The following is a 115,343-nucleotide window of genomic DNA, read 5'->3' as shown; positions in this document are numbered from 1 at the left end:
CCGACGCGATGGGCCAGGCCCCGTACACACTCGAGGTGACCTCGCGTGGGGCCGACCGCCCCCTGACCGCCCCCCGGCACTGGCGACGCAACCACGACCGGCTCGTCCACGTGACGACGACCGACGGCGCCACCGTCACCGCTCGCATCGGCGACAGCGACGAGTCCGGCGTCGATCTGCTGCGCGGTGGCGTGCCCACTCGTTACGCTTACGGCGATATCGAGCGCGCCGTCATCGAGATCGAACTCAATCGGAAGGACGTCTGATGGACATCGACATGAGCGCCCTGCGACTGCTGGAGCGAGAGAAGGGGATCTCGCTCGAGGTCGTGGTCGAGGCGATCGAGACCGCGCTGCTCTCGGCGTATCACAAGACCGCCGATGCCCACCATCACGCCCGCGTCGAGCTCGACCGCACGAGCGGCCATGTCACGGTCTGGGCGAAGGAACGCCTCACCGACGCGCCCGCGGAGGGCGAGGACGACGCTCCCGTGCAGCGTTTCAGCGAGGAGTTCGACCACACGCCCGAGGACTTCGGCCGGTTCGCCGCCACCGTCGCGCGCCAGCTCATCATGCAGCGGCTCCGCGATCTCGAGGACGAGGCCACGTACGGGGAGTTCTCCGGCCGCGTCGGTGACGTGGTGTCCGGTGTGATCCAGCAGGGGCGTCGACCCGGTGACGTCATGATCGATCTCGGATCCATCGAGGCGGTCATGCCGGCCACCGAGCGCGTCCCCGAGGAGCGTTATTCCCACGGTGAGCGGATCAAGGCCTATGTGTACGAGGTGGAGCGCTCGCCTCGCGGACCGAGGGTCAAGGTATCGCGCACGCACCCCAATCTCGTCAAGCTCCTGTTCGCGCTGGAGTCCCCGGAGATCTCCGACGGCTCGGTGGAGATCGCGGCCATCGCCCGGGAGGCGGGGCACCGCACCAAGGTGGCGGTCCGGCCCACGGTCTCGGGCGTCAACGCCAAGGGAGCGTGTATCGGCCCGATGGGACAGCGGGTGCGCAATGTGATGAGCGAGCTGCACGGCGAGAAGATCGACATCGTGGACTACAGCGACGATCCCGCCGAGTTCATCGCGCAGGCGCTCTCGCCCTCGCGCGTCACCAGCGTCACGATCCTGGACGCCGCAGCGAAGGCGGCCCGGGTCGTCGTGCCGGACTTCCAGCTCTCGCTCGCGATCGGACGCGAGGGACAGAACGCCCGGCTGGCGGCCAAGTTGACCGGTTGGCGGATCGACATCCGACCCGATACCGAGCCGACGGGGCAAGCCGCTGCCACGGACGTTTCGACCAACGGCTAGACTTGTCGTCGGTGATCCGCACGTGCATCGGTTGTCGTGAGCGTGCGGACAAGTCCACTCTGGTGCGTGTCGTCGCACGGCCGGGCGCGAACGATGGTAGTTTCTCGGTCGTCCCGGACACCGATGGCATGTTGCCCGGGCGCGGTGCACACCTGCATCCGTCGTCCGAGTGCCTGGAGCTCGCGGTCCGTCGCCGCGCTTTCGGTCGGGCCCTTCGTCGTGAAGGCCACCCGCAGATCGAAGCGCTGCGATCGCTGATCGTGAACCCTGGTGACCGGAGCACCTGACCACGAGGCGTCCGACCGGACGCCTCCCGACCGAAAACGGAGCACACGCTCATGAGCACTCGATGAGTACCTCGCAATGAGCCTGTACGTCGACTAGGTCCGGCCCCCTTCAGGGCTGGACCCCCTGAAGGAGAAGAGTGGCTGTCAGAGTCCACGAGCTCGCACGCGAGTTCGGAGTCCCCAGTAAGGTCGTCCTGTCCACCCTCAAGGACATGGGCGAATACGTGAAATCCGCCTCGTCGACCGTCGAGGCGCCGGTCGTGCGTCGCCTCAACGACGAGCACGGCGACAAGCTGCGCGAGATGGGCGCCAAGAAGGGCGGGGCCAAGAAGGCCGCGCCGAAGAAGGACGCCCCCGCGAGCACCCCGGCTCCCGCCGAGCCGGCCGCGCCGAGCGCCCCGCCTCAGCAGGAGAGCGTCGCGACCGAGAGTGTCGCGAGCGAGAGCAATGCGCCTGCCGCGCCCAAGCCCGGTCCTGCCGCGCCGAAGCCCGGCCCCGCGGCGCCCAAGCCGGGTCCTGCCGCGCCGAAGCCCGGCCCCGCGGCGCCCAAGCCGCCCGAGGCTGACGCTCCCGCGTCCAATGCCCCGGCACCAGGGCCCCGTCCGGGTGGTCCCAAGCCCGGCGGCCCGCGTCCCGGCCCCCGCTCGGGAAGCGCTCGCCCCGGCAACAATCCGTTCTCGTCCAAGCAGGGCATGCAGCAGGATCGCCCGCCGCGTCCGCCGGCCGGACGTGGTCAGGGACAGGGTCAGGGCGACGGTGCCGGTGCACCGCGTCCGGGTGGCATGCCGCGTCCCAACCCCGCGATGATGCCCAAGCGCTCGGCCGTCGGCGGCCCTGACGCACGTCAGGGCGGCCGTCCCGGCGGTCGACCCGGCGGAGGTCGTCCCGGTGCCGGAAACCGTCCCGGCGGTGGCGGCGGAGGAGCTCCCCGTCCCGGCGGCGGTGGCGGCTTCTCCGGTCCTCCCGGACGTGGTCGTGGTCCCGGTGGCCGCGGTGGCACGCAGGGCGCCTTCGGGCGCGCCGGTGGTCCGCCGCGCCGTGGACGCAAGAGCAAGCGCGCCAAGCGCCAGGAATTCGACCAGATGCAGGCGCCGGCGATCGGCGGTGTGCGGGTCCGCAAGGGCAACGGCGAGACGGTCCGCGTCGCGCGCGGTGCCTCGCTGACCGACTTCGCCGAGAAGATCGGCGTCGACGCCGCGTCGCTGGTGCAGGTGCTGTTCCACCTCGGTGAGATGGTCACCGCCACCCAGTCGGTCAACGACGAGACGCTGCAGATCCTCGGTGAGGAGCTGAACTACAACGTCGAGGTCGTGTCGCCCGAGGACGAGGACCGCGAGCTGCTGGAGTCCTTCTCACTGGAGTTCGGCGAGGACGAGGGCAACGACGCCGACATGGCGCCGCGGCCCCCGGTCGTCACCGTCATGGGTCACGTCGACCACGGCAAGACCAAGCTGCTCGACGCCCTGCGTAACGCGAATGTGGTGGCCAAGGAGGCCGGCGGCATCACGCAGTCGATCGGCGCCTACCAGGTCACGACCGAGGTCGACGACACCGAGCGTCCGATCACCTTCATCGACACCCCCGGTCACGAGGCGTTCACCGCCATGCGTGCCCGTGGTGCGCAGGCGACGGACATCGCGGTGCTGGTCGTCGCGGCCGATGACGGCGTCATGCCGCAGACGGTCGAGGCGCTCAACCACGCCCAGGCGGCCGGTGTGCCGATCGTCGTGGCGGTCAACAAGGTCGACAAGCCCGATGCCGATCCGAGCAAGGCGCGCGGCCAGCTCACCGAGTACGGGCTCGTGCCCGAGGAGTACGGCGGCGACACGATGTTCGTCGACGTCTCGGCCAAGTCCGGCACGGGCCTCGAGCAGCTGCTGGAGGCCATCGTGCTGACGGCCGATGCGTCGCTGGACCTGCGGGCGAATCCCGATCAGAACGCCGAGGGTCTCGCGATCGAGGCGCACCTCGACCGTGGTCGCGGCCCCGTCGCGACCGTGATCGTGCAGCGCGGCACGCTGCGCGTGGGCGACACGATCGTCGCGGGCTCGGCCTTCGGCCGCGTCCGTGCCCTGCTCGACGAGTTCGGCGACAGCATCGAGGAGGCGCCGCCCTCGCGGCCGGCGCTGGTGCTCGGTCTGACGGCGGTTCCCGGAGCCGGGGACAACTTCATGGCCGTCGATGACGATCGCATCGCTCGTCAGATCGCCGAGAAGCGTGAGGCCCGCGAGCGCAACGCGGCGCTGGCCAAGCGCAGCGGCCGTCGTACCCTCGAGGACCTTATGCGCGAGGTCGAGAAGGGCGAGACCACCGAGCTGCTGCTCATCCTCAAGGGCGACAGCTCCGGCTCGGTCGAGGCCTTGGAGGACTCGCTCAGCCAGATCGATGTCGGTGACGAGGTCGACCTGCGGGTCATCGACCGTGGTGTCGGTGCGATCACCGAGGCCAATGTCAACCTGGCCACCGCGTCGAATGCCGTCATCGTCGGCTACAACGTCCGTGCGCAGGGCAAGGCGACCGAGATGGCCGACCGTGAGGGCGTCCAGATCAAGTACTACTCGGTCATCTACCAGGCGATCGAGGAGATCGAGGCCGCACTCAAGGGCATGCTCAAGCCGATCTACGAGGAGCACCAGCTCGGTCAGGCGGAGATCCGCGAGATCTTCCGCTCGTCCAAGATCGGCAATATCGCCGGCTGCATGGTGGTCGACGGCACGATCCGGCGCAATGCCAAGGCGCGGTTGCTGCGCGACGGCAATGTCGTCGCCGACAACCTCGACCTGTCGAGCCTGCGGCGCGAGAAGGACGATGTCAGCGAGGTCCGCGAGGGCTTCGAGTGCGGCTTGGTGTTGCGGAACTACGGCGATATCAAGATCGGCGACATCGTCGAGAGCTTCGAGCTCCGCGAGAAGCCCCGCGACTGAGGTTCGCAACTCGCTGAGTGTGACGTTTGGACGGTGAATCCTCCGATTCCGCCGTCCAAACGTCACACTCACGGGGAGAGTGAGAGAAGAGAGACCACCATGCCCAGTCCACGCAATGCGAAGATCGCCGACCGGATCAAGACGATCGTCGCCGGGCTGCTCGAGCGACGGATCAAGGATCCGCGCATCGGGTTCGTCACCATCACCGATGTCCGGCTGACCGGCGACGGCCAGCACGCCTCGGTGTTCTACACCGTCATGGGCGACGAGGCCGAGCGCGACGGGACCGCCGCGGCGCTCACGAGCGCGACGGGGCTGATCCGCTCGGAGGTCGGCAAGCAGCTCGGGCTGCGCCACACGCCGACGATCGAGTTCTTCCTCGACGCCGTGCCGGAGCAGGCGCGCGAGATCGAGGAGCTCCTGGCGCGAGCCAAGGAGTCCGATGCCGAGGTCGCCGCACGGGCGGCCGGGGCCCAGTACGCGGGCGACGCCGACCCGTACAAGACCCACGACGACGAGGACGAGTGACGCAGTCCAGCGCACCCGGGGGCTTGGCGATCGTCGACAAGCCCGCGGGCTGGACATCGCACGATGTGGTCGGCCGGATGCGGCGGCTCGCCCAGACCCGCAAGGTCGGACACGCCGGGACCCTCGACCCCATGGCCACCGGCGTGCTCGTGCTCGGCATCGGCCGTGCCACACGTCTGCTCGGGCATCTGCAGCTCGCGGACAAGGAGTACCTGGCGACCATCCGGCTGGGGGAGTCGACCGTCACCGATGACGCCGAGGGGGAGGTCGTCACCACCGCGGACGCCTCGGGGCTCGTCCGCGACGAGATCGAGGCGGCGATGCGACCGCTCACCGGCGAGATCGAGCAGGTGCCCTCGAAGGTCTCCGCCATCAAGATCGACGGACGACGTTCCTACGCACGTGTGCGGGCCGGCGAGGACGTCGAGATCCCCGCGCGTCCGGTGACCGTCTCGACCTTCGAGGTCACGGGTGTCCGGCCGGCGGAGCGCACGATCGATGTCGACGTGCGCGTGGCGTGCTCGAGCGGCACCTACGTCCGGGCCTTGGCCCGCGATCTCGGCGACGCGCTCGGCGTCGGCGGGCATCTGACGATGCTGCGCCGCACGCGCGTCGGCGGGTTCGGGATCGACCGGGCGCGCACGCTGGATCAGCTGGCGGAGCGGTGGGAGATCGTCGGGCTGGACGATGCTGCGCGAGCCGCCTTCGAGATCCTGGTCCTCGACGAGGACCAGAGCCGTCTCGCCCGGCACGGCCGGGCGCTGGAGGACATCCGCCTGCCGTCCGTCGGTGTGCCGACGGCGCTGTTCGGGGCCGACGGCCGCTTCCTGGCGCTGTACGAGCAGCGCGGTGCGGCTGCGCGCGCCGTGGCCGTGTTCGTCTGAGTCGCGGGCCCCGGCAGCGTCACTCTCAGGCCGACCGGGCCGGTTCGTCTGAGCACAGATAGGCTGACCGACATGACCTGGTCGACGCTTTCCCCTCGTCAGGTACTGCGCCGTTTCCTGTTCGGCTTCCTCGTGGTCCAGGTCGCCGCGGTGGCGTCGCTCATGACGGCGACCAAGGTGCGCAAGCTCCTCCGTGGCAAGGGCACCCAGCCGTTGCCCCGGGTCGAGCCGAGGACCTTCGGCGTGGGGGAGTCCAATGAGGCGAATGTCTATGTGAGCGGTGCCCCGCTGTACGAGGACATGCTCGCCGCGATCGAGCAGGCCCGCCGGCGCGTGTTGTTCGAGTCCTACATCGTCAAGGACGATGCGATGGGACGCCGCTTCAAGCAAGCGCTCAACGACGCGGCGGACCGCGGCGTCGAGGTCTACGTGATCTACGACGGCTTCGCGAACCTCGTCGTCAAGCCGAGCTTCTTCCGCTTCGGTCCCTCGGTCCGCGTCATGCGGTATCCCGTGCTGGCATCGGGCCTGCGGTTCTGGAACCCCCGCAACTACGGACGTGACCACCGCAAGATCCTCGTGGTCGACGATGCCATCGGCTTCGTCGGCGGCTACAACGTCGGTCAGCTCTACGAGGACGAGTGGCGCGACACGCATCTGGCGCTCAGCGGCACCGCCGTCTGGGATCTGGAGAACGCCTTCGTCGACTTCTGGAACATCCACCGTCCGAAGGAGCGCATCGAGCAGGTCAGCCGGCCGACGTGGGATCCGGAGATCCGTGCCCATCGCAACGTCCCGCGCCAGTTGATCTTCCCGATCCGCGGCATGTATCTGGAGGCCATCGATCGGGCGCAGAAGACCATCGAGCTGACGACGGCCTATTTCATCCCCGACACCGACATCCTCGATGGGCTCATCGACGCCTCGCGGCGGGGCGTGCAGGTGCGCATCCTGCTGCCCAAGGTGTCGAACCATGTCATCGCCGACTTCCTGGCCCGTGGATACTTCAACCGGCTGCTGGACGCCGGCGTCGAGATCTGGCGCTATTCCGATCACATGGTGCACGCGAAGACCGCCACGATCGACGGCGAGTGGAGCACGATCGGCACGGCGAATATCGACCGGCTGAGCCTCACGGGCAATTACGAGATCAACATCGAGATCATCGACGGGGGCTTCGCCCGCGGTATGCGTTCGGTGTTCGCCGAGGATGCCGCCAAGGCCGAGCGTCTCACGGCGGAGGCATGGCACCGTCGCGCGACGGTGGGCCGTCTCTACGAGTGGGTGCTCAAGCCGCTCAAACCTCTGCTCTGACCTGTACAACCCGGGCCGGGGAGTGCCGGGGTGCGTGACTACAGTGGCCTGGTGGCGATCTGGAAAGCGACCGATGGGGCCTCGACCGACCCGATCGGCGGACCGAGCGTGGTGACGATCGGTGTTTTCGACGGCGTTCATCGAGGCCACCAAGAGGTCGTATCGGCCGTGCACGCGCGAGCCGCGGCGAGCGGTGCCACCTCGGTCGCCATCACCTTCGATCCCCATCCGGTCGCAGTGCTCGCACCGGACAAGGCACCCGCCCGGCTGACGACGCTGGAGCGACGCGTCCGATTGCTGCGCGACCACGGCGCCGAGGAGGTCCGGGTACTGGCATTCTCGGCCGAGATGTCCGCCTGGAGCCCCCAGGAGTTCATCGACCGCGTCATCGTCGACCAGACGCACTGCCAGGAGCTGATCGTGGGGGAGAACTTCCGCTTCGGGCGGCGCGCCGCGGGCACGGTCGACACCCTGCGGGAAGCAGGGCGACACGCCGGGTTCAGCGTCGACGGCTGGTCTCTCGCCGGTGACGGCCAGGTGTTCTCGTCCACGCGTGCACGTCAGGCGATCGCGGAGGGCGATCTGTCGACGGCGACCTCGATCCTCGGCCGTCCGCACGAAGTCAGCGGCATCGTGAGCAGGGGCGACCAGCGGGGGCGCGAGCTGGGTTTCCCGACCGCGAACGTACCGGTCGACGAGTCGTACGCGGTTCCGCCCGATGGTGTCTACGCCGGCCGGCTCGTGCGCGCCGGGGGAGAGCGGCTGCCCGCGGCGATCTCCATCGGCACCAACCCGACCTTCGAGGGGGTCGCCGGCCGGCGCGTGGAGTCCTACGTGCTCGATCGGAACGACCTGGATCTCTACGGCGAGGCCGTGCGCGTCGAGCTCGTGGAGCGTCTGCGACCGATGGTGGCCTTCGACTCCGTCGACGCCCTCGTGCTCCAGATGGAGGCCGATGTCACGGCGACCCGCCGCGTCCTCGATTAACGTCCCGTCGGCACGCGCTGGTATCCTGGCTGATGCCGTCAGAACGGCCACGGATTCCAGTGCCCCGGTGAACAGGCCCGGGCGCGCCGTGCAACGAGTGAACCCAGAGGAGAACAGTGTCGAAGAAGACTGCTGCGCCCACCGTCGCAGACCTGCCCAAGGACGAGATCATCAAGCAGTACGCGCTGAGCGAGGGCGACACCGGCTCTCCTGAGGTTCAGGTCGCGCTGCTCAGCAAGCGCATCGCGCAGCTCACCGAGCATCTCAAGGAGCACAAGCACGATCACCACAGCCGTCGTGGTCTGCTGCTGCTCGTCGGTCAGCGTCGTCGTCTGCTCAACTACCTGCAGAACAACGACATCGAGCGCTACCGCTCGCTGATCGATCGTCTCGGCCTGCGCCGCTGACCCGCTGATGCGGCCGTCCCGACTCCGGGGCGGCCGCTTTCGCACAATTGAACACCACCGACGAGGTCGGCCCGTCACGCTCGGTCCTCGGTAGTGGCCCGCGGAGCCTGAGGGTTCCGAGGGCCTCGATCGAAGACCGGCGATCGGCCACATGGCCCTGTCAGGCCGCCTCGTCCTGACAGCAGGCTTCGCCTGCGGAGAGGACTCTCATGTCCGATCAGACTGTCCATTCAGTCGAGACCGTCATCGACAACGGCTCCTTCGGTACCCGCAACGTGCGGTTCGAGACGGGCCTGCTGGCTCGTCAGGCCGCCGGTTCGGTCGCCGCCTATCTCGACGACGACACCATGCTGCTGAGCGCCACCACGGCGGGCAAGCAGCCCAAGGACCACTTCGACTTCTTCCCGCTCACGGTCGACGTCGAGGAGCGCATGTACGCCGCGGGACGCATCCCCGGTTCGTTCTTCCGTCGCGAGGGCCGTCCCAGCGAGGACGCCATCCTCACCTGTCGGCTCATCGACCGTCCGCTGCGCCCGACCTTCAAGAAGGGCCTGCGCAACGAGGTCCAGGTCGTCATCACGGTGATGGCCCTCAACCCGGACACGCCCTATGACGTGCTGGCGATCAACGCGGCCTCGGCGTCGACGCAGATCTCCGGTCTGCCGTTCAACGGCCCCGTCGGCGCCACGCGCGTCGCGCTGATCGACGGCCAGTGGGTGGCCTTCCCGACGCACAGCCAGCTCGAGAACGCGGTCTTCGACATGGTCATCGCCGGCCGTGTCGCTGGCGACGATGTCGCGATCATGATGGTCGAGGCGGAGTCCACCGAGGCCACCTGGGAGCTCGTGCAGGGCGGAGTCCAGGCGCCGACCGAGGAGATCGTCGCGGGCGGCATCGAGGCGGCCAAGCCGTTCATCCGCCAGCTGTGCGAGGCCCAGGCCGAGCTCGCGAATGCCGCGGCCAAGGAGGTCCGGGAGTTCCCGGTCTTCCTCGACCACGAGGACGACGCCTACGAGGCGGTCGCCGAGATCGCCAGCGATGACCTGCGTGAGGCGCTGACGATCGTCAGCAAGGCCGACCGCGAGGAGCGCGAGTCCGAGATCAAGGCCAAGGTCGTCGAGCAGCTCGCCGGCCGTTTCGAGGGCCGTGAGAAGGAGCTGGGCGCCTCGCTGCGTACGCTCACCAAGTCGCTCGTGCGTGAACGTGTGCTGCGCGACAAGGTCCGTATCGACGGCCGCGGACTGGCCGATATCCGTGAGCTGAGCGCCGAGGTCGGCGTCATCCCGCGGGTGCACGGCTCTGCCCTGTTCCAGCGTGGTGAGACGCAGATCCTCGGTGTCACCACGCTCAACATGCTCGACCTCGAGCAGAAGCTCGACACGCTCTCGCCCGAGACGACGCGGCGTTACATGCACAACTACAACTTCCCGCCGTTCTCGACCGGTGAGACCGGACGGGTGGGTTCGCCCAAGCGTCGCGAGATCGGTCACGGCGCGCTTGCCGGACGTGCTCTGATGCCGGTGCTGCCGACGCGCGAGGAGTTCCCCTACGCGATCCGTCAGGTCTCCGAGGCCCTCAGCTCCAATGGCTCGACCTCGATGGGCTCGGTGTGCGCGTCGACCCTCGGCCTGCTGAACGCGGGTGTGCCGCTGCGCGCCCCGGTCGCGGGCATCGCGATGGGCCTCATCTCCGGTGAGGTCGACGGGCAGACGCAGTACGTCACGCTCACCGACATCCTGGGTGCTGAGGATGCCTTCGGCGACATGGACTTCAAGGTCGCCGGTACGCGCGAGTTCGTCACCGCCCTGCAGCTGGACACCAAGCTCGACGGCATCCCCGCCGATGTCCTCGCCGGTGCCCTGACGCAGGCCCGCGAGGCCCGCTTCACCATCCTCGATGTGATGGCCGAGGCGATCAGCGAGCCGGACGAGATGAGCCCGTACGCGCCGCGCATCATCACGATCAAGGTGCCGGTCGACAAGATCGGCGAGGTCATCGGCCCCAAGGGCAAGATGATCAACCAGATCCAGGACGACACGGGCGCCAAGATCTCGATCGACGACGACGGCACCGTGTTCATCGGCGCCGAGGGCGGCGACGCGGCGGAGGCGGCCAAGAGCGCCATCAACGCGATCGCCAACCCGACGATGCCCGAGGTCGGCGAGCGCTACCTCGGCACGGTCGTCAAGACGGTCGACTTCGGGGCGTTCATCTCGCTGCTGCCGGGCAAGGACGGGCTGCTGCACATCAGCAAGCTGCGCGACCTCAACGACGGCCAGCGGGTCAACAACGTCGAGGACGTCGTCTCGGTCGGCCAGAAGATCCAGGTCGAGATCGCCGAGGTCGGCGATCGCGGCAAGCTCTCGCTGATCCCGGTCGTCGAGAAGACCGAGGCAGCCGAGGAGGCTTCGGCCGAGGCCTGATCCGGCTCCACGACGGCGCCCCGAGCATTCGCTGCTCGGGGCGCCGTGGTGTCCGGCGGTTGCTGTGTCTGTCGGGCGGTACGCCATCAACCTTTCCGGGACCGTGAAGGTACCTCGTCAACCTTTTGCGGGGCTGATGAGGTTGATGGCCTACCGCTCGACGATGGTGCGCGCACCCGCCGGACCTTCTCGACTCACTCGCTCCTACGATCGAGGCATGACACGAGTGGCTGTGCTGGGCGCCCGCGGACGCATGGGATCGACATCGGTGGAGGCGATCGAGGCCGCCGACGACCTGGACCTCGTCGCCGCGGTGGACAAGGACGACGCCATCGAGGCGCTCACGGAGTCGGGAGCCGAGGCCGCGCTGGTGTTCACTACCCCCGATGTCGCGATGGACCAGGTGCGATGGTGCGTCGAACGCGGCATCCACGTGGTGATCGGCACGTCCGGCTTCGGTGACGACAAGGTCGCGCAGCTGCGTGAGCTCGCCGCACGGCACGAGGGCGTCGGCATCCTCGTGGTGCCCAATTTCTCGATCGGCGCCGTGCTGATGATGCGGTTCGCAGCCGTCGCGGCACCCTTCTTCGAGTCCGTCGAGGTCATCGAGATGCATCATCCGGACAAGGTCGACGCACCGTCGGGCACGGCGGTGCGCACCGCGGAGATGATCGGCACGGCCCGACGCGAGGCCGGCTCCGCGCCCCTCCCGGACGCCACCACCACCGATCCCGATGGCGCGCGCGGCGCGACAGTGGCGGGCGTCCCGGTGCACGCCGTCCGGGCGCGCGGGTTCACCGCCTCGCAGGAGGTGCTCTTCGGCGACCCGGGGGAGATCTTCAGCATTCGGCACGACTCGTCCACCCGTGAGAGCTTCATGCCCGGGGTGGTGGCGGCGCTTCGATCGGTCGCCGAGCGTCCCGGTGTCACCGTCGGCCTGGACTCCGTCCTCGGCCTCACCGACTGATTCAGGAGCATTCCATGCAGACTCGACAGATCCGTCTCGCCCGCCGGCCGGCGGGAGAACCCGTCGACGACGACTACGAGTTCACCACCCGGGAGCTTCCGGAGCTGCAGGAGGGCCAGGTCCTGCTGCGCACGATCTATCTCTCGCTCGATCCCTACATGCGGGGACGGATGAGTGATGCGAAGTCGTACGCGCAGCCCCTGGACCTCGGCGATGTGATGCTCGGGCAGACGGTGTGCGAGGTCGTGGAATCGGCCTCCGACCGTCGTGCTGTCGGCGATATCGTGCTCGCCTTCACCGGGTGGCAGACGCATGCGGTGGTGCAGGGCAAGCACACGCGCAAGCTCGACCCCTCCGCAGCGCCGATCACCACGGCGCTCGGCGTGCTGGGCATGCCGGGCTTCACGGCGTACGGGGGTTTGCTGGCGATCGGACGTCCGGAGGCCGAGGAGACCGTGGTCGTCGCGGCGGCGACCGGGCCGGTGGGCTCTGCTGTCGGCCAGATCGCCCGGGTCAAGGGCGCACGGGCGGTCGGCATCGCCGGGGGCGAGCGCAAGTGCCGGGCGCTGATCGATGACTTCGGCTTCGATGCCGCGGTGGATCACCGGGCTCCCGACTTCGTCGACCAGCTTGCCGAGGCGACACCGGACGGTATCGACGTGTACTTCGAGAATGTCGGCGGGCGGGTGACCAATGCGGTGATCGATCGCTTCAACCCCTTCGCGCGCATGCCGGTATGTGGCGTGATCTCGGGCTACAACGCCGTCGACGGACTCGCGAACGTCGATCGGCTGGCCCCGGACTTCCTTCACCGCATCCTGGTCGACCGGCTCACCATCCGCGGCTTCATCCAGGACGAGTTCATCGAGAGCCACCACGCGGACTTCGTGCGCGACATGACCGAGTGGGTGGCCGACGGCCGGGTGCGTTACCGCGAGGACATCGTCGAGGGTCTCGATCAGGCGCCCGAGGCATTCCGCGGTCTGCTCGCCGGACGCAACTTCGGCAAGCTCCTCGTCCGCGTCGGCGACGACCCCACCTGACCCGCCGGGCCCAGATGTGGCCGGTTGTGGCCCGTTACTCACGAGTAGAACGGGCCACAAGTGGACAAAAGTCGGGCCCGGAGGGCCGTGGCGTCCAGATGGTGGGACGGGATCAGGTCAGGAGGCGGAGGAGGGCGGCGCTCGCGGCTGCCGCGCCGACCACCACGAGGAAGGGCATCCGCCACCACAGCAGCAGCGCGGCCACCCCCAGCGCCAGCACTCGGGCGTCGATCGTCAGCGCACTGCCGTCGCCGAGTACCTGGACCGCGACCAGAGCACCGAGAAGCGCGACCGGGATGAGGACCCCGGCGCGCACCGTCAGCGGATGATCTAGAACCCGGTCGGGGACGGACAACCCGGCGAGCTTGAGCGCGTAACAGCCCGCCGCGGTGAGCAGGAGCCCGATCCACAGTTCAGTCATCGCGCTCGCCGAACCGGTTCTGCACGATCAAGCCCGCCACCAGCGCGATACCACCGCCGACGATGATCGGAACGCCGGCGGGGGAGAGCGGCACCAGCCCTAGCGCGACCGCGGCGCCGAGCAGCGCGACGAAGCGGGTGATCGCCGAGTCGAGCCGCGGCCACAGCAGTGCGAGGAAGGCCGCACCCACAGCGGCGTCGAGCCCGAAGTCGCGCGGGTCGCCGATGGCCGTGCCGGCCAGCGCACCGATGAAGGTGAACAGATTCCACAGGACGAAGATCCCGCCGCCGGTCCAGTAGAAGGCGACGCGAGCCTGATGCGGTGTCGTCCGTGTAACCGCCATCGCGGTCGATTCGTCGATCACGACGTGAGCGGCGAGAGGACGTCGCCAGCCCCGCAGGTCGAGCAGGCGGGCGAGGCTCAGACCGTAGAACAGGTTCCGGCCTCCGAGCAGCACCGAGGTGACGGCACCGGCGAACGGCGACCCGCCCGAGGCGATGACGCCGACGAAGGCGAACTGCGAGGCACCGGTGAACATGAGCAGCGACATCGCGCAGGCCTGCCAGACGCTCAGGCCGGCGGCGGTGGCGAGGGCACCGAAGGAGATGCCGTAGGCACCGGTGGCAAGACCCACTCCCAGCGAGTCGGTGATGATCGCGCGGTCGGATGAGGCAGCGGTCACGCCAGCCCCGTGTGCAGCCTGACCTGTCGAAGTGTCGCGCCGGTCTCGGCCGCCAGCTCACGGTGCGCGCCGTCGGGAGCCCATCCCGCAGCCGTCGCGAACGTTCGGGTGGCATCGTCGGTGGAGCTCAGCCACCAGACCGCGCGTGTGAATCGATCGGCGCGCAAGGTGTCGGCGCAGGCCTGGAGCAACCGCGAACCATGGCCTGCCCCGCGGTGACGCGCGTCGATCACGAACTCGCCGATCTCGCCGTCGGCTACCGGGTCGGCGTCCTCGTCGTGGCAGGGGTGGACGAGCGCGAAGCCGCGGATCGTCGCCCGCTCGAGTGCCACGAGAACGCGCTGTCGTGCGTCGCGTGGAGCCGCGATGGTCTGTCGCCAGCGTTCGGCGAGGTCGTGGGGACGCAGGGCGTCCAGCTGGTCGCCCAGCACGTCCGCGAAGCTCTCCTGCCACGACTCGGCCTGGAGGGAGGCGATCGCCTCGACGTCGTCGGGCCAGGCGAGCCTGGCGCTGACATCAGCGGTCGTCATGCCCGTGACCCGCTCACGACGCCTCGCGCAGATAGGAGCGTCCGCCGTCGCGGTCCAGGCGGCGCTCCGCTCTCTCGAAGGAGGCCTCGGAGGGCCAGAGCAGCGCGAACATCGCGATGATGCTCGGCACGCCCGCGATGAGCAGTGGCCAGGCTCCGTGGTCGACGAGGAAGCTCACGACGACGCCGATCAGCACGGGCGCCTCCAAGACGGCGTACCGCACCATCACATTGGCGCGGAACGCGTTCAGGGCCCGCGTCATGGCATCGTCACGGGCCGTCCCGATCGCGATGGCCGGCAGCTGGTCGCCCAGGAAGCGCGCGAGTCCTACCGCCGCCGCGACGAGAGCCAACAGGCCTACCGTGAGCCAGACCGGCGGGAGCTCGTGGTCGCCGATGCCTCCGACGATGAGGAAGACCGCGATGACGATGAAGACCGGGGCGGTCAGCAGAGACATCAGCAGGGTGCGTAGCGCGTCGCGACCCGACGGCGTGGGCTCGGTCATGTTCCCGAGTCTGTCACACGGCGAACCGGCTCATGATCACGAGTCGAAGGCTTCGACCAGCCCCGACGGGGTGCCCTCCGCCTCCAGGGCCGTGGCCACTCGGGTCGTGTTGCGCACCGTCGGCCAGGTTTCGACGGCGATGGCCACGACGGTCGCGATGGCGACGACGATCACCGTCCAGCCGCCGTACGGCATCACGAAGGCATAGAGGATCGCGAGCAGCAGCGGGATCTCGAGTACGAACAGAGCACGTGCGAGGTGGCGCTGGTAGTGGGCGAGTGAGGCGTCCAGCGCGGCGTCGGCGTCCAGGCCGGGTGAGAGCGGCGGGATCCGGGTCCACGACCTCTCGACGTCGACGACGGCGGCGACGAGGACGGCAGCCAGTCCGCCGACCGCCCAGAGGGGAGGGAACGATGCTCCTGTGCCGCCGAGGGCGAACGCGAGGACGGCCGACAATGCCGTGGTGGTGACCAGCTGGGTGATGACGAGGCCGCGCAGTTGCCGGACCTGCTGGGTGTGGCGCTCGTCCATGGGTTCCCCTCCTCGACGGATGCGCGCCAGTATCCCACGGCACGCGGCGAGGCCGTCGGAATGTCGCCGCCGAGCGGTAGGCTGAACGCCATGCGGGCCTACCTCGATCTCGTTCAGCGCATCCTCGACGACGGCACCGAGAAGTCCGATCGCACCGGTACCGGCACCCTCAGCGTGTTCGGGCATCAGCTGCGATTCGACCTCTCCGAGGGCTTTCCCCTGGTCACCACCAAGAAGGTCCATCTGCGCTCGATCGTGGGGGAGCTGATCTGGTTCATCTCCGGTGACACCAATGTGCGCTATCTGCACGAGAACCGGATCTCGATCTGGGACGAATGGGCCGACGAGAACGGCGACCTCGGTCCCGTCTACGGGCATCAGTGGCGCTCGTGGCCGGCTCCCGACGGCCGGCACATCGACCAGCTCGCCCGGGTGATCGAGAACCTGCGTCGCGATCCGGACTCGCGGCGCCACCTGGTGAGCGCCTGGAATGTCGCCGACCTCGACGAGATGGCCCTGGCTCCGTGCCACGCCTTCTTCCAGTTCTATGTGGCCGACGGCAAGCTCTCGTGCCAGCTCTATCAGCGCTCGGGCGACGTCTTCCTCGGCGTGCCGTTCAATATCGCCTCCTACGCCCTGCTCACGCACATGGTCGCGCAGGTCACCGGGTTGGAGGTCGGCGACTTCGTGCACACCCTCGGCGACGCCCACCTGTACCTCAATCACCTTGATCAAGCGCGTGAGCAGCTCACGCGCGAGCCGCGTCCGTTGCCGCGACTCGAGCTCGACCCCTCGGTCCGCTCGATCGAGGACTTCGCCATCGAGTCCGTCAATGTGGTCGGCTACGATCCGCACCCGGCGATCAAGGCTCCCGTCGCGGTATGAGCGATGAGCACCTGCCTCGCACCACGCTGGTGGTGGCGATCGGCGCGAACGGAGTGATCGGCCGCGATGGTCAGATGCCGTGGCCGCGGACGGGCGATCAAGTCCAGTTCAAGGAGCTGACCTGGGGCCATCCTCTGGTCATGGGCCGCGCCACGTACGACTCGATCGGCCGCCCGCTGCCGGGGCGTACGTCGATCGTGCTGACCCGCGACCAGTCCTGGGATCCGGGCCACGCGGACGTCCGCGTCGTCCACGACCTGGATGCCGCGCTGCGCGTCGCCCACGAGCTCGACCACGACGCGTTCATCATCGGTGGCGCCCAGGTCTACGCCGCCGCTCGCGAGGCCGGTGTCGTCGACCGTCTCGTCGTCACGCATGTCGCCCAGGCACCTGAGGGCGATGCGTGGTTCGCCCCGATCGACGACCCGTGGCGGCCGGTCGCGCGTGAGCAATACGACGGCTACGAGATCGTCACATACGAGCGCCCCCGGGGCTGACGCCCACGGCCGGATCGATGCCGGTGCGCAGCCGCCACGCCACCAGGGCCACGTGCAGGCCGAGCACGGACTCGGCGTCCTCCAGGGAGATGCCCAGCGATCGTTCGATCCTCTCCAGTCGGGCGTAGAGGGACTGGCGGCGGATGCCGAGGCGCTGTGCCGCGAGCGTCTTGGAGCGCCCCAGCGCGAGATACGCGTCGAGTGTGCTCACCAGCGATCCCTGGCTGTGACGGTCTGAGGCGAGCAGTGGTCCGAGCTGCTCGGCCACCAGGGCGTCGATGCGATCGGCGCTCAGTCCTCCGGCCACGAGCCGCTGAACCCCGACATCGCGTGCCAGCAGCACCCGGGTGTCGCCCGCGCGGGCATCGGCGAGGCGCACGACATCGCGGGCCGTGTGGAGCGCCGCCGGAAGGTCCGTCAAGCGGTCGCACGGCATGGCCGCTCCGATGGTGACGTCGACACCGCTGGTCCCGAGCGACTGATGGCCTTCGCGGAGGAGCTCGCGCAGACGCCGTGGGGTCGTGCTGGGGCCGGTGATGAGCAGGACCACGACGAGATGGCCGAGGGTGCCCGCCACGAGCGGTCCCACGAGCGCCGGCCACGCCGCCTCGACTCGGCTGAGACAGGCGCCGGGATCGCCGTGAGGATCGACGGCGATGGCCGTGATGGGCCGTCCCGTCGTGACCAGGCCGGCGTCCTCCAGGCGGCGGGCGATCTCGTCGTGGGACAGGAGAGCCCCGGCGTTCAGATCACTGACGAGGGCTTGGGACAGGGTCGGCCGCCACCCGACCTCGCGGTGCCGGGCGAGCTCGAGGGTGAGTGCGGTGGCCGCGCGGTCGGCGAGCCGGTTCAGGCGAGCGTCAGGAGTTCCGCACAGCAACCGCACGGTCCCGAGGATCCGGTGGCGACTCCGCAACTGCGCGGTGGCACCCGCGCCGTCGTACAGACGCACGGTGCTGATGCGGCTCTGCTCCACGACATTGCCGTCGGGATCGAGCAGCTCCGCGGCGCACCCCGCGATCCGGGCCAGTTGATCGAGCACCGCCTGAGGGCCGGCACCCTCGACGACGAGGTCGAGCAGCCCCGCCCAGCCGGCGTCCTCCTCGGCGGCACCGAGCCGGGCGCGGACGGCGAGCTCGTGGAAATCCTCGACCATCCGCACGAATGGAACGATCCGAGGGAAGACCAGGAACGCCAGCCCGGCGCGACGGGCCGCGTCGATCATGGCCTCCGGCGGATCGAGGAACGAACGGCCGAGCTCGAGGGCGAGTGCTGCGCACCCCGCGCGGGCCAGCGAGGTGACGTACTCGTCCAGTTGCTCGGCATTGGCGCCGTGCAAGCCCAGACCGGTCGTCAGCAGAAGCTCGCCCCCGGCGAGCAGACCGCTCATCTCGTAGACCTCGGATGAGTGCACCCAGCGGATGTCGATGGCGTCCGGGTCGCCGGTCAGCACCCTCGTTCCGGCAGCCCGGAACGAGGGGAGTCGCAGCACCTCGGCGAGGGAAGCGTACATGGGTCCTCCTGGACGTGATGTCCAACAGGGTAGGCCTTGAACCCGACATAGTGTCCTTTGACCGTCGAGGAAGCGGCTGATGGAGTGAGCTAGATCTCATTGTCCTCTGAAGGAGCGTTCCCATGACCTTGACCGATGACGACCGTCGCTTCCTCGATCTGGCGATCGAGCAAGCCCAGATCGGCTGGGACGAAGGAGGGGTCCCGATCGGGTCGGTGCTGGTCCGCGACGGCGAGGTGCTCGCGGTGGGCCGCAACCGGCGTTTCCAGATGGACAGTGCGATCCGCCACGGCGAGACCGACTGCATCGAGAACGCCGGGCGGCTGCCCGCGCGCATCTACCGCGAGAGTGTGCTCTACACGACCCTGTCGCCGTGTTACATGTGCGCCGGGACGGCTGTCATGTACGAGATCCCTCGCATCGTGATCGGCGAGAACCGGAATTTCCAGGCCAGCGAGGACTGGTTGCGCTCCTTCGGCAAGGAGATCGTCGTCGCCGACGACCCGGCATGCCGGGCGCTGATGGAGAAGATGCTCGCCGAACGTCCGGAGCTGTGGGCCGAGGACATCGGGGAGGAAGCATGATCCCGCGTAGTACCGAGATGTGCTCCAGATTGGTCAGCGGAGCCCGATCTCGGTCGACGACTACGGAGCACATCTCGGTCCAGACAGGGGAGGTCGCGTCATGAGCCAGAGCGCCGAGCCGGTCGACGGAGGGGCCGTCGACCCGGATTACCCCGTCACCCCCGTTCCCCGGCACGCACGCAAGACCTTCTTCTCGCTGGCGGTCGTGCTCCTGGGCTTCACCGTGTTCACGCCGACGATGCTGGCGGGCGCCGAGCTGGGTATCGCCTTCAGCTTCGGCGACCTCTTGCTCATGATCGCCCTCGGCTCGGTCATCCTCGGCACCTATGTCGTGCTGCTCGGCTGGATCGGCGCGAGGACGGGCCTCACCACGGTCGTCATGGCGCGCTACAGCCTGGGCACCCGTGGATCCAAGCTCGCCTCGATCCTCCTCGGAGGCACTCAGATCGGCTGGTACGGCGTCATCATCGGGACGGTCGGCGAGCTCACTGCACAGGCGATGGGCTGGGAGTCCTTCGCGGCGAAGGCCGCGGTCATGATCGCCTCCAGCGTGCTGATGTGCCTCACTGCCTGTTACGGCTACCGGGGCATGTACTGGGTCTCGCTGGTGGCGACACCGCTGATCCTCGTCCTCGCGGTCTGGGTGGTGTTCCGATCGCTGGACGAGGTCGGCGGCTGGAACGCCTTCCTCGGCATCGAGCCGAGCACCTCGATGACGGCCGCTGTGGCGATCACGACCGTGGTCGGCACCTTCGTCTCGGCCGGCACGCAGGCACCGAACTGGACGCGTTTCGCCCGCAGCGGCTCGCAGGCGATGTGGGCCTGCCTCATCGCCTTCCTGCTCGGCAACGGACTGATGATCCTCTTCGGCGCGATCGGCGCGATCACCTTCGGCGAGGGTGACTTCGTCCTCGTCCTCTACCAGCTCGGCCTGGTCGGCTGGGGGCTGTTCCTGCTCTTCGGCAACCTGTGGAAGTCGAATGCGGATACCGCCTACGCCTTCGGCGTCGCGGGAGCCGAGCTCTTCGAGCGCCCCCGCAAGGTCCCGTTCATCATCGGCGGATCGATCATCGGCACGCTGCTCGCGCTCGGCGGCATGCACCAGCACCTCGTGCAGTACCTGGTCCTGCTGGGCATCTTCATCCCGCCGCTGGGCGGCGTCATCATCGGCGACTATCTGGCGCGCTGGCGCCGCTCGCAGATGCCTCCGGGTGCCGCGCTGCCGCGGTTCGACGTCAGGAATCTCGGTGTCTACGCCGTCGCCAGCGCTCTGGCCTGGGCCTCCGATCATTGGGAGATCGCGATCCCGCCGCTCGTGGGCATCGTCGCGGCCATCGTCCTCACTACCGCGCTGCGCGCATCGGAGCGGACGAGAAGCACCACGGCGTAGTGTCAGGGCGATCGGGCATGATGACGGCGTGGACGACGACACATATCTTGAGGACACCACGTCGCGCCCGGTCGGAGCCGGGCGTCGGGTGCTCACGCTGACCGACCGATGGAACACGCCGCTGGGGAAGCCGAACGGCGGGTACCTCCTCGCCGCCATGCTGCGCGGCGTGGCCGAGGAGGTACCCGAGGCGGGTGACCCGCTCGTCGCCGCGATCAGCTATCTGCGATCGCCGGCGGTGGGAGAGGCCGAGCTGGACACCGAGGTGCTGCGCTCGGGCCGGCGCGTGCAGACGGCGACGGCACGCCTCGACCAGGAGGGCGCCCAGGTCGCGCAGGCGGTCGTCAACTTCGGCGTGCACGGGGACGGGGCGCGGCGCGAGGACTTCGCCGAGGCGCCGATCCTGCCCGAGCCGGACTCGTGCCTGGACCCGATCGCCGAGGGGATGCCTCCCGACGGCATCTTCGGCCAGGTCGAGTACCGGCTCCCGACGGTGCCGGGGTGGGCCACCGGTGCGCCCTCGGGGGACCCGACGGTGACGCTGTGGCAACGACTGCGGGGAGGACGGGAGATCGACTTCCCGGCCCTCGCGCTGCTGTGTGACTCGTTCGCCCCGGCCGTCATGGAGATCGGCGAGAACGGATCGATGACCGTGCAGTTGACGGTGCATCTGCGACGCCTCCCGGCTCCCGGCTGGATCGCGACCCGGCTGTTCACCCGGCACGTGAGCGGTGGCTACCACGAGGAGGACTGCGAGCTGTGGGACAGCGATGGCAACCTCGTCGCGCAGTCGCGCCAACTGGCGATCCTGCTCGGGTGATCCTGCACAGACCCGGCGGCGGTCCAAGCGGTAGCCTCGGAGCATGACTTCGCCGCTCGCCTCGTCGTCCGCTCCGTTCGGCCGTGTGCTGACCGCCATGGTCACGCCCTTCTCGGCCGACGGCAAGCTCGACCTGGACGCGGCACAGAAGGTGGCCTCGCATCTGGTCGATCTCGGCAACGACGGGATCGTGGTCTCCGGCACCACAGGCGAGTCGCCGACCACGACCGTGGCCGAGGACGGCGAGCTGTTGCGTGCCGTCCTCGATGCCGTCGGTGACCGGGCGACCGTCATCGCGGGTGTCGGAACCAACGACACCCGCCATTCGGTCGAGCTCGCCGAGCAGGCGGCTCGCGCCGGTGCCCACGGGCTGCTGCTGGTGACGCCGTACTACTCCAAGCCGCCGCAGCACGGCTTCGTGCTGCACGTCGAAGCGGTGGCAGCGGCCGGTGACGGCACGCCGATCATGCTCTACGACATCCCCGGCCGGACCGGCATGACGATCGCCGAGGACACTTACCTGACCCTCGACCGCCTCGACGAGGTCGTCGCCGTCAAGGACGCCGTGGCGGACCTCGAACGCGGTGCGTGGCTGCTGTCCAACACCGGTCTCGCCCTCTACTCCGGCGACGACTCGTTGAACCTCGCCTGGCTCAGCATCGGCGCGGCGGGGGTGGTGAGCGTCGTCGGTCACGCGGCGGCCGGCCGCTATCGCCGGATGGTCGAGGCCGTCGATGCCGGTGATCTCGCCGAGGCGCGTCGCCTCAACCTTGAGCTCGTGCCATTGGTACGGGCGATGATGACCCACACGCAGGGCGCCATGACGGCCAAGATCGCGCTGCACCTGCGCGGTGTCCTCGACTCTCTCGCGGTGCGGCCCCCGTTGCCGCCGATCGAGGAGTCGGAGATCGCGATGGTGCGCGAAGGTCTGGCCGCCGTGGGCCTGCTCGACTGATACGTGAGGAACCGTATGACGGACATGGAGACGAGCCGCGCACTGTACGTGCCCCGAGGCCTCGGGCAGGTGAATCGATGAGTCACATGCACACCGCGCTCGGCCCGCCTCCGGCGCTCGCTCCGCACGCCTTGCGCGTCATCGCGCTCGGCGGCCTGGGCGAGATCGGGCGCAACATGACCGTCTTCGAGTTCGGCGGCAAGCTGCTGATCGTCGACTGCGGTGTGCTCTTCCCCGAGGAGCAGCATCCGGGGGTCGACCTGATCCTGCCCGACTTCGGGCCCATCCGCGACCGTCTCGACGATGTCGTCGGCATCGTGCTGACTCACGGGCACGAGGACCATATCGGCGGGGTTCCGTATCTGTTGCGCGAACGCGGCGATATCCCGGTGATCGGCTCGAAGCTCACGCTGGCCCTCCTCGAGCCCAAGCTGAAGGAGCACCGCCTCAAGCAGGTGCCCAAGCACATCGTCTCGGAGGGAGACGTGCTCTCCTTCGGGCCTTTCGAGTGTGAGTTCGTCGCGGTCAACCACTCCATCCCCGATGCCCTCGCCGTGGCGATCAAGACGCCGGCGGGCGTGGCCCTGCATACGGGCGACTTCAAGATGGACCAGTTGCCGCTCGACGGGCGCATCACCGACCTGCGGGCCTTCGCGCGGCTCGGTGAGTCGGGGGTCGACCTCTTCCTCACCGACTCGACCAACTCGGACGTCCCGGGCTTCACGACCGCCGAGCGCCAGATCACCCCGGCGATCGACGCGGTGTTCGCCCGCAGCACCAAGCGGATCATCGTCGCGTCCTTCGCGTCCCACGTGCACCGCGTGCAGCAGGTGCTCGATGCCGCAGCCAAGCATGGACGCAAGGTCGCCTATGTCGGCCGGTCGATGGTGCGCAACATGCAGATCGCGCGCGAGTTGGGCTATCTGCACGTCCCGGACGGTGTCGTGGTGGACAAGGTCGACGCGGCACCGCCGGAGAAGATGGTGCTCATGTCGACCGGCTCGCAGGGGGAGCCGATGGCCGCGCTGTCCCGCATCGCCAATCGCAGCCACCAGCAGGTGAGCCTGGAGCCCGGCGACACGGTGCTGCTGGCCTCGTCGCTGATTCCCGGCAATGAGAATGCCGTGTACCGCGTGATCGACGGCCTCACCAAGCTCGGCGCGCACGTGGTGCACAAGGGCAATGCGCTGGTGCACGTCTCCGGTCACGCCTCGGCCGGTGAGCTGCTCTACTGCTACAACATCGTCCGGCCGCAGAATGTCATGCCGGTACACGGTGAGATCCGCCATCTGCACGCCAATGCGGCGCTCGCCGAGGCCACCGGGGTGCCGAATGTGATCCTCGCCGAGGATGGCTACGTGGTCGATCTCATCGACGGGCACGCGCGGATCGTCGGGGCCGTGGACTGCGGCTACGTCTACGTCGACGGCTCCTCCGTCGGTGACCTCACCGATTCGGAGCTGAAGGACCGCCGGGTGCTCGGCGAGGAGGGCTTCGTCTCGGCCGTCGTCGTGATCGATTCGACGAACGGCAAGATCATCACGGGCCCCGATATCCACGCACGCGGCCTGGCCGAGGACGACACGGTGTTCGACGGCGTCCGCCCGAAACTCGTCGCGGCCCTCGAGGAGGCGCTCGGCGACGGTACGCGCGATTCGCGGCAGTTGCAGCAGGTCATGCGCCGGATCCTCGGCTCGTACGCCGGACGCACGCTCCGTCGCCGACCGATGATCGTGCCGATCGTCGTCGAGGCCTGAGCCGGCGGTTCTCGGTTCGTAACCGGTTCCGTCACCACGCTTAACCTCAGCGAAACAGCCGCTCGTCACCCTGGTCGGGAGGCGGTCACCCGGGCCGCGCCGATCGGGGATGAGCGATGACGAAGGCCACCTTGGTGGTGTGCGCGCAGGGCGTCGAGACGCATGCGGGGCGCGCCGCGCTGGCGTCCGTGGTGCAGGGTGTTCGGCGCGAGACGCGGGAGTTCGATGTCGTCGACGCCTTCGTCGGCACCCAGCACCCGGACGTCGCCGAGGTCGTAGCGCAGCTTCCTGGCCGGCGGGTCGTGGTGCCGTTGACGCTCTGGCATGACGACGAGGTGGAGGCGCGGCTCCGGCATCTCGCCTCGGCGCTGCCGGGTGTCACGGTGGCGGCGCCGATCGGACCGGACTGGTTGCTCGCCGAGCTCGGGGTGCGGAGGCTGATCGAGGCGGGAGCGCGGCCGGGCGATTCGATCGTGCTCGCGGCCGGTCCCGCGGGCTCGGTGCGCGCCCGGCACGACATCGCGAAGGCAGCGCGACTGCTCAGCGCCGTCTGGGGCGGTCGGGTGCATGTCGCCGGTGACATGAGCGGGCCGGAGCTGGCAGAGGCGATCGACATCGCCCGGGCGTATCAGCGGCGCGTCGTCGTCTCGATCTACGCGTTGACGATGTCGCAGGCGACGAGCCGCATCGGCCGGTTGGGAGCCGATGTGGTGACGGCACCGCTTCTCAGCGCCGGTGCCGGCGAGCCCGGGGTGATCTCGCTCGTGCTCGCTCGTGCCACCGCGCGCGGATCGTCGCTCGCGATGGGCCGGTGACCCACGTCGGTCAGGTCAGGGGCGGTCTGCTGATGCCACCCCTGCTCGTGGGCGGTGCGTGGTCAACCACCACGTGCGCCGCCTGCTGTGTCCGGCGGACGTCCATGGTTGACCGGGCACCGGGATCCGCCCACCCTCGATATCGGTGACCGATCAACCTCCACGTGCGTCCCCTCGGCGTGTCCGGCGGACATCGATGGTTGACCAGGCACCGCCCGCCCGTGCACGCGTCGCGCCGGCGGCCGGGGGCCGTCGACGACAGGTCACGGTGGGATCACCGGCCATATCCGGAGCCGAGGGCCAGGGGGAGGGGAGTGTCGGAACCGGGCAACCCTCGAGTCGTGGTTTAGCCTTGGAACATGGCGACCCGAACGTCTTCCCCGTCGCAGAAGCGACCGTCCGGAGGCCAGGCCCGTAAGAAGCCTGCGGCGAAGAAGCCGCAGGCGCGCAAGCCTGCGCCCAAGTCCGCTGCGCGTTCCGGCCCCAGCCCCGCGGGCACCGCGGTGCAGGCCGTGGGGCGTGGAGTACGGGCGGTCTGGTCCGGCATCTCCGGCGCCACCGGGGCTGTCGCGCGCAGCGTCGGCACGGGCGCCAAGGAGCTGGACCCAGCGCAGCGCCGCGACGGCGTCGGATTCGCGATCCTCGCGATCGCGATCGTGACCGCCGCGGCGGTGTGGTGGGATGTCTCGGGCGCTGTGGGCCGGGGAGTCCGCCAGGCGGCCACGGGCACAGTCGGCCTGCTCGCCTGGGCGATCCCCATCGTCCTGGTGGTCATCGCCTGGCGTACGTTGCGCCACCCCGATCGCAACGGCCCCGTCGGCCGGCAGGTGATCGGCTGGAGCGCGATCTGCGGCGGTGTTCTCGGACTCGTGCACCTCGCACATGACGTCCCGCGCCCGGGCGACGGCGCGGGCAGCATGGGGGAGGCCGGCGGCGCCATCGGCTTCCTGTTCTCGGCGATCCTCATCGACCTGCTCAAGAGTCCCTTCGTGGTCGCGCCGCTGCTGGTGCTGCTGACGATCTTCGGGGTGCTCGTGGTGACGGGCACGCCGCTGTACGCGGTACCGGGGCGGTTGCGGGCCGGATGCGACCGTCTGCTGGGGCGCCATCGGGACGCCGACGAGGCCGATCCTGAGCCGGCGCCGACCACCCCGGCGCGCAAGCGCCACCCCCGCACGACCTTCGACGCCGCGGACGAGCCCTTCGACAATCCCCTCGTCGAAGGGCCGGGGGAGCCCGACGCGATCGATATCGCGGCCGGACACGATATCGACGTGCCCGAGCCCGCTCCGCTGTCGGCGATGGAGGAGGAGCCTGCCGCACCACCTGCGCCGGCGTCGAGCAAGCCGATCGAGCCGATCCCGGTCCGTGCCGAGCAGCTGGCGCTCTCGGGCGACATCGTCTACACCCTGCCCGACCCGGGTGCCCTGCGCGAGGGCACGCCGCCCAAGGCGCGCACCTCGGCGTCCGATGCCGTGGTCGACCGGCTCACCGAGGTGCTCGAGCAGTTCAAGATCGACGCCACCGTCACCGGGTACACGCGCGGACCGACGGTCACCCGCTACGAGGTCGAGCTCGGCCCGGCCGTCAAGGTCGAGAAGGTCACCGCCCTCAGCAAGAACATCTCGTACGCCGTGGCCTCCAATGAGGTGCGTATACTCAGCCCCATCCCGGGCAAGTCGGCGATCGGCATCGAGATCCCGAATGTCGACAAGGAGATGGTCTCGCTCGGCGATGTCCTCCGGTCGAGCAAGGCACGCGGCGACCACCACCCGATGGTCATCGGTCTCGGCAAGGACGTTGAAGGCGGCTTCGTGCTGGCGAATCTCGCCAAGATGCCCCACATGCTGGTCGCGGGTGCCACGGGCTCGGGTAAGTCAAGCTTCGTCAACTCGATGATCAGCTCGCTGCTGATGCGGGCGACGCCCGACGAGGTCCGGATGATCCTCGTCGACCCCAAGCGCGTCGAGTTGACGGCCTATGAGGGCATCCCGCATCTCATCACGCCGATCATCACCAATCCGAAGAAGGCGGCCGAGGCCCTGCAATGGGTCGTCCGGGAGATGGATCTGCGATACGACGATCTCGCGGCCTTCGGCTACCGGCACATCGACGACTTCAACAAGGCCGTCTCGTCGGGCAAGCTGCAGCCGCCGCCGGGCAGCGAGCGGGTGCTCGCGCCCTATCCGTACCTCCTCGTCGTGGTCGACGAGCTCGCGGACCTCATGATGGTCGCCCCCCGCGACGTCGAGGACGCGATCGTGCGCATCACCCAGCTGGCGCGTGCCGCGGGCATCCACCTCGTGCTGGCCACCCAGCGCCCCAGCGTGGACGTCGTGACCGGCCTGATCAAGGCCAATGTCCCGAGCCGGCTGGCATTCGCCACGAGCTCGCTGGCCGACAGCCGGGTCATCCTCGACCAGCCAGGAGCCGAGAAGCTCGTCGGCCAGGGCGATGGCCTGTTCCTGCCGATGGGCGCTAACAAGGCGATGCGCATGCAGGGGGCCTGGATCAACGAGAGTGAGATCCAGACGCTGGTCGAGCACTGCAAGGAGCAGCTGAAGCCCTCGTATCGCGAGGATGTCACGGCTCCGCAGCAGGCCAAGCGGGAGCTCGACGATGACATCGGCGACGACATGGATCTGGTGCTGCAGGCGGTCGAGCTGGTGGTCAACACGCAGTTCGGCTCCACCTCGATGCTGCAGCGCAAGCTGCGTGTGGGATTCGCCAAGGCGGGTCGTCTGATGGACATCCTGGAGAGCCGCGGTGTGGTCGGGCCGAGCGAGGGCTCCAAGGCCCGTGACGTGCTCGTCAGGCCCGATGACCTCCCCGACATGCTCGCCAGCATCCAGGCCGGCTGAGCCCCCTGGGCGGTGAGTAGGCGTCCGTCCTCGACGGCGAGCGGTGGGTGAGCGTCCTTCCCCGAGGATCAGATGGACGCTGTCCCACCGCGGCCAGCGGGGAATGGACGCCTATCCACCGCGCCGTGCCCTAGATCGGTGGGGAGTCCGAGGGCGGGCCGGTTGAGGGCTTCCGGCGTGCTCCATACTGAACACCATGACCGAGAAGGACGCTGCTCCGAGCAACCTCAACATCGCGAACGTGTTGACGGTGATCCGGATCCTCGGCGTCCCGCTGTTCGGCTGGCTGCTGCTCATCGACGGCGGGCAGGACGAGTGGCTGCGCGTCTGGTCGTGGGTCGCCTTCGTCCTGCTGATGGCGACCGACAAGATCGACGGCGATCTGGCGCGCAAGCACGGCCTGATCACCGATTTCGGCAAGATCGCCGACCCGATCGCCGACAAGGCCCTCACCGGCATGGCCTTCGTCGGACTGGCGATCATCTTCGACCACTGGCTGTTCTGGACGGTCACGATCCTCATGCTCGTGCGCGAGTGGGGTATCACCGTCATGAGGTTCTTCATGGTCCGACGGGGCGTGGTGATGCCCGCGAGCCGTGGCGGCAAGCTCAAGACCGTCCTGCAGGCCTTCGCCATCGCTGGATATCTGCTGCCCTTCGAGCTCTGGGACAACCTCGTCTCGGATCTGCTCCGGTGGGTGACGCACGGTGTGATGGCCGCCACGGTGGTCGTCACGGTCGTCACCGGCGTGCAGTACGTCGTCGAGGCACGTCGGCTCTCCAGGACGCCGGCACGGTGAAGGCCGAGGAGATCGTCGCGTCGCTGACCGCGGCCGGCCAGCACGTTGCCACCGCCGAGTCCCTGACCGGTGGCCTGGTGTGCGCCGCGCTGGTCGATCCTCCCGGCGCGTCGGAGGTCGTCCGTGGAGGGATCGTCGCCTATCAGCCGGAGATGAAGTCCGCGCTGCTCGACGTTCCCCCCGAGCTGATCGCGGAGCGCGGCACGGTGTGCGCGGAGGTCGCGACCGCTCTCGCCGCGGGGGCCCGTCGCGAGTTCGACGCCGACTGGGGCGTGAGCACGACCGGCGTGGCAGGTCCCGGGCCCTCCGAGGGTCGTGCACAGGGCACGGTCTTCGTAGCCGTGGCGGGGCCCGATGATGTCGCGGTCGCCGAGGAGCTCCATCTCTCCGGCGATCGGACACAGGTCCGTTCCGGGGCGGTGGACGCGGCGCTGTCACTGCTGGGCGCTAGGCTGAGGGAACAAGCGGGTTCCGGTCCGCGTTGACCACAGGCGAAGACCACGTCAGGAGGAGCCCATGACCACGATGCGACAGCTCGTCGGCGAAGTGCTCCGCGCGCGCCGGCTGGCGCAGGGCCTCACGCTGCGCGATGTCTCGGCGCGAGCACGGGTGAGTCTGGGCTATATCTCGGAGGTCGAACGCGGCCAGAAGGAGCCCAGTTCGGAGCTGCTCGCCGCTTTGGCCACCGCCCTGGACGTGCCGCTCAGCAAGGTCCTGCTGGACGTCAGCTCCCTGATGGAGGTCGAGGAGGCCGCCGAGCTGGCCACGGTCTCCAGCATCGCTCCGAGCAAGGTCGAGGTCTCGGCCGCCTGATGCGCCACAGCGAGTTCTGGGCGCGGATGGACCAGCACCTCGGCAGCGCGTACTCGGCCTCCTGGGCCTCACAGCAGTCGATCGCCGCGTTGGGCGACCGCACCGTCGACGAGGCGCTCGATGCCGGGGTGCCGCCGCAGCGCGTCTGGCGCGCCGTCCATGCCGTTCTCGAGCTGCCGGCCTCGGAGCGGTGAGTCGCGTTGCGACTGCGGCAGACGGTCCTGGACGCGACGGACCCGCGGGGTCTCGCGGAGTTCTGGCGCGAGGTGCTCGGCTGGCGTTACCGCTCCGGTGACGCGGACTCCGGCCCACGGCCCGAGTGGGTGGTCCTCCGTCATCCGGACGGCGGCCCTGGGCTCGCCTTCCAGCGGGTCGAGCAGCTGACACGCGCCACGTGGCCGGATGGCACGGTACCGCAGCAGATCCACCTCGACCTGACGGTCGAGGATGTCGCTGAACTCGACGCCGAGCACGATCGTCTGCTCGCCTTGCGGGCCGAGCTTCTGCTCGACCGGAGTGACGATCCCGAGGAGCCGCTGCGCGTCTACGCCGATCCCGAGGGGCATCCCTTCTGCGTCTTCGTGGCCTGACGGCGTGTCGCGCGCGATCGAACACGTGTTCGCCTAGACTGTGATCCACAGGCTGGACGAGGAAGAACCGTCATCCACAGACGAGTCGATGAGGCTCACGAATGTCAGTGGGTTCTTCTACCGTCGAAGATGGCCCGCCACCCACGACACAGAACAGGACCCGCCTCATGGCCAAGAACACCGCGTCCAAGGCCCCCGTCGGCGCCGAAGGCGACAAGGACAAAGCTCTCGACAACGCGATCGCCCAGATCTCTCGCTCGTACGGCAATGGCGCGGTCATGCGCCTGGGTGACCGCACCAAGGCCCCCATCGAGGTGATCCCGACCGGTGCCGTCGCGCTCGACGTCGCCCTCGGCATCGGTGGTCTGCCGCGTGGCCGGATCGTGGAGGTCTACGGCCCGGAGTCCTCGGGTAAGACCACGGTCGCCCTGCACGCCGTCGCCAATGCTCAGCGCGCGGGCGGTGTCGCGGCGTTCATCGATGCCGAGCACGCGCTGGATCCGGACTATGCCCGTAAGCTCGGCGTCGACACCGATGCTCTGCTGATCTCGCAGCCCGACTCGGGGGAGCAGGCGCTCGAGATCGCCGATATGCTCATCCGTTCCGGCGCCCTGGACATCATCGTCATCGACTCGGTGGCCGCGCTCGTACCACGAGCGGAGATCGACGGTGAGATGGGCGATAGCCACGTGGGTCTGCAGGCCCGGCTGATGAGTCAGGCGCTGCGCAAGATGACGGGTGCCATCAACGGCTCGGGTACCACGGCGATCTTCATCAACCAGCTGCGCGAGAAGATCGGCGTCATGTTCGGTTCGCCCGAGACCACCACCGGCGGCAAGGCGCTCAAGTTCTACGCGTCGGTGCGTATGGACGTGCGCCGTATCGAGACGCTCAAGGACGGCACTGACATGGTCGGCAACCGCACGCGCGTCAAGGTCGTCAAGAACAAGATGGCGCCGCCCTTCAAGCAGGCCGAGTTCGACATCATGTACGGCCAGGGGATCAGCCGCGAGGGCAGCCTCATCGACCTCGGCGTCGACGCGGGCTTCGTGCGCAAGGCGGGTGCCTGGTACACCTATGAGGGCGACCAGCTCGGGCAGGGCAAGGAGAACTCGCGTAACTTCCTGCGCGACAACCCGGACCTGGCCAATGAGCTGGAGAAGCGCATCAAGGAGAACCTCGGCATCGGCGCTCAGGTCGACGAGCCCGTCGAGGACGGCGATCTGTCGGCCGCAGACTTCTGATGGCTCGCCGGACGGCCGAGGGGCTGACCGGCACCGAACTGGAGGAGTTCGCCCGGACGGTCGCGCTCGATCGGTTGACCGATCGCGACCGCAGCCGGGCGGACTTGGCGACAGCGATGGCCAAGAAGGCGGTTCCCGAGGAGGTGGCCACCGCGGTGCTCGATCGACTCGAGATCGTCGGTCTCGTCGACGATGAGCGCTTCGCGCGGACGTGGGTCGAATCGCGTCAACGGGTCAAAGGTCTCGCCCGGCCGGCCCTCGCTGTCGAGCTGCGCCGTCAGGGTATCGACGACGAGCTCGCCCGGACGGTACTGGACGATGAGGTCGATACCGACGGTGAGCACCAGGCGGCACGCCAGTTGGTCGAGCGCCGATTGCCGAGCTTGCGGGGCCTTGACCGGACGGTGCAAACGCGGCGTCTCGCGGGTCTTCTGGCACGTAAGGGTTATAGCTCGTCGGTCGCCTTCGCGGTGGTACGCGAGGTCCTGGACGAGACCGCCGACGACATCGAGTGAGACGTCGATGTGGCAGTTTCGTTCGTTCGTCGAGCCCGATCTTCCGCTTCTGGTGAGCTGGCGCAACGAACCACATGTGCTGCGTTGGTTCCCGCGGGCCTTCGCGGGCATCGAGGATGCCCGCCACGTGCTGGCCGACCGGCTCGACGGTCGCTCGCCGGTCCGGATGTGGCTGGCCGTCCTCGACCAGCACCCGGTGGGATTTCTTCAGAGCTTTCCCGTCGCCGCCGATCAGGACATCGTGGTGCGCGTCCGCGATCCCGAGGCGGTCTGCTTCGACTTCCTGATCGGCGATCCCGCCCGGGTCGGACGGGGGCTCGGCGGTGCGATGATCGCGGAGTTCTGCCGTCAGGTGCTCGTGGTGGAGTATCCGGATGCTCCACGCTTCCTCGCGGCGCCCGATGCGCGCAATCATCGATCCCTCGGAGCATTGCGCAAAGCGGGATTCGAGCAAGGCTGGTGGATCCAGCCCGAGGCAGCCGATTACGCGGAAGTAACATGTACGGCCCCGCGTGAGAAGTTCGGTCCGGATGGCTCTACGCTCGGCCCATGACATCGACCTTCGACCTCTACTCGCGCGTTCGAGCGTTGCCGTTGGGAGATCGGCTGTTCTCGCTGGCCTTCGCCCTCAAAGCCCCGTACTTCCGCACGATCCGGCCACGGGTGACCATCATGCGCCCGCACGAGGCCGAAGTCGTCGTCGGCAAGCGATGGGGCGTGCAGAACCATATCGGCACCGTGCACGCGATCGCCGTCTGCAACGGGCTCGAGGCAGCCATGGGGCTCTTGGCCGAGGCGACGGTACCCGAAGGCCACCGTTGGCTTCCCAAGGGCATGGAGGTCGACTACCTGGCGAAGTCGACGAGTGATCTCGTGTGTCGCGCCGAGACCACAGGGGCGGACTGGGACGGAGCCCCCGATGTTCCGGTCACGGTGACCGCAACGCGCGATGACGGCACGGTCGTGGTGCGCGGCACGATCCATCTGTGGGTCACGCCCGTCGGCTGACCGACCCTGCGGTCACTCCTGTTCTGGAGCGGTCGGCACGGCCCGGCCGTCCGCGGCCGCGTCCGGCACCTCGGTGGAGGTCTCCTCAGACTGCGGTGGGCTGGCCGGGCTTGTCCGCGAGGGCCTGGGGCGGGCGTGCACCGGTGATGTGCCGCTCGGCCCAACGGCCCAGAGCGGTCAGCAGGAGGTTCAGCACGATGTAGATCGCTGCGAGCACCAGCGCGGTGGCGAGCCGGTTGTCGAAGGTGCGCCAGATCTCCCGGCCGGTCGTCGTCAGACCCGCTGCGAGGATGTAGTACCCGAGGCTGGTGTCCTTCAACGCCACGATGCACTGGCTGATGATCGCCGGGGTCATGATCTTGATCGCCTGCGGCAGCTGCACGATACGCATCACGGCCGACTTGCGCAGTCCGATGGCGAAGGCGGCCTCGACCTGGCCCTTCGGTACCGCGTTGATGCCGGCACGGAAGGTCTCGGCCAGCACCGATCCGTTGTAGAGGATCAGCGCGATGACCAGCGGCGCGATGGTGCCGAGCCGGGTGTCGTAGGCGTAGAACCAGACGAAGATGATCAGCAGCAGCAAAGGAACGGCACGGAAGAACTCGACGACCACCCAGGCGAACCATCGCACGGGGAGGTGATCGGACAGTTTCGCGACGCCGAAGATCACACCGAAGACGAGGGCGCCCGCGATCGAGAGGGCCGCGATCCATAGCGTGTCGAGGGTGGCGCGCGCCAGCAACTCGATGTAGCGGGGGGTATAGAAGACCTCCCACTTCTCGGCGGTGAGCTGGTCACGGCTCCACAGACGCCAGATCACGGCGGCGAGAAGGAGAAGGACGCCGACGACCGTGAGGATGCCGAAGAGGCGATAGCGAGCGCGCGCCTTGGGCCCGGGAGCGTCGTACAGGACTGTGGAGGCGCTCATCGGCCGTTCACCGCGAATCGTCGTTCGAAGGCCGTCGCGATCCAGGAGATGACCGCGACGATGAGGATGTAACCGAGGGCGATGCCCAGGAAGATGAAGATCATCTGGGAGGCGTAGTCATTGAAGAGCCCGCGCATGCGGTAGGTCGCCTCGGCGACGCCGAAGGTCGCCGCCAGCGACGTGTTCTTGGTGAGCGCGATGAAGACGCTCGCCAGAGGAGGGACGACCAAGCGGAAGGCCTGCGGAAGGACGACCTGAGACATCGACTGGGTGAAGGGCATGCCGATCGCGCGCGCAGCCTCGGCCTGGCCGAGGGGGACCCCGTTGAAGCCCGAGCGGATTGCTTCGGTGACGAAGGACGCGGTGTAGAAGCCCATCGCCAGGCTGATGTTGATGAAGAAGCCGAAGTCGATGCCGACCTCAGGGAGCCCGTAATAGGTGATGAGGATCAACACGAGCAGGGGCGTGTTGCGGAAGATCGTGACGTAGGCGATGGCCACGCCGCGCAGGATCGGCACGGGGGAGACCCGAGCCAGCGCGACGAGCGTGCCCAGTACGAGGGCGATGGCTCCCGAGAGCCCGAGCAGCTTCAGCGTCTCGCCGAAGCCGCGCAGGATGTTGAGCCAGTTATCGGTCAACCAGTCCATGGATCACCTTCAGGTCGGTCACACCGGCAGGCGGGGCGGGTGCGGGACCCGCCCCGCCTGCCGGTGACGGAATCAGGACTCGCAGGGATCGAGCTCGGGCGGGGTACCCGCGTCCGCGCCGCCCTTGCCGAGCGTCTCGTCGAAGGCCGTCTCCCAGTCGCCGTCGTCGAAGGCATCGGTCAGCGTGTCGTTGAGGAACTCGCACAGCTCCGGGGCGTCCTTGCTGTAGCCGATGCCGTAGCGCTCCTCGGAGAACGGCTCGCCGACGACCTTGAGCTCACCCTCGTTCTCGGCGGCGTAGCCGAGCAGGATGGCCTCGTCGGTGGTCACGGCATCGACCGAGCCGCTCAGCAGCTGGTCGACACACTCCGAGTAGGTGTCGAAGCCGGCCGGGTCCGCACCGTACTCCTCCTCGATGAGCTTGATCGGGGTCGAGCCGGTGACCGAGCAGACGCTCTTGCCCTCGAGGTCATCGGGGCCGTTGATGGAGTCGTCGTCCTCGCGGACGAGCAGGCCCTGGCCGGTGACGTAGTACGGTCCGGCCTGGCCGACGACCTCGCGGCGGTCGTCGGTGATCGAGTACGAGGCGATGACGAAGTCGACCGTGCCGTTCTGCAGGAACTGCTCGCGGTTCTGGGAGATCGTCTCGACCCACTCGATGTCGTCGGCCTCGATGCCGAGGTGCGCGGCGACGATCTTGCCGATCTCCGGATCGAATCCGGTCGGGTCGTCCTGTCCGGCGGCGCGGAAGCCGATACCGGGCTGGTCGTACTTCACGCCGATCTTCACGGTGCCCTGCTCGTTGAGCTCGGCCATCCGGGTGCCGTCGTCGAAGCTGACGTCCTGGACCTCGTAGTCGGTATCCGGCGCGGTCTCGTCATCCGAGCCGGCATCGCCGCAGGCGGCGAGTGCCAGCATCGAGGCGGCCGCGATGGACGCCAGGCGAGCTGTGGTGGACCTCATGGGATTTCCTTCCGTCGGGGTTGTGGCGGAGCGGTCGTGGTCAGTGTTTGAGGATCTTGCCGAGGAAGTCCTTGGCGCGATCGCTCTGTGGGTTGGTGAAGAACTGCTCGGGGGTGTTCTCCTCGACGATGCGACCGTCGGACATGAACACGACCCGGTTGGCCGCGGTGCGGGCGAAGCCCATCTCGTGGGTGACGACGATCATCGTCATGCCGCGCTCGGCGAGGTCGACCATCGTGTCGAGGACCTCCTTGATCATCTCCGGGTCGAGGGCCGAGGTCGGCTCGTCGAAGAGCATCACCTTGGGTTCCATGGCGAGTGCCCGGGCGATCGCGACACGCTGCTGTTGACCGCCGGAGAGCTGCGCGGGGAGCTTCGACGCCTGATTGGCGACGCCGACCCGCTCGAGGAGCTCGTGGGCGCGCTGCTCGGCCTCGGCCTTCTTCGTGCCGCGGACCTTGATGGGGCCGAGGGTCACGTTCTCGAGCACGGTCTTGTGCGCGAAGAGGTTGAAGGACTGGAACACCATCCCGACGTCCGCGCGCAGGCCAGCGAGGGCCTTGCCTTCCTCGGGGAGGGTCTTGCCGTCGATCTCGATGGTGCCTTCGTCGATGGTCTCGAGGCGGTTGATCGTGCGGCAGAGCGTGGATTTGCCCGACCCCGAGGGACCGATGACGACGACCACCTCGCCGGAGGCGACGTCGAAGTCGATGTCCTGCAGAACGTGCAACCGCCCGAACCACTTCTGGACGCCGCGCATGGAGACCATGGGGGGAGCAGTGTCAGCCATGCTCCATAGCCAATCGGAACCGGAAGTGTGGCGCAACGTCCAGAGCCCCTCAAGGGCCGTCGTTCATCGAAACGTAATAGGGGCCTCGGCGGATCAGAGTATCCGTTTCGGGACGTTCAGCCCCACTCGGACCAGTAGCCGGCGTAGTCGGGATCGAGGGCGGCGAGGGCTGCTGGAATCTCGCATCCGCTCGGAGCGCCGAAGTCGATGCGTTCGATCAGGCCGGTGGAAGCTCCCAGGTCCGGAGCGGTGAGATCGCCCTCGGCGACCGCCAGGGCGTAGTCCGCCACGCGGTCGGCGAGTTCGCTGAGATCGCGCCGCCAGGCGAGGGAGGCGTCCTCGGAGGTCCCGCTCGCCTCGATGGCGTCGGTGACGTCCACCAGGGAGGTGCTGACCCGGTCGAGCGCCTCGGCACCGTCGGCGGTGCCGGAGAAGCGAGGAAGGTCCCGTGCGGCATCCGCCACCTCCTCGCAGGGGTGTCGCGTCGCGTCGATGACATCGGGATCGGTGACCATGTAGTCGCCGTCGAGCATCCAGATGCCGATGCCGATGATGATCGCGACTCCCGCCGCGGCGGTCACGGCTGCCCCGACCAGCGCACCCACCAGTGCCCACAGCCAGGGACGCGATGGTCGCTGCTGGGGGACTCCGTAGTGCTGATACGGGGGAAGGGTCATCGGAACTCCTTCGAGGCACGAGATGTGGAGAAGATCATCCCATCGCCCGGCCGGCCACCGGTCTCGCCGCGCCGCGTATCCTGGCGGGGTTATGGCGAAGACGTATGAGGTCCGTACTTACGGCTGCCAGATGAACGTCCACGACAGCGAGCGACTGTCGGGGCTCCTCGAGACCGCCGGCTACGCCCCGGCTGACACGGGAGCGACCCCCGATCTCGTCGTCTTCAACACGTGTGCGGTCCGCGAGAACGCCGACAACAAGCTGTACGGCAATCTCGGTCACGTCGCGAGCGTCAAGGCACAGAACCCCGGCATGCAGATCGCCGTGGGAGGCTGCCTCGCGCAGAAGGACAAGGACACGATCACGCGTCGAGCACCGTACGTGGACGTGGTGTTCGGTACCCACAACATCGGCTCGCTGCCGGTCCTGCTGGAGCGGGCGCGGATCGAGGCCGAATCGCAGGTCGAGATCCTCGACGCGCTCGAGACCTTCCCGTCCACGCTGCCCACCAAGCGCGACTCGGTCTTCGCCGCCTGGGTGTCCATCAGCGTCGGTTGCAACAACACGTGCACGTTCTGCATCGTGCCCAGCCTGCGCGGCAAGGAGCGCGATCGCCGTCCCGGCGACATCCTGGCCGAGATCGAGGCGCTCGTCGCGGACGGCGTCGTCGAGGTGACGCTGCTGGGCCAGAATGTCAACAGCTACGGCGTCGAGTTCGGCGACCGGCAGGCGTTCTCCAAGCTGCTGCGGGCGTGCGGCGAGATCGAGGGCCTCGAGCGGGTGCGATTCACCAGCCCGCATCCCAAGGACTTCACCGATGACGTCATCGCCGCCATGGCCGAGACGCCCAATGTCATGCCGCAGCTGCACATGCCGCTGCAGTCCGGGTCCGATCGGGTGCTCAAGGCGATGCGCCGCTCGTACCGCCGCGGCAAGTTCCTCGGCATCCTCGATCGCGTGCGCGAGACCATGCCCGATGCGGCGATCACGACGGACATCATCGTCGGCTTCCCCGGTGAGACGGAGGAGGACTTCCAACAGACGCTGGAGGTCGTACGAGAGGCGCGATTCAGCAGCGCGTTCACGTTCCAGTACTCCCAGCGTCCCGGCACACCGGCGGCCGACCTGCCCGATCAACTGCCCAAGGAGGTCGTGCAGGAGCGGTACGAGCGGCTCTCCGCGCTCGTCGACGAGGTCGCCTGGGCGGAGAGCCGTAAGCGTGAGGGTGAGGTCGTCGAGCTGCTGGTCGCCGACAAGGCGCACGCCGGCGGTCGCAAGGACGCCGAGACGCGTCGGCTGAGCGGCCGGGCCCGCGACAACCGGTTGGTGCACTTCCAGCCGGGCGATGCCGACGTCCGTCCGGGCGACATGGTCATCACCCGCGTCACGCAGGCCGCGCCGCACTATCTGGTGGCCGACGACGCCCCGATCGAGGTGCGACGGACCCGCGCCGGTGATGCGTGGGAGGCCCGTCAGGGCAAGACCGAGGTGCGCCCCGGTGCCGTGGGGCTCGGCATGCCGAGTATCGGGGTGCCCGCCCCGCTGCCTCCTGCGCCCGCCTGCTCCGTCGCCCCCTGACCACACCCGCGGCCGGCGGTACCTGGTCAACCTCTCGTCCGGGTTGGCGGTAGATAGTCAACCTTTCGGTCGGACCGGCGGTAGAGGATCAACGGCATGAGCCCTCGGTGAGGTTGATGACGTACCGCTGCTCCAGAACCTCGGCCTCCTCCCGAGGGTGCGCTCTGGCTGAGCGCGTGCTTGGATGCGTCAGAAGCTCTGAATCTCTAGGGGGCGCTGATGGGTCGAGTGATGGGGACGACAGCAGTCTTGCTGCTGGCCGGACTGTTGGTGGGATGTGCGGACACGTCCAGCGATGACGACGATGCGTCGCCCGAACCGGCCCCGCAGACATCGGACGCCTCCCAGCCGCCGGCCTCGGCACTCGATGCCTGCTCGGCTGCACCCGAGGATGCCCTCGCCTCGATCAATCCGCGTGATCGTGAACCGGTCAGCACACTGCTGATCGGCGACCTCGTCTTCGACGGCTGCACCCTGGGAGACGTCTACTCGATGAGCTTCGGCGTGCGCATGGTCGATGACGGCCGGGACCTCTCCGAGCTCGTCAGCGTCGGTGGCGGAGAGGCCGCGCCCTTGGAGGGTGTCGGCGACGAGGCGTTCCGGTCGGCGATGGGAGGCGAGCCGGCCGTCAGCGTCACGGTGGGAGCCCGCTTCGGCGACCACGAGGTCATCATGCGCAACGACGCGATGAGCAACAGCAATCCGGAGAATGTCGTCACCGAACAGGAATCCATCGACTTCCTCATCGCCTTCGGCGAGTCGCTCCCGCGGTACTATATGGAGCAGGCGATGTCGACCCGTGTCGGGGAGGGATGCCCCGTCGCGGACGATGTCGCGGAGATCCTCGGCATTACCGTTCAGCTCGCCCGTGGCGGCACCGCGGATGACGCCGTCAGGTGCACCTATCTCGGCGGGGACCTGACCACCGTCCAGCTCGCCCGTTTCGAGAGCTCCGACCCGGAGACGCTGCTCGGCGAGGGCGATGACCTGGAGCTCTCCGGCACCGAGGCCGCGACGATCGACGAGTGGCCCGAGAGCGTGGAGATCCATGCCCAGCTGTCCGACAATGAGATGGCCACCGTGCGGATAGGCGCCCCCGATGACGGGGAGGTCGACGCCGACGGCGTCGTCGACCTCGCCGAAGAGTTCACCTCGTCGTCATAGCGCCGACTCGACACCGGAGCCACGCAGTGTAGAATCGTCAAGCTGTCCGTGGCCAACGTCGTCCCCGGTGCCAGTGCACCGAGCACAGCGCCCTTCCAGGTAGTTCCAGACGACGTGAGGACGGCTGCATGTCGATTTTCTCATCGCTTCCCCCGGCGCAGGGTCTGTACGACCCGCGCTTCGAGCACGACGCCTGCGGTGTCGCGTTCGTCGCGACTTTGACCGGCGAGGCGAGTCACACCATCGTCGCGCAGGGCCTCACGGCGCTGCGCAACCTCGACCATCGCGGCGCGGTCGGCGGCGAGCCCAACACCGGCGATGGCGCAGGCATGCTCATGCAGACCCCTGACCGCTTCCTGCGTGCAGTGAGCCCGGTGGAGCTGCCCGAGCGCGGCGCCTACGCCGCCGGCATGGCCTTCCTGCCGATCGACGACGTCGCGGGTGCCAAGGCGTCCCTCGAGCGCATCGCCGCGGAGGAGGGACTGACCATCCTCGGCTGGCGGGAGGTGCCGACGCAGCCGGACATCCTCGGGTCGATGGCCCGCTCGGCCATGCCCGCCTTCGAGCTGTGCTTCGTCGCTCCGGCCGAGGCCGGTCCCACCGGAGTGGGGCTCGACCGGCTCACGTACGCGCTGAACAAGCGTGCTCAGCACGAGGCCGGTGTCTACTTCCCATCGCTGTCCAGCCGCACGCTGGTCTACAAGGGCATGCTCACCACCGAGCAGCTGGAGGAGTTCTTCCCCGACCTGCTCGATGAGCGGATGGAGTCCGCGCTCGCCATCGTGCACAGCCGCTTCTCCACCAACACCTTCCCGAGCTGGCCGCTGGCCCACCCCTTCCGCTACGTCGCGCACAACGGCGAGATCAACACCGCCATGGGCAACCGCAACTGGATGCGTGCCCGTGAGGCGCTGCTGGAGAGCGACCTGATCCCCGGCGATCTCAGCCGGCTGTACCCGATCTGCAGCCCCGAGGGCTCGGATACGGCCTCCTTCGACGAGGTGCTGGAGCTGCTTCACCTCGGTGGACGCCCGCTGCCGCACGCGGTGATGATGATGGTGCCCGAGGCGTGGGAGAACGACGCCGAGATGGACCCGGCGCGCCGCGCCTTCTATGAGTTCCACTCCACCGTGATGGAGCCCTGGGACGGGCCAGCGTGCATCTGCTTCACCGACGGCACGCAGATCGGTGCCGTCCTGGACCGCAACGGCCTGCGTCCGGGTCGCTACTGGATCACCGACGATGGACTCGTCGTGCTGGCCTCCGAGGCCGGTGTGCTCGACCTCGATCCCGCCACGATCGTCCGGAAGGGCCGGCTCGAGCCGGGCCGTATGTTTCTGCTCGACCTGGACCAGCACCGGGTGATCGAGGACGAGGAGATCAAGGGCCAGCTGGCCCAGGAGAACCCGTACGACGAGTGGCTGTACTCCGGACTCGTGCGCTTCGAGGACCTGCCCGATCTCGAGCACATCGTCCACACGCACGCCTCCGTGGCTCGTCGCCAACAGGTCTTCGGCTACACCGCCGAGGAGGTGCGCCGGCTGATCGCGCCGATCGCCCGTACAGGGGCGGAGGCGATCGGCTCGATGGGCACCGACACGCCGATCGCCGCGCTCTCGGATCGTCCACGTCAGCTCTTCGACTACTTCAGCCAGCTCTTCGCCCAGGTGACCAACCCGCCGCTGGACGCGATCCGCGAGGAGGTCGTCACCTCGCTCGCGGGCACGATCGGCCCCGAGCGCAACCTGCTCGCGTCGAGCCCCGCGAGCTGCCGCATGCTGCAGCTGCCCTTCCCGGTCGTCGACAACGACGAGTTGGCGAAGATCCGGCACATGAACCGCGACGGCGACATGCCGGGCTTCAGCGTGCACGTCGTCCGCGGCCTCTATGACGTGCACGGCGGGGGAGAGGCTCTGCGCGCGCGTCTGGACGAGATCTGCGCCGAGGTGTCGGAGGCGATCGTCGAGAAGGGCGCGCGTGTCATCGTGCTCTCGGACCGCCACTCCAATGCCGATCTGGCGCCGATTCCCTCGCTGCTGCTGACGGGCGCGGTGCACCACCACATGGTGCGCGAGAAGCTGCGCACCCAGGCCGGTCTGCTGATCGAGGCCGGCGATGTCCGCGAGGTCCATCACGTGGCCCTGCTGATCGGCTTCGGCGCGACGGCGGTCAATCCGTATCTCGCGCTGGAGACGGCCGAGGACCTCGCCCGCCAGGCGGTCTACGTCCACGATGTCGAGCCCGAGGCGGCCGCCCGCAATATCGCCTACGGCCTCGGCAAGGGCGTGCTGAAGGTTATGAGCAAGATGGGCGTCTCGACCGTCGCCTCGTACACCGGCGCGCAGATCTTCGAGGCCGTCGGCCTGTCGCACGAGGTGGTCGAGCGGTACTTCACCGGCACCGCGAGCAAGCTGGGCGGCGTCGGCCTGGACGTTCTCGCCGAGGAGGTGCGCGAGCGTCATCTCAAGGCGTATCCCACGAAGGGCATCATCGGTCACCGCCGCCAGCTGGAGGTCGGCGGCGAGTACCAGTGGCGCCGGGAGGGCCCCGAGCACCTCTTCGACCCCGAGACGGTGTTCCGGCTCCAGCACTCCACCCGCACGGGCCGTTACGACATCTTCAAGCAGTACACGCAGCGGGTCGACGAGCAGAGCGAGCGCCTGATGACCTTGCGCGGGCTGTTCCGCTTCGTGGACGGTGAGCGTGCGCCCATCTCCGTCGATGAGGTCGAGCCGGTCAGCGAGATCGTCAAGCGCTTCTCGACCGGTGCGATGAGCTACGGCTCGATCAGCCAGGAGGCGCACGAGACCCTGGCGATCGCGATGAACCGCCTCGGCGGCAAGTCCAACACCGGCGAGGGCGGCGAGGACGCCGAGCGTCTGTACGACCCGGAGCGCCGTTCGGCCATCAAGCAGGTCGCGTCGGGGCGCTTCGGCGTCACCAGCGAATACCTGTCGAATGCCGACGACATCCAGATCAAGATGGCGCAGGGAGCCAAGCCCGGCGAAGGCGGCCAGCTGCCCGGCCCGAAGGTCTATCCCTGGGTGGCCACGACGCGGCACTCCACGCCCGGTGTCGGCCTCATCAGCCCGCCGCCGCACCACGACATCTACTCGATCGAGGACCTCAAGCAGCTGATCCACGACCTGAAGAACGCCAACCCCTCGGCGCGCGTGCACGTCAAGCTGGTGTCCGAGGTGGGTGTCGGCACGGTCGCGGCCGGCGTGTCGAAGGCCAAGGCCGATGTCGTGCTCATCTCCGGGCACGACGGCGGCACCGGCGCCTCGCCGCTGACCTCGTTGAAGCACGCGGGCGGGCCGTGGGAGCTGGGGCTTGCCGAGACCCAGCAGACGCTGCTCATCAACGGTCTGCGCGACCGCATCGTCGTGCAGTGCGACGGACAGCTCAAGACCGGTCGTGATGTCGTCATCGCGGCGCTTCTCGGCGCCGAGGAGTTCGGCTTCGCGACGGCCCCGCTCGTCGTGAGCGGCTGCATCATGATGCGCGTGTGCCATCTGGACACGTGTCCGGTGGGCGTTGCGACGCAGAACCAGGCGTTGCGCGAGAAGTACTCCGGCAAGGCCGAGTACGTGGTGAACTTCTTCGAGTTCATCGCTCAGGAGGTGCGCGAGCACCTCGCGGCGCTCGGCTTCCGGTCGATCGACGAGGCCGTCGGCCATGTCGAGGCGCTCGACACCCGTGAGGCCATCGACCACTGGAAGGCCAGCAGCCTGGACCTCTCGCCGGTGTTCTACCGGCCCGAGCTGCCCGAGGACGCGTCGCTGCACTGCACCACGCGACAGGACCACGCCCTCGACAGGGCGCTCGACAACGAGCTCATCGCGCTTAGCGCCGATGCCCTCGAGCGGGGCGAGCCGGTGCGCGCCCAGGTCGCCATCCGCAATGTCAACCGGACCGTCGGCACGATGCTCGGTCACGAGGTGACCAAGCGGTATCGCGGCGAGGGTCTCCCCGATGACACGATCGACATCACCTTCCTCGGCTCGGCCGGACAGTCCTTCGGCGCCTTCGTGCCGCGCGGTATCACACTGCGGCTCGAGGGCGACGGCAACGACTACGTCGGCAAGGGTCTGTCGGGTGGCCGGATCATCGTGCGGCCACCGCGTGACGCGGGCTATGTCGCCGAGGAGCAGATCGTGGCCGGCAATGTCATCGGCTTCGGTGCCACCTCCGGTGAGCTGTTCCTGCGCGGACAGGTCGGCGAGCGGTTCTGCGTCCGGAACTCGGGTGCGACCGCGGTCGTCGAGGGCGTGGGCGACCACGCCTTGGAGTACATGACCGGTGGCCGCGCCGTGATCCTCGGCCCCACCGGCCGCAATGTCGCGGCCGGCATGAGCGGGGGGCAGGGCTACGTGCTCGACCTGGACGAGGACCTCGTCAATCGCGAGCTCGTCGAGGTCCGCGAGGTGCCCGCAGAGACCGGCGAGTGGCTGCGCGGCATGGTGCAGCGACATGCCGAGGAGACCGGGTCGCCGGTCGCGGAGGCCCTGCTGAAGGACTGGGACACGGCCGTCGGCCGGTTCCGCGAGATCATGCCGGTCAACTACCGCAAGGTCCTCGAGGCGCGTGACGCCGCCGAGGCCGAGGGACTGACCGACGAAGAGACGACCGCACGCATGATGGAGGTGGCCGCACGTGGCTGATCCCCGTGGCTTCATGACCACTCCGCGCCAGGTGGCCGAGCGCCGCCCCGTCGAGGAGCGCGTGAACGACTGGAAAGAGGTCTACCCCGGCGGCGCTGGGCGGGCCCTCCTGCCGATCATCACCGAGCAGGCCGGGCGCTGTATGGACTGCGGCATCCCGTTCTGTCACCAGGGCTGCCCGCTGGGCAATCTGATCCCGGAGTGGAACGACCTGGTCTGGCGCGACGACTGGTCCGATGCGATCGAGCGTCTGCACGCGACCAACAACTTCCCGGAGTTCACCGGGCGGTTGTGCCCCGCGCCGTGCGAGACCTCGTGTGTCGTCGGCATCAACCGCGACCCGGTCACGATCAAGAACGTCGAGGTCTCGATCATCGACAGGGCCTGGGACGAGAACAACGTCAAGCCTGAGCCTCCGGAGTGGCTGACGGGCAAGACCGTGGCTGTCGTCGGATCGGGTCCGGCGGGCCTCGCGGTCGCGCAGCAGTTGACCCGATCGGGTCACACCGTCGCCGTCTACGAGCGCGACGACCAGCCCGGCGGGCTGCTGCGCTACGGCATCCCGGAGTTCAAGATGGAGAAGGAGCACGTCGACCGGCGCGTCCTGCAGATGCAGCGCGAGGGCACCGTGTTCCGCACCGGCGTGCGGATCGGTGAGAAGATCACCGGCACGCAGCTGCGCGAGCGCTACGACGCGGTCGTGCTGGCGATCGGCGCGACGGTCCGTCGCGACCTGCCGGCGCCGGGACGTGAGTTCGAGGGCATCCATCAGGCGATGGACTACCTGCCGCAGGCCAATCGGGTGGCGCTCGGCGAAGAGGTCGAGGACCAGATCGTCGCCACCGGCAAGGACGTCGTCATCATCGGCGGCGGCGACACCGGTGCCGACTGCCTCGGCACCGCGATCCGCCAGGGTGCCCGTTCGGTGACGAGCCTGGAGATCATGCCGCAGCCGGGTGAGGACCGTCCCGACCATCAGCCTTGGCCGACGTATCCGATGATCTACCGCGTCGCCTCGGCGCACGAGGAGGGTGGCGATCGCGTCTACGCCGTCTCGACCAAGGAGTTCGTCGGCGAGGAGGGCGAGGTCTCGGGTCTGCGGATCACCGAGGTCGAGATGAAGGACGGCCGCTTCGAGGAGATCGAAGGCAGCGAGCGGGTGATCCCGGCACAGCTGGTGCTGTTCGCGATGGGCTTCACCGGTCCCGAGCCGGAGGGACTGGTCGAGCAGCTCGGCGTCGACCTGGACGAGCGCGGCAATGTCGTGCGCGATGGGGACTTCATGTCGAGTGTCGACGGTGTGTTCGTCGCCGGCGACTGTGGACGCGGTCAGTCGCTCATCGTGTGGGCGATCGCCGAGGGCCGTGCGGCGGCCGCCGGTGTCGACGCCTATCTGACCGACGGCACGTCGACCTTGCCGCGGCCGATCAAGCCCACCGATCGCCCGCTGACCGTCTGATCCCGACCTTCCGGTGGTCGTATCGAGGCCACGTGGGGCGGGGTGATGCGGCACGTGCTCGCATGGAGCCAGCGCAAAATGGGGCGTAGCCGCGCTGGAGGCTCGCCGTGCCTACTCGATCACCGAGGAGCAACTCGGTGGTCGAGTAGGCCCGAGGGACGAGGGCCGTATCGAGGCCACGTGGGGGTGGGGTGATCGCGCTCCGTGACGGCTACGCCCTTGGTGTCACGGCTCCACTGTCACGAACTCGCAGGGCTCGCCGTGTCTACTCGATCACCGAGGAGCGACTCGGTGGTCGAGTAGGCCCGAGGGGCGAGGGCCGTATCGAGGCCACGTGGGGGCGGGGTGATCTTGCTCCGTGACGGCTACACCATCGGTGCCGCGGGCACGCCGGTGGCCGACTCGCTAGTAGTAAGGCTGCGCCACTAAACTAAGGGAGTGCGTAGAGCCAAAATCGTTTGCACCCTCGGACCCGCCACCGACACCGCGGAGCGCATCCTCGAACTCGCGATAGCGGGGATGGATGTCGCCCGCCTGAACATGAGCCACGGCGATCAGAGCGAGCAGCTCAAGCGCCTGGAGCGCGTGCGTCGTGCCGCTGAGGCCACCGGCAAGGCCATCGCCGTCCTCGCCGATCTGCAGGGGCCCAAGATCCGCCTCGGCCGCTTCGAGGACGGGCCCTATGAGCTCAAGGTCGGTGACACCTTCACCATCACGACCGATGACATCGTCGGCGACCGCGAGCGCGCGTCGACGACCTTCAAGGGTCTTCCCGGCGACGTCAGCGCGGGCGACGAGATCCTCATCGACGACGGCAAGGTGCGCCTGCGGGCCACCGAGGTCACCGACACCGATGTCGTCACCACGGTCGAGGTGCCCGGACCGGTCAGCAACAACAAGGGCATCAACCTGCCGGGCGTCAACGTGAGCGTGCCGGCGCTGAGCGAGAAGGATGTCGAGGACCTGCGCTTCGCGCTGCGTTCCAATGTCGACTTCATCGCGCTGTCCTTCGTGCGCAATGCCGCCGATGCCGAGGATGTCCGCGACATCATGCGCGAGGAAGGGGTCTTCGTCCCCATCATCGCCAAGATCGAGAAGCCGCAGGCCGTGGCCAATCTCGACGAGATCATGGACGCCTTCGACGGCTTCATGGTCGCGCGCGGCGATCTCGGCGTGGAGTTGCCGCTCGAGGACGTCCCGCTCGTGCAGAAGACCATCATCGAGAAGGCGCGTCGCAACGCCAAGCCGGTCATCGTGGCGACGCAGATGCTGGAGTCGATGATCTCCGCTCCGCGTCCCACGCGCGCTGAGGCCTCCGATGTGGCCAACGCGGTGCTCGACGGCGCCGATGCGGTCATGCTGTCGGGGGAGACGAGCGTCGGTCAGTTCCCGGTGCAGACGGTCAAGATCATGGCACGGATCGTGGAGTCGACCGAAGACCACGGCCTGCCGCGGATGGCCGAGTACACCTGGCAGCCCAAGACCAAGCGCGGCATCATCTGCCGGGCCGCGTCACAGGTCGCCGAGTCGGTCGAGGCCGAGTACGTGGTGGCCTTCACCACCAGCGGCGACTCCGCGCGCCGCATGGCGCGCTACCGCTCGCACATCCCGGTCATCGCCTTCACCCCGCACGCCAAGGTGCGTGACCAGCTCGCGCTCACCTGGGGTGTGGAGACCTTCCTGGTGCCCGAGGTCAAGCACACCGATCAGATGGTGCTGCAGGTCGACCGTGCCCTGCTCGACATCGGCAAGTGTGCGGAAGGAACGCAGGTCGTGATCGTGGCCGGCGCCCCTCCGGGAATCCCCGGCTCGACCAACGCCCTGCGCGTGCACAACATGGGCGATGCCATCAACCACGTCGTCCCCGCCTACGAGATCGACGAAATTCCGCACTGACCCACTCCCTCCAGGACCCTCCGGGTCCAACTTTTGCCGGGTTGTGGCCCTTTTCGGTGCTTGGGATGGGCCACAACCCGGCAAAAGTGGTGAGGCTGGGGCGGGGTGTCTCGGGGACTGAGATGGGTCGGGCGTGGCTCGGCCGAGCTCGTGATCTCACCAGCCGGCAAGCCGGCACCGGGCTGAGCCCGTGGGGGTCAGAATTGAGGGGATTGTCACTCCACGAGAAGGCCGGCCTGGATGGGGCTCAGCCGTGGGTGCGGGCCTAGCGTAGTCAACTCGCTCTGCGAGTTCGACTACGCGGCGGTGCCGGGTGCGGGACTCGAACCCGCACGCCCTTTCGGACAATGGTTTTTGAGACCATCGCGTCTACCATTCCGCCAACCCGGCTCCTGCGACAGCGCGCCCGATAACCTTACGGGGTGACCTCTACGCCCCCGCGCCCGACCCCGCGCGTCGTCATCGCCGAGGACGAGGCACTGATCCGGATGGATTTGGCCGAGATGCTCGCCGAAGCCGGCTACGACGTCGTCGCCCAGGCAGCCGATGGTGAGCAGGCGATCGCCCTCACCTCGCAGCACCGCCCCGATCTGGTCGTCATGGATGTCAAGATGCCGAAACTCGACGGCATCGCCGCGGCCTCGCAGATCGCCCGTGCCCGCCTCGCACCCGTCGTCATGCTCACGGCCTTCAGCCAGCGTGAGCTCGTCGAACGTGCCCGCGAGGCCGGTGCGATGGCGTACCTCGTCAAGCCGTTCACCGCCGCCGACCTCGTGCCCGCCATCGAGATGGCCCGCAGCAGATTCGCCGAGATCCGGCTGCTGGAGAGCGAGGTCGACGATCTCACCGAGCAGCTCGCCACCCGCAAGGCGGTCGAGCGCGCCAAGTCGATACTGCAGGAGGCTCTGTCGGTCAGTGAGCCCGAGGCATTCCGCTGGATCCAGAAGACGGCGATGGACGTCCGCACCTCGATGCGCGAGGTCGCCGAGGCCGTGATCGAGCACGGACCCTCGTTGCGCGGGTGACCGCGAGTTACAACTTGGCTACGAAACACCTGAAATACCTCACAGTGCGCCGAACGTCACATTTGGCGATTAGAGTCCTCTGCAATCACGTCCGGGACCCCCCGGGTGACGAACGACCTATCGGAGGATTGATGAAGCGCACGAGCAAGACACTCCGCCTCGCGGCTGTGGCGTCGGCAGGCGCCCTGGTGCTCGCGGCCTGCGGCGGCGATGACGACAGCGCCGACGGCGACTCAGGCGGCGGCTCTTCGGTCGAAGCCGACGGTGTCCTCACCATCGGCTCGCTGCTTCCCCAGACCGGCAGCCTCTCGTTCCTCGGCCCCCCGGAGTTCGCGGGTGTCGATCTCGCGGTCCAGGAGATCAACGAGGCCGGTGGCGTCCTCGGCGAGGAGGTCGTCCACGAGCGCGCCGACTCCGGCGACGGCGAGCCCAATATCGCCCCGGGCGAGGTCGACAACCTGTTGAGCAAGAACACCGATGTCATCATCGGCGCCGCGGCTTCGGCGATCTCGATGACGGTGCTCGACCAGATCACCGGCTCGGGCGTCGTCCAGTTCTCTCCGGCCAACACCTCACCGGATTTCGACGAGGTCGACGACGACGGTCTGTACTTCCGCACGGCACCCTCGGACGTCCTGCAGGGCAATGTGCTGGCCAATCTGGCGGCGAGCGACGGGCACAGCAATCTGGCCATCCTGTCGCGTCAGGACGACTACGGCGACGCGCTCTCGGAGGTGGTCTCGGAGGTCTTCGAGCAGAGCGGCGGCACCGTCGACGCGGCCGTGCCCTTCGACCCCAATGCCACCACCTTCGGCACCGAGATCCAGCAGATCGCCGATGCCGGTGCGGACGCGGTCGCGTTGATCTCCTTCGACGAGGCCAAGCGCATCATCCCCGAGATGGTCTCCGCGGGTGTCGGTCCGGCGGATGTCCAGATCTACTTCGTCGATGGCAACATCGCCAACTACGAGGGTGAGTTCCCCGAGGGCACGCTCGAGGGCGTCAAGGCGACCATGCCCGGCCCCGAGCTGTCGGATGACTTCCGCAACCGCCTGCTGGAGATCGACCCGGACCTGAACGACTTCACCTACTCGGCGGAGTCCTATGACGCCGTGATCGTCTCGGCGCTCGCCGCGATCGCCGCCGACTCCGATGCCGGCACCGACATCGCCGAGCACATCATCGAGGTGACCAAGGACGGCACCAAGTGCGAGACCTTCGCCGACTGCAAGGAGCTGCTCGAGAACGGCGAGGACATCGACTACGACGGCGCATCCGGTCCGATCGAGCTCGGTGACACCGGTAGCCCGACGGCCGCCACCATCGGCGTCTACGAGTACGGCGCCAACAACAACCACAGCCCGCTGGACTACATCCTCGGAGAGATCTGAGGCACCCGGCACCGTCTGAGGTAGCGAGAGCCCCGGCCGATCGGCCGGGGCTCTCGTGTGTTCGCGGGGCCGGGACCTGACAGAGGGGCTGGACCATGACGGTCCAGCCCCTCTGCCGGTGCGGGTCAGTCGGCCTTGGCGCCGAGGGTGCCGAGGTAGAGCTCGATCACCTTCGGATCGTTCGCCAGCTCGCGACCGCGTCCGCTGTAGGCATTGCGGCCCTGATCGAGCACATAGCCCCGGTCGCAGATCTGCAGGCATCGGCGAGCATTCTGCTCGACCATGATGACCGAGACGCCGGCCTTGTTGATCGTGCGCGTCTGCACGAAGACCTCGTCCTGCAGGACGGGGGAGAGGCCCGCCGAGGGCTCGTCGAGGAGGAGCACCGACGGGTCCATCATGAGGGCGCGACCCATCGCCACCATCTGTCGCTCACCACCGGAGAGCGATCCCGCCCGTTGCTTGCGACGCTCCCCGAGCCGGGGGAACAGGTCGGTCACGAACTCGAAGCGTTCCGTGAACCGGCGGGGCGCCTGATAGCACCCCATCTCGAGGTTCTCCTCGATCGTCAGGCTCGGGAACACATTGTTCGTCTGCGGGACGAAGCCGATCCCCTTAGAGACCAGTTGGTCGGCACGCTGATTCGTGATGTCCTGGCCGTCGAGCTTCACCGTGCCGCTGTGGACCTTGACCAGGCCGAAAAGCGCTTTGAGCAGCGTGGACTTTCCGGCGCCGTTCGGACCGATGATGCCGACGAGCTCCCCGCGCTGGCAGTACAGGTCCGCCCCGTTGAGGATGTTGACGCCCGGCAGGTAGCCGGCGGTCAGATCATCGGCGCGCAGTACGGCGTCCTCGGCGCCGGTCAGATGCTTCTCGCGTTCGATCGCGAGAGCGTCGGTGTCAGTCATCCTTCTTCACCTCCTCTTCCTGATCGAGCTCTGCCTCGGCCTCGGCCTGCACGGCCTCCTTGTCCAGCTCGGTCAGGTCGGTGTCGTGGTGGGCGCCGAGATAGGCATCGATGACACGTTCGTCGGCCATCACCTGGGCTGGAGTGCCCTCGGCGACGATCTCGCCCTGGGCCATCACGATGACCCAGTCGGAGATGTCGCGGACCATGTCCATGTCGTGCTCGACGAAGAGCACGGTCCTGCCGTCCTCGCGCAGTGACTTCACATGTCCGAGGAGTGACTGCTTGAGCGCCGGGTTGACCCCGGCCATCGGCTCGTCGAGCATGACCAGCTCAGGATCGACCATCAGCGCACGAGCCATCTCCAACAGCTTGCGCTGGCCACCGGACAGTGAACCGGCGAAGTCCTCGCGCTTCGTGTCGAGCTTGAATCGTGCGAGCAGGTCATCGGCCCGCCGGGTGATGTCGTCCTCCTGGCCCCTCCACAGCGGACGGAACAGCGCGCTGAGGAACTTCTCCCCACGCTGCCCCGTGGCGCCCAGCCGCATGTTCTCGATCACCGTGAGCTTCGCGAGGACCTTGGTCAGCTGGAAGGTGCGGACCATGCCGCGACGAGCGACCTTGAAGGCCGGCACACCGCTGAGCGACTGATCGTTGAAGGACCACGTGCCCGAGTCCGGCTTGTCGAAGCCGGTCAGCAGGTTGAACAGCGTGGTCTTGCCGGCGCCGTTGGGCCCGATGAGGGCCGTGATGGCGCCGCGCTGGATCTCGATGTGCCCGACGTCCACGGCGGTCAGACCACCGAAACTGCGCTTGATCTTGTCGCCGACCAGGATCGGATCGGGCTTCGGTACGCCCGGCTCGGTGGCCAGGCCCTGCAGGGCCGTGGGCCCGGTGGTGGCGTTGGTGTCAGCGGGCATCGATCGCCAGCTCCCTTCGGTCGCCGAAGATTCCCTGTGGCCGGAAGATCATCAACAACATGAGCCCCAGTCCCAGGATGATGAAGCGGATGAGGCTCGCCTGGGTCTCGGTCATGAGCCAGGTGGGCAGAATCGGATCCGCGCCGCGGGTCATCTGCGAGAAGAGCTCCCCGAGGAAGTTCAGCAGGAACCAGAAGATGATCGCCCCGATGACCGGACCCCAGACGCGAGCGGCGCCCCCGAGCAGGAGACACGCCCACGCGAAGAAGGTCGTGTTGGTGGCGAAGTCGGTCGGCACGGCCGCGGACTGGCTCAGGATCAGCACGATGCCGGCCAGGCCGCCGAACAGGCCTCCGAGGATGAGTGCCTGCATCTTGTACCAGTAGACGTTCTTGCCGAGCGATCGCACGGCGTCCTCGTCCTCGCGGATCGACTTCAGGACGCGTCCCCACGGGCTCTTGGTGGCCGCCCAGACGATGAGGCACGACAGGAGGACGAGCCCCCAGCCGACCGTCAGCACCCACGCCGTCGTGTTGCGGAAGCTGATGAACCCCAGGTCGAGGGTCCCGGTGTACGGGTTCACGGCGTAGAAGTCGCGGGCGAAGCCGCTCAGGCCGGTGCTGCCGCCGAAGGTGTCCGAGAAGGTCACCGATTGGAAGATCCGACGGAGGATCTCCGCGGACGCGATCGTCGCGATGGCCAGGTAGTCGGCACGCAACCGCAGCGTCGGGACGCCCAGGACGAGTGCGAGCACGACGGTCGCCAGGAGTCCGACGAGCAGTCCGCCCCAGAGCGGCAGTCCGAAGGTCGCCACGCTCGTGGCCGTGCCGTAGGCTCCGACGGCCATGAATCCGGCCTGGCCGAAGTTCAACAGGCCCGTGTAGCCGAAGTGGATGTTGAGGCCGATCGCGGCCAGCGCGTACACCACGGCCGTGGGCCCCAGGGCCTGCGTGGTGGCGAACTCGAAGACATATCCCCAGTCCATGTCGTCCCCCTTATCCGATCCGCTCGGTGCGGCCGAGGATGCCTTGCGGTCTCAGCAGCAAGATGAGAATGAGCGCGATGAGCGCGCCCACCGGTTTGAGCTCTGCCGGCATGCCCAGCACCGGCGACACCTCGACGAGGATGCCGATGATGAGGCTGCCGAGCAGTGCTCCCCAGATGGTGCCGAGTCCGCCGAGGCAGACCGCGGCGAAGACGAGCAGGAGCAGGTTGAAGCCCATCCGGAACATGACCTGTTGATCCAGGGCGAGCATGACGCCGGCGAGGCCGGTGAGTCCGGTGCCGAGGATCCAGACGGTGGTGACGACTCCGTCGACGCGCATGCCCGAGGAGGCCGCGAGTGCCGGATTGTCCGACACGGCCCGGGTCGCCTTGCCGAGCCGGGTCTTCATGAGCACGAGGCAGGTGAGTGCGATGACGGTGAAGGAGACGATCACGATGAAGATCTCCTTCGGGGTCATGGAGACCGGTCCGAGGGAGATGCGCGACTGGGTGACGTACTGGGTCAGCGGCTGCGTGCGCCCACCGATGACGTACTGGAACAGATAGCGCAACAGGATCGCGAAGCCGATGCTCACGATCATCATCGCGACGAGCCCGGTACCGCGATTGCGCAGCGGTCTCCAGAGAGCACGATCCTGTCCCCAGCCGAAGAGCCCCGCGAGAACCACGGCGCCGAATCCCGCGACCACCACGGGAAGGCCCAAGCCACGGTTGAGGAAGAGCGTCAGCACCGCGCCCAGGGTGATGAGCTCACCGTGCGCGAAGTTGGTCAGCCCCGTGGTGCCGAAGATGAGCGACAGCCCGAGTGCGGCGAGGCCGATGATGGCGCCGAACTTCACCCCCGAGGTGAGTCCGTTGACCAACTGCTTGCCCAGGCCGGGTCCGCTCTTCGCTTCGTCGCCGATATTGAACTGGACGGCACGGTTGCCGCTGGTGAGGATCTGCACCTCCAGCGTCGAGCGGCCGTCCTCGAGCTCCGCGCCCGAGGGGAGTGTGTCCTCATCGAGCTCGACCGTGTACTTGCCGTTGGCCGGGATCTCCACGACTGCCTGTCCATCGGCGTCGGTGGTGCCGGTCTCCTCGAAGCTCCCGTCGTCCTTGGCGACCTCGACGTCGACATCGGCGACGGGGTCGTTGTCGGCTTCGTCGCGTGAGTCGACCACGCGGACGGTGATGGTGTTCTGTCCCTCCGATTCGCTGGGAAGCGTTGATAACGCAGATCCGCTCGCGGCGCCGGTGGCAAGGAAGAGCATCCCCCCTAGCAGCGCGAGCACAGACGTCAGACGTCGTTGCACACAGTTCTCCTGCTCGTCAGTTACGGACAGCGGGCTGTCCGCGTTCCGCATGAGCATAGGTGGATTCGGGGTGAGTGTGCAGTGGACAGCGGTAACAGTTCGATTTCTTTGTTCGGACATGCACGTCCGCTTGCTCTGGGGTCATAGGACTGTCCTGGCCGGGGATCGGGGCGTACGCTAAGGCCTTGTTCGGGGAGCCAAGGCGGAGGTCAGCGAGTCGATGGGAAGCCGTGCGGTAGTGACGTTGCGGGATGCGACGCTCGATGACGCGCCGGGCTTGGTCGAGCTCTGGACGATCTGTGCCGAAGCCGGGCAGGGTGATGGTCCCGAGGCGTTCACGCAGCAGATGCTGTGGCGCCGCCCGGACGCGAGCGAGGCCGCGGAGGCGATGGCCTACAACTTCGATCACCGCGCCCGTCGGATGATCGTGGCACTGGACGATGATCGCGTCGTGGGCGTCGTCGTCGGCGATCTCGCGACGGTGTCGCCGATCAGTCGCGCGGGCATGCTGATCGTCACCGATGTCCACGTCCGCCCGGAGTACCGGCGGCGGTCGGTGGCCCGCCTGCTGTTGTCGGCGATGGCCGCGCACGCGGAGGAGAACGGCTGCGAGATCGTCGTGGCGAGTGTGCCGGTGCAGGCGCGTGAGACCAATCGCTACTTCACGAAGGTGGGCTTCAACCAGCTGGCGGTGCTGCGCGGCGTGCAGACGAGCCGACTGCGTGCTCGCCTCGACGACAGGATCGCGCACGCCCGCGGCAACGGCCGGCTGTTGGCGGTCCGTCGCACGCTGCGGCGCCGCCAGGAGGCCGCGCTCAACTGACCTCGGGCTGTGCTGTCGGCCCCGACCACTAGGGTGTTCGATGTGGACCGACTGCTATTGATCGACGGCCATTCTGTCGCCTACCGCGCCTTCTTCGCGCTGCCGGTGGAGAACTTCTCGACCACCACGGGGCAGAGCACCAATGCGGTGTTCGGCTTCACCTCGATGCTCATCAACGTGCTGCGCGATGAACAGCCGACGCATGTGGCCGTCGCCTTCGACGTCTCCCGCGCGTCCTTCCGTACCGAGGAGTACGCCGAGTACAAGGCCAATCGGTCGGCCTCGCCACAGGAGTTCAAGGGGCAGGTCGAGCTCATCAAGGAGGTGCTCGACGCGCTGAGCATCACCTATCTGGAGAAGCCCGGCTTCGAGGCCGATGACATCATCGCCACGCTGTCGCGGGAGGCCGAGGATGCCGGGATGGAGGTGTTGATCTGCACGGGCGATCGCGATGCCCTGCAGCTCGTGACCTCCCGAACCACGGTGCTCTATCCCAAGCGCGGGGTGTCGGACCTGTCTCGGATGACCCCGGCGTCGGTCGAGGAGAAATACGGCGTGCCGCCGGGCCGGTATCCCGATCTCGCCGCGCTGGTGGGGGAGACGAGCGACAACCTTCCCGGTGTCCCTGGGGTGGGCCCCAAGACCGCGGCCAAGTGGATCACCGCCCACAACGGGCTCGACGGCATCATCGCCGATGTCGACTCCATCGGCGGCAAGGCGGGGCAGTCGTTACGTGACCATCTCGACGATGTCGTGCGCAACCGGCGGCTCAACGCGCTGGTCCGCGATCTGGAGTTGTCCGCGGCGCCAGCGGAGCTGGGCTTCACCAATGAGTGGAATCGCGACGCCATCCACCGCGTCTTCGATGCGCTGGAGTTCTCGGCCCTGCGCGAGCGGTTGTTCGACTACCTCGGCGGCGGCGACGAGTCCGCCTCAGGTGCGACGCTCGACCTCGAGCTGACCCTTCCCGGTCCCGGCGAGGTGGAGGCGTGGCTCGCCGAGCACGCCCCTCCGGGTGTCGAGGTCGGTGTCGACGTCGGCGGCGTGCTGCGCCCCAGCGGCGCGCGGGCGGACACGCTGGCGGTGGCCACGGGAGACGGCCACTCCCTGTGGGTCTCGATCGACCGGCTCACTCCCGACGACGATGCCGCCATCGCCGGGTGGTTGGCCGACGTGGATCGCGGGCTCGTCATGCACGATGCCAAGGGTCAGTTCCACGCGCTGCTCGCGCAGGGCTGGGAGACGACCGGGTTGCGTGCCGATACCGCTCTGGCGGCGTATCTGGTGCGACCGGATCAGCGTTCCTATGATCTCGCCGATCTGTCGGTCCGGTACCTGCATCGTGAGATCGCCGTCAGCGACGATTCCGGGCAGCTCGCCTTCGACGACGACACCGCGGGCGCGGACGCCGCCGCGCAGCGGGCGCGCGCGGCGCTGGACCTCTGGACGGAGCTGCGGCCGCAGGTCGAGCAGCACGGTGCTCTCGAGCTCTTCGACGATGTCGAGCTCCCGCTGATCGAGGTGTTGCGCCGGATGGAGTCGCGCGGTATCGCGGTCGACGGTGCACATCTCGATGCCCTGCATGCCGAGTTCACCGATCGCATGGTGGCCGCGGCACAGGATGCCTATGCGGTCATCGGCCGCGAGGTCAATCTCGGATCGCCCAAGCAGCTGCAGGTGGTGCTCTTCGACGAGCTCGAGATGCCCAAGACCAAGCGCACCAAGACGGGGTACACCACCGACGCCGATGCGCTGCAATCGCTCTACGCCAAGACCGAGCATCCCTTCCTGGAGCATCTGCTCGCCCATCGAGATGTCACCCGGCTGCGCCAGACCGTCGAGGGACTGCAGAAGACGGTGCAGCCCGATGGACGCATCCACACCACCTACTACCAGACCATCGCGGCGACCGGACGCCTCAGCTCGGCCGACCCGAATCTGCAGAACATCCCGATCCGTACCGAATCGGGGCGCCGCATCCGCGAGGCCTTCGTCGTGGGGGAGGGCTACGAGGCCCTCCTGACCGCCGACTACAGCCAGATCGAGATGCGGATCATGGCGCACCTGTCCGAGGATGCCGACCTGATCGAGGCCTTCAAGTCCGGGCACGACTTCCACACCGTCATGGCCGCCAAGGTCTTCGACCGCGATCCCGGCGACATCGACGGGGGACTGCGGGCACGTATCAAGGCGATGAACTACGGGCTCGCCTACGGTCTCTCCTCCTACGGCCTGGGCCAGCAGCTGGGCATCACGCCGGGTGAGGCGCAGCTCTTGATGGACGACTACTTCCAGACCTTCGGCGGCGTGCGCGACTACCTCGCCGGCATCGTCGACGAGGCACGGCAGACCGGTTTCACCGAGACGATCATGGGCCGACGCCGCTATCTGCCGGACTTGCAGAGCGACAACCGGCAACGCCGGGAGATGGCGGAGCGCATGGCCTTGAACGCGCCGATCCAGGGCTCCGCCGCGGACATCATCAAGGTGGCGATGCTCGGTGTCGAGGCGGCCTTGACCGATGCCGGACTGCGATCGCGGATGCTGCTCCAAGTGCACGACGAACTGGTGCTGGACGTCGCTCGGGGCGAGGAGGAGCGCGTCGAGAGTCTCGTACGCGAGCAGATGGCCTCGGCCGCCAGCCTGTCGGTGCCGTTGGACGTGTCGGTCGGCCACGGTCGCAGCTGGCACGAGGCCGGACACTGAGCCATCGCTCCGTTCCGGGCTCGGCGTATTGCATTTCGGTGAAGTGCCGCTGTAGGGGCGTCCGGGCGATTCCCAAACCCTGCCCGATGTGATCTGATTCACGTCGAGTAGAAGGGAGATCCGGATCGCCCCCTCATTCGCGGATCCGGAATCACAATATGAATAAGGGAGAATGGGTCGCTGGTGCCCTCTTGGCGGTAGCAGCGGCGGTCTTCGTGATGTTGGGCGAGGGACTGGACCTCGGCATCACCTTCGTCGCCATCCTCGGGATAGGCCTCGGCGCCGTCGTAGCGCTGGTCCCCGATCACGGGCTCGGAGCCCGCACTGCCGCATTCGCCGTCGGCCTCGCTGTGGCCTGGATCGGGTACGCGGTGCGGGTCGCGATCCTGCCGGACACGGCTGTCGGCCGCGCTCTGGTCATCGGTGTCGCGGTGCTCGCCTTGACGGCGGTCTCCATCGTCGCCGGCGGCAGGTTGCCGCTCTGGGCCGTGTTGTTGGGCGGAGCCGGTTTCGCCGGTGCCTACGAGCACGTCTTCGCCGACAATCCGCCGTTGTTCGCCACCGAGTCGGTCTCCACGATGACGAGCCTGGTGCTGGCGGTCGTGGTGGGGCTGGTGGTCACCGCCTTGTGCGTCGACCGTCCGCAGCGCAGCCGTCACGCGGCGGCACCCGAGAGGGAGCTGGTCTGATGAGGAGGCAGCGCAAGGCCGCCGTCGCGACATTGGCGGCGGTGAGCGGATGCCTGGTTCTGGCGACGCAGGCCCCCATGGTGGCATCGGCCGCCGCGACGGGTGTGAAGGGCGATGTCTCGATCACCAATACCGAGACGGTCGACGCGAAGCTGTCGGCCACGGGCACGGTGTCGAGCCAGCGGATCTACGATCAGCTGATCGTCACGGGCGATGGCTCGGTCGACATCGAGAATCCGGTGTCGACCGACGGCCTGCGGAACCTCAACGGTTTCGGCGGTCCTTCGGTGCGCGACGGCAAGCAGCGCATCTCCACCTCGGTCAAGGGAGAGAAGGCGTATCGCAGCGTCGCGGACTACGACGGTGACCTGCCGGTCGATGTCCGCGCCGAGTATCGCCTCGACGGCGAGAAGGTGAAGCCCGGTGATGTCGTCGGCAAGGACGGCACCCTCGAGGTCACCTACTCGGTGCGGAACATGACCGGTGAGCAGCAGGAGGTCACGTACACCGACGGCGAGGGCAATGAGCAGACCCGCACGATGGCGGTGGTCGTTCCTCTCGTGGGGTCGATGTCGACCGTGCTGCCGTCGAACTTCACCGATGTGCAGAGCGAACAGGCGAATGCGGCCGGTGACGGCAAGGGCGGCACCTTGCTGTCGTTCACGATGACGCTCTTCCCGCCGATCGGTTCGGACCGCACGACCTTCGGCTATACGGCCGAGATCACCGACGGGATCATCCCCGAGGCGAACATGTCCGTGCTGCCCGTCAACCCGCTGGAGAGCCCGTCCTTCTCCGGAGGGGCAGCCAGCTACAAGGGAGGTGCGGAATCCGGTGTGGACCTCACCGAGGGTGCGGCGAAGATCGACCAGAATCTGCTGAAGATCCGCGATGGGGCCGAGGAGCTCGTCGCCGGCATCCTGCAGCTCGATGACGGCGCGGGGCAGCTGCGGTCGGGAACAGGGGAGCTGTCCGCCGGCGCGAACAAGCTCAGCGGCGGAGCCGGTGAGCTCAACTCCGGAGCCCAGCAGCTCAACGCGGGAGCGGGTCAGTTGGCCGGCGGAGCCGGTGAGCTGAATTCCGGAGCCCAGCAGCTCAACGCCGGCGCGAATCAGTTGGCCGGCGGCGCTGGAGAACTGAACACGGGTGCCCGGAAGCTGAACTCCGGAGCAGGCCGGCTGGCCGGAGGCGCGAGCGAGCTGGCGAACGGTCTCGGCGAAGCTCAGCGTAAGGCACCAGCTCTGTTGGACGGGGTGGCACAGCTGCGCGCTGGGGTCGCCGAGCTCGATGGGGGCCTGGCCCAGGCCCAGCTGGCGCTCAAGCCGGGAACGGAAAGTCCGACCCTCATGGACGCCATCGATGGTGCGGAGAGTCTGCGGGTCGCTGCCCTCGGTCAGATCGACAGCGCCATCGGTCAACTCACGGCGCTGGCCCCGACATCGCCCGCGGTCGTCCCGGAGCTAAGGAAGCTCGGGACAGCGCGCGCCATCCTCGACGGGCCGGCCTCGCCGCCAGCATTGCCGAGTTCGCAGAAGGAGGCTTTGGCGGGTGCGCGAGCCGGTCTGCAACGACTTGACAGCAGCATCGGCGAGGCTGATCCCATGCAGAAGACCCTGCGTGGGGGAACGGCCAAGCTCGCGGCGGGGTTGGACGAACTCGCTGCCGGAGGCAACGATCTGGTCACCGGACTCGGAAAGCTCAAGACGGGCGCCGACACACTGAATGGCGGCGCCAGTCAACTCGCCGCAGGTACGCGAGACCTCTCAGCCGGCACAGACCGTCTCTCCAGCGGGGCGAACGAGCTCGCTGGCGGGACAGACAAGCTCGCTGCCGGGACTGAGGTGCTCGCACCGGGAGCGGCGAAGCTCGCCGCCGGAGCGGTGCGGCTCGCTGCCGGGACGGGTGAGCTGGCGCCGGGGGCTGTGAAGCTCGCCGAGGGCGCGGGGAAGCTGAACGAGGGTGCGGGCAAGCTCGCCGATGGTCTCGATCAGGCCGCGCAGAAGGCTCCGGCGTTGCCCGAGGGTGCCCAGCAGCTCTCCGAGCAGGGCACGTCGCAGCTCGTCAATGTCGGCAATGCGACGGCGATGGACTACGGCGAGAAGTACGCGCTCATCGAGGCCGGTGCCGAGCGCGCGGCGCAGTTGCAGCCCTACGGCAGCCCGGAGGGCGCGACCTCGCGGACGGCGTACAAGCTGACGCTGTCGGCTGAGGACGGTGAGGACCGGGCCAACGTGTTGCGTGCCGGTGCCGCTGCCGCGGTGGCGTTGCTCGGTCTGGGCGGGCTGGCGTTGCGTCGCCGTCTCCGCTGAGATCGCGAACCCGACTGGCCGTCCGGTGACCCCGTCGCCGGGCGGCCGGTCGTCGTCTCCAGGCTCGCCGAGTGGTGCATCCGGCACCGCGAGTGGTGCAGATTCGCCCTTCTTCGAGCGGATCCGGGGTGCATCCGCACCACTCGCGGGCGGGAATGCACCAGTCGACGGAGGGCAGGGGGCGTGGCCTAGGGTGGCGACATGGTCACCGCTTCCGCCGCCGGTCTGTGCCGTTTCGTCGACGCGTCGCCCACGCCCTTCCACGCTGTGCGTACCGCGGCGGAGGAGCTGACAGAAGCCGGATTCGTTCAGGTGCGGGAGCAGGATGCCTGGCCGACGTCGCCCGGCGACTACTTCGTGATCCGCGGCGGCTCGCTCGTCGCCTGGCGCGAGGCGGCCGACACGCCCGCCCACGCCGGATTCCGCGTGATCGGTGCCCACACCGACAGCCCGAACCTGCGGATCAAGCAGCAGCACGATCGCACCTTCGAGGGCATCGCCGTGGTGGCGCTGGAACCCTACGGCGGTCCGATCCTCGAGAGCTGGTTCGACCGCGACCTGAAGGTGGCCGGACGGCTGGCACTGCGAGACGGGTCCACCGCCCTCGTGGACAGCGAGGAGGCCGTGCTCCGGGTGCCGCATCTGGCCATCCATCTCGACCGATCCGGCAGCGATATCGATCGTCAGCAGCACCTCAACGGCATCTGGTCGCTCGATCCCTCAGCTTTCCTGCCCTGGCTCGCCGGCCGCGCCGGGATCGGTGCCGAGGAGGTGCTCGGTTGGGAGGTCATGACCGCTGACGCGCAGCCCAGCGCGCTCTACGGGGCCGATGACGAGTTCGTCGCCGCGCCCCGGCTCGACAACCTGGCCACCTGTTACGCCGGGCTCCGCGGATTTCTCGACGCGGGCACCCCGGCCGGGCCCTACCGCACCATGCTCGCGCTGTTCGACCACGAGGAGGTCGGCAGCACCTCCGAGCGCGGTGCGGCTTCCGATCTGCTCGCCACCACGGTCGAACGCACTGTGCTGGCCGCCGGGGGAGCGCGCGACGACTACCACCGGGCCGTCGCCGCGTCGATCTGCGCCTCCGGCGATATGGCCCACGCCACCCACCCGAACTACGCCGATCGGCATGAGCCGCTGCACCACATCACGATGGGCGGCGGCCCGGTCCTCAAGGTCAATCAGAACCTCCGCTACGCGACCGATGCCGAGGGAGCCGCGGAGTTCGCCCGTGCCTGTGACCAGGCCGGGGTCCCGCTGCAGCGCTACATCCATCGCGCCGACCTTCCCTGCGGTTCGACGATCGGCCCGATGTCGGCCGCGCGAACCGGGATGCTGACCATCGATGTCGGCGCGCCCCAGCTGGCGATGCACGCCGCCCGCGAGACGATGGCGGCACGCGATGTGGAGCTCTACGCTCGCGCCCTCGGCGCCTTCGCCGTTCCGGCCCGCTGAGGGAATACCACAGGGCCGCCCCGGGTTATGCACTGCTACTGGGGTGACGTATCCTGGTAGTTGCGCTGGTGACCTGTGCGTGTCTCAGACAGAGCAGAACCGCCACTCACGTCCTGAGGTGCTGCCTCGGGCGCGATCCAAGGGTCGACGAGCGCATCGACAACTCTATCCATCATCCATCGGAGCCCATCCCTTATGACTTCTGGCCTCGCAACTCCTTCTGCGGCCCCGCAGGTTGCGGTCAACGACATCGGCAGCGAAGAAGACTTCCTCGCCGCGATCGACAAGACCATCAAGTACTTCAACGACGGCGACATCGTGGACGGCACGATCGTCAAGGTCGACCGCGACGAAGTTCTCCTCGACATCGGCTACAAGACCGAGGGCGTCATCCCCTCGCGTGAGCTGTCGATCAAGCACGACATCGACCCGAACGAGGTCGTCGCCGTGGGCGACAACGTCGAGGCCCTGGTTCTCCAGAAGGAGGACAAGGAAGGCCGCCTCATCCTGAGCAAGAAGCGTGCTCAGTACGAGCGCGCCTGGGGCGACATCGAGAAGATCAAGGCCGAAGAGGGCGTCGTCGAGGGCACCGTCATCGAGGTCGTCAAGGGCGGCCTCATCATGGACATCGGTCTGCGCGGCTTCCTGCCCGCCTCGCTGGTGGAGATGCGCCGCGTGCGCGACCTCGACCCGTACATCGGTCAGAAGCTCGAGGCCAAGATCATCGAGCTCGACAAGAACCGCAACAACGTCGTCCTGTCGCGCCGCGCGTGGCTGGAGGAGACGCAGTCCGCGGTCCGCCAGAACTTCCTGACCGAGCTCAAGAAGGGCCAGGTCCGCAAGGGCGTCATCAGCTCGATCGTCAACTTCGGTGCCTTCGTGGACCTGGGCGGCGTCGACGGCCTGGTGCACGTCTCGGAGCTGTCCTGGAAGCACATCGACCACCCGAACGAGGTCGTGCAGGTCGGCGACGAGGTCACCGTCGAGGTGCTCGAGGTCGACATGGAGCGCGAGCGCGTCTCGCTGTCGCTCAAGGCGACCCAGGAAGATCCCTGGCAGCACTTCGCCCGCACGCACCAGATCGGCCAGATCGTGCCCGGTCGTGTCACCAAGCTCGTCCCCTTCGGCGCGTTCGTTCGCGTCGAGGAGGGCATCGAGGGCCTGGTCCACATCTCCGAGCTCGCCGAGCGTCACGTGGAGATTCCCGAGCAGGTCGTGCAGATCGGCGACAAGGTCATGGTCAAGATCATCGACATCGACCTGGAGCGTCGTCGTATCTCGCTGTCCCTCAAGCAGGCCAACGAGACCGCGGTCGCCGAGGACGTCGAGGACTTCGATCCCACGCTCTACGGCATGGCGTCGTCCTACGACGATCAGGGCAACTACATCTACCCCGACGGCTTCGATCCGGAGACCGGCGAGTGGCAGGAGGGCTTCGACGAGGCCCGCGCCACCTGGGAGAAGCAGTACGCCGAGGCGCACGAGCGCTGGGAAGCCCACAAGAAGCAGATCGTCGAAGCCGAGAAGGCCGGCGTCGAGGCCAGCGAGGCCGCTCCGTCGTCCAGCGGCGGCAGCACCAGCGGTGGTGGCGGCGGCGGTTACTCCTCGGAGGCACCCGCCGAGACCGGTGGCGCACTCGCCTCGGACGAGGCGCTGCAGGCGCTGCGTGAGAAGCTGACCGGCGGCGAGTGATCCTTCGCTGACACGCTGCACAGAGGGCCCCGGACGAGATACTCGTCCGGGGCCTTCTGCATCGTGATGTGGACACGGGACTTGGGTGCTCACCATGCTCCCCGTATGGTGGATCGCGTTGTCGTCGACCGAACGAGGATCTTTCTGTGCCGTCTGCAGGACATCGCAAGTCCCGCCGCGCTTCGCGGCGCGTGGGCCTGACGAAGACCGCAGCTCTCCCAGCGGTAGGGGTGACCGCCATCGCGGCGGCTGCCATCGCCACCCTCACCGCCGTCGCCGAGCATCCCGTGCCGGCCCCCGAGGCCATGAGCATGCGCTCCGATGTCATCGGTGAGTCGCTCGCCACCCGCGACGCCCCACCGGTGAGCCGGAGCGCTGCGCGGGCTCCGTTGCCCGATGCCGCGGCTGCGCAGGAGGCCACCGCCGGCGAGATGTTCGTGGTAGAGGACGCCGAGGTGCGCTCCTCGGCCTCCGGCGAGGCACCCGTGCTCGCCGCTCTCGACAAGGGCACCAAGGTCGCCGTGGGGGCGACCGAGGAGAACGGGTTCCGTCAGGTCATCCATCATGGCCTCGCCCGGTGGGTGCCGGTGGACCTCCTCTCGGAGACAGAACCGGCCCCCGAGCCGGAACCGGAGCCCGAGCCCGAGGAGGCCGCCGAGGCCATGGGCCTGGCGACGGGTGAATGCCCGACAGGCTCCAGCGTCGAGAGCGGACTGCAACCCGACACCATCGCCGTCCACCGCGCCGTGTGCGCCGCGTTCCCGGAGGTGTCGACCTACGGGGGCGTCGCCGGTCGCGGCGAGCATGCCACGGGCCACGCGCTCGACATCATGATCTCTGGTGAGGCCGGGTGGCGGATCGCCGAGTACTTGCAGGCCAACGCCTCCCAGCTCGGTATCGACTACCTCATCTACGAGCAGAAGATCTGGTCGGTGGGCCGTTCGGGAGAAGGCTGGCGCCCCATGAGCAGTCGCGGCGGCGGTACGGCCGACCACTACGACCACGTCCACGTCACTACCCGCGGCGCGGCAGGCACGGGGTGATCCGGGTCGGCCTCACGGGAGGCATCGGATCCGGCAAGAGCACGGTGAGTGCCCTGCTGCGCGAGCATGGTGCGGTGATCGTCGACTACGATCTGCTCGCCCGTGAGGTCGTCGAGCCGGGGCAGCCCGCTCTCGACGCCATCGCCCAGCGTTTCGGGGACGACGTGCTCACGGCATCGGGGGAGTTGAACCGTCCTGCCCTGGGAGCGATCGTGTTCGCCGACGACGCCGCCCGAAAGGACCTGGAAGCGATCACGCATCCGGCCATCCGGGATCGAGCCGCGACCGTGGAACGTGAGGCGGGCCCCGATGCGGTCGTCGTGCATGACAATCCGCTGCTGATCGAGATGGGCGCCGCCGCGAGCTGCGATGCCGTGCTGGTCGTGGACGTGCCGTCCGAAGTGCAGATCGCGCGACTGGTCGACGCCCGCGGCATGGACGAGGCCGACGCGCGGGCGCGTATCGCGGCGCAGGCCTCGCGGGAGCAGCGACTGGCACACGCCGACCATGTGATCGACAACAGCGGCTCGGTGGACCGCCTGCGCGGCATCATCGACACCGTCTGGGACGAGATCACGACTATCTGAGCCTCGGGCGGTGAGCCATCCCGCACTCGACGCCTCGAAGCGCGGGACAACGCACCGCCCAGGGCTAGACCCCCACCGGCGTCCGCCTCGACGGGCGGGTGTCCGAGCATGACGAACGCCCCACGGTCTGAGGACCATGGGGCGTTCGTCGTAGGGAGAGGTGTTACGCAGCCAGTTCGGGGTCGGCGATCGCGCGCAGCTTGGCGAGAGCCTGACGCTCCACCTGACGCACGCGCTCGGCCGAGATGCCGTGCCGCCGGCCGATATCGGCCAGCTTCTGCTGACGGCCGTCGAGCAGGCCGTAGCGGGCCTTGACGATATCGGCCTCCCGCTCGTCGAGGTGATCGACGAGGGTGAGCAGCTGGTCGCGTGCGGCGTGGTCGAGGGCGGCCGCATCGGGCCCCGGCATGGGGTCGCGGGCGATCAGGTCACCGAGTGAGGTGTCGCCTTCGTCGTCGACCGGCGAGTCCAGGCTGACGTGATCGCGACCCCAGGACAGCAGATCGATGACACGATCGACATCCATGCCGAGCTCTGCCGCGATCTCACCGGGCTCCGGGTCGTAGCCGAGCTCGCGCTCGAGGTTGCGACGCGCGCCGGAGACCTGGTTCAGCTCCTCGACGACGTGCACGGGCAGCCGGACCACGCGGGCCTGCTGCGCGACGCCGCGAGTGATCGCCTGACGCACCCACCAGGTCGCGTAGGTCGAGAACTTGAAGCCCTTGGCGTAGTCGAACTTCTCGACGGCGCGGATCAGGCCGGTGTTGCCCTCCTGGATGAGGTCGAGCATCGGCATCTGCGCGCGGCCGTACTTGCGAGCGATCGAGACGACCAGGCGGAGGTTGGCCTGGATGAACTCCTGGAGTGCGCGCTCGCCTTCGTCGGCGATCCACTCCAGCTCCTCGCGTGTGGCACGCTTGGGTGCGCCCCCCTTGGCACGGCCGATCCGGCCGGTGTCCAGGAGGTGACGTGCGAACAACCCGGCCTCGATGGTCTTGCTGAGATCGACCTCGCGCTCTGCGTCGAGCAGGGGCGTACGAGCGATCTCGGCAAGGTACATGCCGACGCTGTCCTTGCCTTCGATCTCGGTGCTGTGGTCCACGGGGGTCTCCCATCACTTGGTTGCACCTGGTACAACGCGGGGATGTTCCTGAGGATTCCGCTCTCAGGGGATTCTTGGCATCGTTGTGACCCGGATCGCCCGTCGGCTCCTTTCCGCGTCGCCCTGACGCCCCATTCTTGTTACGTTCCGAAGGTGAGTGATGCGGGAGGACCGGGACTGCCCAGCTACCCAGCCGGCGAGGAGACACCCTTGCCGGCCGACCGGCTGGGTCTCGTCGCCTTGGTCGTCGCCCTGGCGGGGGCCATCCTGGCCTGCCTGCCGCCGGTCTTCTTTCTGGGATGGATCGCCTTGCCGATCGGGTTGACCCTGGCCATCGTCGCGCTGCGCCGACCGGCTCGCCGTCATGGTGCGGCGGTCGCGGCGGTCGTGGTCTCGATCGTCGGGTTTATCGCCGCGGCAGTGGTGTTCGTGGTCATGCTGCTGGTGGCCTTCGGGGAGGCCGTCGGTCCGGAGAGCTCACGCGAGGAGGCCAGGTCGATGGCATCGGCCGAACGCCCCGCCGATCAGGAAGCGCCGGCGGTGTCGATGATCCAGGCGAGCTCCCAGGCGCGCTCCTTCCACGCCGCGTAACGTCCGCTGACGCCGCCGTGGCCCGCGCTCATCTCGGTCTTGAGCAGGACCGGGCGCGAGGTCTGAGCGATCGAACGCAGCTTGGCGACCCACTTGGCCGGCTCGACGTACAGCACGCGCGTGTCGTTCAGGCTCGTGACGGCGCAGATCGCCGGATAGGAGTGAGGTCCGATGTTCTCGTACGGCGAGTAGGACTTCATGTACTCGTAGACCTCGGGGTCGTGCAGGGGGTCGCCCCATTCATCCCATTCGATGACCGTGAGCGGAAGCGACGGATCGAGGATCGACGTCAGAGCATCGACGAACGGCACCTCGGCGATGATGCCGACGAAGTCCTCGGGGGCCAGGTTGGCGACGGCACCCATCAGCAGGCCGCCGGCGCTGCCGCCCTCGGCGACGAGACGCTCCGGCGTAGTCCACCCGTCGGCGACGAGCTGGCGCGCGCAGGCGATGAAATCGGTGAAGGTGTTGCGCTTGGCCAGCAGCTTGCCGTTCTCGTACCAGTGGCGTCCCATCTCTCCGCCGCCGCGCACGTGGGCGACGGCATAGACGAAGCCTCGGTCGAGCAGGCTCAGCCGGGGCACGGAGAACCCGGGGTCCATCGAGGCCTCGTACGAGCCGTAGCCGTACAGCAGGGTGGGAGCCGTGCCGTCGCGCGCGACATCGGCGCGGTAGACCAGTGAGACCGGCACCTGGGTACCGTCATCCGCGGTGGCCCAGAGGCGTTCCTGGCGATAGTCGGCGGCGTCGTAGCCACCCAGGACGGGCACCTGGCGTCGCAACAGCAACCGTCCGGTGCTCACCTCGTAGTCGTAGACCGATCCCGGCGTGACGAAGGAGGTGTAACCGATGCGGAGCAGCGGAGTGTCCCACTCGGCGTTGGCTCCCACTCCACAGGCGAAGAGCGGCTCGTCGAACTCGATCTCGTGCAGGGAGCCGAAACCGTCGCCCTCGATCGGCAGGATGCCGATACGAGTCAGTGCCTCGCGCCGGTAGCTGACCGCCACGAAGGACGCGAAGACGTCGACATCCTCCAGCCGGGCGGTGTCGTCTCCCGCCAGCACGATCGTCCTGTCGCTCGGGTCGGCGGGATCGATGAGGGCGAGCTCGAAGTTGGGGACGCCGTCGTTGTGCAACAAGAGAAAACGGTCGTGTCCATCGAGCACCACGTGCTCGATGCCGTACTCGACGCCCTCGCGGCGGGGGAGGACCACCGCGAACTCGCCGGTGGGGTCGTCGGCGGCGAGGATGCGCGACTCGCTCGTGATCTTGGACGCGAGGCTGATGACCAGGTACTTCTCCGACTGGGAACGGCCGATGCCCACGAAATAGCGTTCGTCGGGTTCGGCGAAGACGAGCACGTCCTCCTCGCCGCCGCCGACATGGTGCCGCCAGACCTGATGAGGCCGCCACGCGTCGTCGACCACGGTGTAGAAGAGATAGTCCCCGTCGGCCGACCAGGTCGCGCCGGTGGACGCGTCCTCGATCACATCGTCGTGGATCGCGCCGGTGCGCAGATCCTTGACGCGGATCGTGTATCGCTCGTCGCCGGTGGTGTCGACCGACCAGGCGAGGTAGCGGTCGTCGTCGCTCAGGCTGAACGCGCCCAGTGAGAAGAACTCATGGCCTTCGGCCTCGACATTGCTGTCGAGGAGAATCTGCTCGCCGTCGATCGGTGCTTGCGAGTCGAGCACGGGAGGGGTCCAGTCCGCGGGATCGGCGATGGGACAGCGGCAGCGGATGGCGTACTGCTGACCTTCCTGGACCCGGGTGTAGTACCACCAGTCCCCATGGCGCACCGGCACCGAGAGATCGGTCTCCTGGACCCGCGCCGTGATCTCCTCGAAGATCCGCTGACGTAATGGCTCCAGATGCGCCGTCTGCTGCTCGGTATAGGCGTTCTCGGCTTCCAGGTACGCCAAGGTCGCCGGATCCTCCTTGTCGCGGAGCCACTCGTATTCATCGACCACCGAGTCGCCGTGGTGCACCCGCGTGGTGGGGCGTCGCTCGGCCTGAGGAGGCACGGAGGACTGCGTGACCGATGGGGTGCCGGGAGAGCTCGTCATGTCTCGACCGTACCGGCCGCTGCCGGGCCCGCGAGGCTCAGTGCCGGGTCGTCGGCGGCGAAGGTCAGGATGGGCCCGGCCGGGGTCTCACGCGTCTCGAAGCGCACCGTGACCCGGCCGAGGCCCGATCCCCAGACCCAGCCGTCGCCGTGCTCGGCGTGATGCACGTCCATGCCGGGCGACCACGACGCCGCCGCCCGGCTGCGGAGCGAGTGGCGCGGGGGAGGGGGGTCGTCCTCGACGGGGCTCTCGGGGGTGAACAGATCGTCCTGCACCCAGTCGGTCAGCCCGGACACCCCGACGCCCAGGAGACGGAGGCCACCGGTGACGTCGGCAGCCCTCAACAGAGCCATCGCGGCATCGGTGATGGTGCGCGGGTGGTCGGTGGGGGCTGCCAGCGTGGTGGATCGGGTATGCGTCTCGAAGTCGTGTCGTCGGATCTTGAGCGTGATGGTGCGCCCGGACTGGCCCGCGGCCCGCAGGCGCCGGGCGACCGTGCGGGCGAGCGCGTCGGTCACCGCCTCCAGCTCGCCGCGATCGGCGATGTCGACGGGGAAGGTGTCCTCCACGCTCACCGACTTCGCCTCGCGATGCGACTCCACCTCGCGATCGTCCTGGCCGCGTGCCAGCTGATACAGCGAGCGGCCGGAGGCATTGCCCAGGCTGCCGCTGAGCTCGTCCAGGGAGAGCGCACGGAGTTGCTCGATGGTCTCGGCCCCGAGGCGCCGGAGGCGTTCGGTGGTGGCCGGCCCGACACCGGGGATCGCGCTGACGCGCATCGGAGCCAGCAGCTGCTGCTCAGAGCCCGGCGCCACGATGAAGTGCCCGTCGGGCTTGTTGAGCTCGCTGGCGATCTTGGCCAGGAACTTGGAACTGGCCACGCCGACCGAGCACGTCAGGCCGTCGGTCAATCGTTCGATATCGGCGCGCAGCTCGGCGACCGTCTCCTCGACCGAGTCCGGGTCGAAGTCATCGGCGGCAGCGAGGTCGACGAAGGCCTCGTCCAGGGACAGCGGCTGTACGCGCGGGGAGAGCTCGCGGAGCCGATCCATGACGACGTGGGACGCCGCCCGGTAGGCATCGAAGCGACCGCTGAGCACGGCGGCGTGTGGACAGCGGCTGCGCGCCTCGGCCATGCTCATTGCCGAGCGGACACCGAAACGACGGGCCTCATAGGAGGCAGTGGAGACCACCCCGCGGCCGCCGACGCCACCGACGATCACCGGCTTGCCGCGCAACGACGGCTTGTCGCGCTGCTCGACGGCAGCGAAGAAGGCATCGAGGTCCAGATGAAGGATCGATGCGGTCGCGCGCATGATCCTATTGTCACCTGCGCCCCTGACAAGTCGATCGTCCACACCCGGCGATGTCCACAGCCTCGCAGTGCCGGGGCTGGTCAGATCGGCTCTTCGGCAGGAGGCTCCTGGCATGGACGAGACGACCCCCTACCGCGCCCGCACCTTCGAGGACCTGCTCAACGCGCTTCCGGCCAGATTCGGTTTTGTGCCACGTGAATCGATCATCGGGATCTGCGTCAGCGGCCCCCGCCACCGACTCGGTTTCACCGCTCGGATGGATCTGCCGCCCGATGACGAGCACGCCGACGCCGTCGCCCGGACCGTGGTGCATCACCTGATTCGGAACGGCGGCGATGGTGTGATCCTCGTCGGACTCTCCGCCGATCCCGGGGCGGCCGAGGACATGGTCCACCGAGTGCGCGAACTGCTGCCCGCCCACCTTCCAGAAGTGCTGGGAATCTGGGCGACGGAGGACCGGGTCTGGAGTGACCTGCCGGACTGTCCCGCCGAGGGCGAGCCCTATGCGCTCTCCCCGACTCACGAGGTCCGGGTCCGGGCGGCGACGGAGGGCGTGGTGGTGGCCGAGGATCGCGAGGAGCTCTGGCACGAGCTGGAGCCGGTGGGGCGCCCGCGACGGGACTGGCTGGACCGGGCGTTCGCCGACATCGTCGCCGAGTGGATCCCGGTGGGTCCCAGTTGGCGGCGCGATCACGCCCGGCAGATGGCCCGGCTGCTGGACCGGGAGTCGTTCGCCGACGGAGAACTCCTGGCGATGTCGGTGCTGAGCCAGTGGATCCCCGGACGCGATACGGCCTGGGCCCGGATCGGAGCCCACAATGCACGACGGATGTACGACATCTGGGCGGCGGCCGCCCGACTGGTCGGGGGAGTGGAGGCCACGCCGATGCTGTGCCTGGCGGGGTTCGCGGCGTGGCAGGCGGGTGACGGCGCGAGAGCCATCAACGCGCTCGACCGGGCGCGGGCGTTGAACCCCGAATACACCCTCGCGGGGCTGCTGGGACGCATGGTCGAATGCGGGATGGACCCCCGTGTCATGGACTCGATGGACACTGAGAGCTGGGAGCGGCGATTCGCTGATCGACGCTCGGCCTGACGGAGCCCTAGGCTGTCGGCTATGGGACAGGACGTCGACCCTCGCGAGTTCAGCCGCGAAGACCGTACCCGCTACCGCCGCAAGGTCCGCCGATGCCTCGATGCGTTCGCCTCGATGCTCAGCGATCACGACTTCTCAGTCGCCGCGCCGCAGATCGGCATCGAGGTGGAGTTCAATCTGGTCGACGCGCTCGGGATGCCGGCGCTGCGCAATGCCGAGGCGCTCGAGCAGATCGCCGACGACGACTTCCAGACCGAACTGGGTCTCTTCAACCTGGAGGTGAACGTGCCGCCCGTCCCGATCGCCGGACGTGGGCTGGCCACGATCGCCGATACGCTGCGTGACGATCTGACCCATGCGGAGCGCAAGGCGAGCGAGGTCGACGCCCACCTCATGATGATCGGGATCCTGCCGACGCTGACGGCCGACCACTTCTCGGCGGACGTCATCTCGGCCAATCCTCGCTACCACCTGCTCTCCGAGCAGATCCTTGCGGCGCGAGGCGAGGACATCGAGATCGAGATCGACGGAGTCGACCGCCTCGCCACGACCACCGACACGATCATTCCCGAGGCCGCGTGCACGAGCACGCAACTGCACCTGCAGGTCGAGCCCGACGAGTTCGGCGCCGCCTGGAATGCAGCGCAGGCGGTCGCGGGGGTCCAGCTCGCGGTCGGTGCCAACTCACCGTTCCTGCTGGGACGTCAGCTGTGGCACGAGACCCGGATCGCGCTGTTCGAGCAGGCCACCGACACGCGCAGCGAGGAGCTCAAGACCCAGGGTGTGCGGCCGCGCGTGTGGTTCGGCGAACGGTGGATCACCTCGGTCTTCGATCTCTTCGAGGAGAACTCCAAATATTTCCCCGCGCTGCTCCCGGTCGTCGAGGACGAGGACCCCGTGGAGGAGCTGGCCGCCGGTCGGGTGCCGGCACTCGGGGAGCTGAAACTCCACAACGGCACGGTCTACCGGTGGAACCGTCCGATCTACGATGTCGCCGAGGGGCGGCCTCACCTGCGCATCGAGAACCGGTTGCTCCCCGCCGGACCTACGGTGGTCGACACCTTGGCGAACGCGGCCTTCTTCTACGGTCTGGTCAAAGCGCTCGTGGTCGCCGACCGGCCGGTCTGGTCGCAGTTGTCCTTCCAGGCCGCCGAGGAGAACTTCCACGCCGCCGCCCGGACCGGTATCGAGACGGACCTCTACTGGCCGGGCGTGGGCACGGTGCCGGCCCGCGAGCTCGTGGTGCGCCATCTCCTCCCGCTCGCGTGGGCGGGCCTGGAGTCCAGCGATGTCGAGAGCCCGGTGGCCGAGGAGTTGCTGGGCATCATCGAGCAGCGCTGTCTGCGCGGACGCAATGGCGCAACCTGGATGATCGAGGCCTTCGAGCGCCACCCGGACCGGCACACCGACCGGCTGACCGCGATGCGCGATCTGACCGTGGAATATCAGCAGAACATGCTCGGCGGCCAGCCCGTGCATCTGTGGTCCTGACCACGTGAATCGACATCGGCCGCTTGGGTGATTTCCTCCCCGTGGCACACTAGTGCCCAGAGGTTGACCACAGGGCTGTTTGTCGCGCCCTCCCACCGATGATGCGAGGTTGATGTCCCGGTGACTCCAGCAGCTGGCTCGACGAAGAAGACGGCCGCAGCCAAGGCACCTGCCAAGAAGACGGCCGCCAAGAAGTCGGCCACGGCGAAGAAGGGGGCCGCGGCAGATGCCGCCGAGGTGCTCGAGAGCACGATCGACCTCGCGGAGGCGCTCGAGGTGCCGGAGGCGGCCAAAGTCGATGCCAACGGCAAGAAGATCCTGCCGGACATCCCGGACGCGGAGTTCGAGAAGGACCTCGCCACCGACCCGACGCTGAAGGAGGACGAGGAGTCGTCCTTCACGCTGTCGACCTCCGACGACACCGATGAGCCCGCCCAGCAGGTGATGGTCGCCGGTGCCACCGCGGACCCGGTCAAGGACTACCTCAAGCAGATCGGCAAGGTCTCGCTGCTCACCGCCGGCGAGGAGGTCGAGCTGGCCAAGCGGATCGAGGCCGGACTCTTCGCCGAGGAGAAGTTCGCCAAGGGTGGTCGCCTGTCGACGAAGACCCGCGAAGAGCTCGAGTGGATCGTCATCGACGGTCGTCGCGCCAAGAACCACCTCCTCGAGGCCAACCTGCGTCTCGTCGTCTCGCTGGCCAAGCGTTACACCGGTCGCGGGATGCTCTTCCTCGACCTGATCCAGGAGGGCAACCTCGGTCTGATCCGTGCGGTCGAGAAGTTCGACTACACCAAGGGCTTTAAGTTCTCGACCTACGCCACCTGGTGGATCCGCCAGGCGATCACCCGCGCGATGGCCGACCAGGCTCGTACGATCCGCATTCCGGTGCACATGGTCGAGGTCATCAACAAGCTCGCGCGCGTCCAGCGTCAGATGCTGCAGGACCTTGGTCGCGAGCCCACCCCCGAGGAGCTCGCCCAGGAACTGGACATGACGCCGGAGAAGGTCGTCGAGGTCCAGAAGTACGGTCGTGAGCCGATCAGCCTCCACACGCCGCTCGGCGAGGACGGCGACAGCGAGTTCGGCGACCTCATCGAGGACTCCGAGGCGATCGTGCCGGCCGATGCCGTCTCGTTCACGCTGCTGCAGGAGCAGTTGCACGCCGTGCTCGACACCCTCAGCGAGCGCGAGTCCGGTGTCGTCTCGATGCGCTTTGGTCTGACCGACGGTCAGCCCAAGACTCTCGATGAGATCGGCAAGGTCTACGGCGTGACGCGCGAGCGGATCCGTCAGATCGAGTCCAAGACGATGAGCAAGCTGCGCCACCCATCGCGCTCGCAGGTCTTGCGCGACTACCTGGACTGAGAACAGTCCGGGAAGGCGTTCACTCGATCTGGAATCGCAGATCAGCAGGTTGGCGCGATGCTCCATCATGATCCCTGTTGGGGATGTCATGACAAGCCAGGACAAGACGGTCGTGTTTCCCGCATTCCACGCTGGAGAGCCGGGTTCGCGGCCTCGTGAAGGCCGCGCCTGGTTGGGTGCGGGTGAGCCTCCCACAACGAGTACATGGTCGATGTTGGAGGCGCGTTCTAAGCAGCGAGTGTGTAAAGAGTGCGGCGCCTGCGCGGGCAGCAAGTTGCTTGGATCGGACTGTTGCAATACTTGCCGCTATGAGGCTGCGAGCCTTAGAAACAACCTTGTCATGGACGACTGAGAAGGTAGAGAAGAGTCCTTCGACTAGCTATCTATGAACTCTCGAAGCTCGATGATGGTGGTCGCTTCGTCTACGCCATGAGCAGTTGCGAGTAGCGTGATTAGTCGCTGCAGGGTAATAAGTGTCCCACCCATGAGGCCGGTGGCATCGAGGTCTACCGCGTCGGTCTCGTCGTCGAATGTCGCCGTCACCGCCCCGATTTCATTCATTCGCCCCATAGCTAGCTTCATCGCCGCTGCATCGTCGTCCTCAGGATCGAAAGCTGAGATCATGTCGAGCAGGACGTGAGCTGCTTCGCGGCCGTTGACGGGCATATCAACCATAGCGTTGCCACCTCACCAGTTCTCGATCTCGGCGTTCAGCTCGTCCCTGTACTCCGGGCAGTTGGCGCGGACCTCGTCCCTGATTTCCAGGGTGTACTCCTCGTCGTTGGCGAAGACGAGTACGCCGATCAGCTCCTCTGCTGAGTTGGGGGTGGAACCGAGGAAGTCGCACGCGTCCTCAACGGCTACCTCGCGCTCAGCCGAATGCATCCCTGTGTCAGAACTGCTCGAGGACGTGGAACTGATAGATCCCGCGGCCGATTCGGTGGTGACGAAGAATCTCTCGTACTCGATGCCCATGTCGGGAGAGACCTCCATAACGAGGTCGTCGGGGTTGGTCACCGAATAGCCGACCTTGTACGTCCCCTCGCGGCCTGGCAGCAGAGTGGTGCCCATGACACCTTCCAAGCCGGCCTCTGAGTAGAAGATGGATTCGGCCTCGACGTTGCCGGACTGCATGTAGGCGATCCACCCCGAGGGGTCGAACGGCGTGTCGGTGCCGTTGACGATTGTGATCATAAACGTCAGATTCGTGGTGCCCTCCTGGAAGTACTCGGGATACCACTCAGCCTCAGCCGGGTCGATCTGGAGAACTTCAGGCGCCCCGACGGTCACCGACAACCCATCCTCGTAGGTATAGGCCTCGCCGAACAGTACATGTTCGGCAACTGGCGCTGCCTCGGCTGTGTCCTCGTCGCCCTTCTCGCTGGACGGTGCATTCGAGCCGGACTGTGGGTCGTCGTCTTTTGCGCCTGTGGTACCTCCGCAACCCATCAAGAGTGCCGCAAGTGAGATAGCGGTCAGCGCGTACTTGAATCCCCTCATGACCGGAATCTAAGGCTTATGCACAGAACGTGTGGTGACTTCACCGAATCGCAACCTCCCGATCAGGCTATCCGCGTGCCTGGTACGCGTTTTCGATCGAGGAATCATGGGACGTGGAGCGGCGAGGTCGGTATACGCTCCCGCCATGAGTGATCTGCCCAAGGGATGGGCGAGGACGGACGACTATGCGTTCGAGTCCAAGCGTCCGATGACATTCACTGACCTCGACGCCTTCAACCGCATTCACAAGATGCTTGTTGCGGGTGAGGACGCCAACTGGCCGACTGGAATCCCGCGAGACGCCGATCCAGCTGATCATGTTCGCGCGATGATGAACTCGACCACCGCGGCAGATTTCGCCCTCAACTACGAAGGAATGGGTTCCAACTCCGGGCGCATCATCGCCGAGTTTACGAAGAAGGGGGTGACGTGCCGGATTCACCCAGACGCCGATTCCGAACCCCGCGTATCACACGTTGCAACTGAGTTCGCCTCTGCAATGCGACGGCCCGCGTTCTGGAGATTCACGGGAATCGCCCGGCCTGTGACCGCTGCGGAAAGCGGCAGTAGGAAGTTTACGATCTCCGTTTCGGTTGCGACAGTCGTTCTCTCGGGCGTGCTCGGGACGGTTGGCGGAATCCTTGGCGGGCGCGGCTTTTAGGCCCCTACCCCTCCCAGAGAAGAGCGCCAGCTCGCCAGCCCGGACTTCAGCTGCGACAGAACGCCCGGCCCTTCGCGGCCGGGCGTTCGTGTTTCGGCTCACTCTCGCAGTCGACCTTCATAGAATGACCACATCTGGAATGTCTGCTATGATGGAGGGGTTGTAGGCGTTGGTTGTACCCCCTTGATGTGGACCCGGCAGGGTCATCGTGAAGTTCCGGTTTGATGCGCGTCGCGACGTCAGTCGCCCGCGAACCGCGCGAGCGCACGTCCCCAAGGGGTTTTACATGGCTACAGGTACCGTCAAATGGTTCAACGCTGACAAGGGATTCGGCTTCATCGCCCCCGACGACGGCAGCGAGGACGTCTTCGCTCACTTCCGCGCGATCAACGCCTCGGGCTACCGCTCGCTGGACGAGAACCAGAAGGTCGAGTTCGACGTCGAGCGTGGCCCGAAGGGGCTGCAGGCGGCCAATATCCGCGTCAGCTGAAACACCATTCTCGGACGCCCGCCGTGCTCTCACGCAGAGCACGGCGGGCGTTCGCCATCGCACCGTTCGAGAAGGAGTCCCTCACCATCACCCTCAGCCGATTCGCCCCGCTCTTCACCCTCGTACTCCTGGGGGCGGCCCTCGCCGCCCTCGCCACCCTCCGGCTGTCCCATCGGCTGGAGGCCCTCGTGCTGCTGATGGTGCTCGTCAGCGCCGCGGTCCTGCACCGCCGGCTGGCTCCGGCGCTGCCGCGCGGACGCTGGTGACGACGAAGGGCCCCGGCCAGTGCGGCCGGGGCCCTTCGTCGAGGGTGACGGATCAGACGCTCAGGCGTCCGCTCTCGTCCTGGATGTCGATGGCGATCTCGCGCAGCTTGTCCTCATGCTGGCGAGCGTGGTGGGCACAGAACAACAACTCCGCACCCTCGGTGAACTCGACGCGAACGTACGCCTGAGCGCCGCAGCGGTCGCAACGATCACCAGCGGTGAGGGCGGAGAGTTCAGCGGTAGCTGTCACGATGTCCTCTTTCTTCAGGCGGTCTCGTTCTGGTCAACATGATGTCCGGCGGGAGTATTCCTGCCAGGTCGGCGCGTATCGACCTTATGCCATGAATACTCCCTCAGGGATCCAAAGGGGTCGGCGACACGCCCGCAGGACGTGGTGACACGCCCTCTGTCGGTACCCGTCACTATCCTGAGAACGCTGACATCCCAGCGGAAGGACACGATCATCTCCAGCTACGACGCGCGCAATCTCCTCGTCCTCGAAGGACTCGAGGCCGTGCGCAAGCGACCCGGTATGTACATCGGCTCCACCGACACCCGGGGCCTCATGCACTGCCTCTGGGAGATCATCGACAACTCGGTCGACGAAGCCCTCGGCGGCTTCTGTGACCACATCCTCGTGGTGCTGCACCGTGACGGCTCGGTCGAGGTGCAGGACAACGGCCGTGGCATCCCGGTCGACAAGGAGCCCAAGACGGGTCTGTCGGGAGTCGAGGTGGTCTTCACCAAGCTCCATGCCGGAGGCAAGTTCGGTGGTGGCTCGTACAACGCCACCGGCGGGCTCCACGGTGTCGGCGCCTCGGTCGTCAACGCCCTCTCGCAGCGCCTCGACGTCGCCGTCGACAAGGGCGGTGCCACCTGGGCCATGTCCTTCCGTCGTGGCACGCCTGGTGTCTTCGACGGAGAGGGCCCTGACGCCTCGTTCACCGCCGACGACACGCTGCACAAGGCCGGCAAGGTCGCCAAGAAGACCACCGGAACCCGCGTCCGCTACTGGGCCGATCCGCAGATCTTCATCAAGACCGCGGCCTTTTCCTACGACGATCTCGTCGCTCGCGCGCGGCAGACCTCTTTCCTCGTGCCGGGACTCCGCATCGTCATCCGCGACGAGCGAGGCGAGGAGGTCCACGAGCAGGACTTCTTCCACCAGGGCGGCATCTCGGAGTTCTGCGAGTACCTCGCCCCGGGGGATCCGGTCACCGACGTGCTGCGCCTGCAAGGAGAGAACACGTTCACCGAGACGGTGCCGATCCTCGACGACACCGGGCACATGACCCCACAGGACATCGAGCGCACGCTCGGCATCGATATCGCGCTCTGCTGGGGCAACGACTACGACACCCGCCTGCGCTCCTTCGTCAACATCATCGCCACCCCCAAGGGCGGCACCCACGTCAACGGCTTCGAACGCGGCCTCACCAAGACTTTCAACGAGGTGCTCAAGAACACCCGGCTGCTGAAGAACGGCGATCCCGACATCGTCAAGGACGACATTCTGGAGGGCATGACGGCGGTCGTGACCGTCCGCCTCGCCGAGCCGCAGTTCGAGGGCCAGACTAAAGAGGTGCTGGGCACCCCACCGGTCACCCGCATCGTCAACCAGGTCGTCAGCCGTGAGCTCAAGAGCTTCCTGACGACCACCAAGACGGCCGACAAGGCCAAGGCCCGCGCCGTGATGGAGAAGGTCGTCAGCGCCGCCCGCACACGTGTGGCAGCGCGGCAGCAGCGCGACAACCAGCGCCGTAAGAACGCGCTGGAGTCGAGCGCCCTGCCGGCCAAGCTCGCCGACTGCCGCAGCAACGATGTCGAGCGCTCCGAGTTGTTCATCGTCGAGGGCGATTCGGCCCTGGGCACCGCCAAGAGCGCACGTGACTCGGAGTTCCAGGCATTGCTGCCCATCCGCGGCAAGATCCTCAATGTCCAGAAGGCCAGCGTCGGCGACATGCTCAAGAACGCCGAGTGCTCGTCGATCATCCAGGTGGTCGGCGCCGGATCGGGTCGTACCTTCGACCTCGACACCGCCCGCTACGGCCGCATCATCTTCATGGCCGATGCCGACTCCGACGGTGCCCACATCCGGTGCCTGCTCGCGACGCTCTTCTTCCGCTACATGCGTCCTTTGGTGGAGGAGGGTCGCGTCTACACCGCCGTGCCGCCGTTGCACCGGATCGAGCTCGTCAACCCGAAGAAGAACCAGGACAAGTATGTCTACACCTACTCCGACCCGGAGTTGCAGCGCAAACTCGCCGAACTCCAGCGCAAGGGCGTGCGCTGGAAGGACCCGATCCAGCGCTATAAGGGCCTCGGAGAGATGGACGCCTCGCAGCTGGCCGAGACCACGATGGATCCGCGCCACCGCACCCTGCGTCGCCTGACGGTCGACGATGCCGAGGAGGCCGCGGATGTCTTCGAGTTGCTGATGGGCAACGAGGTCCCGCCGCGCAAGGACTTCATCGTCCAAGGCGCCTACGAGATCGACGCGGACCTCATCGACGCCTGAGACGGGTCGGCGCGGGGCTCATCGCAGGGCGATGATGCCATTCGAGGAGCTGTTCGTCAGAATTCCTGTCTGGTCGCTGCCGATCCACGAGTGGGCGTCGCATCCGCGCGAGGCGACGCTTCGCTCCACGGGGGTCCGCTCGACTCCATCAGGCCCGACGCGGACGATGTCGCACTCATAGCCGTCGCGCGCCGGCGCCAAGAAGACGGTGGTCCCGTCGGCCATCGCCTGCATGGGGTCGTCGGCCTCCAGGCGCGGACCCCAGGGCGCATCCTCGGGCTCCACGCTCTGTTCCCAAAGGACTCGGCCGGAGGCAGGATCGAGCCCGGTGACGATGACACGCTGACCGGACTCTGCACAGGCCGCGAAGGTCACGCGGTCGGTGTCGACATCGAGTCGTTGCAGACATCCATTCGCGTTGATGTCCTCGATGCCGTCCGGCACGCTCACCGTCGTCGTCCATCGCTCGTCGCCAGTGGCCAGATCGACGGCCACCACCTCGGCGCTCACGGGCTGCTGCATCTCGATCACCCGGCCATCGCGACGGCTGTAACCCACCCCGCCGGTGACCGCGACATCAGTACCGGGAACCACGCGATACGGACCCGCCTGGACGGGAGATCCCTTCTCCCACAGAACCTCGCCGCTGGCGATATCGATCGCCTCGCTTCGCCGCCCGCGATCGCCATCGGTCGTCGCCAGGAGCACCTGGTCATCGGCGGTGGTGAGACTCAGGTTCGAGACGACCGGATTCGAGAGCTCGGTCGACCACAGCTGCTCGCCCTCGAAGTCGACGGCTCGGACACGGTTGGGTCCCACCGCGACGACACGATCGTGGGTGACAGCCACCGGGGCGCCCCCGATCTCGGGCAATTGGGCCCGTGCCGCGCCGGTCTCGGCGTCGAGGACGACCACCCGAGGTGGGGTGGGGAACTGGTCGCTGCCGGTGAAGGTGGCGGCGATGAGCGTTCCATCCTCCGAGGCGATCATCCGGTACCGCGCATCGTTCAGGTCGGTCCGCTGCCACGACCACCGGACCTCGCCGGTGAGCGGGTCCAGCATCCGCACTCCGCCAGGCCGTTCGCTGCGGACGGCGACGCCTCCCGCGGTGTTCAGTACTTGTCCTGGCGCCGACTTGTCCAAGTCGGATATCCACGCCTCGTCACCGGTCAGCCGCGACTCGAGAACACCGGCAGGCTGCTGCGGCGGCGACACGAGCGTGTTGGCGGTCGCCGCACGTCCCTCGACCCATCCCTGTACGGGGAGGCCGGCAAGCACGAGAAGAGGCATCACGACGATGATGCTGACCGCCGCCGGTGCTGTCCGGTACGCCCGGGCCGGCTCCGGCTGAGCCCGAGCGTAGAGTGCCGCCGACACGGCGATGAGTGCGGCGGCGACCACGAGCGTCGGCGCGGTGAGCGGTGCCAGGACCGTAGCGCTGGACGCGATGACCGGGTCCGCCGACTCCTCGGGCCCCGAGCTGAGGGCGATCACGGCGATGATGAGGATCGCGGCCGCGAGGGACCAGAGCGCGAGCGAGAGTCGACGCCGCCAGGGCGTACGGACACGGCCACCCATGCGTGCCGCGATACCCGCGACGAGTCCGCCCACGAGTGCCGATGGGACGGTCCAGCGCACGGTGGTGGAATCGACGCCTCCGGGGACCGAGGCGGCACGCCAGAGGAGCAGGCCCACAGCCGTCAGGCCGATACCCAGGCCGAGCAGCACGCTGTAGGTGACCAGTCTCACGGGTGTACGTGCCACGTCCTTCGTCCCCGATGTCATGGCATCCGAACGTATCAGCAAGAGATGGCGCCCGTAGGAATCATCGCCATCGCCCACCGTCGGCTCTCGGAGGCCGACGGTGGGTGGGGTGGGTGGCGTGCGACCGGGGTCAGGCCTCCGCGACGGGGGAGAGAAGGCCGGTGTCGACGTCGTAGACGAAGCCGCCGACGCTGATATCGGCGGGGACGAGCGGATGGCTGCGGACCCGGTGCACGTCCTCGCGGATCGTGCGCTCCTGATCGTTGATCGCACCGAGCGACATCCAGGTGGCATCCGTGCCGGTGCGCTCGGCGATGCGCTCGTGGAGCTCATCTTCGGTGGAGCCGGCCATCGCGCAGCGCGTGTGCTCGACGATCATGACCCGCTGCACCTTCAGCAGCGTCACACCCAGGACGACGGCGACGAGCACCTGATCGGTGACCCGACCGCCGGGATTGCGGAGGATCTTGGCATCGCCAGGCTCCAGCCCGATCATCCGCAGGGGATCGATCCGCGAGTCCATGCAGGTGACCATCGCGACGCCCGCGTGGGCGATGCCGTCGAAGCCTTTGAGGGCGTGATGCTCCGCGTACGTCCGGTTCGCGGCGAGTAGATCGTCGAAAGCGCTCGTCATATTCGTACCGTATCGCTCGCTGGCGGGGCCATCGCCCAGCCCACCCATGAACGGTGAGTGAGCGTCCTTGTGAGCGAGCAGAAGGACGCTCACTCACCGGCGGGATCGGCAGGTGGCCGCCTACTCACCGCCCCGGTGACGTGGTGGACGGGCGCAGCAGCACTGCCGCCAGCAGCGCGGCGATCGCCGCACACACGGCGGCCCCGGTGAACACCGCCTGCAACTGGCTGATCCCGGCATCGAGCACCGCGGCGTTGTACTCCGGACAGGCTGACGTGCTGCCGCACAGCTCCTCGACGGGAGGGATGTCGGCGATCGCCGAGCGGAATGCCCGCAGCCCGAGCGCGCTCAGAGCGGAGACTCCAACGAGCATTCCCACCATCCGTGCGACCACCAGCAGAGCGCTCGCCAGGCCGTGTACCGCGTCCGCCGTGTGGTTCAACAGCGCGGCATTGACCGGGGCGATCGCGATCCCGAAACCGAGTCCTGCCGCGACCAGGACGATGTCGCTGCTCACCTGGTCGAGCGCCGTCGCATCCCAGCGGCTCATCAGTGCGAAGGACGCGGCAGCGACCGACATGCCGGCCGCCGTGAGCAGCGCCGGGGGGAGCCGCCGGCACAGCCACCCTCCGGCGACCGCACCGATCGGTAGCGCGATCAGGAAACGAATGAGGACGAGCGCTGCGTCGAACTGCGAGTCGCGTGCGACCGTCAGCCGGGCGAAGAACGGGATGTCCACCAATGCGGCGATGAGCGCCGATCCCACGAAGAAGGACACGACGACCGCTCCAACGGCGGCGCGATGTGCGAGCGTGCCGCGAGGGATCAGCGGTGCATGTGCGGTGCGCTGGCGCCAGATGAAGAGTGCGGCCGCGGCTGCGCCGGCTGCCAGCAGCCACGGGGCCGCCGGAGCGAGAGACCCTGACTCAGGCTCGACCGAGGCGAAGCTGACGATGACTGCCCCGAGCGCGACCGACATCGCCAGGGCGCCGGTGAGATCGGTCTGCGACGCGGCCGTCCGCCAGCCTCTCCAGTCCAGCAGCGGCGAGCTCGCCGTCGCCTGGCGAACGACGAAGAGGACGAATGCCGCACCGGCCGTCAACCCGAGCGCCGACCACCAGCGGTTGTCTCCGGTGAAGGGCACGAACGGCAGACCCCAGGTGACATCGGTGACGAGGAGGGAAGGTTGAAGCATCACCAGTGACGCGGCAGCGGCGCTGACCGCCAGAAGCAGCAGCCCCGCCACATCGCGTACGCGCCGGTGCGCACCTCGCTGGGGCCACAGCGCCGCGGCGATCAGCAGGCCGACGGCGGCGTTGAGCCAGAAGATCGTGTGCCAGGTCCCGAAGGCGAGCACCGCCGCACCGTACAAGGGGCCGATGACGCTGCCGAGCTCCTGGACGGCTCCGACGATGCCGAGGGGCAGGCCGCGCCGCTCCGGTGGCCAACGGTCGGCCACCAATGCCAGGGTCGGCGGGATCAATCCGCCGCCGCCGACGCCCTGGAAGAACCGCCCGATGACGATCGTGGCCAGATCGTAGGCCCCGGCCGTCACGACTGAGCCGATCGTGAACACGATCAGACACCCCAGCAGAACCGGAACACGGCCACGCAGGTCGGCCAGACGCCCGATCAGCGGCAGAACGCCCACATAGCCGAGCAGGAAGCCGGAGACGATCGGGGCCGCCCGCTGGATCTCATCGACGCCGAGGCCCGCCGAGGTCATCATGTCGGGGAGGGCGAGCACCACCACATAGGTGTCGGCCGCGGCGAAGCCGATCGCCACGGCCGCCAGGGCCAGCAGCAGGCGGGGGGCGGTCACCGACCCGCGTCGCGTGCCGGCTCGGTGATCTCGGCCGGCTCGTCGAGGGCCGTGATCGTCAGCGTGTAGGCGACATCGTCCTTGCCCGCGTAGAACGGGCCCGTGACCACCGCATCGGTGAGTTCATCATCCTGGTTGAGCCGGAATTCGACCTCGAAGGTGCCGCTCTCATCGGCGGTCGGCAGCAGCCGTGCGACGTCCGCTCCGGCGAGTGATCCCGTGATCGTGGTCAAGACGTCACGGCCGTCACGGACATCCTCGCCCTCCTCGAGATCGGTGGCCGAGGTGAGCAGCGACAGTGCCCCGTCCTCTCCGCTGACGAGCTGCGCGGGATCGGGAATGCCGAACTGGGCGGGGTCGATGCTGAGGAACTCCGAGGACAGGCCGGTCTTCACCCACAGCTTCCCGTCCGTCGCGATGACGTCGGCAGGGAGGGTCGTCCCGCCGGCGACGACCCGTGCCTCGCCCTCGAAAGCCGGCGACGTGTCACCGTGTCCCTTGACCGACAGCAGCCCCGTCACTCCGCGGGGGAGCTCATCGGTGCCGATCGAGAAGTCGATCGCCGGGGCGTCCTGCAGGCGTGCCGCAGCCGCGTCCAAACGCTCCTCGGGATCCCCCGACGAGCCCTCGTCCGAGGTGCAGGCGGTCAGCACGAGAGCCGCCACCAGCGCGGCGATGACTTGCAACGGAGTACGCACGGGCTCAGTCTGACACGCCGGAGGGGGTCGCCGAGAGCGGTGACGCGATCGCATGAACAGGCTGCGAGAGCGGCTGCCCGGACCCGTCGCGACGCTCGGAGACCTCCGGCGGCTCGATCGGCGTGCCACTGGAGCTGCACGCCATCGGCGCGCCGTCCCCGGCCCACGCCGCGATGAGCCGGTCCTCCCCGGCGAGGAAGCGCTGGCAGCGCACGCCTCCGGTCGCGCGTCCCTTGGCGGGATAGATCGCGAAGGGGCTCACCTTCGCCGCACCGTTCTGCGTGCCCGGGAGCGCATCGCCGTGCCCGGCGATCGTGAGTACATGGGCCCCCTGCGGATCGCGGACCGCACCGAAGGACACGACGCGATCGCCGGCACCGAGCTTGACGCCCGCCACGCCGCCGCCCGTACGGCCCTGGGGACGCACGAGCGAGGCGGAGAAGTGCAGGAGCTGCGCGTCCGAGGTGATGAAGACCAGCTCCTCCTCGCCGGAGGAGAGCTGTGTGGCGCCGATCAATCGGTCGCCCTCCTCGAGCCGGATGATCTCCCAGCTGTCGCGGCCGAGGTGATCGGGTTTGACGCGTTTGACGACGCCCTGTTCCGTGCCGAGCGCGACGCCGGGGCCGTCGTCGTCCAGGCTCATCAGCGCGAGCGGCCGCGCATCGAGCAGCAGCAGCTCCGAGAGCGGGACGCCTCCCTGCAAGGTGGGTGCGTCGGCGGTCGGCGGCAGGAGCGGCAGATCGAGGACGTCGAGGCGATGCACGGTGCCGTCGTCGCACACGAGGCCGACCTGACCGCGGGCCGTAGCGGCGACCGCGCTGACCACGACATCGTGCTTGCCGCGCCGGCCGGCCTCGCCGAACGCGCTGTCGTCACCCGTGCGAGCGAGCAGGCCCGTGCCCGAGAGCAGCACCCAGCAGGGGTCGTCGGCGACCTCGACCGTGAGCTTGGCGGCGTTGACCTGCTGACCGGCCGAAGCGAGCAGCACCGTGCGCCTCGGGGTGCCGAAACGTTCGGCGACATCGGCCAGCTCCTCACCCACGAGGGCACGCAACGCGGCCTCGTCAGACAGGATGCGGTCGAGCTCCTCGATACGGCGACGCAGCTCCTCGGCCTCCTTCTCCAGCTCCAGGCGCGAGAACTTGGTGAGCCGTCCGAGCTGGAGGTCCAGGATGTAGTCGGCCTGGGCCTCGCTGAGGTCGAAGACCGACTGGAGGCGCTCGCGAGCCTCGGCACGGTTCTCGCTGGAGCGGATCAACTGGATGACCTCGTCGATGTCGACGATCGCGATGAGCAGGCCGTCGACGAGGTGCAGTCGATCGGCCGCCTTCTGTCGGCGGAACGCGCTGCGACGACGGACGACCTCGATGCGATGGTCCAGGAAGACCTGCAGCAGGTCGCGCAGACCCAGCGTGCGGGGCTGGCCGTCCACGAGTGCGACGGCGTTGATGCCGAAGGAGGTCTCCATCGGCGTCAGCTTGTAGAGCTGCTCGAGGATCGCCTCGGGGACGAACCCGTTCTTCAGCTCGATGACCAGATGCAGGCCCTTGTGCCGGTCCGTCAGGTTCTTGATGTCCGAGATGCCCTGCAGCTTCTTGTTCTGCACATACTTCTTGATCGCCTCGATGACCTTCTCGGGGCCGACGTTGTACGGCAGTTCGGTGACCACGATGCCCTTGCGGCGCGGGGTGATCGACTCGATACGTGCCGTGGCCCGCATCTTGAACGAGCCGTTGCCGGTCTCGTAGGCATCGCGGACGCCGTCGAGCCCGACGATCTTGCCTCCGGTCGGCAGGTCGGGTCCCGGCACGAAGCGCATGAGATCGTCGAGGGAGGCCGCCGGGTGGTCGATCAGGTGCCGCAGCGCCTGCACGACCTCGACGAGATTGTGCGGGGCGATATTGGTCGCCATGCCCACAGCGATGCCCGCCGCGCCGTTGACGAGCAGATTGGGGAATGCGGCCGGCAGCACCGCCGGCTCGAGCTCGCGTCCGTCGTAGTTCGGCCGGAAGTCGACCGTGTCCTCCTCGATCGAGGAGGTCATCGCCTCGGCGGGCAGGTCCATCCGGCACTCGGTGTAGCGCATCGCCGCTGGCGGATCGTCGGCCGAGCCGAAGTTGCCATGACCGTCGATGAGCGGCAGGCGCATGGACCACGGCTGCACCATGCGGACGAGGGCGTCGTAGATCGCGCTGTCGCCGTGCGGGTGGAAACGGCCCATGACGTCGCCGACGGGGCGCGCGCTCTTGACGTGCCCGCGATCGTGGCGCAGGCCCATGTCGTGCATCGTGTAGAGGATGCGGCGCTGCACCGGCTTGAGCCCATCACGGGCGTCGGGCAGCGCCCGGGCGTAGATGACCGAGTACGCGTACTCGAGGAAGCTGGACCGCATCTCGTCGCTCACATTGGTGTCGACGATGTGCTCCTCGAAATCCTCCGGGGGCGCGGGGGTGGCTTTACGGGCGGCCATGCATCCTCTCCTCGTGGGCGATCGACGTTCCATTGTCGCTGGTCCGGCAGGCGAGGCTCGCACCGCCACGCCGACCGAGACGGTACGTTGGACCGTGTGACCAGCCAGCTGCACCCTGTCGAGTCCTGGGAGGCCGATGTCCTGCTCAAGGACGGCCGAGTGGCGCAGATCCGTCCGATCGTCCCTGAGGATGCCGAGGCCTTCGTGGCCTTCTACGCTCGCGTCTCGGCGGAGTCCAAGTATTTCCGCTTCTTCGCCCCGTATCCGCGGTTATCGGACCGTGACGTCAAGCGTTTCACGGAGGTCGACCACATCAAGCGCGTCGCCTTCGTGGTGACCCAGCAAGATGACATCATCGCGGTCGGTCGCTACGACGCCACCAGCCCGACCGAGGCGGAGGTCGCCTTCCTGGTCGAGGACGCGCATCAGGGCCGCGGTGTCGGCCAGCTGTTGTTGGAGCACCTGGCCCAAGCCGGGCGCGAACGCGGCATCACCGAGTTCACCGCCGAGGTGCTGCCGGAGAACATCCGGATGATGCAGGTCTTCCGCGAGATGGGCTATACGGTCTCCGGTCAGCTGGAGGACGGGGTCCAGCAGCTGCGTTTCCGCATCGATCCGACCCAGTCGGCCCTCGGCGTGATGCGCGCCCGCGAGCAGCGGGCCGAGGCCGCGTCGATCCATCGGATCTTCGACGCCAGCAGCATCGCGGTGGTGGGCGCGAGCCGGCGACAGTCGTCGATCGGCCAGATGATCGTCCGCAACCTCGTGCTCGGCGATTTCGGGGGTGCGGTCTACGCCGTCAACTCTCAGGCGGAGGCCGTCTCAGGCCTCCCGGCCTATCCGTCGGTGCAGGACATCCCCGGCGAGGTCGAGATCGCGATCGTGGCGGTACCGGCCGAGTCGGTCAACGACGTCGTCCTCGACTGCGCCGCCAAAGGCGTGCACGGGCTCATCGTCATCTCGGCGGGCTTCGCTGAGGCTGGGCCCGAGGGACGCGAACGCCAGGAGGAGCTGGTCCACCTCTGCCGCTCCCACGGGATGCGGCTCATCGGACCCAACTGTCTCGGCATCATCAACACGGTGCCGCGAGTCCAGCTCAATGCCTCGCTGGCCCCGACGATGCCGCCGCAGGGCCGGGTCGGCTTCTTCTGCCAGTCCGGTGCGCTCGGCACTGCCATCCTGGAGACGGTCTCGCGTCGCGGCCTCGGGTTGTCGACCTTCGTGTCGGCGGGAAACCGGGCCGATGTCTCGGGCAACGACTTGCTGCAGTACTGGTCCAATGACGATGCCACTGAGGTCGTCCTGCTCTACCTCGAGTCCATCGGCAATCCGCGCAAGTTCTCCCGCCTCGCGCGGCGAGTGAGCGAGCGCAAGCCCGTCGTGGCGGTCAAATCCGGACGATCGACACAGGGCGTTCCGGTCGGCCACCGAGTCAAGCGCACCTCCGCCCCTCAGAAGGCCGTCGACGCCATGTTCGGCCAGGCCGGGGTGATCCAGGTCGACACCCTCGACGAGATGTTCGACGTCGCCCAGCTCCTGGCGCACCAGCCGTTGCCGCGCGGTAACCGGATCGCCGTGGTCGGCAACTCGGATGCTGTTGCGCTGATCGTCTCCGACGCGGCCAAAGCCCAGGGGATGCAGGTCGCGCCGCCGATCCCGCTGGGCGCACTGGCCGGCGCCGAGGAGTTCGAGGTCGCGCTGGAGGCCGCGCTCGCGCGCACCGACGTCGACGCGCTCGTGGTCGTCTACACGCCCCCCATCAACACCGGCGGCGAGGACGTCGCCAATGTGCTGGCGGCCATCGGCGAGCAGTCCGACAAGCCGATCGTCTCCACCTTCCTGGCCAGCAAGGGGATCCCCGTCCTGCTTCGAGTCCCCGATGTCCAAGGCGGGTCTGCCGGACGCGGCTCTGTGCCGTCCTATGCCTCGCCGGAGGCCGCGGTGCGAGCCCTCGCGCGGGCGGTGAACTATGCCGAATGGGCTTCCCGCGATCACGGCGAGTACCACGATTCGGGGCAGTACCGGACCGGGGACGCCCGCGCGCTCATCCGCAGCGTTCTGGAGATGGCCCCGCGTGGCGCGGTGCTGTCGACGGAGCAGGTGCACTTCCTCCTGTCCTGTTACGGCGTCGACCTGTGGACCTGGATCATCGTCCACACCCGGGAGGAGGCCGTCGCGGCAGGCGAGAGCCTCGGCTGGGATGTCGTGCTGAAGGCGGGCAGCGAGCACCTGCGTGCCCGGCCCGATCTCGCGCACGTCTGGCGGGGCATCCACGACGCGGACGACATGGCCGAGGCCTGGGACAGCCTGACCACCTGGGCCGGTGTCGACGACGAGTCCACCTTCTTCGTGCAGCGCTCGGCGCCCGAGGGCGTCCCGGTGTCCTTCAAGGCCGTCGAGGATCCGCTGTTCGGTCCGCTCGTGTCCTTCGGTCTGGCCGGTGCGCCCAGCGAACTGCTCGACGACCGCACCTATGGCATTCCGCCGCTGACCGATGTCGACGCCGAGCAGATGGTGCGAGGCGTCCGGGCCGCGCCCATGCTCTTCGGCTACCGGGGATCCCCGGCCGTGGACGTCGACGGGCTGCGAGACGTCATTTTGCGGATCGCCGCGCTCAAGGACGATCTGCCCGAGGTCGCCGAGCTGGACCTGGAGCCGGTGTCGGCGACACCCAACGGCTTCGTGGCGCTCAGCGCGCGCGTCAAGGTCGTGCCCTCGAACGACCGCCGCGGCGAGTGGTACGTGCGTCGCCTGAGCAAGCCCGTGACATCGAACGATACGCTGACGCGGTGAGTTCTCTGGACCGAGCCGATGACCTCTTCGCCGAGATCTCGCGGGCGGGCTACTACCCCGAGATCGTCGCCGCCGGTATCCGCGATGCCGTGGCGGGGGAGCAGACGCGTGCGTTCGTCGTGCATCACGAGCCGACCTTCGACCGCGAGGAGATCCGTCGGCACATGACCGTCCTGGTGCTGACGCCCAGCCGCGTGATTGTGGCGCATACGGACGAACACCCCGGAGACGACCTGCTGCCGCGTCCCTACACCTCGACGACAGCCGAAGCGGTCGCGCTGTCGCGCGTCGGCTCGGTACTCGTCACCCGGATGGTGGCCGCGCACAGCCAGCAGCTGGAAGAAGCGGTGATGACGATCTCTTGGGGTGCGATCTCCCGCGTGGAGCTCGAGCCGGCGCGTTGTGACGATCCCAACTGCGAAGCCGACCACGGCTACTCCGGGAGCATCACGGGCGACGACTTCACCCTGCGACTGAGCAGCGCCGCCGACGGAGGTACCGCCGTCGAGCGGTTGCTGGAGTTCGCACGGCAGCTGTCAGCAGCCACGACCCACGTGGCGCCGGCGGGACGATGAGCGCGGGTATCCACGATCTCCTCGGCTCGGTCGGCACGGCGCTCGGCGCTGAGGGGTTCCCGTCGACCATCGGGCTGCCCGCGGCTCGCGGCTATGTCGTGCTCGTGGTCGACGGGATGGGCGACATCTTGTTGCGCGACCATGCCGAGCTGGCGCCGTGGCTGTCCGGTCTCGCGTCGGTCGAGGGAGTCGAGTCGGCGATCCCCTCGACGACCTCGGTCAGTCTGACCTCGCTCGGGACGGGTCTGCGTCCCGGTGTCCACGGTATGGCGGGGTACTCCTGCCGGGTGCCGGGGACACGCCAGGTGCTGAACACCCTCAGCTGGAATGCCGATGTCGATCCGCGCGAGTGGCAGCCGCATCGTGCGATGCCGGCGCGGCTGCGCGACGACGGTATCGCCGTCAGCGTGGTCAACGAGTCGCGCTTCGCCGACAGCGGGCTGACCCTATGCAGCCAGCGAGACGTGCCCTTCATCGGGGTGGACCGACCGTGGGAGCGATTGGAGGCCGTCGTCGAGGCGAGCCAGGGGCCGCAGCGCACCTTCGTCTATGCCTATGAGGGGCGCCTCGATCACACGGGTCACGGCAAAGGTGTCGACTCCCCGGAGTGGCGAGAGATCCTGACGACGATCGACCGTGAGATCGCCGAGCTGCGCGCCGAGCTCCCCGATGACGTCGTGCTGGTGGTGACGGCCGATCACGGCATGATCGACCTGCCCGCTGAGAACCGCTTCGACGTCGAAGAGCATCCCGAGCTGCTCGACGCTGTTCAGCTGTTCGCGGGGGAGGCGCGCTTCCGGCATCTCTATACGAGCACCGGCGCGGAGTCCGAGGTCGCGGCCCGCTGGCGCGACCGGCTGGGCGACCGAGCCGTCGTGCTCGAGCGCGAGGTGGCGGCCGAACGCTGGTTCGGTCCGTTGGACCCCGCTGTACGGGGACGATTCGGTGATGTCGTGGTCGCTTCGCTCGGCGACTTCGCGGTCTTCTCCTCGCGGCACTTCAAGGTGGAGCTCAGCCTGCGCGGCTTCCACGGCTCGATCACCCCGGCCGAGACCCGGGTCCCCGTTCTCGTCGCGGACTGAGGCATCACGATGGCAGAACTGGTCTTCTACTGCGGCACGATGGACTCCGGCAAGAGCACGCTGGCGCTCCAGGTCGACCACAACCACCGAGCCCGCGGCCGGCGGGGTGTCATCTTCACCTCGCACGACCGAGCGGGTGAGGCCACCTTGTCGAGCCGGCTCGGGTTGTCGGCGGACGCCGTCGAGGTCACCGACGATCTGCGCTTCTGGCATTACGTCGTCGATGCGCTGACCCACGGTGCCCCGATCGACTACCTGGTCTGCGACGAAGCCCAGTTCTACGCGCCGTGGCAGATCGATGAGCTCGCCAAGATCGCCGACGAGCTGGACCTGGACGTCTTCTGTTTCGGCATCCTCACCGACTTCCGTACCATGCTGTTCGACGGCTCGCGGCGGTTGGTCGAGCTCGCCGATCGCGTCCTGACCCTTCAGGTCGAGGCACTGTGCTGGTGCGGGGCGCGGGCGACCCACAACGCACGCACGGAGAACGGTGAGATGGTCACCGAGGGCGATGTGATCGTGGTCGGAGATGTCGAGCCGGAGTCGGTGCCGGCGGTGGTCGGCTATGAGGTGCTGTGCCGTCGTCATCACCGACGCCGCATGACCGCCGCCCGGGCACACGCCGGATCGCTGTCACCGGACGTCCTGCCGTTCACCTGACGCCGTCCCGGCGGTAGATGGTCAACGTTTCGCCGCTGGTGGCGGTAGGTGGTCAACGTTTCGCCGCTGGTGGCGGTAGGTGGTCAACGTTATTGGGCGCGGGTGGGGTTGCTGGTGTACCGCTGCGGGTGGGGAAGGGTTGCTGAGGTACCGCCGCCGGCCGAGTGCGCGGGGTTTAGTCGGGTTTCTCCCTGATGCCGCCCCGGCGGAACGTTTCGCCGTTGGTGGCGGTAGGTGGTCAACGTTTGGTCGCTGGTGGCGGTAGGTGGTCAACGTTATTGGGCGCGGGTGAGGTTGCTGGTGTACCGCCGCGGGTGGGGAAGGGTTGCTGACGTACCGCCACCGGCCGAGCGCGGGGCACTCAGTCGCGCTTGCCGCCGAACATGATCTCGTCCCAGCTCGGGACGCTGCGGCGCGAGTTCTTCTTGCGCGGTGCGGGAGTGTCGGGCACGGCCACGTGCTCATCGCGCGACACCGACTCCTCGGTGTCATCGGACTCCTGCGAGGTCGGCTCCGCGGAGGGCGAGTCGTCCAGCGACAGCTGCTCCATCGCGCGCCGATCGCGCGCCTCCTTGAGCGAGTGCACGGGGGCGTGATCGTCGATGATCTGCTCGGTGTCCTCGCGGTCGGCCGCGGATTCGACGACGTCGGTGGTCGATCGGACCGCATCGGCGATGGCCATGTCCAGCGAGTCCTCGGAGGCCAGGTCGCCCACGAGATCACGCGCCGTCTCGTCGTCGGCGAGCACGTAACGGCTCTTGTGGTCGAAGCAGAACCTCGCCGAGTCCGCATCGGGCAGGACGAGCTGGACCGTCCACCGGCCGTCCTCGCGTCGCCAGGCGTCCCACTCCACGTCCTCGGGAGTGACCGAACGCTCGAGCAGCGCGCCGTCGACGAGTGCGCCGAGGGCGACCGGCGTGCCGCTGACATGCTTGCGGCGCACCGAGGTGGCACGGGCCTGGTCGACCATATGCTCGCGCTCGGCGATGACCGGGGTAGCGAAGCCGCGGATCTGGTCCACTGAGGTGCCCGCCGCTTCGGCGACCTGCTCGATGCTCTCGCCTCTACGGATACGGGCCTGGATGTCGCGCGGGCTGAGGGAACTCTCCATCGGAATCTCCAACTGGCCGGAGGATCGCTGACCGGCACTGGTCACGCGGTCGATCATGCCGGCGAGGCGGCCGTCGACCCGCAGGCGGAAACGCGCGCCGGATGCGGGATCGCGAGCGACGAGGTAACGACCGTCCTCGCTCGTGCCCACCAGGGCGAGATCTCGCATGCTATGGCCTCCGACACTTCATCGACTTCCAGCCATCGTAGTGTCGCCGTGCGGTGCGACCGGGGAGGCCGCGAGGTGTGTCGGTCGCCGGTTCACACACCCGGGCGGTGCGCGCTCGACCACCGTTGGGGTGCCGGTGGTTGAGCACTCACCGATACACCGCGCGACACGATGGCGGTGCGTGGTCGACCAGGGCTCGCGGTATCGGTGGTTGCTCACTCACCGCCCAGGCTCCCGAGGGTCAGAGCACCCGGTCGGGGGCGCGACGGACTGCCGTGACGACCGGACGCGTGGACGTGAGCGCGAGCCGGACGAGCGCGAATCCGGCGACGAAGGTGGCCGCCACGACGACGAAGGCCATCGGCGTCAGGACGACGGCCGCCCCCATCAACGGCAGACCCAGCAGGAATCCGCCGGCCGCTCCACCCAGTGCCGCCCACCGCATCGGCAACAGCACGGTGGTCCGACGCGCCTGCTCCCACGTGCTCATCGGCATCCCGAGTCGGTCGAGCCCGACGATCAGCTCGCCGTCGTCCAGCACCGCGGCGGCCTGCGTGACGGCCACGGAGCAGGCGAGCATCACGAAGGCGATGGCGAGTGTCAGCAGGACACCGGTACGCATGTCGGTCGCGAAGATCACCTGTTCGGCCATGGCATCGCCCTCGTCGAGTTGTCCGGCCATGCCGAGGCCGACCCCGCCGATGACCGCGACGAAGGAGATCATCGCCAGGCCGGAGACCCGTCGCCATGCCGGCGCGGGCTGGTCGGCGAGCTGGCGTCCGGCGAGGAACCGTGCCGGCGTAGACGCCTTGCGCGCGAGCGCACGGCCCCGTGCGGCGATGACCGGCGGGCCGACGAGATTGAGCACGGCGAGTCCCGCCCCGAACATGCCGAGGACGATGGCGATGACCACCGCCATGCCGAGGACCTCGGTGAACATGCCGATCTGCGACAGGACGAGAGCGAACCCCGCGAGGACGGCGACCCCGATGACGGTGCGCCGGAGGCTCCGGCCCTGCACGTCGCTGCGCTGGCGCACACCGAGCGGCGTCAGCCGCACTCGGCGCAGGCCGAGCACAGCGCTGAGCCCCGCGAGCACCGCCACCGCGCAAGGGACGAGCAGCAGCACCGCCCAACCCGGCCACAGGGCTGCGATGCCGATGCTCTCACCGAAGAACCGCAGTTGCGCCACGAGCGGCAGGAGTCCCCCGAAGAGCACGATCCCGGCGAGGCTCCCGGCGACCGCGATCATCGTCGCCTCGATGACCGTGAGCGCACTCACCTCCCGTGTGCTCGCCCCCAAGAGACGCAGCGTGGCCAGTCGGTCATCGCGGCGGCGGGCTGAGAGGCGGGCCGCCGATGCCCCGAGGGAGACCGTCGGAACCGCCAGGAAGAGCAGCGCCGCGAGACTCAGGATCACGTAGCCCGGAGCGAAGTCATCACTGGGGCGGTCGTCGTTGATGAACATCAACGTGCCCGAGACGACGGTCAGCAGGATCGCTGTAGTGACCGCGAAGGCCACGAACGGCAACAAGATGGCTGCGCGCCCCTGACGGCTGGGCCTGGTGAGCAGCCCGACCAGGCCGAGGATGCGGCGGGTGGCCGAAGACGACGTGCTCATCGGGCCGTCTCCTCGTGGACGATGCGCCCGTCGCGCATGTGCAGCGTCCGGTCGCATCGCGCCGCGACGGCCGCGTCATGGGTCACGAGAACGAGACTGCGGCCCTGACCGGAGGTGGCGTAGAGCAGCGCGTCCATCACATCGGAGGAGGTGGCCGAGTCCAGCGCGCCGGTCGGCTCGTCGGCGAAGACGACCGGCGCGCCCGTCACCTGCGCGCGGGCGATCGCCACGCGCTGCGCCTGGCCGCCGCTCAGCTGGCCGATCCTGCGGTCCTCCATGCCGGCGAGGCCGAGGGCGTGGAGCCAGGGGGCCGCGGCCCGCTCCGCATCGGAGCGTGGATGACCGGTCAGCATGAGCGGCAGAGCGACATTCTCCACGGCGGAGAGCTCGGGTAACAGCAGTCCCTCCTGGAAGACGAAACCACAGTGCGTGCGCCGGAGCTGCGATCGCGCTTCCTCGTCGAGGCCGACCAGCTCGATCGGCTGCGCCCCCGGAACGCTCATGCGGATCGATCCGGAGTCCGGCGCGATCACGGCGGCGAGGCAGTGCAGCAGGGTCGTCTTGCCCGATCCGGAGGCGCCCATGATGGCGAGCGACTCGGCTGCGCCCACCGAGAGGGACGCACCGGCGAGGGCGATCGTCGAGTCATAGGTCTTGGCCACGTCTGTGGCGACGAGTACAGCGGGGGAGTCGTGGGTGTCCATGCTCAGCAGTCTCGTCGCGCCGGCGCGGTGATCCATCGGCTCTGAGGGCGATCTGGCCGGTGCGTCGGTCATCCCGTCGGTGGAGGCGGTATCGGTCGTGCGGGGGAAGGTCGTGACCGCGTGGGTGGGAGAATCGCTCTCATGGACCCACGCCCCTTCGACGCCCTGCTTCTCGTCTCCTTCGGCGGCCCGGAGAAGCCCGATGATGTGGTGCCGTTCCTGGAGAACGTGACCCGAGGGCGGGGCATCCCGCGCGAGCGCCTGGTCGAGGTCGGGGAGCACTACTTCGGCTTCGGCGGCAAGTCGCCGATCAACGACCAGAACCGCGCGTTGATCGCCGCGATCGAGGCCGATCTCGCCGCGCACGACATCGATCTGCCCGTGTACTGGGGCAACCGCAACTGGGACCCGTATCTGCGTGAGACGACCGAGCAGATGGCGGCCGACGGCGTGCGGCGAGCGGTGTGCTTCGTGACGAGCGCCTACTCGTCGTACTCCGGATGCCGTCAGTACCGCGAGAATCTCTACGACGCCCAAGAGGACCTCCCGCTCGAGCTCGCCAAGCTCCGGCACTACTACAACCACCCGGGATTCGTCGGCCCCTTCGTGGACGAGACGCGGTCTGCGCTCGCCGACATGCCCGCCGGGACGCACGTCGTCTTCGTCACGCACTCGATCCCCGATGCGATGAACGAGGCCAGCGGCGGTGCTGGCGCAGGGGCCTACCTGCGCCAGCACCGAGAGGTCGCCCAGCTCGTCGCCGACGAGCTCGAGCTGACCTCGACCAGCCTCGCCTTCTGCTCCCGATCGGGTTCCCCGCACATTCCCTGGCTGGAGCCGGACGTCAACGACCATCTGACCGAGCTCGCCGGTGACGGGGTGACGTCGGTGGCGGTCGTGCCGATCGGCTTCATCTCCGATCACATGGAGGTCATCTACGACCTCGACACCGAGGCCGCGCAGACGGCGAAGGAGCTCGGACTGGATTTCGTCCGGGTTCCGACGCCCGGGGTCCATCCGAGTTTCGTGGCGCTCGTCCGTGAGCTCGTGCTCGAGCGTGCGGCCGCCGAACGGGGTGAGGATCCCGACCGGCCGGCGTGTGGCCAGGCGGGCCCCTGGCCGGATCACTGTCCGGTGGGATGTTGTCTCAACGCCCGGGCGGACCTGCCGGTACTGGCATGAGCGAGCACAGCGAGCTGCTGAGCCTGGCCCGTGAGGTCGGTCTTGAGGCGGCGGAACTCGTTCGACGGCTCCGTCCGGCCGGACGGGTCGATGTCGTCGCCACGAAGTCCAGTCCCACTGATGCGGTGACCGAGATCGACCGCGCGAGCGAGCGGCTCATCCGCGAGCGGATCCTCACGGCGCGTCCCGATGACGGATTCGTCGGCGAGGAGGGCGAGGACGTGGCCGGCTCGAGCGGTGTGGAGTGGGTTGTCGACCCCATCGACGGCACGGTGAACTTCGTCTACGGACTCCCCGCCTATGCGGTCTCCATCGCGGCGCGTACGGACGCTGCGGGGCACGCTCCCTCGATCGGCTACGTGGTCAACATCGCCACCGGCGCCGAGTACGGGGCGGTCGCGGGCGGCGGCGCATGGCGCTGGCACGGTGACGAGCGCGAGGCGTTGCACGGCCCTCCCGCCACGCCCCTGTCGCAGCTGCTGGTCGCGACGGGCTTCGCCTACGATGCGCCGACACGCAAGCGACAGGCCGAGGCGATCGCGCGGTTGCTGCCGCGGATACGGGACATCCGCCGGATCGGTTCGGCGGCGCTGGACCTGGTCGCGGTCGCGGCGGGGGAGCTGGACGCCTATGTCGAGCAGGGGCTCAAGCCCTGGGACCTGGCCGCGGGAGGACTCATCGCCGCGGAGGCCGGGCTGATCGTGGGCGGCCTCGACGGTGCCGCCGGCGAGCGGTTGACGATGGTCGCGCGCCCCGATATCTGGGCGGAATATTCCGAACTCGTACGCGCTTGTGGTCTGTAGATCGTGTCGGAAGCGGCTCCCGCGGGTACGCACCGGGAGCATCCAACGCGCCACAGCACGATCTCGATCAGCCGCGTTTGGAAGGATGTGGCAGAATCGCGCCGGTTGACACGCACGGACGGAGAGTAGATGGCCACCGATTACGACGCACCTCGCAAGACTGAGGAAGAGCAGTCCGAGGACAGCATCGAGGAGCTGAAGGCGCGTCGGCACGAGCAGAACTCCGGCAAGGTCGACGAGGACGAGGTCGAAGCGGCCGAATCCTTCGAATTGCCCGGAGCGGATCTCTCGCACGAGGAACTGGCGGTGCAGGTCGTCCCGAAACAGTCGGACGAGTTCACCTGCATGTCCTGTTTCCTGGTGCATCACCGCAGCCAGCTGGCCACCGAGAAGAACGGCCAGCCGATCTGCCGCGACTGCGCGGACTGATCCAGCCCGTCCTCGATACCGAACCGAGGCCCGGACCCAGTGGGTCCGGGCCTCGTCTCGTTCACGCCTCGGTCGCTGCGTCAGCGAGGTAGGCGCGGCGGTGCGGACCGATGACGATGCATAACGGTCGCTGTGGCAGCCCGACCGCATCGATATAGGTGCGCGCCCGCTCGAAAGTCGATGCGTTCAGGTCGCTATGGCAACCACAACGCATCATCATCTGTCCCGCGTGCGTGAGCTGGAGTGAGTTCAGGCGTTCTGGTCGAGGTGCTTCATGCCGGGAGGCAGATCACCGGTGGACTTGACCCAGTACGTCGCGACGCCCCGCCGGACGACGGTGCGGACGATCTGGATGACCGCTCCGCCGATCGCCGCCCAGGCGATGGCCTCGGTCGTGCTGAGCTCGGGATGACGGGCGCTCGCCGGGGGCTTCCGTCCCGTGACCGCGCGCCAGGCGGCGTTGGAGACGCGGGGAGCGAGGGCGGCGCCCACCATCGTCGCCCCCGTGTCCATCAGCTTCCAGGTGCTCCGGCCGAGGCGGCGCTGGGCCTTCGCCTCGGCGACACTCGTCGTCGCGGCGTCCCGCTGCTTCTTCTTGCGCTTGCCCACCGGTGCCCTTCCGTCGTGCTCGGCATGTCTGAACCATTGTGACGCAGACCGCCGGGCCGCGGGGCGCGCGGGCGTCGTTCCGGCCGGCGAGGGCGCGGTCTCGATGATGCTTCCGTGCGGGGCGGTGGTTGACCACGCACCTGGATGTGGACGATGCGGATTCCCGTGGGTAGTGAACCGTCGTCGGGGCGAGGTGGTTGCTGACGCACCGGAGATGGTCGGGGCGTGATCGCGGTGAGTCATCGACCGAGGCCGACGTGGAGCTGGTGCCCGAGGCGCGCGAGTGGTGGTCGACCATTCACCGCCCGATGGAGGGATCTGCCCGATGGTTGACTGCTCACCGCCCCGGTGCGGGGTGAGGGTGGTGACGGGCGGGGTCAGGGCGTCGGACGCAGTGCTCGCGCTACGGACGCGGGGAACCTGGTCGACACCAGCCAGAACGGCGTCGGATCGTCCGGATCCTCGACCGTGACCCGGACACCTGTGCGCACATAGGGCCGCAACAAGGTGAAGGCACGCACGTCGCCCTCGGGCCCGATCGCCTCGCGCCAGGCCGCCGCTTCCAGAGGTTCGACCGAGCCGATATGGGCGGTGTCCAGGAAGGCGCGCCCCGCGCGCAAGCCGTGGGAGTCGGCCTCGATCCTCACCGAGCCGTAGAACGCGACCAGCGCTCCGGTGACGACGAGGCTTCCAGTCGCCGCCACCAGCGCGATGGCGGGGGTTGCGGCGACCCAGAGCAGCCAGCCGATGATCACCGCGAACACCGCGGCTGCCACCCACCAGGACACGGCGGCGGTGAGGCGCTCGCGGTGGACGGTCGTCGGGGGTGTCACGCCCCTACTGTGCCTGATGCCCGTCAACGGCCTTGGGTAAGGTCGGGCCCCATGACGACCGAGGTGCCGCTGCTCCGGCTCGACCCCGACCTTCCTCTCCCGTCCTACGCCCACGATCTCGACGCCGGGGCGGACCTGATGGCCCGTGTCGATGCCGTCATCGCACCGGGAGAGCGGGTGCTGGTGCCCACCGGGGTGGCGCTCGCACTGCCACCGGGCTATGCCGGCTTCGTGCACCCGCGCTCGGGCCTGGCGCTTCGGCACGGACTCTCCATCGTCAACGCGCCGGGGACGATCGATGCCGGCTACCGCGGAGAGATCGCGGTGCTCCTCGTCAACGGAGATCCGCGTGAAACCGTGCACATCTCTCGCGGAGATCGCATCGCTCAACTGGTCATCCAACGGGTCGAGCAGGTCCGCTTCACGGAAACTTCGGCACTCCCGCTGTCGGACCGGGGAGAAGGGGGCTACGGTTCATCGGGTGGCCACGCCTCATTGGCGCCGGCCCCGAGGGTAGGAGAGGAAGACTGATGTTCGGCCGACGCAAGAATCAGACGCCCGAGCAGGAGACGCCGGGGACGCAGGAGTTCGATCCCGCGAGCCTCGGTCCGCGCACCAGCGGCCCCTGGGACTCGTCCGAGCGCGATCCCGATGCTCCCGGCTACGTCGATCTCGGATCATTGCGCATCAAGGGCCGCGATGGAGTGGGCCTGCAGCTTCCCCAGGAGAACGGCGCGCTCTCCTCCGTGCTCGTGGTGCTCGAGGGAGCCAACTCGGCCATGGAGTTGCGGATCTTCGCCGCGTCGCGCTCCGGTGGGGAGTGGGGCGACGTGCTGCAGGATCTCAAACGCGAGGTCGAGCGTCGCGAGGGTGAGTGGAAGGAGACCGACGGTCCCTTCGGTGACGAGCTGCGGTTCCGGGTGCAGGTCCAGACCCAGGATGGGCGAACCGGGACTCAGGACTCGCGGATCCTGGCCGTCGAGGGCCCCCGCTGGCTGCTGCGAGCCACGCTGCTCGGTGCGGCTGCCGGCGATGAGACGGCGGCGGAGCCGCTGCTGGAGATCCTCCGCGATGTCATCGTGGTCCGCGGCGACGAACCGCGCATGGTGCGCGAGCCCCTGCCGCTGCAGCTGCCGCCGGGTGCGGTCCCGCAGGACCAGCAGCCGCCGAGCGGTACCGACGCGGGATCCTAGGCGCCGCAGTGGGGCACACCAGTAGCGTGCACGCGGACCCGACAGGACACCATGACTGAGCAGAACGGATCACCGGCCGACGAGGAGGCCGGTGCCGGTCGACCGGATGTCACCACCGTCGAGCAGCTGGTCCGCCGGCGGCTGGCCGAGGCGTTCGGCGGCGTACGCGGGGTGGTCGAGAGCGCGATCCCGACCATCGTGTTCACGGTGAGCTTCCTGGTGAGCGACGAGCTGCGGCAGAGCTTGATCGTGAGCGCTGCCGTCGCGGTGCTCCTGCTGGTGGTGCGCGTCGTCCAGCGCTCCAATCCGCAGTTCGTCTTCAACGCGCTGGTGGGTATCGCCATCGCCGCGGTGTTCGCGTCCCGCTCGGGAGAGGCGCGTGACGTCTTCCTTCCCGGGATCCTCTACAACGGCGCGTATGCGGTCATCTTCGTGTTCACGATCCTCATCGGCTGGCCCGCGGTGGGGTTCCTCGTCGGCGCGGTGGTGGGGGACGTCACCGGCTGGCGGTCCGACCGCGGCATGCGGAAGCTGTGCACGCAGATGACCTGGTTGTTCGTCGCGCCCTGTGTGCTGCGCGTCGTGGTCCAGTACCCGTTGTACCTCGCCGACGAGATCGCCCTGCTCGGGACCGCGAAGATCGCGATGGGATGGCCCTTGCAGGTCGCCTCGCTCCTCGCGATGGGGTGGATGCTGAGCCGGAACAAGACCCCGCTGGACGATCCCTCGGCCTGAGCGCCGCCCGCGCCCGTGCCGATCCCCGGCTGTGAGCCACGTCATCGTCGGGCTCGATGGCGCACCTCTCTCGACGGGCATACGATCACTCGGTGAGCATCACCGGTGCCGTGAAACGGGCACTGATCGGGCGCAAGCTGCGTAACACGCAGATCGGCGAGACGCTGCTTCCCAAGCGGGTCGCCCTGCCGGTGTTCGCCAGCGACGCGCTGTCCTCCGTCGCCTACGCCCCCGACGAGATCTTCCTGACGTTGTCGATGGCCGGCCTGGCGGCCTACTCGATGAACTGGCAGATCGGCCTGTGCGTCGCCCTCGTCATGATCACCGTCGTGGCCTCCTATCGCCAGAATGTCCACGCCTATCCCTCCGGTGGGGGCGACTACGAGGTGGCCTCGGTCAATCTCGGGCCCACGGCAGGACTCACGGTCGCCAGCGCGCTCCTGGTCGACTACGTGCTGACCGTGGCGGTCTCGATCTCATCGGGTGTGCAGAACGCGACCGCGGCCCTTCCGTGGCTGAACGGGCACGAGGCGACGGCGGGGGCGTCGCTCGTGCTGCTGTTGATGGTCATGAACCTGCGTGGCGCCAAGGAGTCCGGACGGGCATTCGCGGTGCCGACCTATCTCTTCATGATCGCGATACTGGCGATGGCGCTGTGGGGCCTGATCACCTACCTGACCGGTGATCTGCCGGAGGCGGCGAGCGCCTCCTATGAGATCGCGGCCGAATCCCCCTACGAGGGGGCGATCACGACCCTCGCGATGACCTTCCTGCTCGCTCGGGCGTTCTCCTCGGGCTGTGCCGCTCTGACCGGTGTCGAGGCGATCAGCAACGGGGTTCCGGCGTTCCGGCGCCCCAAGAGCCGCAATGCCGCCACCACGCTCCTGCTGCTCGGGGCGATCTCGATCTCGATGCTGATGAGCATCGTCCTGCTCGCCGATGCCATGCACGTGCGATATGTCGAGGATCCGGCCCGCCAGCTGCTCTCCAACGGCGTGCCGCTGGGGGAGTCGTCCGGGTACGTTCAGGACACCGTGATCGGACAACTGGCGGCCGCGCTCTACGCGGACCTGCCGGTGGCCTTCTACCTGACGATCGCCTGCACGGGCGTGATCCTGGTCCTCGCCGCCAATACCGCCTTCAACGGGTTCCCGGTGCTCGGCTCGATCCTCGCGCGTGACGGCTACCTGCCGCGTCAGATGCACACCCGCGGCGATCGTCTCGCCTACAGCAACGGCATCGTCCTGCTGGCCCTCGCCGCGGTCGTGCTGATCGTGGCCTTCGACGCCCAGGTGACCAAGCTGATCCAGATGTACATCGTCGGGGTCTTCGTCTCCTTCACGCTGAGCCAGCTCGGCATGATCCGGCACTGGACCCGTCTGCTCGCCACCGAGACCGATGCCGCCGCGCGTCGCCGGATGCGCCGTTCCCGGGCCATCAACTCCTTCGGGCTGCTGCTCACCGCCACCGTCCTCGTCATCGTGGTGGTGACGAAGTTCCTCGCCGGCGCCTGGATCGCGATCATCGCGATGGTGGGGGTCTTCATCCTGATGCGGGCGATCGCCCGCCACTACCGTCAGGTGGCCGAGGAACTGCGGGTCGACGACAGTGACCGGGGCGAGCTGCCGCGAGTCCACGGCATCGTGCTGGTGAGCAAGGTGCACAAGCCCACGATGCGCGCGATCGCCTACGCCCGGGTCACCCATCCCGAGGCTTTGGAGGCCGTCACCGTCGATCTGGACCCCGACGAGACTCAGGAGGTCGAGCGGCAGTGGCGAGAACAGGGGATCACCCTGCCGCTGATGGTGCTCGACTCGCCCTATCGCGAGATCGTCCGGCCAGTGGTGCGCTATGTGAACGAGCTGCGATCGAAGCATCCCGACGAGCTCGTCACGGTCTACATCCCCGAATACGTCGTCGGCCGATGGTGGGAGCAGCTGCTGCACAATCAGACCGCCTTGCGTCTGAAGAGCAGACTGTTGTTCATGCCCGGAGTCCTGGCCGTCAGCGTGCCCTATCAACTCACCTCGGCCCATGACCGCACTCCTCACGATCACCGAGCGGCCGCCGGCGACGTGCGGCGTGGCTTCGAGGACCCCCAGTGAGCTCCGAGCGGCCGATCGTCGACATCGGGCCGGTCGCGCACGGCGGCCACTGCGTCGCTCGGCTCGACGGTCAGGTCGTGTTCGTGCGGCACGCGCTGCCGGGGGAGCGTGCGCGTGTCGAGATCACGGAGCGATCGAAGCGCTTCCTGCGCGCCGACGCGGTGGAGATCCTGGATGCCTCGGAGGATCGGGTCACGCCTCCCTGCCGGTACGCCGGGGTGTGCGGGGGATGCGACTACCAGCATGTCTCGCCGGCCGGGCAACGGCGGCTTCTCGGGTCGGTGGTCAGTGAGCAGCTTCGACGTCTCGCGGGCCTCGACCGGGAGGTGGAGGTCGAGCCCGTGTCTCCCGACGACCTCGGCTGGCGTACCCGGGTGACCTACGCGGTCGACGCGGAGGGCCGAGCCGGACTGCGCCGACACCGCAGCCACGAGGTGGTGGCCATCGATCGGTGTCTCATCGCCCATCCGGACACGCCGCAGGCGCCCTTGGTGCGATGGGACGACGGACCCGTCGAGGCCATCCGCTCGTCGACCGGGGAACGGATGGTCGTCGCCGATGACGAGGTTCCCGAGGAGCTGGGCCCCCTCCACGGCGTCGTGGGCAGTGACGGCCGGGTGCGTCGCGGCGAAGGATCCGTCACGGAGGTCGTGCGGGAGCACTCCTTCCAGATCAGCGGATCGGGCTTCTGGCAGGTCCATCCACGCGCCGCGGAGACCTTAGTGGATGCCGTGATGGCGGGCGCCGATGTCCGTGCCGGCGACCGTGTGCTCGACCTCTACGCCGGGGCCGGCCTGTTCTCCGCCTTCCTCGCGGATGCCACCGGACCTACGGGTGAGGTGGTCAGCGTCGAGGGCGCGCGTGGCGGCCATGCCGATGCACGGGCGAATCTCTCCGGCCGTGCGAACGTGACGACGACGCGGGCATCGGTCGAGAAGGCCCTCGCCGCTGGACGACTGGGCACGACCGCCGACGTCGTCGTGCTCGACCCGCCGCGTGCGGGAGCCAAGGGGGCAGTCGCGCCGATCGTCGAGCTCGGGCCCCGGCGCATCGTCTACGTGGCCTGCGATCCGGCGGCACTCGCCCGCGACCTCGCCTCCTTCGGGCGTCTCGGCTACGAGCTGAGCTCGCTGCGGGCCTTCGCCCTCTTCCCGATGACACACCACGTCGAATGTGTCGCTGTGCTTGCACCGGTGCGGTGTTGACGAGAAGGTGACCTCGTGCGCTATGCCGATCCCCATGCCTGTCCTGCCTGCCGAGGTCGTATCGACGGGCAGCCGAGGTGCCCTCACTGCGGCTTCGCGCTGCGCGGGGTGACCGCAGCCAGCCTGTGGGAGCGGCTTCAGGACGCCGATCGGTTGATCGCGCGGAGCCGCGAGAGCGCAGCGCCACGCCAGGGGACGTCCCCGTCCGCACCGGCCGGCACTCCGGCCGCATCGGCCGCTCAGGGAACCCCTCCGCCCGGCCCGCCCCCGTTCCCGCCCTTTGCCGGGCCGCAGGCGCCTGGGGCGGGGCCGAGCTCCTCGACGGGACCGACGAGCGGCGCCTTCCCGCAGTTCCCCGGCCAGCCGACCGCGTCGGCGCCGACCAAACGCAGTGGCGTCAACGTGGGCGGGGTGATCCTCGCGCTCGGTGCCTTGCTGCTGCTGGTCGCCGCGACGATCTTCATCACCGTCTCGTGGGACCGTCTCGGTCTCTTCGGCCGTTCGATGGTGCTCCTGGGCGTCACCGTCCTCGCGGCCGCGGGCGCGAGTGAGCTCTCGCGGCGTCGCCTCCGCGGCTCGGCGGAGGCGCTGTGGTGCGTCACCCTGGGGCTGCTGACACTCGACTGGTTCGCGGCCCGCGCTCAGGGACTGCTCGGTCTGGAGAGCGTGGATCCCGGTCTCTACGTCGGCGCCTGGTCGGTCGTCGTGTCGACCATCGCGATCGTCATCGTGGTCGCGACCCGGTCGCGGTTCGGAAAGTCGCTGGTGGTCCCGCAGGTCGTGGCCGCGCTGACGCCCTGGGTCGCCGTGCCGACCCTCCTGTTCTACCTGTGGTTCGATCTCGACTGGCGTCCGTTCTGGGCGGGTCTCGCCGCGGTGAGCGTGGCGGGCATCGTGGCAGTGCTCGCCTGGCGCACCCGCGCGACCGTCGCCACATGGGGGGTGGCGCCGCCGCTCGTCGTGATGCTCCCGTTCCTCGTGGTCTCCGCGGCTGTCGACGCGCTCGCCCACCCGGAGCCGCGACAACTTCTGTTGGATGCGCACGGGGTGCCCCTCCTCCTGATCTCCGTCCTCTTCGCCGTGGGAGCCCTTACTGCCCCGCGCGGTCGCAGCGTCACGGCCGCCGGCGCGCTGCTCGGCGTCACGCTGCTCCTGGCGACCGGAGTGGGCGGCGCGACCGTTCCCGAGGCGGCGATCGCCACCGCGGCCGTCGTCGGCGTGCTGACCGCATTGCTAGGGAGCGGGACCCGCACGTGGGCGCTGGGAAGCAGGTGGACTGCCGCTGTGCTGGCCGTCGCGGGCCTTGGGCTCGTCGTCCTCGGCTGGCTGCAAGCGTGGCCGAGGAATGTCTACGGCCCGTGGAGCGGTTCGCTGCCCGAGCCCTTCGGTCTGGGCGTGCTCGCCTACGCGACGGCGGCAGCGGCCGTCATCGTGGCGGTGGTCGTGAGCGCACGATGGAGCACCGATCTGCTCGCTGTGATCCGCTACGCCGTGCTCTCGGTCGCCGTCGCCTGCGGACTCGGGGTGACTCTCGCGGCCCTCGGCGCATCGTTCGGCTGGTTCGTCGTCGCCGGCGTCGTCGCCGCGGCCGTCGTGGCATGCGCGGCCGCCCGACGCCCCGTCGTCGACCAGATCGGCACCGTGCTCGTGCTGGTGGGAATGGCGTTCCCGTCCGAGGCCTCGAATGAGATCGTCTTCGCGGCCTTCGGCATCGTCGCCCTGGCCGCACTCATCGTGGTGGCGCTGGCCCGCGAGATCCCGTCGGTAGCCGTGAGCAGCGCCGCGGTCGTGCTGGGGGTCGTGGCGTCCGGGAGCGGGCTCGTGGGATGGCAGCGCATCGACCCTTCCATCGCGGCGCTGTTCTTCGTCCTGGTTGCCATCGTCTGCTTCGCCCTCGCCACCTGGGGTGTCGAGGAGCTGCCTGTCCGGCTCACGCTGGAGGTGGCCGCGGCCGTAGTCGCGTTCTACGGCTTGGTGGTCGGCCTCGATGCCGAGGACGCCACGTGGATGGCGCTGCTGTTCCTCCTGCTCTCGCTGGTCCTGTTCGGCGCCGGTTTCGACGTGGCGGACCGACGCTGGTGTCTGATCCCCGCCGTGACCTTCGCCGTGCTGGCGTGGATCTGCCTGGTGATCGGGCAGGAGGTCCAGGCAGTCGAGGCCTTCACCGTGCCGCTGGCCGTGCTCGCGCTGGGCATCGGCGGATGGTTCATGTGGCGCGACAGCTCCCTGGGTACCGTCCCCGCGCTGGGGGTGGGGCTGGCCGTCGCCTTCCTGCCGTCGATGCCGCAGGCACTGGCCGACCCGACGAGTCTTCGCGCGTGGCTGCTGGGGGCTGCCGCCGTCGTGGCGATCGGCGTCGGCTGGTGGCGCTCGTGGCGCGCGCCCTTCGTGGCCGGCGCCGTGGTGCTCGCCGTCCTGGTCGTCGTCAACCTGTGGCCGGTCGCGATGGCGGTTCAGCGCTGGATCCTCTTCGGCGTCCTCGGACTCGCGCTATTGGCGATCGGCATCACCTGGGAATCGCGGGTGCGCCAGGGCCGCGCCGTGCTGCGCGCCCTCAGCGCCTTGCGATGACGGCTGCCCGGCATCTGAGTAAGGGTCACCTTCGTTGAGGGCGCTGTGAACGCAAGGTATCTTGATGTCAAGATATTAGGTCGGCCTCAGTGATGCGCCCGCGCGAAAGGTCGGCAGGATGGATGAAGACCACGCGAAGGAGAAGACCATGAGCGTCGACAGTTTCCACTCCAAGGACACCCTTCGAGTCGGTGATGCGTCCTACGACTTCTACCGGCTCGATGCGGTGCAGGGGGAGGGGCTCGATGTCGCCTCCCTGCCGTTCAGCCTCAAGATCCTCCTCGAGGCGCTGCTGCGCACCGAGGACGGAGCCAACATCACGGCCGATGACATCAAGGCCCTCGCGGGCTGGGACCCGTCGGCGGACCCGAGCAAGGAGATCCAGTTCACGCCTGCCCGCGTGATCATGCAGGACTTCACCGGCGTCCCGTGTGTCGTCGACCTCGCCACGATGCGCGAGGCGATGGCCGACCTCGGCGGCGACCCCAGCAAGATCAACCCGCTCGCACCGGCGGAGATGGTCATCGACCACTCGGTCATCGCCGATGTCTTCGGCACACCGGAGGCCTTCGAGCGCAATGTCGAGATCGAGTACGAGCGCAACGGCGAGCGCTACAAGTTCCTGCGCTGGGGCCAGGGTGCCTTCAGCGACTTCAAGGTGGTGCCGCCCGGCACCGGCATCGTCCACCAGGTCAACATCGAGCACCTCGCCCGCGTCGTCTTCACGCGTGACGCGGATGGGAGCGTCGTCGCCTACCCGGACTCCTGTGTCGGCACCGACTCGCACACCACGATGGTCAACGGCCTGGGTGTCGTCGGCTGGGGCGTGGGCGGCATCGAGGCCGAGGCCGCGATGCTCGGTCAGCCGATCAGCATGCTCATCCCGCGGGTCGTCGGCTTCAAGCTCTCCGGCGAGCTGCCCGAGGGCGCCACCGCCACCGACCTCGTCCTCACCATCACCGAGCAGCTGCGCGAGCACGGCGTCGTCGGCAAGTTCGTCGAGTTCTACGGCTCGGGCGTCGGCGCCGTCCCGCTGGCCAACCGCGCCACCATCGGCAACATGAGCCCCGAGTACGGCTCCACCGTCGCCATCTTCCCGATGGACGAGGAGACCACCAAGTACCTCGAGCTCACCGGCCGTACGCCCGAGGAGATCGCGCTCGTCGAGGCCTACGCCAAGGAGCAGGGCCTGTGGCACGATTCCGATCACGAGCCGCGCTACTCCGAATACCTCGAGCTCGACCTCGCCGATGTCGTGCCGTCCATCGCCGGTCCCAAGCGTCCCCAGGACCGTGTCAGCCTCTCCGATGCCAAGAACGGCTTCCGGGGTGCGCTGACCGCCTACATCGACGATGACGCGCAGACCATCTCCGGCGACTACGACGAGGCGCTGGAGGAGTCGTTCCCCGCCTCCGATCCGCCGGCATCGGACGCCCACGGCACCACCCCGCGTCGTGACTACCTCTCCTGCGTGCCGGCCGATGGCAAGCGGCCCAGCAACCCGATCGAGGTCACGGTCGACGGGCAGACCTTCACGCTGGATCACGGCGCTGTCACGATCGCGGCGATCACGTCCTGCACCAATACGTCGAATCCGTCGGTCATGATCGGCGCGGCGCTGCTGGCCAAGAACGCGGTCGAGAAGGGCCTGCAGCGCAAGCCGTGGGTCAAGACGACGCTCGCCCCGGGCTCGAAGGTGGTCTCCGACTACTACGAGCGTGCCGGCCTGACGCCGTACCTCGACAAGCTCGGCTTCAACCTGGTCGGCTACGGCTGCACGACCTGTATCGGCAACTCCGGCCCGCTGATCCCCGAGGTCAGCGCGGCCGTCAACGAGAACGACCTCGCGGTCGTCTCGGTGCTGTCGGGCAACCGCAACTTCGAGGGTCGCATCAACCCCGATGTCAAGATGAACTACCTCGCGTCGCCCCCGCTGGTCGTGGCCTACGCGCTGGCGGGATCGATGGACGTCGATATCACCACCGAGCCGCTCGGTACGGACACCGAGGGCAACGAGGTGTACTTGAAGGACATCTGGCCCAGCCCGTCGGAGGTCGAGGAGGTCATCGCCTCGTCGATGAGTGCCGACACCTTCAAGTCCGAGTACGCCGACGTGTTCGCGGGCGACGAGCGCTGGCAGAACCTGCCCACCCCCGAGGGCGACACCTTCGAATGGGACGGCGACTCGACCTACGTGCGCAAGGCGCCCTACTTCGACGGCATGGAGCGCGAGCCGTCGCCGGTCACCGATGTCGAGGGTGCCCGGGTGCTGCTCAAGCTCGGGGACTCGGTCACGACCGACCACATCAGCCCCGCCGGCGCGATCAAGAAGGACAGCCCGGCTGGCAAGTACCTCATGGATCACGGCGTCGAGCCGCGGGACTTCAACTCGCTCGGGTCGCGACGCGGCAACCACGAGGTGATGATCCGCGGCACGTTCGCCAATATCCGGCTGCGCAATCAGATCGCCGAGGGCACCGAGGGCGGCTTCACGCGGGACTTCACCGCGGGCGGCGAGGTCACGACGGTGTTCGACGCGGCACAGAACTACGCGGCGCAGGACATCCCGCTCGTGGTGCTCGCCGGCAAGGAGTACGGCTCGGGCTCGTCGCGCGACTGGGCGGCCAAGGGCACCGCCCTCCTGGGAGTCCGGGTGGTCATCGCCGAGAGCTACGAGCGCATCCACCGCTCGAACCTCATCGGCATGGGCGTCCTGCCGCTGCAGTTCCCCGAGGGCGAGAATGCCGAGTCGCTGGGCCTGACCGGTGAGGAGACGTTCAGCGTCACCGGCGTCACCGAGCTCAACGACGGCAGCACGCCGCGCACGGTCAAGGTCGTCGCCGAGGGCGAGAACGGCACCGTCGAGTTCGATGCGGTCGTGCGCATCGACACACCGGGTGAGGCGAACTACTACCGCAACGGCGGCATCATGCCGTACGTGCTCCGTTCGCTGCTCGACTGAGCGCGGTTCGATCACGGCACGGCCCCGGCGGGATCATCTCGCCGGGGCCGTGCCGTGTTCACACCTCGCTCGTCCCGGGGCGGTGACTTACGCACCTCTCAGCCGCGGGAGCGGTGGGTCAGACACCTCTCAACCGCGCTGAGACGTGCGTAAGTCACCGCCCCAAGCATCGAGGGGTGCGTACGCCACCGCTCCGGCGGCGGCGATCGCGTGATCCGTAGCCTGAGGGGGTGACGATCCATACCGAGCATCCCTTCGTGCCGCCCGAGCCCGAGCGCGACGCACTGCGGCGCTTCCGCGGACGACTGGCGGCACCGGTGACCGTGGTGGCCGCCGGGGAGGGCCGCCGGCGCAGCGGGCTCACCGTCTCATCGTTGCTGATCGCCGACGGGGAGCCGCCGCACGTCGTGATCCTGGTCGATCCCGACTCCGACCTGCGCGACCGGATCGAGGTCGGCACCCCGGTCGCGATCAGCCTGCTCGACGACGGCGACCAGTTCCTGGCCGACGCCTTCGCGGGCACGGCTCCCGCCCCCGGCGGCCCGTTCACGCTCGGTTCCTGGACAGAGACACCGTGGGGCCCCGCCCATGACGGGCGCAGCTGGATCGGGGCACGCCTCGCGTCGATCTCGTCCCTCGGTTACAGCGATCAGATCGTCGCGAGCGTGGAGCACATCATCATCGAGGGCACGACCGCGCTGAGCCACGTGCGCGGGCGTTACCGACCGGTCTGACGCGAGTTCGCTAACCGGTCGAGGCGCACAGCCGTCGTGGGCGCGGCTGGTTACGATGGGGCAATGGCCAGTTTGCTGCGTTCGCTGTCGGGACCCGCGGATCTGCGGGACCTCGGTGACGACGACCTCACGCACCTCGCAGAGGAGATTCGTGAGCTCCTGCTGGAGTCCGTCGCCGCGAACGGGGGGCATCTCGGGCCGAATCTGGGCGTCGTCGAGCTGACGATCGCCCTGCACCGGGTCTTCGACTCGCCCCGCGATCGCCTCGTGTGGGACACCGGTCACCAGTCCTATGTGCACAAGATGCTGACCGGCCGCGCCGGCGAGTTCGACCGGCTCCGTCACGAGGGCGGGCTCTCGGGCTACCCCTCGCGCGCGGAGTCCGAGCACGACTGGGTCGAGAACTCTCACGCCTCGACATCGTTGTCCTATGCCGACGGCCTGGCGCGCGCCAACGCGCTGACGGGTCGGGACGACCATGTCGTCGCCGTCATCGGCGACGGCGCGCTCACCGGAGGCATGGCCTGGGAGGCGCTCAACAACATCGCTGCCGATCAGTCCCGGCGGCTGGTCGTGGTCGTCAACGACAACGGCCGGTCGTACACCCCCACGGTCGGCGGCCTGGCCAACAAGCTGACCGAGATCCGCACCAATCCACGCTATGAGCCCACGCTCACCGCGATCCGCGAACGGCTGACCTCGGGCCACCGCTTCGGCGAGGTCGCTTATGAAGCGCTCCACGCCGTGAAGAAGGGCATGAAGGACGCTCTCGCCCCGCAGGGCATGTTCGAGGATCTGGGCATCAAGTACATCGGTCCCGTCGACGGACACGACCGCGTCGCGATGGAGCAGGCTCTCGCCGCCGCCAAGCGTTTCGGCGGACCCGTGCTGGTGCATGCGATCACCACCAAGGGCCAGGGCTATGACATCGCCGTGGCCAATGAGAACGACCAGATGCACCAGTCGACCCCCTTCGATCGCACCACCGGCGAGGCCACGTCGGTGGCGCCGGCCGGATGGACCTCGGTCTTCCGCGACGAGATCGTGCGCATCGCCGACGAACGCTCCGACGTGGTCGGCCTGACCGCGGCCATGCTGTATCCCGTCGGCCTCGATGCCTTCGCCGACAAGTTCCCCGACCGCGTCTTCGACGTCGGGATCGCCGAGCAACACGCGGTCACGAGCGCCGCCGGCTTGGCGATGGGCGGGCTGCACCCCGTGGTCGCGGTGTACGCGACGTTCATCAATCGAGCCTTCGATCAAGTGCTGCTCGATGTCGCGCTGCACCGCTGCGGCGTCACCTTCGTCCTGGACCGGGCCGGCGTGACCGGCGACGACGGTGCCAGCCACAACGGCATGTGGGACCTGTCCCTGCTTCAGCTGGTGCCGGGGATCCACATCGCGGCGCCGCGCGACGGGGCACGCCTGCGGGAGCTTCTGCGCGAGGCTGTCGCGATCGACGATGCTCCCAGCGTCGTCCGTTTCGCGAAGGGGCCGGTGGGCGAGGACATCGCCGCCATCGACCAGGTCGGTGGGGTGGACGTCCTGCGACGCGATGCCGAGCCGGACGTGCTGCTCGTCGGTGCGGGCACGATGGCCGCCGTCGCTCTCGACACCGCCGAGCGGCTGGCCGCGGACGGTATCGGATGCACGGTGATCGATCCGCGCTGGATCGCGCCGCTCGATCCGGCGGTCGTCGAGTTGGCGGCCGGCCATCGGCTCGTCGTGTCCGTCGAGGACAACGGCCGCCAGGGCGGCGTCGGCTCGACGATCGCCTGTGCCCTTCTCGACGCCGGAGTCCGCACGCCGGTCCGTATCCACGGAGTCGACCAGCGTTTCCAGGATCACGCCAAGCGTGCCGTGATCCTGGAGCGTCAGGGACTCACAGGTCCCGCCATCGCCGCCGACACCGTCACGTCCCTCCACGGGAATATCGCGAGGCAGTGACGATGTTGACACCGAAGTGGTTACCGAAAGCTCTGCGACCCGAGAAGCGGGAGACGCGCCCTGAGCGCAGCACCGGCGAGGGGCCTGTGCTGCTCCACGTCCTGGACGGGTTCCTGACAGCCGGATCGTCCGCATCCTTGGTCTCGCGGCAGTTGCGCGGCGCCGATGGCGTGACGGTGCACGAGTTCGACCTCGATCCCGTCTACGACTACCGTGCGCGCCGGCCGCCGATCGTCTTCGACGCCGATCACTATCGCTCCTACGATCCGCCGCGTCTGGCCATCACCCGAGAGTACGACGTGTCGGGGCGCGAGTACCTGCTGTTGTCGGGTCCGGAGCCGGACTTCGGGTGGGAGCGTTTCGTCGGCGAGGTGATCGAGATCATCGACCGCGAGAACGTCTCCCTCGTGGTGGGCCTGGGTGCCGTGCCGATGGGAGTGCCGCACACACGGCCGCCGATGATCACCGCGCATGCCACGCGACCGGAGCTGGTGGATCGTCGCAACCTCTGGGAGGCCGAGATCACGGTCCCGTCGTCCGCGCAGACGCTGCTGGAATACCGCCTGGGCCAGCGGGGAACCGATGCCCTCGGCTATGTCGTGCATGTGCCGCACTATCTGACGCAGGTCGAGTACCCCACCGCCGCGATCGCCGTGCTGGAGGCTGCCGGCCTGCGTACGGGCCTGACCTTCGACCTGGAGGATCTGCGCGAGCAGCAGCCCGCGGCGATCGCGCAGATCGAGGAGCAGATCCACGAGCAGAACGGCGAGGACGTCTTGAACGGTTTGGAGGAGCAGTACGACGCCTTCGCGCGCGGTGCGGCACGGTCCCTCCTGGAGGACGACGGCCACCTGCCGAGCGGCGATGAGCTCGCCGCTCAACTCGAGCGCTTCCTGGCCCAGCACCGCCCCGACGACCACGGCTGAGCGCGTGAGGAGGAACGCCTCCGCACATGGCCCGCGGCGGTCGCGCAGACACTAGACTCGTGGCCGTGCCTGCCTCGATCAACGAAGTCGTCGACCTGCTCGATCTCGAACCCCTGGAGGTCGGCCTGTTCCGTGGCCGGCAACCGGTCAACTCGCGCCTCAAGCGGGTGTTCGGCGGCCAGGTGGCGGCCCAGGCGACGATGGCCGCGCAGCTCACGGTGCCCGACGACCGCCGGATCCACTCGTTGCACGCGTACTTCATCCTCGGCGGCGATCCGTCGATCCCGATCGTCTACGACGTGGAGAATGTCCGTGACGGTCGCTCCTTCACGACGCGTCGTGTCGCGGCCCGCCAGCACGGCGAGATCATCTTCTACATGACCGCGTCCTTCCAGCGGGACGAGGAGGGCTGGGAGCATCAGGACGCGATGCCCGACATCGGCTCGCCGGAGGACGCGACCCCTATGTCCGATCTCATCAGCCTGATCGATGAGGGATCGGTGGATCAGTGGCACGCCGAATGGGGCGGTTACGACATGCGCTATGTGAGCGGCGGACGGGCGGCCGACGACCCGTCGACCGAGCGCGTCCCGGCGATCCAGCGCATGTGGTTCAAGGCGGCGGGGGAGCTTCCGGACGATCCTCGGATCCACAACTCGGCGTTCACCTATTACAGCGACTTCAGCCTCCTGGGGGCCTCGCTGGTTCCCCACGGGCTGATCATCAACTCACCGCAGGTGTCTCCGGCGTCGCTGGATCACACGGTGTGGTTCCACCGGCCCTTCCGTACGGACGAGTGGCTGTTGTACGACCAGACCTCGCCGTGGGCGGGCTCGTCGCGGGGCTTCAGCACGGCCAAGGTCTACAGCCAGGACGGCACGCTGGTCGCCTCGGTGGCTCAGGAGGGACTCATCCGACCCCGCCGCTGACCTGCCGCCCCGTGGGCGGTGCGTGGTCAACCACGCGGCGCATCGTGCTAGCGGAAGCGGTGAGTAGGCGTCCATTCTCGGCCCTGGGCGGTGAGTAGGCGTCCATTCTCGGCCCTGGGCGGTGAGTAGGCGTCCATTCGTCCGGGGGAATGGACGCCTACTCCCCGCGGCGCGGCGGGGCCCGGGCGATAGGCCCCGGCGGCCCCGCCTCCCG

At 68.2% G+C, this 115,343-nt stretch carries 102 protein-coding genes and 1 tRNA gene (1 of these 103 running past the window's edge); 71 read left to right on the top strand and 32 right to left on the bottom strand.

Translation table 11 applies throughout. The features are described from left to right. The 12 genes from rimP to JL108_RS04640 form a co-directional block, all read left to right on the top strand. Window positions 1-266: the 3' portion of a ribosome maturation factor RimP gene (gene rimP / locus JL108_RS04695; protein ID WP_205197307.1), read on the top strand. Its footprint begins 184 nt before the window's first position; only the last 266 of its 450 coding nucleotides appear in the window; its start codon lies off the left edge, out of view; the stop codon is at window positions 264-266. Continuing rightward, on the top strand, window positions 266-1,306 hold the full coding sequence (gene nusA / locus JL108_RS04690; RefSeq protein ID WP_205197306.1) for a transcription termination factor NusA: 1,041 nt from the start codon (window positions 266-268) through the stop codon (window positions 1,304-1,306). The genes rimP and nusA overlap by 1 nt, the downstream gene beginning before the upstream one ends. An 11-nt stretch (window positions 1,307-1,317) precedes the next feature. Continuing rightward, window positions 1,318-1,593, top strand: a complete 276-nt coding sequence (locus JL108_RS04685) for a YlxR family protein (protein ID WP_307837197.1) — start codon at window positions 1,318-1,320, stop codon at window positions 1,591-1,593. A gap of 137 nt (window positions 1,594-1,730) precedes the next feature. Then, window positions 1,731-4,517, top strand: a complete 2,787-nt coding sequence (infB, locus tag JL108_RS04680; RefSeq protein WP_205197304.1) for a translation initiation factor IF-2 — start codon at window positions 1,731-1,733, stop codon at window positions 4,515-4,517. Between the two features lie 99 nt (window positions 4,518-4,616). Next, complete coding sequence (gene rbfA / locus JL108_RS04675) at window positions 4,617-5,045, top strand: 30S ribosome-binding factor RbfA (protein ID WP_205197303.1); 429 nt, start codon at window positions 4,617-4,619, stop codon at window positions 5,043-5,045. Continuing rightward, window positions 5,042-5,929, top strand: coding sequence for a tRNA pseudouridine(55) synthase TruB (gene truB / locus JL108_RS04670; protein WP_205197302.1), 888 nt, complete (start codon window positions 5,042-5,044; stop codon window positions 5,927-5,929). Before rbfA ends, truB begins: the two co-directional genes overlap by 4 nt. Window positions 5,930-6,001: 72 nt before the next feature. Beyond that, window positions 6,002-7,243 carry a phosphatidylserine/phosphatidylglycerophosphate/cardiolipin synthase family protein gene (locus JL108_RS04665; RefSeq protein WP_205197301.1) on the top strand — a complete coding sequence of 414 codons (1,242 nt, stop codon included), beginning with the start codon at window positions 6,002-6,004 and terminating at the stop codon, window positions 7,241-7,243. 51 nt (window positions 7,244-7,294) lie between these two features. Then, complete coding sequence (locus JL108_RS04660; RefSeq protein WP_307837191.1) at window positions 7,295-8,230, top strand: bifunctional riboflavin kinase/FAD synthetase; 936 nt, start codon at window positions 7,295-7,297, stop codon at window positions 8,228-8,230. A 152-nt stretch (window positions 8,231-8,382) separates the two neighbouring features. Further along, window positions 8,383-8,637, top strand: coding sequence for a 30S ribosomal protein S15 (gene rpsO / locus JL108_RS04655; RefSeq protein WP_143912047.1), 255 nt, complete (start codon window positions 8,383-8,385; stop codon window positions 8,635-8,637). Between the two features lie 209 nt (window positions 8,638-8,846). Then, window positions 8,847-11,060: a polyribonucleotide nucleotidyltransferase gene (locus tag JL108_RS04650; RefSeq protein WP_205197300.1), complete on the top strand. Its 2,214-nt coding sequence runs from the start codon at window positions 8,847-8,849 to the stop codon at window positions 11,058-11,060. Window positions 11,061-11,277: 217 nt separating this feature from the next. Continuing rightward, the gene (gene dapB / locus JL108_RS04645) at window positions 11,278-12,027 is read left to right on the top strand and encodes a 4-hydroxy-tetrahydrodipicolinate reductase (RefSeq protein ID WP_205197299.1); all 750 of its coding nucleotides are present in this window, start codon (window positions 11,278-11,280) and stop codon (window positions 12,025-12,027) included. A 14-nt stretch (window positions 12,028-12,041) separates the two neighbouring features. Next, a complete protein-coding gene (locus tag JL108_RS04640; RefSeq protein WP_205197298.1) occupies window positions 12,042-13,070 on the top strand; it encodes an NADP-dependent oxidoreductase in 1,029 nt (342 codons plus the stop codon). Window positions 13,071-13,182: 112 nt separating this feature from the next. Here the strand turns inward: JL108_RS04640 and JL108_RS04635 are convergent, their stop codons facing one another. The 5 genes from JL108_RS04635 to JL108_RS04615 are packed head-to-tail and all read right to left on the bottom strand — an operon-like array spanning window position 13,183 to window position 15,739. Continuing rightward, window positions 13,183-13,491, bottom strand: a complete 309-nt coding sequence (locus tag JL108_RS04635; protein ID WP_205197297.1) for an AzlD domain-containing protein — start codon at window positions 13,489-13,491, stop codon at window positions 13,183-13,185. After that, window positions 13,484-14,173: an AzlC family ABC transporter permease gene (locus tag JL108_RS04630; protein ID WP_205197296.1), complete on the bottom strand. Its 690-nt coding sequence runs from the start codon at window positions 14,171-14,173 to the stop codon at window positions 13,484-13,486. The genes JL108_RS04635 and JL108_RS04630 overlap by 8 nt, the downstream gene beginning before the upstream one ends. Beyond that, a complete protein-coding gene (locus JL108_RS04625) occupies window positions 14,170-14,703 on the bottom strand; it encodes a GNAT family N-acetyltransferase (protein WP_205197295.1) in 534 nt (177 codons plus the stop codon). Before JL108_RS04625 ends, JL108_RS04630 begins: the two co-directional genes overlap by 4 nt. A 13-nt stretch (window positions 14,704-14,716) precedes the next feature. Further along, on the bottom strand, window positions 14,717-15,208 hold the full coding sequence (locus JL108_RS04620) for a hypothetical protein (protein ID WP_205197294.1): 492 nt from the start codon (window positions 15,206-15,208) through the stop codon (window positions 14,717-14,719). Between the two features lie 36 nt (window positions 15,209-15,244). Further along, complete coding sequence (locus tag JL108_RS04615) at window positions 15,245-15,739, bottom strand: hypothetical protein (protein ID WP_205197293.1); 495 nt, start codon at window positions 15,737-15,739, stop codon at window positions 15,245-15,247. A gap of 90 nt (window positions 15,740-15,829) precedes the next feature. On the opposite strand from JL108_RS04615, the gene JL108_RS04610 reads away from it, so the two are divergent. After that, complete coding sequence (locus JL108_RS04610) at window positions 15,830-16,624, top strand: thymidylate synthase (protein WP_205197292.1); 795 nt, start codon at window positions 15,830-15,832, stop codon at window positions 16,622-16,624. Beyond that, a complete protein-coding gene (locus tag JL108_RS04605; RefSeq protein ID WP_205197291.1) occupies window positions 16,621-17,121 on the top strand; it encodes a dihydrofolate reductase in 501 nt (166 codons plus the stop codon). Before JL108_RS04610 ends, JL108_RS04605 begins: the two co-directional genes overlap by 4 nt. On the opposite strand, the gene JL108_RS04600 is transcribed toward JL108_RS04605, so the two are convergent. Then, a complete protein-coding gene (locus JL108_RS04600) occupies window positions 17,096-18,634 on the bottom strand; it encodes a PucR family transcriptional regulator (protein WP_205197290.1) in 1,539 nt (512 codons plus the stop codon). The two genes, JL108_RS04605 and JL108_RS04600, sit on opposite strands and share 26 nt — an antisense overlap. 122 nt (window positions 18,635-18,756) lie before the next feature. Between JL108_RS04600 and JL108_RS04595 the strand changes: the two genes are divergently transcribed. The 16 genes from JL108_RS04595 to JL108_RS04520 all read left to right on the top strand — a co-directional run bounded on the left by JL108_RS04595 (window position 18,757) and on the right by JL108_RS04520 (window position 32,785). Further along, complete coding sequence (locus JL108_RS04595; protein WP_240190650.1) at window positions 18,757-19,218, top strand: nucleoside deaminase; 462 nt, start codon at window positions 18,757-18,759, stop codon at window positions 19,216-19,218. Between the two features lie 100 nt (window positions 19,219-19,318). After that, window positions 19,319-20,608, top strand: a complete 1,290-nt coding sequence (gene codB, locus JL108_RS04590) for a cytosine permease (RefSeq protein ID WP_205197289.1) — start codon at window positions 19,319-19,321, stop codon at window positions 20,606-20,608. Between the two features lie 28 nt (window positions 20,609-20,636). Further along, entirely contained in the window at window positions 20,637-21,428 is a 792-nt protein-coding gene (locus tag JL108_RS04585; protein ID WP_205197288.1) for a thioesterase family protein, read from the top strand. A 43-nt stretch (window positions 21,429-21,471) separates the two neighbouring features. Further along, on the top strand, window positions 21,472-22,383 hold the full coding sequence (gene dapA / locus JL108_RS04580) for a 4-hydroxy-tetrahydrodipicolinate synthase (protein ID WP_205197287.1): 912 nt from the start codon (window positions 21,472-21,474) through the stop codon (window positions 22,381-22,383). Between the two features lie 77 nt (window positions 22,384-22,460). Next, a complete protein-coding gene (locus JL108_RS04575; protein WP_205197286.1) occupies window positions 22,461-24,140 on the top strand; it encodes a ribonuclease J in 1,680 nt (559 codons plus the stop codon). 116 nt (window positions 24,141-24,256) lie between these two features. After that, on the top strand, window positions 24,257-24,955 hold the full coding sequence (locus JL108_RS04570; RefSeq protein ID WP_143911511.1) for a sirohydrochlorin chelatase: 699 nt from the start codon (window positions 24,257-24,259) through the stop codon (window positions 24,953-24,955). Window positions 24,956-25,314: 359 nt separating this feature from the next. Continuing rightward, window positions 25,315-27,816 carry a DNA translocase FtsK gene (locus JL108_RS04565; RefSeq protein ID WP_205197285.1) on the top strand — a complete coding sequence of 834 codons (2,502 nt, stop codon included), beginning with the start codon at window positions 25,315-25,317 and terminating at the stop codon, window positions 27,814-27,816. A 196-nt stretch (window positions 27,817-28,012) separates the two neighbouring features. Continuing rightward, a complete protein-coding gene (locus tag JL108_RS04560) occupies window positions 28,013-28,615 on the top strand; it encodes a CDP-alcohol phosphatidyltransferase family protein (protein WP_143911510.1) in 603 nt (200 codons plus the stop codon). Continuing rightward, a complete protein-coding gene (locus JL108_RS04555; RefSeq protein ID WP_205197284.1) occupies window positions 28,612-29,100 on the top strand; it encodes a CinA family protein in 489 nt (162 codons plus the stop codon). Before JL108_RS04560 ends, JL108_RS04555 begins: the two co-directional genes overlap by 4 nt. 31 nt (window positions 29,101-29,131) lie before the next feature. Next, window positions 29,132-29,428: a helix-turn-helix domain-containing protein gene (locus JL108_RS04550; RefSeq protein WP_143911508.1), complete on the top strand. Its 297-nt coding sequence runs from the start codon at window positions 29,132-29,134 to the stop codon at window positions 29,426-29,428. Further along, window positions 29,428-29,622, top strand: a complete 195-nt coding sequence (locus tag JL108_RS04545) for a DUF3046 domain-containing protein (protein ID WP_143911507.1) — start codon at window positions 29,428-29,430, stop codon at window positions 29,620-29,622. Before JL108_RS04550 ends, JL108_RS04545 begins: the two co-directional genes overlap by 1 nt. Window positions 29,623-29,628: 6 nt before the next feature. Continuing rightward, the gene (locus tag JL108_RS04540) at window positions 29,629-30,018 is read left to right on the top strand and encodes a VOC family protein (protein WP_205197283.1); all 390 of its coding nucleotides are present in this window, start codon (window positions 29,629-29,631) and stop codon (window positions 30,016-30,018) included. A 167-nt stretch (window positions 30,019-30,185) separates the two neighbouring features. Further along, window positions 30,186-31,262: a recombinase RecA gene (gene recA, locus JL108_RS04535; protein ID WP_143911506.1), complete on the top strand. Its 1,077-nt coding sequence runs from the start codon at window positions 30,186-30,188 to the stop codon at window positions 31,260-31,262. Then, entirely contained in the window at window positions 31,262-31,777 is a 516-nt protein-coding gene (locus JL108_RS04530; protein ID WP_240190649.1) for a regulatory protein RecX, read from the top strand. The genes recA and JL108_RS04530 overlap by 1 nt, the downstream gene beginning before the upstream one ends. 7 nt (window positions 31,778-31,784) lie before the next feature. Continuing rightward, the gene (locus JL108_RS04525) at window positions 31,785-32,330 is read left to right on the top strand and encodes a GNAT family N-acetyltransferase (RefSeq protein WP_205197282.1); all 546 of its coding nucleotides are present in this window, start codon (window positions 31,785-31,787) and stop codon (window positions 32,328-32,330) included. Then, a complete protein-coding gene (locus JL108_RS04520; RefSeq protein ID WP_205197281.1) occupies window positions 32,327-32,785 on the top strand; it encodes a hotdog fold domain-containing protein in 459 nt (152 codons plus the stop codon). The genes JL108_RS04525 and JL108_RS04520 overlap by 4 nt, the downstream gene beginning before the upstream one ends. Before the next feature lie 85 nt (window positions 32,786-32,870). Here the strand turns inward: JL108_RS04520 and JL108_RS04515 are convergent, their stop codons facing one another. From JL108_RS04515 to JL108_RS04495, 5 genes are all read right to left on the bottom strand, one after another. Continuing rightward, window positions 32,871-33,713, bottom strand: a complete 843-nt coding sequence (locus JL108_RS04515) for an amino acid ABC transporter permease (RefSeq protein ID WP_143912559.1) — start codon at window positions 33,711-33,713, stop codon at window positions 32,871-32,873. Then, window positions 33,710-34,360: an amino acid ABC transporter permease gene (locus tag JL108_RS04510; RefSeq protein WP_143912557.1), complete on the bottom strand. Its 651-nt coding sequence runs from the start codon at window positions 34,358-34,360 to the stop codon at window positions 33,710-33,712. The genes JL108_RS04515 and JL108_RS04510 overlap by 4 nt, the downstream gene beginning before the upstream one ends. Before the next feature lie 72 nt (window positions 34,361-34,432). Further along, entirely contained in the window at window positions 34,433-35,323 is an 891-nt protein-coding gene (locus JL108_RS04505; RefSeq protein ID WP_143912555.1) for a glutamate ABC transporter substrate-binding protein, read from the bottom strand. 40 nt (window positions 35,324-35,363) lie between these two features. Next, window positions 35,364-36,092 carry an amino acid ABC transporter ATP-binding protein gene (locus tag JL108_RS04500; protein WP_205197346.1) on the bottom strand — a complete coding sequence of 243 codons (729 nt, stop codon included), beginning with the start codon at window positions 36,090-36,092 and terminating at the stop codon, window positions 35,364-35,366. 137 nt (window positions 36,093-36,229) lie between these two features. Next, a complete protein-coding gene (locus tag JL108_RS04495) occupies window positions 36,230-36,790 on the bottom strand; it encodes a hypothetical protein (protein ID WP_205197280.1) in 561 nt (186 codons plus the stop codon). Between the two features lie 91 nt (window positions 36,791-36,881). Between JL108_RS04495 and miaB the strand changes: the two genes are divergently transcribed. From miaB to pyk, 5 genes are all read left to right on the top strand, one after another. Continuing rightward, the gene (miaB, locus tag JL108_RS04490; protein ID WP_205197279.1) at window positions 36,882-38,369 is read left to right on the top strand and encodes a tRNA (N6-isopentenyl adenosine(37)-C2)-methylthiotransferase MiaB; all 1,488 of its coding nucleotides are present in this window, start codon (window positions 36,882-36,884) and stop codon (window positions 38,367-38,369) included. 231 nt (window positions 38,370-38,600) lie between these two features. Then, window positions 38,601-39,533 (top strand): hypothetical protein, encoded by a 933-nt coding sequence (locus tag JL108_RS04485; protein ID WP_205197278.1) that lies wholly within the window; start codon window positions 38,601-38,603, stop codon window positions 39,531-39,533. Window positions 39,534-39,661: 128 nt separating this feature from the next. Then, window positions 39,662-44,197, top strand: coding sequence for a glutamate synthase large subunit (gltB, locus tag JL108_RS04480; RefSeq protein ID WP_205197277.1), 4,536 nt, complete (start codon window positions 39,662-39,664; stop codon window positions 44,195-44,197). Continuing rightward, window positions 44,190-45,656: a glutamate synthase subunit beta gene (locus JL108_RS04475; protein WP_205197276.1), complete on the top strand. Its 1,467-nt coding sequence runs from the start codon at window positions 44,190-44,192 to the stop codon at window positions 45,654-45,656. Before gltB ends, JL108_RS04475 begins: the two co-directional genes overlap by 8 nt. 438 nt (window positions 45,657-46,094) lie before the next feature. Next, a complete protein-coding gene (gene pyk / locus JL108_RS04470) occupies window positions 46,095-47,552 on the top strand; it encodes a pyruvate kinase (RefSeq protein WP_205197275.1) in 1,458 nt (485 codons plus the stop codon). A 307-nt stretch (window positions 47,553-47,859) separates the two neighbouring features. Here the strand turns inward: pyk and JL108_RS04465 are convergent. After that, window positions 47,860-47,942 (bottom strand) — tRNA-Leu (locus JL108_RS04465). A 32-nt stretch (window positions 47,943-47,974) separates the two neighbouring features. Here JL108_RS04465 and JL108_RS04460 point away from each other — a divergent pair. Then, entirely contained in the window at window positions 47,975-48,577 is a 603-nt protein-coding gene (locus JL108_RS04460) for a response regulator (protein ID WP_307837190.1), read from the top strand. Between the two features lie 131 nt (window positions 48,578-48,708). Then, the gene (locus JL108_RS04455) at window positions 48,709-49,968 is read left to right on the top strand and encodes an ABC transporter substrate-binding protein (protein ID WP_205197274.1); all 1,260 of its coding nucleotides are present in this window, start codon (window positions 48,709-48,711) and stop codon (window positions 49,966-49,968) included. A gap of 125 nt (window positions 49,969-50,093) precedes the next feature. Here the strand turns inward: JL108_RS04455 and JL108_RS04450 are convergent, their stop codons facing one another. From JL108_RS04450 to JL108_RS04435, 4 genes are read right to left on the bottom strand one after another with little or no spacing between them, the layout of a single operon-like run. Continuing rightward, the gene (locus JL108_RS04450) at window positions 50,094-50,876 is read right to left on the bottom strand and encodes an ABC transporter ATP-binding protein (protein WP_205197273.1); all 783 of its coding nucleotides are present in this window, start codon (window positions 50,874-50,876) and stop codon (window positions 50,094-50,096) included. Beyond that, window positions 50,869-51,795: an ABC transporter ATP-binding protein gene (locus JL108_RS04445; RefSeq protein ID WP_205197272.1), complete on the bottom strand. Its 927-nt coding sequence runs from the start codon at window positions 51,793-51,795 to the stop codon at window positions 50,869-50,871. The genes JL108_RS04450 and JL108_RS04445 overlap by 8 nt, the downstream gene beginning before the upstream one ends. After that, a complete protein-coding gene (locus tag JL108_RS04440) occupies window positions 51,785-52,780 on the bottom strand; it encodes a branched-chain amino acid ABC transporter permease (RefSeq protein ID WP_205197271.1) in 996 nt (331 codons plus the stop codon). Before JL108_RS04440 ends, JL108_RS04445 begins: the two co-directional genes overlap by 11 nt. A 10-nt stretch (window positions 52,781-52,790) precedes the next feature. Next, a complete protein-coding gene (locus JL108_RS04435; RefSeq protein WP_205197270.1) occupies window positions 52,791-54,095 on the bottom strand; it encodes a hypothetical protein in 1,305 nt (434 codons plus the stop codon). A gap of 238 nt (window positions 54,096-54,333) precedes the next feature. On the opposite strand from JL108_RS04435, the gene JL108_RS04430 reads away from it, so the two are divergent. The 8 genes from JL108_RS04430 (at window position 54,334) to coaE (ending at window position 65,402) form a co-directional block, all read left to right on the top strand. Next, window positions 54,334-54,918: a GNAT family N-acetyltransferase gene (locus JL108_RS04430; protein ID WP_205197269.1), complete on the top strand. Its 585-nt coding sequence runs from the start codon at window positions 54,334-54,336 to the stop codon at window positions 54,916-54,918. A gap of 33 nt (window positions 54,919-54,951) precedes the next feature. Next, entirely contained in the window at window positions 54,952-57,624 is a 2,673-nt protein-coding gene (gene polA / locus JL108_RS04425; protein ID WP_205197268.1) for a DNA polymerase I, read from the top strand. A 191-nt stretch (window positions 57,625-57,815) separates the two neighbouring features. Continuing rightward, window positions 57,816-58,313 carry a hypothetical protein gene (locus JL108_RS04420; protein ID WP_205197267.1) on the top strand — a complete coding sequence of 166 codons (498 nt, stop codon included), beginning with the start codon at window positions 57,816-57,818 and terminating at the stop codon, window positions 58,311-58,313. Then, a complete protein-coding gene (locus JL108_RS04415; protein ID WP_205197266.1) occupies window positions 58,313-60,622 on the top strand; it encodes a hypothetical protein in 2,310 nt (769 codons plus the stop codon). The genes JL108_RS04420 and JL108_RS04415 overlap by 1 nt, the downstream gene beginning before the upstream one ends. A gap of 201 nt (window positions 60,623-60,823) precedes the next feature. Then, window positions 60,824-62,080, top strand: coding sequence for a M18 family aminopeptidase (locus tag JL108_RS04410; RefSeq protein ID WP_205197265.1), 1,257 nt, complete (start codon window positions 60,824-60,826; stop codon window positions 62,078-62,080). A 135-nt stretch (window positions 62,081-62,215) separates the two neighbouring features. Beyond that, complete coding sequence (gene rpsA / locus JL108_RS04405) at window positions 62,216-63,772, top strand: 30S ribosomal protein S1 (RefSeq protein WP_374190841.1); 1,557 nt, start codon at window positions 62,216-62,218, stop codon at window positions 63,770-63,772. Window positions 63,773-63,918: 146 nt separating this feature from the next. Next, a complete protein-coding gene (locus JL108_RS04400; protein ID WP_205197264.1) occupies window positions 63,919-64,815 on the top strand; it encodes an SH3 domain-containing protein in 897 nt (298 codons plus the stop codon). After that, the gene (coaE, locus tag JL108_RS04395; protein WP_205197263.1) at window positions 64,812-65,402 is read left to right on the top strand and encodes a dephospho-CoA kinase; all 591 of its coding nucleotides are present in this window, start codon (window positions 64,812-64,814) and stop codon (window positions 65,400-65,402) included. The genes JL108_RS04400 and coaE overlap by 4 nt, the downstream gene beginning before the upstream one ends. Before the next feature lie 163 nt (window positions 65,403-65,565). On the opposite strand, the gene JL108_RS04390 is transcribed toward coaE, so the two are convergent. Then, entirely contained in the window at window positions 65,566-66,462 is an 897-nt protein-coding gene (locus JL108_RS04390; RefSeq protein WP_143912607.1) for an RNA polymerase sigma factor RpoD/SigA, read from the bottom strand. A gap of 195 nt (window positions 66,463-66,657) precedes the next feature. On the opposite strand from JL108_RS04390, the gene JL108_RS04385 reads away from it, so the two are divergent. Continuing rightward, window positions 66,658-67,095 carry a hypothetical protein gene (locus JL108_RS04385; protein WP_205197262.1) on the top strand — a complete coding sequence of 146 codons (438 nt, stop codon included), beginning with the start codon at window positions 66,658-66,660 and terminating at the stop codon, window positions 67,093-67,095. On the opposite strand, the gene JL108_RS04380 is transcribed toward JL108_RS04385, so the two are convergent. Beyond that, window positions 67,029-69,161, bottom strand: a complete 2,133-nt coding sequence (locus tag JL108_RS04380; protein WP_205197261.1) for a S9 family peptidase — start codon at window positions 69,159-69,161, stop codon at window positions 67,029-67,031. The two genes, JL108_RS04385 and JL108_RS04380, sit on opposite strands and share 67 nt — an antisense overlap. Beyond that, window positions 69,158-70,477, bottom strand: coding sequence for a DNA polymerase IV (locus tag JL108_RS04375; protein ID WP_205197260.1), 1,320 nt, complete (start codon window positions 70,475-70,477; stop codon window positions 69,158-69,160). Before JL108_RS04375 ends, JL108_RS04380 begins: the two co-directional genes overlap by 4 nt. A 112-nt stretch (window positions 70,478-70,589) precedes the next feature. Here JL108_RS04375 and JL108_RS04370 point away from each other — a divergent pair, with 112 nt between their 5' ends. The 3 genes from JL108_RS04370 to JL108_RS04360 all read left to right on the top strand — a co-directional run bounded on the left by JL108_RS04370 (window position 70,590) and on the right by JL108_RS04360 (window position 74,429). Continuing rightward, window positions 70,590-71,573, top strand: coding sequence for a DUF4192 domain-containing protein (locus JL108_RS04370; RefSeq protein WP_205197259.1), 984 nt, complete (start codon window positions 70,590-70,592; stop codon window positions 71,571-71,573). Between the two features lie 21 nt (window positions 71,574-71,594). Next, a complete protein-coding gene (locus JL108_RS04365; protein WP_205197258.1) occupies window positions 71,595-73,064 on the top strand; it encodes a glutamate-cysteine ligase family protein in 1,470 nt (489 codons plus the stop codon). A gap of 120 nt (window positions 73,065-73,184) precedes the next feature. Continuing rightward, window positions 73,185-74,429, top strand: a complete 1,245-nt coding sequence (locus JL108_RS04360) for an RNA polymerase sigma factor (protein ID WP_246065092.1) — start codon at window positions 73,185-73,187, stop codon at window positions 74,427-74,429. A gap of 375 nt (window positions 74,430-74,804) precedes the next feature. Here the strand turns inward: JL108_RS04360 and JL108_RS04355 are convergent, their stop codons facing one another. Together JL108_RS04355 and JL108_RS04350 are read right to left on the bottom strand one after the other, a co-directional pair. After that, complete coding sequence (locus JL108_RS04355; protein WP_205197257.1) at window positions 74,805-75,104, bottom strand: hypothetical protein; 300 nt, start codon at window positions 75,102-75,104, stop codon at window positions 74,805-74,807. Between the two features lie 12 nt (window positions 75,105-75,116). Continuing rightward, on the bottom strand, window positions 75,117-75,929 hold the full coding sequence (locus JL108_RS04350) for a hypothetical protein (protein WP_205197256.1): 813 nt from the start codon (window positions 75,927-75,929) through the stop codon (window positions 75,117-75,119). A 145-nt stretch (window positions 75,930-76,074) separates the two neighbouring features. Here JL108_RS04350 and JL108_RS04345 point away from each other — a divergent pair, with 145 nt between their 5' ends. The 3 genes from JL108_RS04345 to JL108_RS04335 all read left to right on the top strand — a co-directional run bounded on the left by JL108_RS04345 (window position 76,075) and on the right by JL108_RS04335 (window position 77,346). Next, window positions 76,075-76,590, top strand: coding sequence for a hypothetical protein (locus tag JL108_RS04345; RefSeq protein ID WP_205197255.1), 516 nt, complete (start codon window positions 76,075-76,077; stop codon window positions 76,588-76,590). A 286-nt stretch (window positions 76,591-76,876) separates the two neighbouring features. Beyond that, complete coding sequence (locus JL108_RS04340) at window positions 76,877-77,080, top strand: cold-shock protein (RefSeq protein ID WP_143912513.1); 204 nt, start codon at window positions 76,877-76,879, stop codon at window positions 77,078-77,080. A 23-nt stretch (window positions 77,081-77,103) separates the two neighbouring features. After that, window positions 77,104-77,346 carry a hypothetical protein gene (locus JL108_RS04335; protein WP_205197254.1) on the top strand — a complete coding sequence of 81 codons (243 nt, stop codon included), beginning with the start codon at window positions 77,104-77,106 and terminating at the stop codon, window positions 77,344-77,346. Between the two features lie 52 nt (window positions 77,347-77,398). On the opposite strand, the gene JL108_RS04330 is transcribed toward JL108_RS04335, so the two are convergent. Continuing rightward, on the bottom strand, window positions 77,399-77,599 hold the full coding sequence (locus JL108_RS04330) for a hypothetical protein (protein ID WP_374190840.1): 201 nt from the start codon (window positions 77,597-77,599) through the stop codon (window positions 77,399-77,401). 138 nt (window positions 77,600-77,737) lie between these two features. Here JL108_RS04330 and JL108_RS04325 point away from each other — a divergent pair, with 138 nt between their 5' ends. After that, window positions 77,738-79,864: a type IIA DNA topoisomerase subunit B gene (locus tag JL108_RS04325; protein ID WP_374190838.1), complete on the top strand. Its 2,127-nt coding sequence runs from the start codon at window positions 77,738-77,740 to the stop codon at window positions 79,862-79,864. An 18-nt stretch (window positions 79,865-79,882) separates the two neighbouring features. Here the strand turns inward: JL108_RS04325 and JL108_RS20420 are convergent, their stop codons facing one another. The 5 genes from JL108_RS20420 to JL108_RS04300 form a co-directional block, all read right to left on the bottom strand. Beyond that, window positions 79,883-81,628 carry a PQQ-binding-like beta-propeller repeat protein gene (locus JL108_RS20420; RefSeq protein ID WP_205197253.1) on the bottom strand — a complete coding sequence of 582 codons (1,746 nt, stop codon included), beginning with the start codon at window positions 81,626-81,628 and terminating at the stop codon, window positions 79,883-79,885. Between the two features lie 130 nt (window positions 81,629-81,758). Beyond that, window positions 81,759-82,262, bottom strand: coding sequence for a carbonic anhydrase (locus JL108_RS04315; RefSeq protein ID WP_205197252.1), 504 nt, complete (start codon window positions 82,260-82,262; stop codon window positions 81,759-81,761). A gap of 124 nt (window positions 82,263-82,386) precedes the next feature. After that, window positions 82,387-84,084 carry an MFS transporter gene (locus JL108_RS04310; RefSeq protein ID WP_205197251.1) on the bottom strand — a complete coding sequence of 566 codons (1,698 nt, stop codon included), beginning with the start codon at window positions 84,082-84,084 and terminating at the stop codon, window positions 82,387-82,389. Beyond that, the gene (locus tag JL108_RS04305; RefSeq protein WP_205197250.1) at window positions 84,081-84,782 is read right to left on the bottom strand and encodes an LppX_LprAFG lipoprotein; all 702 of its coding nucleotides are present in this window, start codon (window positions 84,780-84,782) and stop codon (window positions 84,081-84,083) included. Before JL108_RS04305 ends, JL108_RS04310 begins: the two co-directional genes overlap by 4 nt. Window positions 84,783-84,786: 4 nt before the next feature. Further along, the gene (locus JL108_RS04300; RefSeq protein WP_205197249.1) at window positions 84,787-87,252 is read right to left on the bottom strand and encodes a DNA topoisomerase (ATP-hydrolyzing) subunit A; all 2,466 of its coding nucleotides are present in this window, start codon (window positions 87,250-87,252) and stop codon (window positions 84,787-84,789) included. A 96-nt stretch (window positions 87,253-87,348) separates the two neighbouring features. Here JL108_RS04300 and JL108_RS04295 point away from each other — a divergent pair, with 96 nt between their 5' ends. The 4 genes from JL108_RS04295 to JL108_RS04280 are packed head-to-tail and all read left to right on the top strand — an operon-like array spanning window position 87,349 to window position 92,362. After that, window positions 87,349-90,045: a bifunctional GNAT family N-acetyltransferase/acetate--CoA ligase family protein gene (locus tag JL108_RS04295; protein WP_205197248.1), complete on the top strand. Its 2,697-nt coding sequence runs from the start codon at window positions 87,349-87,351 to the stop codon at window positions 90,043-90,045. Beyond that, window positions 90,042-90,620: a DUF5998 family protein gene (locus JL108_RS04290; protein ID WP_143912497.1), complete on the top strand. Its 579-nt coding sequence runs from the start codon at window positions 90,042-90,044 to the stop codon at window positions 90,618-90,620. The genes JL108_RS04295 and JL108_RS04290 overlap by 4 nt, the downstream gene beginning before the upstream one ends. Beyond that, window positions 90,617-91,702, top strand: a complete 1,086-nt coding sequence (locus JL108_RS04285) for an alkaline phosphatase family protein (RefSeq protein WP_205197247.1) — start codon at window positions 90,617-90,619, stop codon at window positions 91,700-91,702. Before JL108_RS04290 ends, JL108_RS04285 begins: the two co-directional genes overlap by 4 nt. 9 nt (window positions 91,703-91,711) lie before the next feature. Continuing rightward, the gene (locus tag JL108_RS04280) at window positions 91,712-92,362 is read left to right on the top strand and encodes a thymidine kinase (RefSeq protein WP_205197246.1); all 651 of its coding nucleotides are present in this window, start codon (window positions 91,712-91,714) and stop codon (window positions 92,360-92,362) included. Between the two features lie 361 nt (window positions 92,363-92,723). On the opposite strand, the gene sepH is transcribed toward JL108_RS04280, so the two are convergent. From sepH to JL108_RS04265, 3 genes are all read right to left on the bottom strand, one after another. Next, entirely contained in the window at window positions 92,724-93,641 is a 918-nt protein-coding gene (gene sepH, locus JL108_RS04275) for a septation protein SepH (protein ID WP_205197245.1), read from the bottom strand. A gap of 241 nt (window positions 93,642-93,882) precedes the next feature. After that, window positions 93,883-95,262, bottom strand: coding sequence for an FtsX-like permease family protein (locus JL108_RS04270; protein WP_205197244.1), 1,380 nt, complete (start codon window positions 95,260-95,262; stop codon window positions 93,883-93,885). Further along, entirely contained in the window at window positions 95,259-95,966 is a 708-nt protein-coding gene (locus JL108_RS04265) for an ABC transporter ATP-binding protein (RefSeq protein WP_240190647.1), read from the bottom strand. The genes JL108_RS04270 and JL108_RS04265 overlap by 4 nt, the downstream gene beginning before the upstream one ends. A 141-nt stretch (window positions 95,967-96,107) precedes the next feature. Between JL108_RS04265 and JL108_RS04260 the strand changes: the two genes are divergently transcribed. The 3 genes from JL108_RS04260 to JL108_RS04250 all read left to right on the top strand — a co-directional run bounded on the left by JL108_RS04260 (window position 96,108) and on the right by JL108_RS04250 (window position 98,380). Then, a complete protein-coding gene (locus JL108_RS04260) occupies window positions 96,108-97,148 on the top strand; it encodes a ferrochelatase (protein WP_205197242.1) in 1,041 nt (346 codons plus the stop codon). After that, window positions 97,145-97,951, top strand: a complete 807-nt coding sequence (locus JL108_RS04255) for an inositol monophosphatase family protein (RefSeq protein ID WP_240190646.1) — start codon at window positions 97,145-97,147, stop codon at window positions 97,949-97,951. The genes JL108_RS04260 and JL108_RS04255 overlap by 4 nt, the downstream gene beginning before the upstream one ends. 129 nt (window positions 97,952-98,080) lie before the next feature. After that, window positions 98,081-98,380 carry a DUF4193 domain-containing protein gene (locus JL108_RS04250; RefSeq protein ID WP_087624668.1) on the top strand — a complete coding sequence of 100 codons (300 nt, stop codon included), beginning with the start codon at window positions 98,081-98,083 and terminating at the stop codon, window positions 98,378-98,380. A 249-nt stretch (window positions 98,381-98,629) separates the two neighbouring features. On the opposite strand, the gene JL108_RS04245 is transcribed toward JL108_RS04250, so the two are convergent. Continuing rightward, window positions 98,630-98,989: a DUF4235 domain-containing protein gene (locus tag JL108_RS04245; RefSeq protein ID WP_205197240.1), complete on the bottom strand. Its 360-nt coding sequence runs from the start codon at window positions 98,987-98,989 to the stop codon at window positions 98,630-98,632. 377 nt (window positions 98,990-99,366) lie between these two features. Beyond that, on the bottom strand, window positions 99,367-99,822 hold the full coding sequence (locus tag JL108_RS04240) for a DUF3093 domain-containing protein (protein WP_205197239.1): 456 nt from the start codon (window positions 99,820-99,822) through the stop codon (window positions 99,367-99,369). Window positions 99,823-99,873: 51 nt separating this feature from the next. On the opposite strand from JL108_RS04240, the gene dut reads away from it, so the two are divergent. The 11 genes from dut to JL108_RS04185 all read left to right on the top strand — a co-directional run bounded on the left by dut (window position 99,874) and on the right by JL108_RS04185 (window position 115,129). Further along, entirely contained in the window at window positions 99,874-100,353 is a 480-nt protein-coding gene (dut, locus tag JL108_RS04235; RefSeq protein ID WP_205197238.1) for a dUTP diphosphatase, read from the top strand. Then, window positions 100,353-101,015, top strand: coding sequence for a DUF3710 domain-containing protein (locus JL108_RS04230; protein ID WP_143912482.1), 663 nt, complete (start codon window positions 100,353-100,355; stop codon window positions 101,013-101,015). Before dut ends, JL108_RS04230 begins: the two co-directional genes overlap by 1 nt. Before the next feature lie 51 nt (window positions 101,016-101,066). Then, window positions 101,067-101,750, top strand: coding sequence for a DUF3159 domain-containing protein (locus JL108_RS04225; protein ID WP_205197237.1), 684 nt, complete (start codon window positions 101,067-101,069; stop codon window positions 101,748-101,750). Between the two features lie 56 nt (window positions 101,751-101,806). Further along, complete coding sequence (locus JL108_RS04220; protein ID WP_205197236.1) at window positions 101,807-103,855, top strand: APC family permease; 2,049 nt, start codon at window positions 101,807-101,809, stop codon at window positions 103,853-103,855. Then, complete coding sequence (locus JL108_RS04215) at window positions 103,852-105,060, top strand: class I SAM-dependent RNA methyltransferase (RefSeq protein ID WP_205197235.1); 1,209 nt, start codon at window positions 103,852-103,854, stop codon at window positions 105,058-105,060. The genes JL108_RS04220 and JL108_RS04215 overlap by 4 nt, the downstream gene beginning before the upstream one ends. Window positions 105,061-105,168: 108 nt before the next feature. Continuing rightward, window positions 105,169-107,631: an SCO7613 C-terminal domain-containing membrane protein gene (locus tag JL108_RS04210; RefSeq protein WP_205197234.1), complete on the top strand. Its 2,463-nt coding sequence runs from the start codon at window positions 105,169-105,171 to the stop codon at window positions 107,629-107,631. Window positions 107,632-107,779: 148 nt separating this feature from the next. After that, a complete protein-coding gene (locus tag JL108_RS04205) occupies window positions 107,780-110,593 on the top strand; it encodes an aconitate hydratase (RefSeq protein WP_205197233.1) in 2,814 nt (937 codons plus the stop codon). A gap of 230 nt (window positions 110,594-110,823) precedes the next feature. After that, window positions 110,824-111,327: a flavin reductase family protein gene (locus JL108_RS04200; protein ID WP_205197232.1), complete on the top strand. Its 504-nt coding sequence runs from the start codon at window positions 110,824-110,826 to the stop codon at window positions 111,325-111,327. A gap of 63 nt (window positions 111,328-111,390) precedes the next feature. Then, on the top strand, window positions 111,391-113,274 hold the full coding sequence (gene dxs / locus JL108_RS04195) for a 1-deoxy-D-xylulose-5-phosphate synthase (RefSeq protein WP_205197231.1): 1,884 nt from the start codon (window positions 111,391-111,393) through the stop codon (window positions 113,272-113,274). Window positions 113,275-113,276: 2 nt separating this feature from the next. Then, the gene (locus JL108_RS04190; RefSeq protein WP_205197230.1) at window positions 113,277-114,200 is read left to right on the top strand and encodes a proteasome assembly chaperone family protein; all 924 of its coding nucleotides are present in this window, start codon (window positions 113,277-113,279) and stop codon (window positions 114,198-114,200) included. A gap of 65 nt (window positions 114,201-114,265) precedes the next feature. Next, window positions 114,266-115,129: an acyl-CoA thioesterase II gene (locus JL108_RS04185; RefSeq protein ID WP_205197229.1), complete on the top strand. Its 864-nt coding sequence runs from the start codon at window positions 114,266-114,268 to the stop codon at window positions 115,127-115,129. Window positions 115,130-115,343 lie beyond the last annotated feature (214 nt).

The organism is Aeromicrobium sp. YIM 150415 (assembly GCF_016918125.1).
Classification (GTDB): Bacteria; Actinomycetota; Actinomycetes; order Propionibacteriales; family Nocardioidaceae; genus Aeromicrobium; species Aeromicrobium piscarium.
This window is presented reverse-complemented; position numbering and strand designations above follow the sequence as displayed.

Excerpts from the sequence above, each read along its gene's own strand:
- JL108_RS04250 (WP_087624668.1), top strand. The coding sequence starts at position 98,081 with ATGGCCACCGATTACGACGCACCTCGCAAGACTGAGGAAGAGCAGTCC.
- dxs (WP_205197231.1), top strand. The coding sequence starts at position 111,391 with ATGGCCAGTTTGCTGCGTTCGCTGTCGGGACCCGCGGATCTGCGGGAC.
- JL108_RS04525 (WP_205197282.1), top strand. The coding sequence starts at position 31,785 with ATGTGGCAGTTTCGTTCGTTCGTCGAGCCCGATCTTCCGCTTCTGGTG.
- JL108_RS04485 (WP_205197278.1), top strand. The coding sequence starts at position 38,601 with ATGGGGACGACAGCAGTCTTGCTGCTGGCCGGACTGTTGGTGGGATGT.
- JL108_RS04570 (WP_143911511.1), top strand. The coding sequence starts at position 24,257 with ATGACGAAGGCCACCTTGGTGGTGTGCGCGCAGGGCGTCGAGACGCAT.
- JL108_RS04375 (WP_205197260.1), bottom strand. The coding sequence starts at position 70,477 with ATGCGCGCGACCGCATCGATCCTTCATCTGGACCTCGATGCCTTCTTC.
- JL108_RS04415 (WP_205197266.1), top strand. The coding sequence starts at position 58,313 with ATGAGGAGGCAGCGCAAGGCCGCCGTCGCGACATTGGCGGCGGTGAGC.
- JL108_RS04205 (WP_205197233.1), top strand. The coding sequence starts at position 107,780 with ATGAGCGTCGACAGTTTCCACTCCAAGGACACCCTTCGAGTCGGTGAT.
- JL108_RS04450 (WP_205197273.1), bottom strand. The coding sequence starts at position 50,876 with ATGACTGACACCGACGCTCTCGCGATCGAACGCGAGAAGCATCTGACC.
- JL108_RS04640 (WP_205197298.1), top strand. The coding sequence starts at position 12,042 with ATGCAGACTCGACAGATCCGTCTCGCCCGCCGGCCGGCGGGAGAACCC.
- JL108_RS04565 (WP_205197285.1), top strand. The coding sequence starts at position 25,315 with ATGGCGACCCGAACGTCTTCCCCGTCGCAGAAGCGACCGTCCGGAGGC.
- sepH (WP_205197245.1), bottom strand. The coding sequence starts at position 93,641 with ATGCGAGATCTCGCCCTGGTGGGCACGAGCGAGGACGGTCGTTACCTC.
- dapB (WP_205197299.1), top strand. The coding sequence starts at position 11,278 with ATGACACGAGTGGCTGTGCTGGGCGCCCGCGGACGCATGGGATCGACA.
- gltB (WP_205197277.1), top strand. The coding sequence starts at position 39,662 with ATGTCGATTTTCTCATCGCTTCCCCCGGCGCAGGGTCTGTACGACCCG.
- JL108_RS04355 (WP_205197257.1), bottom strand. The coding sequence starts at position 75,104 with ATGGTTGATATGCCCGTCAACGGCCGCGAAGCAGCTCACGTCCTGCTC.
- nusA (WP_205197306.1), top strand. The coding sequence starts at position 266 with ATGGACATCGACATGAGCGCCCTGCGACTGCTGGAGCGAGAGAAGGGG.
- JL108_RS04495 (WP_205197280.1), bottom strand. The coding sequence starts at position 36,790 with ATGACCCTTCCCCCGTATCAGCACTACGGAGTCCCCCAGCAGCGACCA.
- dut (WP_205197238.1), top strand. The coding sequence starts at position 99,874 with ATGACGACCGAGGTGCCGCTGCTCCGGCTCGACCCCGACCTTCCTCTC.
- JL108_RS04550 (WP_143911508.1), top strand. The coding sequence starts at position 29,132 with ATGACCACGATGCGACAGCTCGTCGGCGAAGTGCTCCGCGCGCGCCGG.
- JL108_RS04410 (WP_205197265.1), top strand. The coding sequence starts at position 60,824 with ATGGTCACCGCTTCCGCCGCCGGTCTGTGCCGTTTCGTCGACGCGTCG.
- JL108_RS04280 (WP_205197246.1), top strand. The coding sequence starts at position 91,712 with ATGGCAGAACTGGTCTTCTACTGCGGCACGATGGACTCCGGCAAGAGC.
- JL108_RS04380 (WP_205197261.1), bottom strand. The coding sequence starts at position 69,161 with ATGACGAGCTCTCCCGGCACCCCATCGGTCACGCAGTCCTCCGTGCCT.
- JL108_RS04350 (WP_205197256.1), bottom strand. The coding sequence starts at position 75,929 with ATGAGGGGATTCAAGTACGCGCTGACCGCTATCTCACTTGCGGCACTC.
- JL108_RS04560 (WP_143911510.1), top strand. The coding sequence starts at position 28,013 with ATGACCGAGAAGGACGCTGCTCCGAGCAACCTCAACATCGCGAACGTG.
- JL108_RS04620 (WP_205197294.1), bottom strand. The coding sequence starts at position 15,208 with ATGACCGAGCCCACGCCGTCGGGTCGCGACGCGCTACGCACCCTGCTG.
- JL108_RS04225 (WP_205197237.1), top strand. The coding sequence starts at position 101,067 with ATGACTGAGCAGAACGGATCACCGGCCGACGAGGAGGCCGGTGCCGGT.
- codB (WP_205197289.1), top strand. The coding sequence starts at position 19,319 with ATGAGCCAGAGCGCCGAGCCGGTCGACGGAGGGGCCGTCGACCCGGAT.
- JL108_RS04600 (WP_205197290.1), bottom strand. The coding sequence starts at position 18,634 with ATGTACGCTTCCCTCGCCGAGGTGCTGCGACTCCCCTCGTTCCGGGCT.
- JL108_RS04230 (WP_143912482.1), top strand. The coding sequence starts at position 100,353 with ATGTTCGGCCGACGCAAGAATCAGACGCCCGAGCAGGAGACGCCGGGG.
- JL108_RS04510 (WP_143912557.1), bottom strand. The coding sequence starts at position 34,360 with ATGGACTGGTTGACCGATAACTGGCTCAACATCCTGCGCGGCTTCGGC.
- JL108_RS04285 (WP_205197247.1), top strand. The coding sequence starts at position 90,617 with ATGAGCGCGGGTATCCACGATCTCCTCGGCTCGGTCGGCACGGCGCTC.
- JL108_RS04545 (WP_143911507.1), top strand. The coding sequence starts at position 29,428 with ATGCGCCACAGCGAGTTCTGGGCGCGGATGGACCAGCACCTCGGCAGC.
- JL108_RS04255 (WP_240190646.1), top strand. The coding sequence starts at position 97,145 with ATGAGCGAGCACAGCGAGCTGCTGAGCCTGGCCCGTGAGGTCGGTCTT.
- JL108_RS04615 (WP_205197293.1), bottom strand. The coding sequence starts at position 15,739 with ATGGACGAGCGCCACACCCAGCAGGTCCGGCAACTGCGCGGCCTCGTC.
- JL108_RS04370 (WP_205197259.1), top strand. The coding sequence starts at position 70,590 with ATGGACGAGACGACCCCCTACCGCGCCCGCACCTTCGAGGACCTGCTC.
- JL108_RS04595 (WP_240190650.1), top strand. The coding sequence starts at position 18,757 with ATGACCTTGACCGATGACGACCGTCGCTTCCTCGATCTGGCGATCGAG.
- recA (WP_143911506.1), top strand. The coding sequence starts at position 30,186 with ATGGCCAAGAACACCGCGTCCAAGGCCCCCGTCGGCGCCGAAGGCGAC.
- JL108_RS04455 (WP_205197274.1), top strand. The coding sequence starts at position 48,709 with ATGAAGCGCACGAGCAAGACACTCCGCCTCGCGGCTGTGGCGTCGGCA.
- rbfA (WP_205197303.1), top strand. The coding sequence starts at position 4,617 with ATGCCCAGTCCACGCAATGCGAAGATCGCCGACCGGATCAAGACGATC.
- JL108_RS04445 (WP_205197272.1), bottom strand. The coding sequence starts at position 51,795 with ATGCCCGCTGACACCAACGCCACCACCGGGCCCACGGCCCTGCAGGGC.
- JL108_RS04265 (WP_240190647.1), bottom strand. The coding sequence starts at position 95,966 with ATGGACACCCACGACTCCCCCGCTGTACTCGTCGCCACAGACGTGGCC.
- JL108_RS04605 (WP_205197291.1), top strand. The coding sequence starts at position 16,621 with ATGAGCGATGAGCACCTGCCTCGCACCACGCTGGTGGTGGCGATCGGC.
- miaB (WP_205197279.1), top strand. The coding sequence starts at position 36,882 with ATGGCGAAGACGTATGAGGTCCGTACTTACGGCTGCCAGATGAACGTC.
- JL108_RS04340 (WP_143912513.1), top strand. The coding sequence starts at position 76,877 with ATGGCTACAGGTACCGTCAAATGGTTCAACGCTGACAAGGGATTCGGC.
- JL108_RS04220 (WP_205197236.1), top strand. The coding sequence starts at position 101,807 with ATGGCGCACCTCTCTCGACGGGCATACGATCACTCGGTGAGCATCACC.
- dapA (WP_205197287.1), top strand. The coding sequence starts at position 21,472 with ATGACTTCGCCGCTCGCCTCGTCGTCCGCTCCGTTCGGCCGTGTGCTG.
- JL108_RS04270 (WP_205197244.1), bottom strand. The coding sequence starts at position 95,262 with ATGAGCACGTCGTCTTCGGCCACCCGCCGCATCCTCGGCCTGGTCGGG.
- JL108_RS04345 (WP_205197255.1), top strand. The coding sequence starts at position 76,075 with ATGAGTGATCTGCCCAAGGGATGGGCGAGGACGGACGACTATGCGTTC.
- JL108_RS04300 (WP_205197249.1), bottom strand. The coding sequence starts at position 87,252 with ATGGCCGCCCGTAAAGCCACCCCCGCGCCCCCGGAGGATTTCGAGGAG.
- JL108_RS04500 (WP_205197346.1), bottom strand. The coding sequence starts at position 36,092 with ATGGTCTCCATGCGCGGCGTCCAGAAGTGGTTCGGGCGGTTGCACGTT.
- JL108_RS04260 (WP_205197242.1), top strand. The coding sequence starts at position 96,108 with ATGGACCCACGCCCCTTCGACGCCCTGCTTCTCGTCTCCTTCGGCGGC.
- JL108_RS04315 (WP_205197252.1), bottom strand. The coding sequence starts at position 82,262 with ATGACGAGCGCTTTCGACGATCTACTCGCCGCGAACCGGACGTACGCG.
- JL108_RS04625 (WP_205197295.1), bottom strand. The coding sequence starts at position 14,703 with ATGACGACCGCTGATGTCAGCGCCAGGCTCGCCTGGCCCGACGACGTC.
- JL108_RS04190 (WP_205197230.1), top strand. The coding sequence starts at position 113,277 with ATGTTGACACCGAAGTGGTTACCGAAAGCTCTGCGACCCGAGAAGCGG.
- JL108_RS04440 (WP_205197271.1), bottom strand. The coding sequence starts at position 52,780 with ATGGACTGGGGATATGTCTTCGAGTTCGCCACCACGCAGGCCCTGGGG.
- JL108_RS04520 (WP_205197281.1), top strand. The coding sequence starts at position 32,327 with ATGACATCGACCTTCGACCTCTACTCGCGCGTTCGAGCGTTGCCGTTG.
- JL108_RS04530 (WP_240190649.1), top strand. The coding sequence starts at position 31,262 with ATGGCTCGCCGGACGGCCGAGGGGCTGACCGGCACCGAACTGGAGGAG.
- JL108_RS04505 (WP_143912555.1), bottom strand. The coding sequence starts at position 35,323 with ATGAGGTCCACCACAGCTCGCCTGGCGTCCATCGCGGCCGCCTCGATG.
- JL108_RS04365 (WP_205197258.1), top strand. The coding sequence starts at position 71,595 with ATGGGACAGGACGTCGACCCTCGCGAGTTCAGCCGCGAAGACCGTACC.
- JL108_RS04575 (WP_205197286.1), top strand. The coding sequence starts at position 22,461 with ATGAGTCACATGCACACCGCGCTCGGCCCGCCTCCGGCGCTCGCTCCG.
- JL108_RS04650 (WP_205197300.1), top strand. The coding sequence starts at position 8,847 with ATGTCCGATCAGACTGTCCATTCAGTCGAGACCGTCATCGACAACGGC.
- JL108_RS04515 (WP_143912559.1), bottom strand. The coding sequence starts at position 33,713 with ATGAGCGCCTCCACAGTCCTGTACGACGCTCCCGGGCCCAAGGCGCGC.
- JL108_RS04390 (WP_143912607.1), bottom strand. The coding sequence starts at position 66,462 with ATGTACCTTGCCGAGATCGCTCGTACGCCCCTGCTCGACGCAGAGCGC.
- JL108_RS04635 (WP_205197297.1), bottom strand. The coding sequence starts at position 13,491 with ATGACTGAACTGTGGATCGGGCTCCTGCTCACCGCGGCGGGCTGTTAC.
- JL108_RS04610 (WP_205197292.1), top strand. The coding sequence starts at position 15,830 with ATGCGGGCCTACCTCGATCTCGTTCAGCGCATCCTCGACGACGGCACC.
- JL108_RS04665 (WP_205197301.1), top strand. The coding sequence starts at position 6,002 with ATGACCTGGTCGACGCTTTCCCCTCGTCAGGTACTGCGCCGTTTCCTG.